The sequence below is a fragment of the Bacillus cereus group sp. MYBK5-2 genome, assembly GCF_051915685.1.
In the GTDB taxonomy this organism is placed as follows: domain Bacteria; phylum Bacillota; class Bacilli; order Bacillales; family Bacillaceae_G; genus Bacillus_A; species Bacillus_A cereus.
In genome coordinates, this window is the sequence record NZ_JBQAFE010000008.1 from 1 (window position 1) to 115343 (window position 115343).

Here is a 115343-nt window from a genome sequence, read left to right on the forward strand (position 1 = left end):
ATGATGGCAGAGAGGTCACACCCGTTCCCATACCGAACACGGAAGTTAAGCTCTCTAGCGCCGATGGTAGTTGGGACCTTGTCCCTGTGAGAGTAGGACGTTGCCAGGCAATATTATTCCGCAGTAGCTCAGCGGTAGAGCTATCGGCTGTTAACCGATCGGTCGTAGGTTCGATTCCTACCTGCGGAGCCATTGGAGAGCTGTCCGAGTTGGCCGAAGGAGCACGATTGGAAATCGTGTATACGTCACAAGCGTATCAAGGGTTCGAATCCCTTGCTCTCCGCCATAGGATTTATAATATTTGGCCCGTTGGTCAAGTGGTTAAGACACCGCCCTTTCACGGCGGTAACACGGGTTCGAATCCCGTACGGGTCACCACTTTGGAGGATTAGCTCAGCTGGGAGAGCACCTGCCTTACAAGCAGGGGGTCGGCGGTTCGATCCCGTCATCCTCCACCATATAAATTTTATATGAATAGTATTATCGCGGGGTGGAGCAGCACGGTAGCTCGTCGGGCTCATAACCCGAAGGTCGCAGGTTCAAATCCTGTCCCCGCAACCAAATGGTCCCGTGGTGTAGTGGTTAACATGCCTGCCTGTCACGCAGGAGATCGCCGGTTCGACCCCGGTCGGGACCGCCATTTTAATAAGGCTCGGTAGCTCAGTCGGTAGAGCAGAGGACTGAAAATCCTCGTGTCGGCGGTTCGATTCCGTCCCGAGCCACCATTTATTTTAATAAAATACGCCGGCTTAGCTCAATTGGTAGAGCAACTGACTTGTAATCAGTAGGTTGGGGGTTCAAGTCCTCTAGCCGGCACCATGTAAGTTTCGGAGGGGTAGCGAAGTGGCTAAACGCGGCGGACTGTAAATCCGCTCCTTCGGGTTCGGCAGTTCGAATCTGCCCCCCTCCACCATTTACATAGGGGCATAGTTTAAAGGTAGAACTGAGGTCTCCAAAACCTCCAGTGTGGGTTCGATTCCTACTGCCCCTGCCAAATATATTTACACAACATGGCGGTTGTGGCGAAGTGGTTAACGCACCGGATTGTGGCTCCGGCATTCGTGGGTTCGATTCCCATCAGTCGCCCCATTTTTATTTTAAAAATTACAAATAATCTAATGGATACTTACATATAATTAAGTAAGAATTCGATGGGCTATAGCCAAGCGGTAAGGCAACGGACTTTGACTCCGTCATGCGCTGGTTCGAATCCAGCTAGCCCAGCCATTTTTGCGGAAGTAGTTCAGTGGTAGAATACAACCTTGCCAAGGTTGGGGTCGCGGGTTCGAATCCCGTCTTCCGCTCCAATAAAATTTAATATGGCGGCATAGCCAAGTGGTAAGGCAGAGGTCTGCAAAACCTTTATCACCGGTTCAAATCCGGTTGCCGCCTTTTCTTTTGTGCCGATGTGGCGGAATTGGCAGACGCGCACGACTCAAAATCGTGTTCCTTCGGGAGTGTCGGTTCGACCCCGACCATCGGTATCATGAACGGCGTAATAAAAGACTCTACACCAAATGTGTAGAGTCTTTTTATGTTTTCATCACACTATAAAATAAGCAAAAATGGTGTGTTGGTGAAATGGTTATAAATGATTAAGGTAAACTTATTCATTTAGTACATGCGATACAGTTGGGGAAAACTACAAAACAATAAAGGGATAAATTTTTATCCCTTTATATAATTTCATTATTTTATAGAGAATTTCTCCAACCTGGTGACATGAAGTTAAATCCGACGCCACCAGTAGATATTAGTACATGATCAGCTGTTAATTTCGTAATTTCTAAGAACTTCTTTTCAAACTCTTCTCTGTTGTATTTGTACATAGTTGAGTGGCATGACCACATGTGCGTTGAAGTACTCAACCAGTCTCCTAATTCCTTTAATTCAGGAAACGACTCAAATCGAATTGGTTCATCTAATTTCATGAATCTCACTTGATAGATAGTTGGGTTTAATTTTTCTCTTATTCCTTTAAAAGCATGTGATTTTTTGTCTTTTGAATGTGTCATAATTCACCCTCCATCTTTTCTTCAAATTGTTTCCTATTTTTATTATACAACAATAGAAAATAATTATGGGAATAATATGGAAATCGGTATTAGCAATATAAAAAGACACTAACAGAAATGTTAGAGTCTTTTTGTTAAATTATACTATGTGCTTCTAAAATTCGTAATAAACGTAGGAATTCATGTATAATATAACTTGTCGAAAGAACAAAATGATAGTGATTTATATTATGTCTATAATATGAATCAAAAATGAACTTTTTATATTTCTTTTAAAAATGTGTTGAACACACATTATATTTCATATTAATATTTTTATGTAGATTTAAAACGGGAAAGAGAGTGGAAAGTATGGGCCGTAAATGGAACAATATTAAAGACAAAAAAGCATCAAAAGATGCAAATACAAGCCGTATATACGCGAAATTTGGGCGTGAAATTTATGTGGCAGCAAAACAAGGCGAGCCAGATCCAGAATCAAACCAAGCGCTAAGAGTTGTATTAGAGCGTGCGAAAACATACAATGTTCCAAGAACAATTATTGATCGTGCAGTTGAAAAAGCAAAAGGCGGTTCAGAAGAAAATTATGACGAGCTTCGTTATGAAGGATTCGGACCAAATGGAGCTATGGTTATTGTAGATACACTTACAAATAACGTAAACCGTACTGCAGCAGATGTACGAGCTGCATTTAGCAAAAACAGTGGTAATATGGGTGTGAACGGTTCTGTAGCTTACATGTTTGATGCGACAGCTGTTATCGGCCTTGAAGGTAAAACATCAGATGAAGTTCTTGAAATTTTAATGGAAGCAGATGTAGATGCACGTGACATTCTAGAAGAAGAAGATTCTGTTATCGTGTATGCTGAACCAGATCAATTCCATGCAGTACAATCTGCACTTAAAGGTGCTGGCGTTGAGGAGTTTACAGTTGCAGAATTAACAATGCTTGCACAAAGTGATGTAACACTTCCTGAAGATGCTCAAGCACAATTTGAGAAAATGGTTGATGCATTAGAAGATTTGGAAGATGTTCAACAAGTTTATCACAACGTAGACTTAGGAGAGTAATACGATAGATGACCCTTTTCGCTTAGCGGATAGGGTCTTTTTTTATGAAGTTAATTAAGGTGATGAAGTATTAAAGGTATTTTGTTGTAGGTAGTGAATATGATTATAGGGATATATAAAATATTCATTATCTCTAGGAGGCTTAATATGGAACATAAGACACCAAAGCATATAGTTGCTGTAGCAGGTTATTTAACAAATGAAAAAAATGAAGTGTTATTAACAAAAGTGCACTGGCGAGCTGATACGTGGGAGTTGCCAGGAGGACAGGTAGAAGAAGGCGAAGCGCTCGATCAAGCTGTCTGTAGGGAAATAAAAGAGGAAACAGGGTTAACGGTGAAGCCTATCGGAATTACAGGGGTTTATTATAATACCTCTATGCATATTCTAGCTGTTGTTTTTAAAGTAGCATATATAAGTGGTGAAATAAAAACTCAACCTGAAGAGATACAAGAGGCTAAATTTGTTGATTTAAATGAAGAGAACATAGATGAGTATATAACGCGTCCTCATATGAAATCCAGAACGCTTGATGCAATGAGAGCAACACATTTTATTCCGTATGAAACGTGGGAAATACAGCCGTATAATTTAATAGGAAGATTGTAAAGAAAAGAGTAGCCGATTTGAGATACATTCGAATCACTACTCTTTTTTGTATACTGTTTAAGAAAAAGGTCAAAATAATAATAGCACTAGTATTGATTTGTGGAACGTTTGTTCTGTATAATAAATCTATATGTTATATACATTTAGATTACTAGATAGTCAAAAGTATATATATTTGTAGATGATATAATTAAAGTGTAAAGTGAAAATATAATAGTCTTAAGGGCTTCTCTTTTATTGGTTATTCGTGCTTTAACATAACCTATATTCAATATTTCAGATGAATAGTAGATAAAAAAATACTGTGATACAATACTTTTTTATCCCACTATTTGCTGGGCAGTAAGCCTGATTGATGAGGGCTCATTAAAGTTTCACTTTATACCTTACAATGATGTAAGGTACGTGTAAGAGAAATCGATGGGATATTTTTTTACAACAATGTATTCTTAAAGTAAGAGTTATATGCTGTGTGGAAAAGAGGTGTTCAAGATGAAAGAACGAGTATTATCTAGGGTGAACTATCATCAAAAAGTTGCATTAAATCCAATGACTAAACTTTTTTATAAAGCCATTATATTATTATTATTGTTAAGTTGTACGTTATTATTCATTGGAAATGTAATGATTGAGAAAAGTGATATTAGTAAATTACATGTACCGGCTAAGTTAGAGGTGCCAGAATCATTAACACATGCATTTATTGCGACAGAAGATAAAAGATTTTATCATCATAACGGTTTAGATTATATAGCAATTATTAGAGCCTTAGTTGAGAATATAAAGGCTGGTGGTGTCGTGCAAGGAGGAAGCACGATTACACAACAGCTATCTAAAAATGCTTTTTTAACAAATGAACGTACATTTTCTCGTAAGTGGAAAGAGATTTTTTATACGAAAAAAATTGAACGCACATTTACGAAGGATGAAATTTTAAAATTATATGTAAGTAATATTTATTATGGAGAAGGAGCGTGGGGAATTGAAAAAGCAGCAAACCTTTACTTCGGTAAAAAGGTGAACCAATTAACGTTGGCTGAAAGTGCAATGATGGCTGCTGTAGTAAAAGCACCTGCTTATTACTCACCTGCCCAAAACTATGATAAAGCAGTAGAGAGACGAAATGTCGTTTTGAGACTAATGGAGAAAGAAGGCTATATAAGCCATGATGAGTATGTTCAAGCAGTTAGTGAGAAATTAGTAATTCGTCATGATATAAAAATAGAGCAGTCGATGTTAAATAGCGCGCGTAAAAAAGCAGTAAGTTAAGAGAAGTTCCTACAGAGGAGCTTCTTTTTTTGAATAAATTGTGACAAATTGTGACACAATATCGTCACAATTATTGTGTTTTTGTAATTTATGTGAGCGTGTTCATTGCGTGACGTATATAAGTGTTGATATTATGTGTATTGTGTACAATGCTGTATACAGAATATGAATTTAAAGAGGAATGTATATGAAATCAAATAAACTCATGGCTCTTGGTATAGTTTTTTCTATCGCAGTATTGATTGTAATTGGAACAATTGCGTATAGCATCATAAATGACAAAAAAGATAAAGGGAATGAGATGTTTGCTTATTCTACGCAACAATCTTTAGGGAAAGATGATGCTCCAGTTAAGGTAGTTGAATTTGGAGACTTTAAATGTCCTGCTTGTCGTACTTGGGATGTAACAGTATTACCTCGATTAAAAGAAGAGTATATTGATAAAGGCAAAGTGCAGTTATATTTTATTAACTTCCCATTTATCGGAAAAGACTCGGATTTAGGTGCAGCAGCTGGTGAAGCAATTTATAAACAAGATAAAGATTCATTCTGGATCTTCTATGATGAGATTTATCAAAATCAAAAGAAAGATACGGAAGAATGGATTACAGAAGATTTGCTTCTTAGCATTGTGAAAGAGAAACTTCCAAAAGTTGATGTAGAGCAATTTAAGAAAGATTTACACAGTAAAGACATTAAAGAAAAAGTACGTAAAGATTCAGATCGTGCTCAAAAATTAAAAGTTCAAGGTGCTCCTTCTGTATATGTAAACGGAAATCTTGCAAACCCTGATTTCGATAGTATGAAGAAGGCAATTGATAAAGAATTGAAAAAGTGATGAGGTCTCTCATCACTTTTTCGACTTTTTTCGATAAAATTCTTGCCTCTACTTTTTTTACATGCTATACTACTTTACATAAGTTATTCTAATATCTTATATGTAATTCATATTTGCGGGTGTAGTTTAGTGGTAAAACAAGAGCCTTCCAAGCTCTGGTCGAGAGTTCGATTCTCTTCACCCGCTCCAAATTTTATTAAATGTTTTTCTATAAATTGTGATCAACGCAGTGTTTCGTTTCCGAGATAAACGAGGCATTGCGTTTTTTAATGTTTGAAAAACCTAATTACATGCGAAAATAGAAGTAAATAATAGTATTCCAAAAGTGAATTACTAACCAATAGAGTCGTTACATAAGGGATGGATTCATCTGAGGAGGCGATTAAGAGTGGATTTTGAACAATTAAAGCAAGATGTAATTGCGTATAGTAAAACAATTGGCATAGATAAAATAGGCTTTGCGAGTGCTTCTCCTTTTGAGGAATTAAAGCAGCGCTTAATCCAGCAACAACAATTAAATTATCAATCTGGATTTGAAGAGCCTGATATAGAGAAGAGAACGAATCCGCAACTGTTATTACCGGGTGCTAAATCAATTATTGCGATTGCTTTAGCATATCCTTCAAAATTAAAAAATGCACCATTAAGTAAGCGTGGAGAACGCCGTGGGATTTTTTGTCGTGCTTCTTGGGGACAAGATTATCATCTTGTTTTACGAGATCGTTTGCAAAAATTAGAAGCATATTTAATTGAAAAACTTCCGGATATAGAAGTGAAGTCCATGGTTGATACAGGTGAATTAAGTGATCGAGCTGTATCAGAGCGTGCAGGCATTGGATGGAGCGGTAAAAACTGCTCTATTATTACACCTGAATTTGGTTCGTACGTATACTTAGGGGAAATGATTACAAATGTTCCATTCCCGCCAGATAAGCCGATAGAAGATCAATGCGGGGGCTGTACGAAATGTATCGATATTTGTCCTACCGGTGCTTTAATACAGGGGGGACAGTTAGATTCGAAGAAGTGCATTGCGTTTTTAACACAGACGAAAGGATTCCTACCTGAAGAATATCGCGATAAAATAGGAAATCGTATATATGGATGTGATACGTGTCAGACTGTTTGCCCGAAAAACAAAGGAATGGATTTTCATAATCATCCTGAGATGGAGCCGGATCCTGAGCTAGTTAAACCATTATTAACACCACTTTTAACAATTAGTAATCGTGATTTTAAAGAGAAATATGGGATTATGTCAGGGTCATGGAGAGGGAAAAAGCCACTGCAAAGAAATGCGATTTTAGCATTAGCACATTTTAAAGAAACATCGGCAATTCCTGATTTAATTGGTGTTATGAAAGATGACCCAAGACCAGTACTACGCGGAACGGCAGCATGGGCACTTGGGAAAATTGGCGGAGATGGAGTAGGCGAAGCGATTGAGAAAGCGATGGAACGTGAGAAAGATGAAGAAGTGCTTCATGAAATGAATCGCGGGCTTGAATTGTTAGCACAGAAAAAAGAGTAGATAATATTTCCCTTTTTCATATTGTAATATGGGAGGGAGACAGAATGGTTGTAAAAACGAAGATTGAAAACCAAGTACAACAATTTTTAGCATATATAACGGAGAAAAGAACGAATGTGGATGGTATTGCTGAGGATTTACTACAAATGGCACTGAGAAAGAAACAATTGTTTCAAAGACGTAGTGCACATATAGTGAAAGCAACTGCGGATGTTTCTTTCATTAGACAATTAAATAGTAATGACCATCAAGAAATTGATTATCAAATACATTTTAAATATTTAATTAAGCATAAAGAATTATTTTATATTGAAGAGGAACAATTAAAACGAAGAGTTTGTTTAAATAATAGTCGGATTATAGGCGATTATGCTATTGAAGTGTCAGAAGAAATTAGAATGGGTGAGACATTAGAAAGGGAAATTACGAAAGAGAAGTACGGTTCTTATCAGTATAATCGTTTAGAGGCAGTGAAATATGCAGAGCGTTGGTGGGATGACCGAAATCCTATGTATCGTAATTTCCCTGATAATTGTACGAATTTCATTTCTCAATGTCTTCATACTGGAGAAGTACCTATGAGCGGATATCCTAATATTCGTAAAGGATGGTGGCAAAGGGAGAATCAGTGGAGCTGGAGCTGGGCTGTTGCACATTCTTTTTATTGGTATTTGTCAGGTGCTACAACAGGACTTCGAGCAGAGGCGGTAGAGAGGCCAGAAGAACTTATTCTTGGAGATGTCATTGCTTATGATTTCGAGGATGACGGAAGATGGAATCATACGACGATTGTAGTAGCAAAAGATGCAGATGGTATGCCGCTTGTAAATGCACATTCAGCGAATAGCCGTCGACGTTATTGGAACTATGAAGACTCTAGTAAATATACACCACAAATGAAATATAAATTCTTTCATATTATTAATGGGTAGAGATTTTTCGCTCAAGTGGTATAATACGTAGTAGACAAAAAACAGAGGTGAATATCGCGTGGGAGTACATGTTGTTTTATATCAGCCAGAAATTCCAGCAAATACAGGGAATATTGCTCGTACTTGTGCAGCAACTGGAACAGAATTACATTTGATTAGACCGCTTGGATTTTCAACGGATGATAAAATGTTAAAGCGTGCAGGATTAGATTATTGGCAGCACGTAAAAATTACGTATTATGATTCAATTGAAGAATTTTATGAAAAAAATAAAGACGGTGAATTCTTCTATTTAACAAAGTATGGCGAGAAAGCTCATACAGCGTTTGACTATAGCAAGCGTGAGAAGGATTACTATTTTGTATTTGGAAGAGAAACAAACGGCTTACCAGCTAATGTAATCGAAGAAAACTTTGATCATTGTTTACGTATTCCAATGACAGATAAAGTACGTTCATTAAATTTATCTAATACAGCAGCAATTTTAATTTATGAAGCGTTCCGTCAACAAAATTACCCTGGATTAGATTTAGAAATCGTTTATTAAAAGTCGCCATATGGCGACTTTTTTTTATAAAATAAAAATAATATATAATCATACATTTAAAAGAGAGGACATAATCATATAGAATGGGATATATGATTAAAAATAGATAAGACGGGTTGAGATAAATATGAAGGAAGAATATAGTAATCAAAATACCTTTTTAAGTATGATAGATATGGATTTAATTAGACAAGGATTATTACATGCTATTCAAGATTTAGTATTCATATTGAAAGTTATTGATAATGAAACGTTTCAATATATGTATGTGAATAAGATAGGAATGGATTATGCTAGGTTAAGCGAAGAGTGCTATGGAAAAACTTTTGCAGAAGTATTACCAAAAGATATAGCGGGGATATTGCAAAGGCAATATGCAAAAGTAGTGAGAGAAGCGAAAGCACACACCTTTTGTGATGTAGTCAATTTACCAAAAGGTGAGATACATTATGAATCTTCACTTAATCCTGTCTGCGACGAAGAAGGAATATGTCAATTTGTTATTTGTATTACAAGAGATATTACAGCTCAAATTGAGGAGAAGACAAAGATAGAGGAAAAACAAATGTTATTTAAGTCGTTACTGGAATATAATAATGACTCAATTATATCTATAGATTCTATAGGGAGAGTTACATATGCAAATCCGGCAACGTATGAAATATTTGGATACCGGTATGAGGAATTAAATAATAAATTTATTTTTGAATTCATTAATAAAGAGTATGAAAAAGATTTTCAAATTATATTTAAGGGATCGATGCAAGGAAAAGCAAAACAAATTGTTTCAAAGAAATATGTTCATAAAGAAGGGTACGAGCTATATATTTCTTTGAGAACTATCCCGATTATTGTGAACGGTGAAATTGTTGGGATTTATATTGTTACGAGAGATGTTACAAGGCAAGTATTAAACGAAATGCGAACAGAATATTTAGCTTACTATGACCAGTTAACGGGATTAATGAATAGAATTTCATGTACAAATAAGTTAAATACTTTTTTAAATGAGAGTGTAAATTTTGCACTTGTATTTATAGATTTAGATGAGTTTCATCGTATTAATGATACATTTGGTCATAAAGAGGGAGATAAAGTATTACAAAAAGTTACAGAATGTTTAAGCAATCTAAAAATAGAAGATATGCACTTATTTAGAGAACACGATGATCAATTTGTTATGTTGATAGAAAATATAACGAAAGAATATGTAGAGGAAGTTGCAAAAAGCATACTGAAAAATATTAGTGAATATTTTGTAATCGAAGAAGAAGATGTATATTTAAGTGCATCAATTGGAATTGTAATGGCTCCAGCAGATGGAGAAGATGAAAAAATACTATTTCAGAGGGTCGATGCTGCTTTAGAAAAAGCAAAAGAAAAAGGAAAAGGACATTATCATTTTTATTGTAGTGGATTAGACTGTGAGCGTGAACAAAGGTTTATAATAGAAAACCAGTTACATCGTGCTATAGAAAAAAATGAATTTTTCTTATATTATCAGCCACAAATTAATATTGAAACGAAAAAAATAGCTAGTATGGAAGCTTTAATAAGGTGGGAGAATAAGGAATTAGGATTTGTTTCTCCAAACCAATTTATTCCATTGGCGGAAAGAACAGGATTTATTATTAAGCTCGATGAATGGGTAGTAAATCAAGTGTGTCAGCAACTGCGCGAATGGTTAAATAAAGGATATGAAGTGGTCCCAATTGCGGTTAATATTTCAGCTAGACACTTTCGTTCTATTACATTAATAGAGATGATTACACGGGCTTTAAATAAGTACAATGTATCAGCTCATTTATTAGCGATAGAGGTTACAGAAGGAGCTCTTATACATAAAGATATATCAAAGAGAGTGTTACTACAATTAAAAGAACAAAATTTAAAGATTCATTTAGATGATTTTGGAACAGGCTATTCATCTTTAAGTTATTTAAAAACATATCCAATTGATACTTTAAAAATTGATCGTTCTTTTATGGAAGGTATACATATAGATGAACGTGATACGAATATTACAGCTGCAATTATTCATTTAGCTCATACTTTAGAATTGAATATAATTGCAGAAGGAGTAGAAAAAAAGGAGCAAATACAGTTTTTGAAAGAAAAGAATGTGAAGCTTGTACAAGGTTATTATTATAGCCGACCACTATCCAAATATGATATGGAAAATATGTATTATAAATAAAAAAATGATGTGCTAAAAGCACATCATTTTTTATGTGTACCTGGTTTGTCATTGTAACCGGATGTAAAAATAGCTGTAAGAAATGTGAGTGATACACCTAAAATTAATAATAATTTCATACTAATATCCTCCTTACTTTTTTCGGTTCATGAGTTTTATTTATTATCCAAAATGTATGTAAGGTTCTTAGAAGAAAAGAATTTATTTATAATGAATAGCAGTGTAAAAATGTTAATACCTATATTATACAGAATTTTCTTTGAATTTTGGAGAGAATTTTAGCGTGCTATTATATATTTCGTTTTGATTTAAAGAATGTTTAAGGACATCCTAGCATACCTTTTATAATAATCCGATTGAACAAGGAGATGGGGGAGGAGCTATAATGGATATTCTAAAAAAGATTGAACAGCATCGAGCAGCAGAAGAACGTTTACAATGGGAAGGTACGTTTGCGGAGTATTTGGAGCTTGTGAAAGAAAGACCATGGGTGGCTCAAACAGCACACTCTCGCATTTACAATATGATAAAAGACGCTGGAATTGAAGAAGTTGATGGTAGAAGAAAGTATAATTTCTTTAGTAATCAGCTCTTTGGATTAGAGGATGCTCTAGAACGTCTTGTAGAGGAATATTTTCATCCATCTGCAAAACGATTAGATGTTAGAAAAAGAATTTTATTATTAATGGGTCCTGTTAGTGGAGGGAAATCAACGTTAGTTACAATGTTGAAACGAGGATTAGAAACATATTCAAGAACAGATCGCGGAGCAATTTTTGCAATTAAAGGATGCCCAATGCACGAGGATCCACTGCATTTAATTCCACATCATTTACGAGATGATTTCTTTAATGAGTATGGGGTTAGAATTGAAGGGAATTTATCACCACTAAATGTCATGCGTTTAGAGCAAGAATACGGATCAAGAATTGAGGATGTAGTTGTAGAGCGTATTTTCTTCTCTGAAGATCGCCGTACAGGGATTGGTACATTTAGTCCGTCTGATCCAAAATCACAGGATATTGCAGATTTAACAGGTAGTCTGGACTTTTCTACGATTGCAGAATATGGTTCAGAATCAGATCCACGTGCGTATCGATTTGATGGAGAATTAAATAAGGCAAACCGAGGAATGATGGAGTTCCAAGAGATGTTAAAATGCGATGAGAAGTTTTTATGGCACTTATTATCGCTTACGCAAGAAGGGAATTTCAAAGCGGGAAGATTTGCGCTTATTTCAGCAGATGAATTAATTGTAGCGCATACGAATGAAACAGAGTATCGCTCATTTATAGCAAATAAGAAAAATGAAGCATTGCACTCAAGAATTATTGTAATGCCAGTTCCTTATAATTTACGAGTAAGTGAAGAAGAACATATTTATGAAAAAATGATTCGTGAAAGTGATGTATCGAATGTTCACATTGCACCACACACACTTCGCGTTGCAGCAATGTTCACTATTTTAACTCGTTTAAAAGATCCGAAGCGTCCGGATATTGATTTAATTAAAAAGATGCGTTTGTATGATGGAGAAACGGTAGAAGGTTATAATGCGATTGATGTAGAAGAATTACAACGCGAATATCAAGATGAAGGTATGAAGGGTATTGATCCTCGTTATGTCATTAACCGAATTTCGTCTACAATCATTCGAAAAGAGGTACCATCTATTAACGCGTTAGATGTACTTAGATCTTTAAAAGATGGGCTAGATCAGCATCCATCCATTAGTAATGAAGACCGTGAACGTTACATGAACTTCATCTCATTAGCGAGAAAAGAATACGATGAAATCGCGAAGAAAGAAGTACAAAAAGCGTTTGTTTATTCATATGAAGAATCAGCTAAGACGCTTATGGATAATTACTTAGATAACGTTGAGGCGTACTGCAATAAATCGAAATTACGTGATCCGTTAACAGGAGAAGAAATGAGTCCAGATGAAAAATTAATGCGCTCAATTGAAGAGCAAATTGGAATTTCAGAAAATGCTAAGAAAGCGTTCCGTGAAGAGATTTTAATTCGCATTTCTGCTTATGCCCGTAAAGGAAAACGTTTTGATTATAATTCACATGAACGTCTTCGTGAAGCGATTCAGAAAAAACTATTTGCTGATTTAAAAGATATAGTGAAAATTACAACATCAACGAAAACGCCGGACGAAAATCAGCTTAAGAAAATCAATGATGTTGTTGCGCGTTTAATTGATGAGCATGGCTATAATTCTTCTTCAGCAAATGAATTACTACGCTATGTAGGTAGCTTGTTAAACAGATAGTTTGATAACAAAACGCTGTCTCTTGTATTTTGCGGGACAGCGTTTTATTATCCGTTCATATGTGTATAAAGTGTCATACCTTGTCCAAATGTAATAAATTAAGATGCAATTTTATGAATTTATTGTCAATTATTTTTACAATATGCATATGATAGAGTAACCAACCATTCATACGAAAAAAGCCAACACAATACAATATGTTGCAAAGTAAAAATGTGTGCAACAATGCATTGTGTTTCTTTCTTATCAGTGGCTGAATATTTCTTTCTATTTATGTGAGTGGCAAAATTTTGTTTAGGATGCTCGGGGTATTGTATGAAAAACGTTATAAATGTTTATGGGATGATTTTCTGTGGGCAGTTACCTTTCAAATATTCTAGCTTGCATATTACAGAACAAAATTTATAGATTGCTGTTCATACAGGAAGACAATTACAGTAAGGAGGGAAAGGAATGGGCGAAGAAAATCAACCAAATTATACGATTTCACAGGAAAACTGGTCCCTCCATCGCAAAGGATATGACGACCAACAGCGCCATCAAGAAAAAGTACAAGAGGCAATTAAGAATAATTTACCCGATCTTGTAACAGAAGAAAGTATAGTTATGTCTAATGGCAAGGATGTTGTAAAAATACCAATTCGTTCTCTAGATGAATATAAGATTAGATACAATTATGATAAAAATAAACATGTTGGGCAAGGAAACGGTGACAGCAAAGTTGGTGATGTCGTTGCGAGAGATGGATCAGGTGGTCAAAAACAAAAAGGGCCAGGAAAAGGGCAAGGAGCAGGAGATGCAGCTGGGGAAGATTACTATGAAGCTGAAGTCTCTATTTTAGAATTAGAGCAAGCGTTTTTCAGAGAGTTAGAACTGCCTAATTTAAAGAGAAAAGAAATGGATGAAAACCGGATTGAACATGTTGAATTTAATGACATTAGAAAAACAGGATTATGGGGAAATATCGATAAGAAACGAACAATGATATCCGCATATAAACGAAATGCGATGGGTGGTAAAGCATCTTTTCATCCAATTCATCAAGAAGACTTAAAGTTCCGCACTTGGAATGAAGTGTTAAAGCCAGATTCAAAAGCTGTTGTATTAGCGATGATGGATACGAGTGGATCGATGGGAATATGGGAGAAATATATGGCACGTAGCTTCTTTTTCTGGATGACAAGATTTTTACGCACAAAGTATGAAACAGTTGATATTGAATTTATTGCTCATCATACAGAAGCGAAAGTCGTTACAGAAGAAGAATTTTTCTCAAAAGGAGAAAGTGGCGGAACAATATGTTCCTCCGTATATAAAAAAGCATTAGAACTTATCGATAATAAATATTCACCAGACCGCTATAATATTTATCCATTCCATTTTTCAGATGGTGATAATTTAACATCAGATAATGCTAGATGTGTAAAGCTTGTTGAAGAGCTAATGAAGAAGTGTAATATGTTTGGGTATGGGGAAGTGAACCAGTACAATCGTTCATCATCTACCCTTTTTTCTGTTTATAAAAACATTGAGGATGAAAAGTTTAGGTATTATATATTGAAGAATAAGAAGGATGTTTTTAACTGTTTAAAAGTTTTTTTCTTAAAAGTAAATTAAATAGAGGAAAGGTTCAATCTTTATTTTATTAATTATTCTGGAAACTCGGTTGTTATTTTAATACATGAGTGTCATCGTCTATACTTTATTCTTTTAATTGTGGGGTTTTATTTTTAGGCTTCTTTAATGTTAGAGCCATACCAACGAAAATTAGAGTAATCCCTGCTGTATTAAAGTTGGGGAAATCCAGTGAGCGCAGTATATAACAAAATTGCTACGCTGGATCTAAAAACACTAACACTGAGATTAATTTTGTAGATAAATCACGTAAACTATTGTAACTTTGAAACGAAATTTGATTAAAAATATTCTCAAAATCCTTATTTTACAGCACATAAAACGAATCCATTTTGAAAAAAGACTGATCAAAGTGGATTGGCCTCTCTTTGAATGAGCATTCCATTTTATAATAAACTTCGATCAAAAATGTGCCAGAAACATATTTGATCGAAGTTAATGACACGCTCATAAAAGGTGTCCAAAAGCTATAATAGCGTGTCATTTTTATAATATATTTTAATTGATTATGAAAAGCTGTATGTGCGCAGATAGTATACGTATCAGAATAATGAAATTATTTTCAAAGCAGCCATAGTTTACATAATATTTTTGTCCTGATACAACAAAAAGTAAGGTGTGTAATTTAATCCCTGAAACCCTTGGGGGGGGAAGGGAGAATTAAGGTGCAGTAGAAATAAAAACCCCTCCTTTAGTGTGGCCTTGAAATAAAGTTAAACTGTTTATAAAAAAGTTTAACCGTTTATAAAAAAGATGAACCGAAATTTCCTATCTCTTTAAAGAAGGGATAGGAAATTTCGGTTTTTCTTGTGGATTAAGAATCTGTTAAGTGATAATAAAGTTATTCCATTAAAGGGCCAGATTGTGGAAGATCAACTTGAAGATGATTATATGGGAAGTTAATTGTATTATTACTTTCCTCTCCACTAGGATTTTCTTCACTAGTTACAGGGAATACTAGAGATGTATTAATTATCCTTCTCATTAATTAAGGCATATGAATATGTACTACATTCAATTTTAACAGTTCTGTCATTCAAAATAGAAATAGTTCCTCTGACAGTATATAGCTCTTGTTGTAAAAGGCTCTCATGTTTTTTATTACTTCTGAGAGATTCATTTTATCCCTCTTTTCTATATAGTAATTCATAATTATTATGGTTTACTTACAATGTTTTTATATTAAAGTCAGCCAACATATGTTAATAAAAATGTCCTTTTAGATAAGCAAATCCAAAGGTGCAAAACAATGCAACCCATTTTTTTCGTTTTGGGGGTAACCAAATTCTTAGCTTGATAGCGATGTTGCCCTTCCCCTATAATCACGTTTGAATTTTTATTTTTAAGTATATTTTTGGAAGGGGGCATGTGCTATTTTTTTGTGAGTTTTGAATAAATAATGTAATTTATGGTAATATTGATAATGTTTTGTAATAGAAAATGTAGAAAGGTGGAAATACAAATGCCAGATAAAGATGACCAAATTGATCTTAGTGTTCTAAACACATTAGATGCTGTTACACGAGCTAAGGTGAATAAATCACTTAAGGATGTTTTGGAACACCATCTAGTGGAAAATGCTTTAGATCCAGAAATATCGGCGGCTGAGCACACAAGAGAATCAGGTCCGTTCCATTCGAAAGATCATACAAGAGCGGATCCTAAGGCGAAAGAGCATATAATGTTAGAACGCATTGAAGGTATGGATGATGTCCAATTCCAAAAGTTTTCCGAGAGACTAAGTAAATTAAAAGGTAATATTTGACCTAACCGTAATTTAAAAACCGAGGTGGTTAGCCATCTCGGTTTTACTTTTCCTTAAATGATTATTTTTAGAAAGAGGTGTAAATTTTATGTTTGCGAATGAATGGTTAATTGAATCATCTCCTCCCTGGAAATGGCGTTTTTGTGAAAATCGGTGGTTTGAGCAGCTTCAACCACTTGTAGAAAACTGGACCCCCTGTCCGGAACTCCAAATCGACACCGATTTCATAAAGGCAAGTCTGACAGATGCAATCCAATCGAACCAACGCTGGATTGTTCATCCTTGTATCAGCGCTATAACACTTAAAACTGATAAGCGAAAGCTTCAAAGAGATTTTCAGCTTGCTTTATGGGTGATGACGAACATATCTAGACCATACGGAACAGTCTCCGTTCCGGAACCCATATGGGCTTGGTTTCCGGACGGTGGTTTTATGCTTTCTCCGGATCGGTATTCCTGGTCAGAAATTGTAACTAACAAGAATCTCGATATTCCTTTTCAAAACATTACAATCGATCCTTGGAGCAACTCATTAGGCATTCGACTTGCTTCTCCTTCCGCATCTGAAGGATACATCCATCTTCCAACAATGAATCATAATCGTGTGGAGAAGGATGTGATGCTCTTATTGCGAAGTTTGGCTCTACTCAATCATTATATGCCTGACTGTATGACATGGATAACGTCTGTTACCCGTGCGATTATCGTTTTTCCAAGTATACCGAACATACATCAGAGCTGGTCGAGAAAAGATACGCCTGGTGTCATTTACATGACGGCACCTCAAAGTGTTCTGGAAGGACTGGAGGCCATTGTACATGAATCAGCCCATCGACACTTGTTTCTTGCAGAGACATACGGACCACTTGTTCAGCCAGGTGATTCGGCCATATATAAATCGCCCCTCCGGCGAGATCCTCGCCCTCTCAGAGGTATTTTACTTGCTTGTCATGCGATTGCTTACATGTACGCTTTCTATTCCCAGGCTTTTTCCTTAGGTCTTGACGAAGACGGGACATGCGAAAGCCGAATAAACTTGCTGAAAGCCCAATACAATGACAGCTTAGCCATTTTAAATGAAGCTGAACACAAATTGACTACTAAAGGTAAGATATTTTTAAAATATACGGATGAGGTGGTGCAAAATGTTTCCTAACAACCTTGATGTTTTGCGTGGGTTTTCCTTCAAAGTTGCTGCACGTTGTAATTTAAATTGCTCGTATTGCTACGTATTCAATAAAGGCGACTCTAGTTGGAGAAGACGTCCGGCTATAATGCCCGATGATATTTTTGATTCAGCGCTTGGGCGTATACGCGATTTTTGCAATGAAACCGGTCGTGATTCAATATCAATCACATTTCATGGTGGGGAACCATGTCTTGCTGGAGTGGAACGCATGGACCGTTGGTGCCAACAGGTCCGGACGACTTTGGATGATGTGGCAAAAGTGCGCCTGACAATTCAAACGAATGGAACGTTGCTTAATTCTGAGTGGGCAAACTTATTTCGCAAATATGACATTTCTGTTGGCATTAGTATGGATGGTCCGAAATCAATTCACGATCAGTATCGACTCGATCATAAAGGAGAAGGTTCATATGATTCGGTCGTTAGAGGTATGAGTGTGCTAAAGGAAGCTGGAATCGATTTCTCGATTCTCTCCGTCATTAATTTTGATGCTGATCCTCTTGAAGTTCACCGTCATTTCTCTGCACTTGGTCCTCATGGCATCAGCTACTTAATGCCTGACTTTACGCATGATACTGTTCAAGAAGTTCGGCGCATTTATGGGGAGACACCATGTTCCGATTTCTTAATTCCACTCTTTGATGAGTGGTGGTTCAACGGATATGTCGACCAACTCATTCAGCCGTTTTGGTCTATAGCCAAAATGATTCTTGGGGGAGACAGCAATCTGGATTGCTTTGGTAATGAACCGTTTGGGTTTCTGTTTATTGAAACGGACGGTACAATCGAAGGTCTAGACGTTCTGCGAGTATGTGGTGATGGCTTTGCTAATACAAAATACAACATCGTTCAGCATAGCTTTAATGATTTTGCAAGTAGCGTGGGCTTTAATCAAAGTCTCATTTTTCAGGGACACGAAACCCCTACGGCATGTAATAAATGTGTCGAAGCGTCTACTTGTGCCGGCGGATATGTACCTCATCGGTATGGAACTATTAATGGCTTTAATAACAAATCGATTTGGTGTAAAGACATCCTAAGCCTTTTTTCGCATATTCGGAACCGACTGCAAGTGTCAGCTCAAGAGTCATTGCTCAGACGCCAAGCACTTTCAGATCTTGAAGCCATGTAGAAGTAAAAATTTAAAGAAAATGAGGAAATCACCGTAATGAGTAAAGTCTCTTCTTTTGAATATCCGAAACAGGTAATGAAAATAGTTACGTGGAACCATGGTTCCCAAAAAGAATGGATCGCGGCTAATTCGAACTGGAAAGACGCATTATGTGAGTCTTTAGGTCAATATATTGGAATTCTAGTTAAAAAAGATATTCCAGACGCTCACTTGCTTCAGGACATAGTTGAACAAGCCTCAACTTCGAGTTTTTCGCGTGTCCTGATGGCCCCTTCGGTATCCAGTCGTATCATGTGGAAACAGCCAAAGGATGAAACAGTAAAATATTTACTGAATTGTTTTGCCGTGGAGGCATACAGAGAAGGGGATCATTCAATTAAAATACCAGAGTATGGTGAGCTGTGGTCCGCACTTGGTGACTATTATATTAGCCGATTACCGTCGTCACTTATGTTAATGGATTTAGAAAGAGGTGGCTGGAGTAGAGAACATTCTGAACAAGAATTAGCAATATATTCAGCCCCCTATGTCGGAAATTTCTTTCCTTTGGATACGTGCAGCCCGGAAGGGGTTCGTGGAGACGGACTTAGTGGAAATAACGAGGAAGTTCATGAATGTGAGCTGGAGTTTCAGGAAGTAATTACTTTGCAGGGACTTCTAGAAGAAGCGTTGGAAGGAATCCGTAAAGTGGATCTAAACATTTTTCATTTTGTCCTCGCACATACAAAAGTACTTTCTTTACGGACATCTAATTCTTGTGGTTTTGGCTCTTCTTCTGCGTTAACCCACTTCGGTCGCATGACGTTTATAAATCCGCAACAGACCGATGTCTTTATACTTATGGAGAGCCTGGTTCATGAGGCTGTCCATTCACTTATCTACAGTTACGAGGTCCGAGATTGGTGGATGCGACCAGAGAGACAAAATAAGGTTCATATACGTTCACCTTGGTCTGGTAATATGCTGCCTCTGCATTCCTATGTACATGCCTGCTTTGTGTGGTATGCACTTTGGCAATTTTGGTCCTTAGCGCTCACCCGTTCCGTATTTCCTGTTAATGTGGTTGAAGAAAGATTGATAAAGTGTGGAGCTGGTTTTTTTTCGACTAACATATCAAAACCACTTCAAGAGTGGGCGGAAATCCTTAGTCCGGGCATCATTGAAATATGCAATGAAATGCAGAGCAAAATAGTTTCGTAACAATGATATAGGCACAAGGTATTATCTCCTTCAGGTAGACATATGAAAAAACATCTTATCAACTTAACGTAGTCGACTTGGAGGGGATTTTTTATGAAATAATTATAACAAAATGCAGAGATAGAAAACTTATAATGATGGTTTAGGGCGCTCATCTTTATTGAGGAGAATGGCCTTCTGGTATTAACTGAAGAATAATTCTAATTTTATTGACCACGAAACATTTATAATTGAATTTATTTGATTTTAAATTAAAAAGAAAAAAGCCTACTGCAGAATTCTAGAAGTTTTTGTTCTTTTACTTTTCTTCATATTTGATATATAAATAAAAAAACGTGAAAAATACGGTCTTAAAGGCGCTCGTCGTGCATCCTAGTTCCAAAACGTTAATTTTGGACGTAAGGCTCTCAACCATTTTGGGTGAGAGATATGTATATAAAGGGTTATAGAATTTTAAAAATGGCTTACTATAACCCCCTTGTCGTAGAAAAATAAAAGGGAATTGTAAGTATTGTACTTAAAGTAACGGGGGCGTTTAACAAGGAACAAACAAGAGGGTATCCCCATAACCATCAAGTTAAGGTTCAAAAGCTTTCAGCTGTTGAACCTTTTAACAATTATATATCAAATCATTATTTTTTTCCATGCCAAATAAATCCCCTTAATTTTCATTTTTAAAATCCGATACGAACCTGTAGGTAATTAAAATTACAAGGCTTCTAAGATATCAAATGGACCACTTTTCTTGAATCCTTTTGACTTTTTTCCATTTTTCTTCTCTCCCTAATTCTTGTTTTTCAGTTAAACGATACAGAATGAGACGTGGTTGTAGAATTCTTTTTTGACTTATATACATAATTGAGTTCAATGGTTTCACCAGACTTTAGGTCTTTTATAAAATCCTCAGCACATTTTGGTTGTGCTGACTTTTCTTTTGTAAGATATATTTTGACATTATGCTTGATCCTAGAAATATAATAACCACCTAATTGGTGAATCGATTGTAACTCATCTAATGAAAAATATCCTAAATCACGAAGTAATAAATCTTTCGGTTGCACAGTAGAGGTTAAAGTAGCTGCATACGAGGCATCATGTTCTTTACCATTTCGAATATCGAGATGGAGAAATCGCCCCATGCCCATTAAACTAAGATTTTGAAGAATCTAAAAATGAAAACTTTATCTTTTTATATTTGTCTATGAGAATCTAGTTCATTTATTGTTTTGAGAAACAATGAATTTCTTAACTTGATGGCAATGGGGTAGTGCTACATCGCTATCAGGCTAACAAAACAAAATACCCCCTAAAATGAAAAAATACGCTATTCTTTCTATAGAATCATAGGAAAGGATGGCGTTTTTGTATGTCTATTTCTGTAGCTGATGAATTACAACTATTTTCTCAAGAAATTCAAAACTTCTTATCTCCCAATATTTTACGAGATTTTGCTAGAGAGGTTGGTTTTGTACAACGAACCAGTAAGTACCAAGCAAAAGATTTAGTCGCTTTATGTGTATGGATGAGCCAAAATGTCGCTACAACTTCTTTAACTCAGTTATCTAGTCGTTTAGAAGCATCAACAGAAGTACTCATCAGTCCCGAGGGAGTGAATCAACGATTTAATAAAGCGGCCGTTCAACTTTTAGAACACGTATTAGCTGAACTACTAAACCAAAAATTGGCCTCATCTATGCCATTTTCTTCGCCATATACTTCTGTTTTCAAACGTATTCGTCTTTTAGATTCAACCGCATTTCAACTCCCAGATTCTTTTTCATTTGTTTATCCAGGTGCAGGAGGATGCAGCCATACAGCGGGGATAAAGATTCAACTTGAGTATGATTTATTAAATGGAAAGTTCCTTCATATTCATACAGGTCCAGGTAAATAACATGATCGAACCTACGGTTCCCTGTGTGTCCCAACTGTAACAGTGAATGATTTATGTATCCGAGATTTAGGTTATTTTCATTTGAAAGATCTTCAACATATACAAGATAAAAAGGCTTATTATATCTCACGTATCAAATCGAATACACGTATTTATCAAAAAAATCCTAACCCTGATTATTTTCAAGATGGCAGAATCAAGAAAGGTACAGAGTATATCCAGATAGATATGGAGGTTTTAATGAACTCCCTTCAGCCAGGACAGACATGTGAAATATCCAACGCTTATGTAGGAATGATTGATAAAGTTCCAACTCGTGTGATTGTTCATCGACTAACAAAAGAACAACAACAAAAACGATTACAAGATCAAACTGTAAGAGAAAAAAAGAAAGGAATGAAGTATTCTGCTCGTAGTAAACGACTTAGCGGTATCAATGTATATATGACAAATACTCCTACAGATATTGTCCTGATGGGACAAGTACATAATTGGTATTCTTTACGTTGGCAAATCGAGATTTTATTTAAAACGTGGAAATCGTTCTTTCGTATTCATCATTGTAAGAAGATAAAACGAGAACGATTGGAATGCCACTTATATGGGCAACTAATTGCCATTCTACTTTGTTCCTCTATTATATTTCAAATGCGGAAGTTACTTCTCATGAAGAAGAAACAAGAGCTAAGTGAATATAAAGCCATATATATGATTAAAGACTACTTTTTCCTTCTATTCCAAACCATACAAAAAAACACCCAGGAACTATCAAAGATTTTGCTTCGTCTGTTTAACCTCCTACAGCGAAACAGACGAAAATCCCACAGATATGAGAAAAAAACAGTCTTTGATATATTGGGTGTCGTTTATAATTGTACCATATCTAATGATCAAGCAGCTTAATTGAAAAAACAAAACCCGTTAGGGTTTATTTCGTATGCGAATTTTTAAATAGTTTACACTGGTTCCCTATAAAAAGTGAAAAATCCTTTCTGAAATTGACCTTATATTCCCTTAGCTTGGTAGCGATGGGGTAGTGCCAGCGAAGCTGACACTACCCGCAATAAGGTTCTTAAATTAGAAATGCAAATTATTCTCTATCTCTGAAACCCTTCCTTCAATTGGAATTGTTCCATCATATCCATCCACTTCTTTTCTGACAAAACAGATTGAATCATGAGTGTATTAATATAAACAAGGAAATTTTGTAATAGATGCTGGGAAAGAACTGCAACCTCCTGATCTTCTAGTCAATATGTTGAAATTTCTCCACCTTTTCCATAAAAAGTAAAGCTATTGACGGAATGCCAATTCTCTACAATATTGAGAACCTCATTAATTTCTCTCCGAATTTCTTCGGTATCCAAATAATCACACAAGAAAATCGTTTTAATGACCTTTCTCAGATCAAAAGGTCTTCGAAGTATTCAAACAAAAATGTGCTGTAAATTATGATAAATCAGGCACATCTGATTATAAAGTCTAATATTTATAATATGTATTTATAAATAAGAGAAAGGACGTGTATTTTATGTATTGGCTTTACCCAAGTAGTTACCCAGCTACGCAACCCAGTAATAATTTTTATATGGATACAGGACCTAAAAAGACTAAACCAGGACCATTTCCTGATGCACCTGAATTTAGAACAATTTCATCAACAGACTGTGGATATAGGAATAATTGGGAGAATATACGAATAAAAAATGAAAGGCCCGCTCCTCCTCTTCCTTATGGGTCTTATACCTGTAAGCAGGGTTATGTCTGGAGGGAAGCAGTTCCTGGTGACTTTGTGTGCGTGACTCCTCAAACTCGTGAAGAGACTGCCAATGAAAATGCACTGGGGCCATCTCGCCGGCAACTCGGAGGCGGTGCTTATGGGCCAGATACATGTAAGCAAGGCTTCGTTTGGCGTGAGACGCGACCGTCAGATCATGTCTGTGTCCCACCTCAACGACGTGAACAAGCTAAAGCTGACAACATAAATGCGCCCCACACTATGGCTTATCCACCTGCCGCCCCCAGTAATGGTATAAGGGTCTGGGACAACTTGACTAATGGAGTAATGTATTATATGGTCGACGGTACTTTCACTCCTAATGCGGAAGTTGCATTCTATGTGTACGGTGCAGAAAACCGGCCATATATGATGCTCCTCAAAAAGATACGAGCTAATGCCCAAGGGAAGGTGACATTCTTGAACCCCATATTCCACTGGTTTAAATGCCCGTGGTATAACGGATTAAGTAGAGCACATATCATTGTCGTTGATGAGGGAAGTGGTATTGTCAGTAATGCAGGAAATGTGGCTAATCCTTATTGTACATTTGGCTAAAAAAACTAGTTTTGAAACAAGGATCATTTTGTATCTAGTAATTTACTTGGTTAGCTTGATGGGCATGTGTGCTCCTACTTATTTTTTCTAAAATGTAACGTGGTTTAGGGAACTTTGCAACAGAACTGTATTGGGCCCAAAAAAAGGTTACCTAATAACGTTATTTATTTGTCTGTTCTAGGTTAATTTCATAATTTCCTATTATGAATAATATTTTGTGATAAGCTTCTCAAATCAAGGAGAAATGAATTTTTTAAAGGAAGTTAAAAAAAATCAAAATAATATATGAATGACTTATAGAGAAAATATATCGAACTATATTCTAGTGTATAATTTTATTGAAAATTCATCTTTTCTTTTCCAATCTATTTTTCGTAAATAAGTTACTTTTTCAATCACTGATTTGAGAAGGAGATTTTTCTTTTCTGTATCATTTGTTGCGTAATAAGCCTCTAAAACATTTTTGATTTTCGGAACAAATTCATGTATATGTTTTTCTTTTTCTAATATATTTTCAATTTCACACCTAAGCTCCTTAATTTCTTCTTGTGTTGTTTTCAAACGCACCGCAATAGATTTCTGCCGTTCTAAGAAAGTGCCAACATCGTATATCCCTTTCTCTAGAAGGTCATGGAGATTGCTTTTTTGTTTTTGCAGATCATTTATTTGTTGTTCTTTCTTTTCTAGAACTTTCTGTTGTAAATGAATATTATTGCTCGATTTCTTTTTTTGCACCATATTTTCTTGTATCTCAAAGCTTTCAATAATTTGCTTTAATCCATCGAGTATGCGATGTTCAACAAGTGTTAAGGATACCCCTTTTTGAATTCCTTTACATGATGGCTGCACACAACGTACTTGAGGATTAGGACGATCTTTTCTTGGGTGGAAAATCATGGAATGTCCGCATAATTCACATAATAAGATGCCTGCCAATGGATTAGAGAGCTTTTTGGTTTTTATTGTGGGAGGTCTCCAACGTTTACTATGAGCTATATTAGCCTTTTGAAAGAGCTCTTCTGATACAAGTGGAGGATGAGCATGATTGTGTCGTTGCCATCTTTCTTTCGGCACTTTTTTTCGAATGTATTTCCCATTTTGTTTGGTATAGCTTATCTTCCCCCAAATAATGTGACCAAGATATACCTCATTTTTTGTAATGGATGAAATAGTTGAAGGATTCCAATACTCACCTTCAGGTGGGGCAATTCCTAGTTTATCTAGTTCTTGCGCAATTGCCTGTCTTCCCATTCCATTCGCCATTAATTCGAAAATTTTTGGTATCACCCAACTCTTTTCAGGATCAGGATAAAGTTTTAAGTTATTATCTCGTAAGTATCCATAAGGTGGAACACGGGAGATGGATTTTCCTTCTTTTGCGGATGCTCTCCTACCACGTTGCATACGTTTAACAATGGTTTTTAATTCTTCTCGTGCGATTAAAGATTTTATACTAAAGGTTAACTCTTGATTTTCATCATTTGGATTAATGACTTCTGTGGGTGTAATAATGAATGTTTCTGAATAGCGAAATACACGATAAATCGTTCCTTGATCTACCATATCCCCACGACCAAGGCGATCTAAGTCCATTACTAAAACTGCATCCGCAATACCAGTCTCTACTTCTCTAAGGAGGTTTTGCATCATAGGTCTTTCAGATATATATTCACCAGAAACAACTTCTTCAAAAATATCAATGATATTATGATGCTCTTTATGAGTGAGTTCTAATAACTGATTTCGATGACGTTCAAGTGTATCATAATGTTGTCCATGTTCCATGGCTTTTTTTTCTTCTTCAAGGTCTTTTCGGCTTTTACGTAAATAGATGAATACATCAAGTTCTTGTGGACGGTACATTATTTTCACCTACCAGCTTGTCTATTATTATTGTTATGAATATGTATGGTTAGCTTGTCCTATGAAAATAATAGTTCGTCTTTTTTTCTGTCTTGCATACATATAATGCAAGGGGGGATATGATGAGAGAATTTCAATTTGGTAATACAAAAGTTATTATTCATTCACCACTTGCATCGATGGAAAAAGAAGAACAAAAAGAATGGTTCCAACAAGAATGGGAAAAGAAAAATCCAATTTTAAAGTCTATAGTTGAGGCGGCAGTCAGCTGTCAAGAAGATGAAAAATAAAAGAAGAGCATCCTCTTTCCTTAAGAGGTATGCTCTTCTTTTTTGCATTAAATTATTCATTAACATAAATAATTGTTTTTTATTGTGAATAGCCTTTTTAGTTTTGTAAAAAATAATCTTGATTATTTTTATGGAAAGTAGGTGAAGCTTGAGGTAGATTAACCCCTTTTTCTAAAGTTTCTAATAAGTAATATCCAAGTGCTTTATCTTGTTGGATCAAGTTATGCAATAGGGTGCTTGCGCGAGCAATTCTATATTTAGTTTCATCTTGGGTTAAGGATGAATTATCTATTGTAATGAGGTGAAGTTCATCTTGTAGTTTTTGTAGTAAGGAAAGATGAATGGTATCTGTTTTTCCTGTTTCAAGATTACTTAAATAAGCTGGTGATACGCCAAGCTGTTTTGCAAAAGTGTTTAATCCAATGCCTTTTTGAGTACGAAGTGTACGAATGTGTTTACCGAGTTCATGTATCATAAGACTAACCTCCACGGATTTATTGAAAGGAATACATAAAATGAATAAGCAAAAGAAAATTACAATTACATCAGTAAGTTATGTTCATGATCCAGAATCAGCTCAAAAATGGTTTGAAGCGTATATCGAGATTGTTGAAAAAGAATTAGTTAAAGCAATTAATAAGGACTAGTCGCCATTTTTGATACATATAGTGTAAATAGAACATCATGAGAGGAGGTCCGGAATTGAAGACCGTTGCATATTATAGAAGTTCAATTGATTCTCAGGAAAACTCAATCGAAATGCAACAAAATTCAGTTCTTACTCGCTCCATTGATATGGCATTGATTATCGATGAAGAATATATTGATGAAGCGGTATCAGCCCGAAAAGTCAGTTTAAAAAAGCGCCCAGCCCTACAAAAATTACTACAAGATATCAACAATAACGATGTCGGAACCTTATTCTTATTTAAGCGAGATCGACTAGCTCGAAATGTGATGGAGTATTATGAAATTTATCAAATACTAAGAAACAAGAAAATAAATGTTATTTTAACTGCACCGAATGAGCCACCAGTGTACTACACACCAATTGGTGAATATCTTGAATTAATTATGGCGGGTATGGCCCAACGTGAAGGCGAACAAATTATTGAACGTTTAAAGCAAACATTAAAGTCAAATTTCCAAAGTGGTAAAAACCCAGGACGTCTTCCGTATGGTTTCAAATGGAATAAAGAAACGAAAGAAATTGAATTGGTTGATGAACAAGTACAAATTGTTAAAAGGATTTATCAAGAACTTGTATCGGGAAAATATGAATCCTTGAAAGAACTTTGTAGTGTATTAGGCTGGAAGGAAAACGGTAAGTCTTGGACTTCGGCTGATATAAGAAAAATTGCATTAAACCCGACATATATTGGATTGCGTACTATGAATATTTTTGGTGAAGATGTTACTAGTAAATATGAAAGACTTTCCATTATTGATAAGAATACATGGGAAAAAGCATGTAGTATTGTCACTGTTTTATCTCCCAAAAAGACTCATCAAGATTATGTATTCGAACAAGTTTTATTTCCATTGCAAGACTTACTAATTTGTTCGAAATGTAATGAATCATTACAAAAAGTAAAGGCTAAAAGAAAAGAAAATTTAAAATATAAATGTTTAAACCATTTTTCAGTTTACGTTTTTAAGAGTACAATCGAACCATTAGTCTTTGAACGTTGCAAAGAATATTTTCGTAGCTTACTCACTTCTCATTTTCATGAATTATTTGATCGATATGAACAGAATGTTAAGAAGCAAGTAAAACAGAAAATACAAACCATTGAAGAGAAAATCCAGCTTATGAATGAAAAGTTAATTACAAAAGTAGATACGTGGTATCACGAAACTGATGCACCTTATAAGGAACAGAAAGAAATCGAAATTATGGCGCTGTATGATGAGTTGGCAAAATATAAAAAACAAAAAGAACAGGTAATACAGGAATTAAGTGATGCAAAGCAATTACGTGAAAAGATAAGTAATTATCAATCCTCTATGTCGTTGTCCTATGACGAGATAAAGGAGAATCGACAGTTAGGTTCCTTTTTTCAAGATTTAATACAACAAGTTAAAACCGACGGAAAGAGCTGCGAAATTGTTTTTAAACATCCATTCTTACGTACTCAAGAGGTGTTAACATCATGAAGCTTTCTCATATATTACACCCAAATATGAAGGCTGCTTTTTATGGCCGTCATTCTACGGATAAACAAGATATGGATATGCAATTGAATTCCGTTATGGAAGTGATTCGTAAGTATGATTGTATTCATACTCATTCTTTTCTTGATAAGGCTGTTTCCGCTCGTAAAAATAAAATTACAAGTAGGAAAGAACTTGAAAATATGTTCGAAGCGGCAAAAAGAAAAGAATTTGATTTTGTCATTGTTTATAAAAGTGATCGTTTGGCCAGAGATCCTCTTGAACATCAAACGATACGTATTGTCATGAAGACACTAGATATTCCCATCATTATTAGTTCAACCGAAAGTGTGTACAATACTGATATAGACTTGATTGTGCAACTTATGGAAGATGGTTTTACTAAATATGAAGTTGACACCATTATCGCCCGAACTCAATCAGGTCTAGAAAACAAGGCAAAACAAGGGAAATGGCTTGGTGGTAAGCCGCCATTTGGTTACACATATGATAAGAATAGTGAGCAATTTATTGAACACACCGAAGAGCTTTGCTATGTAAAAGAAATCTTCAATTTATATGTCAATGGTCATGGGTTTCAGTATATTGCTAATACACTCCCTAACGGTTCCCGCCGCGGAAAAGATTGGGGGAAAGAGAATGTAAAGGCGATTGTACTTAATCCTTTTTATTGTGGATTATTATCATGGCGCCGACAAACAGGTGGAAAGCAAAATGCAAGAGATATTTGGATTGAAGCACCAAACCACTATGTGAAGCCAATCATTTCACGGACGACATGGGAATCATGTTGGCGTATTTATTCAGAAAAACGTAATGGCAACATGGTTCCTAAACATTACAAAACAAGTTTTTTGCTACAAGGGTTGCTTTTTTGTGAAAAGTGCCAGGAACTAATGAAAACAAAGAATCAACAGACAGTAAGTTCTACAAATAAACAGTATGGAGGGAAAATTTATTTTTGCACTAAGTGCAAATTAAGAATAGATGCAGACCTCCTTCATGATAAAGTGGTGAATCAAACACTTACTGATGTGAAAATAAGTGGATTTCACAATGTATATCATGCAATAGAAGAAAAAATTCAGTATGAGATACAAGAATTGAATAACAATATTCAAAAGCATCAGCGTCTCTTTGAAACCTACACCATCAACCTTCACAATATTACAGAAGAGCTCAAGCAGCGTATGAAAAATAACGATGATAAACGTTTTTTGAAGTCCTTAGCGATTTATCGCTTGGATGTACAGCGAAAGCTAGATGGAGTGACACAACAAATCAATGGCTTTAAACAGCAAATCACGCTCAAAGAAAAAGTCGAGAAAAGCAAAGAAACATGGGTACATATTTTGAATGAAGTATTTCAAGATGATGTCAAGTTTCAAGAAATAAGCGATATGCATAAAAGACGATTTTTATTACCTCTCATTCAATCTGTATCCATTAAAGAAAATAAAAAGCATAACGAATATGATATTTCATTACAGTTACGAACAGATTTTTCAAAGCGTGATGTAAAAAATCAAATCAGCTTGATTTTGTAAAACAGCTATCGGGATGGATGGCTGTTTTTTACTATCTACAGTATCGGTTTTTAGGTTGAACTGCAGATTGAAATCTGTACTTTACTCGGTGATTAGGTGGATATGGTATACCACATATCCCTAATCACCGAGTTTGATGTTCTTAAGAAAGAGCCTGTATCTTAAAGTTAAAGGGTTTGTCTTTGTTTATTATTATGGACAGTGATTTAGAGAAATAAACATACTCGGTGATTAGATAAAAGTAAATTATAATCCATCCTATTTGTCTCGGTAATAGGGTAGGATGAAAATTCGGAAAAAATTTACTTTTAAGTGAGGGGATAAATAAAAATCATATATAATTGTAATAAAGAGAATTATGTAAAAATTATCCGGGGGTGTTTTTTTATGTCAACGAAATTTTCAGCGGGAGAGCAAGCGATTGGGTATCTTTATCAGGTACGCTATGCTTTGTATTTACTTTTAGAGGATAAAAATATTGATAAAGATGTAGCTATAGAACAGCTAGATGACGTACATTTTGAAAGTAATGGAAGTCCTGAAGAATTAATTCAATTAAAACATCATATTTCCAAAAAGGCCTCTTTAACAGACGGATGCACAGACTTTTGGAAAACTATTCGAGTTTGGAGTGAACAAATTAGAAAAAAAGAAATTATACTTGATGATTTAATTTTAACATTAATATCTACATCTACTGCTCCCGATAAATCTATTGCTTCATACTTAAGGGGGGATAACAATAGAAATCCAGAAACTGCTCTAAAGAGAATGCTTGCCTTTATAGATAGATCTAGAAGTGAAACTAATAAAGTGAATTTTGGGGCCTTTAAAAATTTAAGTGAAGAGGAACAAAAAAAATTAGTAACCTCCATATTAATTATTGATAATACCTCAAACATCTTAACAGTATCGGAATTAACCAAACAAAAACTAAAGATAGTTGTTAGAAGGCCTAACCTTAATGCATTATATGAAAGGTTGGAAGGTTGGTGGTTTAATAGAGTAATTGTTCATTTAGTTAGTAAATCAACTGAATTAATATCAGGAATTGAAGTCCAAGATGTGGTAAATGACATTAGAGATCAATTGGGTATTGAATCTTTGCCAATAGATTATAGAACTGAAACTCCATCTAATATTGATATATCTAAAGATCAACGGTTATTTATCGAACAATTGAGAATCATTTCTTTAAGTAGCAAAAGGATTGAGCATGCTGTAAGGGATTATTATAGAGCATACCTTCAAAGATCCAGATGGATAAGAGACGAGTTGTTATTTGTTGGAGAATTACAAAGATATGAAGATCAGTTATTAGAGGAATGGGAAAGATACTTTGAAATGATTAATGAGGATGAAATGGAAGATTCGGAAATTTCTGTGAGAAAAAGAGGGAAGGAGCTTTATAATAAGATTCAGGATTTACAAATACACATTAGAAAAAATTGTATAGAGCCTTATGTAATGAGAGGAAGTTATCATATGCTTGCTAATAAGAACGATTTATGCTTGGGATGGCATCCGCAATTTGTCGCTAGGATTAAAGAGGTAGTATCGACATATGAGAAGGTGAGTTCATGAATTCATGGAATCAGAGGCCTACTGAAGTGGGGAATTTGTTAAATCCAGCTTTTTTAGGGAGAATCATAAGAAGTTTTGTACAAGCTTACTATAATGAAAAGAAAGAAGCAGTCCCTTACGAACTTCTATTTATTTTTTTACCTCTAGTGTTACAAAAGTATTATAGAGATATGCTTCCAACTACAACTAAAACACAAATGCATATTTGGCTTCAAAATAATCCAGAATTAAAATTAGATTTTGCAAACAAAAATCGAGACTTAATTCCATATGTTAGAGAAACATTAATATTTCTTGTTCAGCGAAATATGTTAAATATAACTTCAGAAGGGCAATTTCAATTGGGGCATAAAGGCTTAAAAAGAAAAAAAGTTGTAAATACTCCTGAAGTTAAGGAGTGTATGAATAAAGCTAAAGTTGTAGGTAAATGGTTTGCTAAAACAGGTTCCACTACAACAATTTTTGCAATTTGGGGGATAAGACCATGAAGATGCAAATAAAAGAAATAATATTATATAATCACGAGGGGAAAAAGAGAATTTTAGAATTTGAATTAGGCAAAGTCAATATTATAACTGGGAAATCAGGTACTGGAAAATCAGCTATCATTGAAATCATTGATTACTGTTTAGGACGGTCAGAATTTAATATTCCGGATGGGATTATTAGAAAAACTGTTAGATGGTATGCCCTAAAACTACAGATTAATGAAAATCAATTATTTATAGCTAAACCTTCCCCTGGAATAGCCGGAAACACTCAAAGTCAAGTTTACTTTGAAATAGCGAACCACATTGAAATTCCAGAAATGTCTACGTTAATTCCTAATACAAATGATGATGGTATAAATGATTATTTAACTAGACAGATAGGAATATCACCTAATTTACATAGTCCCGCCGAAAATACTACTAGAGACGCATTAGAAGCAAATTTTAGACACTCGAAATTTTATCTTTTTCAAAAGCAGAGTATTGTTGCTAATGAGCAATTACTATTTCATAGACAATCAGAACCATTTATACCACAAGCGATAAAAGATACATTACCTTATTTTCTAGGTGTGGTTAGAGAAGATCACTTAAGGATAGAAAATATATTAAAAGTGGAAAAACGAGAATTAAAATTATTAAAGAAAAAATTAAAAGAAGCGGAGTTAATTAGTGGAGATGGAATTTCAAAGGCTAAAGGATTATTAGGGGAAGCTCAAGAATTGGGCTTAATAAATGACTATGTAGAGTCTAAAAGCCTTTCTGATTGTATCAACACTTTAAAGAGTGTAGAAAAATTCAGTCCAGATAATGCTTTTATTAATAATGATTTACTATCTGAATTATATGAGAAAAGAAAGAAAACAATTAAAGTTATTAAAAGTCTTAATGATAAAATCCATAGTGCAAAAGTATTGTCTTTAGAGATCAATGGTTATTCCAATGAAATTATAGAGCAAAAGTCGCGTCTTGAATCGATTGGATTATTTGAAGAAAATGATAATCCACATACATGTCCTTTGTGTTTATCTGAATTAGTTAATGAACAACCTACTATAGAATCAATGAATAATTCTTTACATCAATTAGATTTAAGTTTAAGTACAGTAAACAAAGAAAAACCGTATCTTGATAATTATTTAACTCGCATTGAACAAGAGTTAAGCGATGCTAAATTAAGTTTAAGACAATTAAATGTGGAAATTGAGATGTTAAATAATCAACAGGAAGAAATTGAAGAATTAAATGACTTTAATTATACAGCCGCAAAAGCTGTAGGAAGAATTAGTTTGTTTTTAGAAAGTGTAAGCGAAATCGAAGAAAATTCTGATCTTATAGAGGAAATCCAGAAAAAGAAGAAAAAGATATTTGATTTAGAAAGAAAAATAAATAAGGAAGATATAGAAGAAAATTTAGCTTCTATCTTAAATGTTATTGGTCGAGAAATGTCAAAATGGGCTGAAAAACTTCAGTTAGAACACGCCGAATATCCATATAGATTAGATGTTAAAAAGTTAACTGTAGTTGCAGATAGTGAGGATCGCCCGATACCGATGAATAGAATGGGAAGTGGTGCAAATTGGTTGGGGTGTCACTTGATAACTTTGTTAGCTTTACATAAATTTTTTATTAAAAAAGAACGGCCAGTTCCTAATTTTATTGTTCTTGATCAACCGACTCAAGTATATTTTCCGCCAGAAAAATACTCAAAGTTAGAAGGGAAAATAAATGAAATTTCTGATGAGGATAGAATTGCTGTAAAAAGAATGTTTGACTTTTTATTTGATATTTGCAATGAATTAGATTCAGAAATGCAAATTATTGTAACGGATCATGCAAATATTTTGGATGAAGGATTTCAAGAGGCTTTAATAGAAAAACCTTGGCGTAATGGAATAGCATTAATTCCAGAGAAATGGATTAATCAACAGAGTAGTTGAGTACATCCTTGCTAATTAAACCAGTACAACCGCCATAGTACACTTATGTCAGCCTATAAAAATATTAAAGATGATAATTTCAGATATTATATTTTAAAGCAAAAAGCAGACGTATTTCATGCGATGAAAAGCTTTTTTAGAGAAGAATCAGGTGAGAAAATGGCATAACCTCCTTTAAAGAGGTTCTTTTTTTGTAAACTTTTTATTTTTTCAGTTGACAATGATAATGAAAATCATTATCATTTATTCGAGAAATGATTACATTTCGAATTATATATTTCGGAGGAGATGTAAAGTTGAAACAAAATAAAAGAAAACGTATAAATGCAATGATTATAGCGGCGGCGTTATCACTTCCGTTTGCTGTGTATTCAACATCTGCTTTAGCGGCAGTAGCAATTGAGGCGAATAAAACTGGACAAGGTTTAGAAGATGGTACATATGACGCTGTTATTAAAGCGTATAAAGATAAAACGAATGAAGAGTCTATGGCAGCTGTTTATATAAAGGATCCGAAATTAACAATTGAGAATGGAAAGAAAATTGTAACAGCAACATTAAGTGATAGTGATTTCTTTCAATACTTGAAAACAGAGGATATTCATACTCCAGGTGTGTTTCATGATGTGAAAGTAATATCAGAAGACAAAAAGAAAAATGGAACGAAAGTGATTCAGTTTGAAGTAGGGGAATTAGGAAAAAGGTATAATATGCGAATGCATATTTATATTCCAACAATGGCCTATGACAATAAGTACCAAGTACAGTTTGAAGTAAATACATTGAATTTAGATAAAGATGTTCCAGAAGCACAAAAGGAAAATAAAGAGGATAAAGTGGATCAACAAGATGCGAATGTAATAGTAGATAAGCAATTACAAAGGCATATTAATAAATATAACTTGAATAGAGAGAATCTAGATACTCCAATAACTAAGGAAGATTTATTAAAAGTTAAATCCTTAATAGTCGTTGAAGCTAAAAGTAAAGGAATAAAAGACGTAAGTGGTCTAGAATATATGACGAACTTAGAAAACTTAACGTTGGAAGAAGTTAAGTTAAAAAATATAAAATTTATCTCGGACTTGAGACAATTGAAATCATTAAGTATAACCTATGGTGAACTTGAAGATATTGGGCCTTTGGCTAAGTTAGAGCATATTGAGTTTTTAACTTTGAGAAACAATAAAATCTCAGATTTAAGCCCATTAAGCCAAATGAAGAAGATTAAAATGCTAGATTTAAATAGTAATTATATAAAAGATATTAAACCATTATTTACAGTGAAGTCTTTAAGGACTTTGACTGTAGCAAATAATCAAATTAGTAATGCAGGTCTTGAAGGAGTTCACCAATTAAAGAATTTAAAGACATTTGAAATAAGCAATAATGGATTGAGTAATGTTGAACATATTAATGGAATGAATAAATTAATTGAATTAGGGCTTTCCAAAAATGAATTAGTAGATCTTACGCCATTATCAAAATTGTCAGGGTTACAGAAATTAAATCTAGAAGAAAACTATATTTCAGATATAAAGCCACTTAGTCAATTAACAGGTTTATATGATTTAAAACTAGGTTCAAATGAAATTCGTGATGTTAGACCAGTTCAAGAATTAGGAAGAAGAATGTATATCGATATTCAAAGACAAAAAATTTTTTTAGATGATGTAGAAAAAGATAAGGAAGTTAAAATACCTATTTATAATTTACAAGGAGAGCCACTTGATACTATTCAATTGAAAAGTGAAGATGGGGTCGTTAATAATGGTTCTGTTAAATGGGGGACTACTGGTGAAAAAACATACGAATTTACGTTGGATATAAAGCCAGAAGAGAATCGTATTAAGTTTAATGGAACAGTAATTCAAAATGTTGTTGAAAGATTAGACGAAATCAAGGAAACAATAAAAGAGGATAATGAACAAAAGGAAAATGTAATTCTCGATAAAACTTTACAACAACATATTAATAAAGAGAATTTAGGTAGAGAGAATGTAAACGCTCCTATCACAAAAGAAGATTTATTACAGATTAAAAAACTAGAGATACTTAAAGAAAAAGGAAATGAGATAAAAAATATAACAGGTTTAGAGTACATGACGAACTTAGAAAACCTCACTTTAGAAGGAGTAGGTTTGAAGAATATCGAATTTATCTCGAACTTAGAAAAGTTGAACGATGTGAATGTATCTCATAATCAAATTGAAGATATAACACCACTATCTTCATTAAAAAATCTACAGTGGTTAAATCTTGCGGACAATCATATTAAAGATGTATCGGTTCTTGGTTCCATGCTAGATTTACTTAGCTTAAAATTATCTGGAAATGAGATTCGTGATGTAAGGCCGTTAATACAATTAGGTCAGTGGGGAACAATTGATGTTAGAAGGCAAAAAGTCATTTTGGATGATGCAGAAATAAATAAAGAAGTGATAATTCCTGTATATGATTTAGAAGGAGAGCCAATTGAAAAGATTACACTAAAGAGTGAAGGTGGAACACTTACTGATGAGGGAATTATTTGGAGTACTCTAGGGGAAAAAATATATGAATTTGATTTAGATGCAGATCATTATGAGACTGGTATATTATATAGTGGCATTGTCATGCAGAATATAGTAGAAAAATTAATACCGAAAGAAGAAGTAAAAGAGCCAACAAAAGAAGTTGAAGAAGAGAAAGAAGAAGTAAAAGAGCCAACAAAAGAAGTTGAAGAAGAGAAAGAAGAAGTAAAAGAGCCAACAACAGGAGTTGAAGGATCGAAAGCGAAGGTAAAAGAAACAGGAAAAGAAATTGAAGGTTCAAAAGACGCGGTAAATCAATCAGCAGTAGTCCAAGAACAAAACTTGAATAATCAAGTTGTGAAAGAAAATAAACCAGCTGTTAATAAGCAAGAAGAAAGTAAGAAAGCATTAGGAGCAACAGGTGGACAAGAGAATACATCAATATTACTTTCAGGCATAGCGTTAGTTCTTTCAGCGATGAGTATGCTTGTATTTAGAAAGAGATTATTTAAGAAATAAAAAACGTTTTATCTTATTATAACGTAAGATGATTATATGAGTTTTTGAGAAGACATTATCATGGCGATTTCATTTTGAAATATGCTTATGGTGATGTCTTTTTTAGAAGGAGATAAATGGAAAAGGTGTGAATATATTAGAGAAGGAGGAGAGATTATGTATGTTAGTTCAATTTCAAAAGTTGAAGACGTAGCATCATTTATTGCGAATATGAATAAAGATGCTATTCATCATGTTGGTTATTGCGGAGATGAGAAAAAGGAGGTGTTACATACGATTCTTCATGATTTTTCTGATATAGGCTGGGAGAAATCTTTCGTTGTTACTTATGAGGACAATAAAATAATTGGCGTATTAGGGTTTGATGTGGATGAAGTAAAGAGATGTGCAGAAATTTGGGGGCCGTTTATTAAAGCAGAGAATTGGGAAGAAGTTGCTTTACATATGTGGAAGGAACTTATAGAAAAGGGGCCTTTTCATATTGAAAAATTTTATGGTTTTTATCATGTAGAAAATAATAATTGTGCCCGTTTAATGAAGAATTTATATGCAAAAGAACAAGATCAACATAGTATTTTCAGTTTAAGTCATAATATTGTGGAAGAACGTAGTATATGCAATGTAGAAGAGGCTTTACCAAAAGTATTCGAGCAGTTTATCTCTTTACACAATCATACTTTTCCTAATGCATATTATCAAGGAAATGAAATTATCGAACATTTAAGTGATACGAATAAATTATTTGTAAGTATGAAGAATGGTAAATTAGAGGGTTACGTATATGTTGAAGTAAATCCGGAGTTTCAAGAAGCGAATATCGAATTTATTGCAACCGCTGAAAATAGTAGAAGAAAAGGTGTCGGAGAGCGGATATTGCAAGGGGCAATTCAGTATATTTTCTCTTTCCAAGGGATGAGAGAGATAGTACTATGTTTGAATACGAATAATGATCATGCGATGAAATTGTACAAGAAAGTAGGTTTTGAGGAAAAAGCATGTTTACAACACTATATAATAGAGTGAAAAACCCATTCATATGAATGGGTTTTATTACGGATTTAGAAGTGATTTGAGGCACCAATCGTTACATAACCTTTTTTATTTTTTTCGGCACTTCTTTCGTTTGCAAATTAACATCTTCTTTTCGTAGCTCTTTAAAGAGTGAAGTAACCATAAGAACGACTACAATAGAAAATGGTAGCGCAGCAATTATAGCTGCGATTTGTAGTGCATTTAATCCTCCAGCTTGTAATAAAATAGCGGCAATTATCGCGATTGTTAATCCCCATATAAGTTTTAAACTATTTTTCGGTGATAAGCTTCCGTTACTCGTTTGCATGGAAACGACAAATGTTGCTGAATCGGCAGAAGTAACGAAAAATGTGGCTACTAGAATCAACCCGATAATCGTTAAAAATGTAGAGAATGGTAGGTGTGAAATAACAGCAAATAATCCAATCTCTGTACCATTTTTTGCAATTTCATCAGCTATTCCAAGCGATTGGAACATTTCCATATGGATTGCGGTACCACCAAATACTGCAAACCAAAATGTACAGATAAGAGTCGGGACTAATACAACTCCAAAAATAAATTCTTTTATTGTGCGCCCTTTAGAAATACGTGCGATAAATGTGCCGACGAATGGAGACCAAGAGATCCACCATCCCCAATAGAAAATAGTCCAGTTTTCAATCCAAGAAGAAGATTTTTCACTAAATGCTCCTAAATTTAATCCCATACTAGGCAAAGCTCCAATATAAGAACCGAGTGTAGATGTGAAATATTTCATAATAAATACGGTTGGCCCTAAAAATAAAAAGGAGACGAGTAAAATACCTGCAAGAGAGAAATTTAAGTTACTCAAATATTTAATCCCACGATCTAAGCCAGTTTGTGCACTCGTTAAATATAAAACGGCGAAGATGGCGATAAGTACGAGCTGTGTAAGTAAAGTGTTATGAATAGAAGGGAATAAATAGCTTAATCCTCCAGCAATCTGTTGAGCACCAATCCCAACAGATGGTACAATGCCAAATACTGTGGCTAAAACAGCTAAAATATCGACTGTTTTTCCAATACGAGAATTTTTCGATCGATTAAATAATGGAGTAACTGTAGCCCCGATAGTGCTACCTTTTTGTTTGCGGAATGTGAAATATGCAATTGTTAAAGCGACCATTGCGTATAGTGACCATGGAAAGAGACCCCAGTGGAAAAATGAATATTGCATAGCGAGTTTGGCACTTTCCTCTGTCCCCGCTTTTCCTGTTAATGGATCTGTAAAATGTGAAATCGGTTCAGCGATTCCATAAAAGAGGAGTCCAATTCCCATTCCTGCCCCAAACAACATGGATAGCCAAGATGGATAATTATATTTTGGCTTTTCTCCATCTTTACCAAGACGAATAGAACCGTACTTGGAAAATGCTAAATAAGCAGCCAAAATAATCATTGTAGTCATAAGTAGAGAGTAAAACCATCCAAATTTATTGAGGATAAATGAGTTTAAAGAAGATGTAACACTTTGTAAATCGTAGCCTTGTATCCAACTTGCTGGGGTAATTCCCCATATAATGAATAATGTTGTTAGCAAGAAGGAGATATAAAATACACTGTTTTCTTTTTTTATCATAGAATCCCACCCTTATTTAATAAAGTTAACAATTATAATAATCATAACAATTAAGTTTTTAATTGTCAAAAAATTAACTTTTTATAATGTGAAAGGATGCAATTTGTTTTAGAGAGGTAAAGAGCAATGCGTTCACGATATGTACAAATTATAGGAAGAAATAATATGAAATATTGCATTTTATATTGTTACATCCAGATTTTATGTTAAATTCTTGAATGGAATATTAAAATAGGGGGCAAGGATATGAACAAGAAATCAAAGATTAATAAAGTGATGCTTAGCATTAGTACAATGGCTTTATCGTTAGGCGCACTTCAAACTCATGCAGCAGCGGAAGAAAAAGTACCGTATAACGTGTTAAAAACGAAACCGGTTGGAATTGAAAAGTCGGTAGATGAAGTTGGACATATTTCAAAAGTTGATGAAACTTTATCATTTCAAGAACGTTTAAAAGTAGGAGATTTTTCACAGCGACCAGCATCTATTACGAAGAAAACTGCAGTAAAGCAGGTTAAAGAAAGCTATTCAATGGCTGATTTAAACAAAATGAATGACCAAGAATTAGTTGAAACGTTAGGCAGTATTAAATGGCACCAAATTACAGACTTATTCCAGTTTAATGAAGATGCAAAGGCTTTTTATAAAGATAAAGGAAAAATGCAAGTCATTATAGATGAATTAGCTCATAGAGGTAGTACATTTACGAAAGATGATTCAAGAGGAATTCAAACGTTTACTGAAGTGCTGCGTTCAGCTTTTTATCTTGCATTTTATAATAGTGAATTAAGCGACTTAAATGAAAGAAGCTTCCAGGATAAATGTTTACCTGCTTTAAAAGCAATCGCAAAAAATCCAAACTTTAAGCTTGGTACAGTTGAACAAGATACAGTCGTATCTGCGTACGGTAAATTAATTAGTAATGCTTCAAGCGATGTTGAAACGGTTCAATATGCATCGAATATTTTAAAGCAATACAATGATAATTATACTACTTATGTAAATGATCGAATGAAGGGACAAGCAATATACGATATTATGCAAGGTATTGACTATGATATGCAGTCGTACTTAACTGAGGCTCGTAAAGAAGCGAATGAAACGATGTGGTATGGAAAAGTAGATGGGTTTATTAATGAAATAAATCGTATTGCTCTTCTAAATGAAGTAACGCCAGAAAATAAATGGCTCGTTAATAATGGCATTTATTTTGCTAGCCGTTTAGGGAAGTTTCATAGCAATCCAAATAAAGGATTAGAGGTTGTTACACAAGCAATGCATATGTACCCGCGCTTAAGTGAACCGTATTTTGTTGCGGTAGAACAAATCACAACAAATTATAATGGTAAAGATTATAGCGGGAATACAGTAGATTTAGAGAAAATACGTAAAGAAGGAAAAGAGCAATACCTACCAAAAACGTATACATTCGACGATGGATCAATTGTGTTCAAAACAGGAGATAAAGTATCAGAAGAAAAAATTAAGAGACTATATTGGGCTGCGAAGGAAGTAAAGGCACAGTATCACCGTGTAATTGGAAATGACAAAGCGTTAGAGCCAGGAAATGCGGATGATGTATTAACGATCGTAATTTATAATAGTCCAGATGAATATCAGTTAAATAGACAATTGTATGGATATGAAACAAACAACGGTGGAATTTATATTGAAGAGACAGGTACATTCTTTACATATGAGCGTACACCAGAGCAAAGTATTTATAGTTTAGAAGAGTTATTCCGTCATGAATTTACTCATTATCTGCAAGGGAGATATGAAGTTCCTGGTTTATTTGGAAGAGGAGATATGTATCAAAATGAAAGGCTAACTTGGTTCCAAGAAGGAAATGCAGAGTTTTTCGCAGGATCTACTCGTACGAATAACGTTGTACCAAGAAAGAGTATAATTAGCGGATTATCATCTGATCCTGCAAGCCGTTATACAGCAGAGCGTACACTATTTGCTAAATACGGTTCTTGGGATTTCTATAATTACTCGTTCGCATTGCAGTCTTACTTATATACGCATCAGTTTGAAACATTTGATAAAATTCAAGATTTGATTCGTGCGAATGACGTGAAAAATTATGATGCATATCGTGAAAATCTAAGTAAAGATCCTAAGTTAAATAAAGAGTATCAAGAGTATATGCAGCAGTTAATTGATAATCAAGATAAATATAATGTACCGGAAGTAGCAGATGATTATTTAGCTGAACATGCACCGAAATCGTTAACTGAAGTGAAAAAAGAAATTAGTGATACGTTGCCTATGAAAGATACAAAAATGACAAAACATAATTCTCAATTCTTTAATACATTTACATTAGAAGGTACGTATACAGGTAGTGTCACAAAAGGTGAATCAGAAGATTGGAAAGCAATGAGTAAAAGAGTAAATGAATCTTTAGAACAATTGGCGCAAAAAGAATGGAGTGGCTATAAAACTGTTACAGCATACTTCGTCAATTATCGTGTGAATAGCTCAAATGAATTTGAATATGATGTAGTCTTCCATGGAATCGCAAAAGATGGTGGAGAAAATAAAGCTCCAACGGTTAATATAAATGGCCCTTATAGCGGTCTTGTAAAAGAGGGAATTCAATTTAAAAGTGATGGCTCAAACGATGAAGATGGAAAAATTGTTTCTTATTTATGGGAATTTGGAGATGGAAGCACAAGTGTAGAAGTGAATCCAGTACATGTATATGAAAGAGAAGGTTCTTATAAAGTATCGTTAAGAGTAAAAGATGATAAAGGCAAAGAGAGTAGAAGCGAAACAACTGTTACGATTAAAGATGGAAGTTTAACAGAATCAGAACCAAATAATCGTCCAGATGAAGCAAATCGTATCGGGCTAAATAGTACGATAAAAGGTAATCTTATTGGCGGGGACCACACTGATGTTTATACATTTAATGTAGCATCAGCGAAAGATATCGACATTTCTGTTTTAAATGAGTATGGAATTGGGATGACATGGGTACTTCACCATGAATCAGATATGCAAAATTATGCAGCTTACGGTCAAGCCAATGGGAATCATATAGAAGCGAAATTTAATGCAAAACCAGGCAAGTATTACTTGTATGTATATAAATATGATAATGGCGATGGAACGTACTCATTATCAGTAAAGTGAAACTTTAATCATTCATCCTCCAATGATTATTAGCCCACACCAATCGGGGGAAAATAAGTGCTTTTCCAATGTATGTTTAACTTTACTTTTTGTGGAAAATAGTATATTATATAGATATATAATATATCGGTTATTTTCTAGGAGGAGCCTGTCACAATAGGTTTCTCCTGTTCTTTTTTAGGGGCCTGTTTTACAGGCTTTTCTTTAAAGAGTAAATAACTGAAAATTAAGAACTATAATCTTTGAAAGAGGTGGGGCATACACATAACAAAAAAGGGATTGTTTAAGAAAGGGGGATAAGAAATGGTCTTGTTTGGTTATCCACTTGAAACAATTTATTTATATGGATTTATTATTGCTACTATACTCACTGTTATTTATATCTTCTTTGGAGATATATTTGAATCGATATTTAGTTTTGGGGGCGGATCTGTATCCGTTGTTACTTTATTACTTAGTTTCTTCGCCATGTTATGTGGGCTTAGTTATATAGGAGAGTACTTATTTTCCTTTAATAGTATTACTATTTTCGGGGCTGCATTTGCTATATCTTTTATCGGTGTTTTCATCATGAAAATACTAATTTTAAAACCGATTGCAGAAGCAGAACAAAATACGATGCAACGTATGGATGAATTTATCGGTTGCAAAGGAGAAGTCATTACGACAATTCCTACAGAAGGATTTGGTGAAGTATTAATTTTATCCCAATTTGGAAGTAATGCAATCCCAGCTAAAACTGTTGGAAAAAAAGATATTTCGCAAGGAACAGAGGTTATTATCGAGGGAGTCCAAGATGGTGTTTTACTTGTACAAAACATCGCTTATTCTTTAAAAAAACCAAAATTATAAGGGGGAATTTACATGACGATTCCATTAATTATCGGTGGAGTTTTACTGGCAATTTTAATTCTACTCATTTTAGTGTTCATTACGAAGTATCGTACGGTTGGTCCAGATGAAGCGTTAATTGTTACAGGGAACTGGCTTGGTGGAGGAAAGAATGTTGTTACCACTGATGATGGAAAGAAGATTAAGATTATCCGCGGGGGCGGTACTTTCGTAGTTCCAATTATGCAAAGAGCAGAGCCTTTAAGCCTATTAAACTACAAATTAGAAGTTGGTACACGTGATACTTATACGAAGCAAGGTGTTCCAGTTACAGTAAATGGTGTTTCTATTATTAAAGTAGGTTCTACAATTGAAGAAGTATCTACTGCAGCTGAGCAATATTTAGGAAAAGAAACAGAAGAGTTAAAAGTAGAAGCAAAAGAGGTTTTAGAAGGTCACTTACGTGCAATCTTATCTTCTATGACAGTAGAGGATGCGTATAGTAATAGAGAGCAATTTGCTCAAAAGGTACATGAAGTGGCTTCTACAGATTTAAAGAAGATGGGACTTCGCATTGTTTCTTTCACAATTAAAGAAATAATGGATAAAAACGGATACTTAGATGCACTTGGTCAGCCGCAAATTGCGACAGTTAAGCGTGATGCAACAATTGCAAATGCAGAGCGTGAAAAAGAAGCACGTATTGAAAAAGCACGTGCTGAAAAAGAGGCAAAAGAAGCAGAATATCAACGTGATGCACAAATCGCTGAAGCTGAAAAACATAAAGAATTAAAAGTACAGTCCTATAAGAGAGAACAAGAGCAAGCACGTGCAGATGCGGATCTTTCTTACGAATTACAACAAGCGAAAGCACAACAAGGTGTTACAGAAGAGCAAATGCGCGTTAAAATCATTGAGCGTGAAAAGCAAATCGAGTTAGAAGAAAAAGAGATTGCGCGTCGTGAAAAGCAATACGATGCAGAAGTTAAGAAAAAAGCAGATGCAGATCGCTATGCTGTTGAGCAATCAGCAGAAGCAGAAAAAGTAAAACAAATTAAAAAGGCAGATGCGGATCAATATAAGATTGAAGCTGAAGCGAGAGCTCGTGCGGAAGAAGTACGTGTGGAAGGTTTAGCGAAGGCGGAAATCGAAAAAGCGCAAGGTCAAGCGAAAGCGGAAGTACAAAAAGCGCAAGGTACAGCAGAAGCAGATGTTATTAGATTAAAAGGTTTAGCAGAAGCAGAAGCGAAACAAAAAATTGCTGAAGCATTTGAATTATATGGTCAAGCGGCAATTATGGATATGGTTCTTAAAATGCTTCCAAGTTATGCGAAGGAAGTTGCAAGTCCGCTTAGTAATATTGATAAAATCACAGTTGTCGATACAGGCGGCGGTGGTAAAAATAGCGGGGCTGGAAAAGTTGCGGGCTATGCGACTGATTTAATGGCAACGATGCAAGAAACGTTAAAGGCTTCTTCTGGAATTGACTTAAAAGAGCTATTAGAAGGATTTGCAGGAAAAGGAGCAGTGCAACAATTATCAAGTGATAAACCTGTTGTATCTGTAGTAGAAGATGAGAAAAAAGAAGTAGAAAAAGATAAAGAATAATAAGGTGGAAAGAACCTCTAGTAAGTGAAATACTAGAGGTTCTTCTGTGAATTATAATATTTCGAATAATATACATTTTTATACATTGTTTTAATTATTTAATTTATATAGAATGAAAAAGATATGTATCAATTCTTTATGATGTAGAAAAAGATAGAGAGTCTCATCGATACATTTAAATCGTATTATTTTTATAGAAAGATTAAATGTTAATTAATTACATTTAAAACGGTATGGAGGGGTAGAAGTATGTTTCAAGGGAAACTAAGGAGTAGTAGTTTAAAAACAAAGTTACTTGTATCATTTATTATTATTTTAGTTCTTCCAAGTATTGTAATTGGTTGGACGTCTTATCAACAGGCGAAGACGAATTTTAATGAAACGATTTTAAACTCGGCGAAAGATAATATAAAAATTTTGGATAATGTAATTAATAAAGAATTGGATAGTAAAAAAGTAGATGCAACTTATTTTACGAAATTATTCACACAATCAAGTTACCAAGCAGATCAAATTCAAAACATACAAAATAAACTAGAAGAATACAATAAACTGCATCCAGAAATGGAAGCGATCTATACAGGATCTAGTAATGGACAGTTCATTCAATCACCAGCTATTCAGATGCCAGATGGATATAATCCTACAGAAAGAGATTGGTATAAAGAGGCCGTAAAGAAAAGCAGAGAAGTAATTGTAACTGCTCCATATAAGTCAAAAACGACAGGGAATATTGTTATTACACTAGCAAAGCAAAACGAGGATAAAAGTGGAGTTCTTGGGATTGACTTAATCATTAATGATATTGTTACTACTTCCAAGATGGTTAATATCGGTAAGGAAGGATATGTAGCGATATTTGATCAAGATAAAAATGTAGTAGCGCACCCGAAAATGAAGCCAGGAGAGAAATTAGAAGAGAAACTTAGTAAAGAATTGTATAAACAGGAAGCTGGGGATTTTCATTATTCATTAGATGGTGAAGATCGCAATATCACTTTTAAAACGAATAAGAAAACTGGATGGAAAATAGCAGGAATTATGCCTTCCAAAGAAATTATCGAAGCGGCTGAACCTATTTTCTATAAAACAATAACTGTTCTTGGAATTTCACTAATAATCGGTGGGATTGTAATTTACTTCATAATTGCGTCTATTATTAAACCGTTAAAACAACTTGTCATATCATCGAAGAAGATTAGTGAAGGTGATTTAACAGAATCAATTACAGTTCATTCTAAAGACGAAATTGGACAGCTAGGAGAAAGTTTTAACGAGATGGCTACATCGTTACAAAGTGTCATTTCCAATATAAACACTTCAGCAAGTCATGTAGCGGCATCTTCAGAAGAATTAGCAGCTAGTATGAAGCAGACAAGCGAAGCGACGGAACAAATTACACAGGCGATAGAGCAAGTATCAAGTGGTGCAGAAATACAAACGAAAGAAGTTGAAGAAGGAGCAACATTGTTAGAAGAAGTTACAGAAGGAATTCAGCGTGTTGCAGATAGTTCTTCATTAGTATCTACAGCCTCTATGTATACGAAGAAAAAAGCTGAAAATGGTGGGAAGTTAGTTGAACAAACTGTGAATCAAATGCAATTAATTCATGAGTCTGTTTCACAGTCAGACAAAATCATTGGTTTGTTAGACGATAAGTCGAAACAAATTGGAGCAATCCTTGAAGTGATTCAACATATTGCAGAACAGACAAATTTATTAGCGTTAAATGCGGCAATTGAGGCTGCGAGAGCTGGAGAGCAAGGAAGAGGATTTGCAATTGTAGCAGATGAAGTGCGAAAGCTAGCAGAACAATCAGGACAGTCTTCTACGGAAATTGGGAAACTAGTAAAAGAGATTCAATTTGATATAAAAGAAACAGTAAGCTCTATGAATCAAGTTGGAGCAGAAGTACAATCAGGACTTGTAGTTGCAAATGAAACGAAGCAAAGCTTTGCTGAAATATTGAAATCTACGGATGATACAGTTGTACAAATTGATAACATGGTAGATGTAGCAAAACAAATGACGGTAGATGCAAAACAAGTAAGTGCATCTATTAATGAAATTGCAGCTACAATTGAAGAAAATGCAGCAAGCGTTCAAAATATTGCTGGTTCCTCTGAGGAACAATTAGCTTCAGTAGATGAAATAAATGCAGCAGCAGTCCATTTATCACAAATGGCAGAAGAATTACAAGAGATGATTAGTAAGTTTAAAGTGTAATAACGAATGTTAAGAAACGAGGTAGTAATTTTACTTCGTTTCTTTTTTTATGAAGAGAAAAAGAAAGAAATATAGAGTAACCGTGTTATGATTAAGTATAATTAAAGAGACTGTATATTCTTTAAATTCTATCTTTAATCATGTTAGGGGAATGGTTTTGAAATTAAAAAAATTAAAACTCCAACCGAGAATTACATTAACTATTAGTACACTTATTTTAGTTGTACTTCTGCTAACGAGTTATTTATTTTATTACATATTATCTGAAACGGTAGAAGAGCAAATTGGCAAAAGGGCTTTGCATGTTGCGAAAACAGTTGCTGCTATACCTGAAATAAAGGAAGCTTTTCAAAAAGAAAACCCAGCTTCTATTATTCAGCCGATTGCAGAAAGAATTCGAATGGATACAGAGGCTGACTTCATTGTAGTTGGAAATAAAGAGGGGATTCGATATGCACATCCTGAGCGAGATAAAATAGGAGAAGCGATGATTGGTGGAGATAACAAAGGCGTTTTATTAGAAGGAAAATCATATGTTTCGAAAGCAACTGGATCATTAGGCCCTTCATTACGCGGAAAAGTTCCAATCCGTAATCAGGAAAATGAAATCATTGGTGTGGTGTCTGTTGGATTTTCAATGGATGATATTCATGGAGCGGTAGAGGTGTATGGAAAGCGTGTATTTTGGATTACAATAATAGGGCTATTAATTGGAGTAATCGGCTCTATATATTTAGCGGCAAGCATAAAAAGAATGATGTTCGGTATGGAACCAGAAGAAATTTCATCTTTATATGAAGAGCATAGTACAGTGATTCAATCTGTACGTGAAGGGATTATTGTAATCGATAAAAATGGCATGATTAGTTTAGTCAATCAAGCAGCTTATGATATTCTTTCGCTAGATAAACAACAAAATATTATTGGGGAATTTATTTTAAATGTAATTCCTAATTCAACGATACTAGATGTACTTCAAACTGGTGAAGAACAGTTTGATCGCCAATTAAATATAAAAGGACAGGCTGTTATTGCGAACCGTCTACCTATTAAAGTAAAGAATAAAGTAACTGGCGTTGTATCGAGCTTACGTTTGAAATCTGAAATGGATCAGTTAACAGCAGAATTATCTCAGACGAAGCAATATACAGAGGCATTACGAGCGCAAGCGCACGAATATAACAATTTATTGTATACGCTTTCAGGTCTTATCCAATTAGAATCATATGAAGATGCTTTAGAGCTTATTCATAAGGAAACAGCGGTATATCAAGATTTTGTTCAATTTATTATGAAGCGGATTCAAAATCCATGGCTAGGTGGAATTTTAATTGGATTTTATAATAGAGCACGAGAGTTGAAGATTGATTTTATGCTAGATAGAGAAAGTGGTTTAGACAAATTAAGTCCACATATTGAGAGTAATTATGTCGTTTCTATTTTAGGAAATTTAATTACGAATGCATTTGAAGCAATTGAAAAAAATGAAGAGAATGATAAGAGAGTAAGGATGTTTGTAACTGATATTGGAGAAGAAATATTAATTGAAGTGGAAGATTCAGGGCAAGGGATTCATGATGAAATAATTACTAGCATATTCTATAAAGGCTTTTCGACGAAAGAAGGAGGAGAGCGAGGATATGGATTAGCAAAAGTGAAAGAGTTAGTAGAAGATTTAAATGGAAGTATTGCAATTGAAAAAGGGGATTTAGGTGGTGCGTTATTTATTATTGCACTACCGAAAGAGAGAGGCGAATAGTAATGAGTGAGGAGATTGAAGTATTAATTGTAGAAGATGATATTCGGATTGCTGACATTCATCGTCGTTTTACTGAAAAAATTGAGGGATTTAAAGTAATTGGAACGGCAACGACTGGAGAACAAGCGAAAGAATGGCTAGAGCTTGTGAAGCCACAGCTTGTTTTATTAGATGTGTACTTACCTGATATGCAAGGAACGGAACTTGTCACATATATTAGGCATCATTTGCACGATACAGATATTATTATGATTACAGCGGCATCGGAAACAGATGTAGTGAGGCACGCCCTGCGGGGCGGAGTAACAGATTATATCGTAAAGCCACTAATGTTTGACCGATTTAAAGCAAGTCTGGAAGGCTATCAAAAAAAGATTATACAGTTAAAGAAAAATAATCAATTATCTACGGAGCAAATTGAATATTTATGGTCTCAAAGAGGGGTGAAGGGAGATCAAATAGAATATGCCCCGAAAGGGATAGATCCTTTAACTTTAGCGAAAATAAAAAAGCATATGTTAACAGTTAATGAAGAAGGGATTACAGCAGAGGTGCTAAGTTCAATGGTAGGCGTAAGCCGATCAACTGCAAGGCGTTATTTAGAGTATTTGATATCTGGGAAGAAAGTCCACGCAGAGCTAATATATGGAAGTGTTGGGAGACCGGAGAGACGTTATTTTCTTGTTTCTTCATAATAAAAAACAGTAGAGGATTTTATTCCTTCTACTGTTTTTTTTTGCATCTTATATTGGAATAATCCCAATTACAATTCCGGTAATTAACATAACCATTGTCGTTCCAACGGCCCATAATAAAGTGAATCGTTGATGTTCACCGAAATCAACTTTTGCCATTCCGACCAATAAATAAGTGGAAGCGACAAGAGGACTTAATAAGTGAACGGGTTGCCCAAGTAAGGAAGCACGCCCCATTTCAGCTGCACTAATTCCGTAAGTAGCAGCAGCTTTCGTCAAAATAGGTAATACCCCGAAGTAAAATGCATCATTAGACATGAAAAATGTGAATGGCATACTGAGAAGTGCTGTAATAATTGGCAATTGTGGTCCAAGTGCATCTGGTATAAGAGTTACTACACTGTTAGCCATTGCATCTACCATTTTTGTTCCAGATAAAATACCAGTGAAAATACCGGCAGCAAATACGAGAGAAACAACTGCTAATACATTCCCAGCATGAGAAGCAATACGTTCTTTCTGTTGCTCTAAGTTTGGATAGTTAATCATAACAGCGATAGCAAAAGCGACTGTAAATAAAACAGGTAACGGCATAACTTCTAGTATGAGACAGACAAGTAATGTGGCGGTTAATAAAAAGTTAATCCATAGAAGTTTAGGGCGTTTATGCACTGCTGCTTCAACAGTTGCAGCTTGCTCATCCATTGTTTGCATTTGTTTTAAATACTGTACATCCATAATTCCTAAACGTTTTCTTTCTTTTTTTCCAAGATAGTAGGCAACGAAAACAACCCAAATTGCACCAGCAATCATTCCAGGAATAAGAGGTGTAAATAATTCGGAAGCCTCAAGTCCAAGTGCGCTCATAACACGAGCTGTCGGTCCACCCCAAGGTGTAAGATTTGTTACCCCTGCCCCTAACATAACAACTCCAGCTAATATGAGGGGATTCATTCCAAGGCGCTTATATAGTGGATACATTGCGGAAACTGTAATCATGTATGTTGTTGTACCATCACCATCTAGAGAAACGATAATAGTCAATATAGCCGTTCCGACAACGATTTTTAAAGGATCTCCTTTTACAAATTTTAAAATCTTACTAATGACAGGATCGAATAAACCGCTATCAATCATAATCCCAAAATATAAAATAGCGAACATAAGCATAATACCAGTAGGTGCTAATTTTTGAATCCCCTCTAACATCATAGGCCCCATATTGGCATAGAATCCGCCAATTAATGCAAAAACACTCGGAATTAATATTAATGCTACTAGCGCTGACATACGTTTCGTCATAATTAAAAACATAAAGACAAATACCATCGCAAATCCAAGTAGTGCTAACATGTAATTTCCCCCTTAAAAGAATGATTGCGCTTTCAAAATAGAATAAAAATTCAGAAAAAGGTTTTTTATTTATAATAAAAGCATCTATTCAAATGGTAAATAATTTGAAAAATAACATCATTAGAAGCATAATTTTTATTTTGTTCATTTTGTTCACGGTAGTTAATTTGAATTTTTAAAAAGTAAGCTGCTTCTCATAAGAATGGTAGAATAAGATGAAAATAGTGAAGTGTGAAATAGGGAGTAGATTTTATATGAAAACAAGAATGGAAGAGATTTATAGCTCTTATGAAGGAAAAGTAGAAGAGATTTTTGTTAATGAATCTTCTTACGTATATGAATGGGAAAAATTACTGATGATCCGAAAAAATGACGGTGAGCTTAAAAAAATTGCAGTCGGGATTAGTGGAAATATAAGATTGGTAAATGTAGAAGTTGGACAGGAAATTAGTGCGGATACATTATTAGTTAAATTAGAAGATGATTTGTTAATTACAGGTTGCGAGTGATGAGAGATGTGTAGAAATAACTACACATCTTTTTTTGTTTTCTATATTACAAAAAGCACATTGTTTTTTCACAAATCTCACACAACCTTTTGGTATTCTTTTCGTGGAGTATACGGTTTCTAGGGAGGAATATTGATGAAAGTAAAATATGTCGTACTTGCTATATGTTTATGTTTCGTATTTACGGTAGTCGGGTGTGGGAAAAAGGAAACAGCAGCTGTTGCCATTGATGAGAAACATGATAAATGTGATATTTGCCAAATTGGGGTAACAGATAATCAATTTGCAACAGAAATTATTTTAGAAAATGGAAAAGCGTTAAAGTTTGATGATATCGGTTGTATGTATAAATGGATGGAGATCAACTCAGATGAAAAGACGAAAGAGAAATTTGTCCGAGATTATGATTCGAAAGATTGGATTTCGTTAGAAGACGCTACTTACGTATATGATAAAACAATAACGACACCGATGGCTTATAATGTCATCTCATTTAAAAATAAAAAAGATGCAGAGAGCTTTGTATCTAACTATAAGGGGAAAGTTCTTTCGTATAAAGAGCTAGCAGAGCATAAATGGGAAATGAATAAAGAGATGATGGGGAAACCGAAAGCAGGAAATCATGGTGGACATCATTAATAGAAAAAGACAACTATGTAGTTGTCTTTTTCTATTATTACTCAGGTGCAAATATAGAAAAGGTGTAAAATTTTTAGCAGAACGGTTACAATGGAATATAGTAACCTAAAGCAATCATTTATGTACTTTTTAGAAATGTATACAAATGCGGTAAAAACGTGCTAAACTAATTGCTTCATAATGTTAATGATGGGGCCATCAGGCGTATCATTTCAATAGGTTGAGAAACATAGTATAAGCTTAAGATAATCCGATTAAAGAAGGAATCTAAAGGGCTTATGGATAAATGTACTCAAGAAGAGTTATTGTATGTGATGGAGGAATGGTTAAGAAAACATTATCTTTCATAGGAGCTGTAGTTGTGAGAAAACAAAAAATTTTATTATGTATTTTATTAGGACTTTTAATGACGGTAGTGGCTTGCGATAAGCAAGAAGAACCAGAATCGAAACCGGTTCATGTGAAAAATGAGAAGAAAAAAGAGAAGCATAAAGAACAGGAAGAATCTAAAGAAGAGAAAAGTATAAATTTAATGGACAAACAGTTGTTACTTTCAGCTACTCTTGGAGACACAGAGACAGCTATGAAGTTGATTCAGGATGGAGCGAATATAAACGTAGAAGGTGACAACGGAGAAACGCCTGTCCTTGCAGCGACGTACCAAAATCATGTAGAGACAGTTAAAGCATTAATTGGTGCAGGTGCTAATATTGAAATTAAAGATGAGAAAAAAAGTAATCCACTTCTTTATGCAAGTAGAGAAGGATATACGGATATTGTAAAAGTATTAATTAATGCAGGAGTTAATACGAAAGAAACGACTAGGTCAGGTGGGACAGCACTTATTTCTGCATCTGAGCGTGGCCATGTAGAGGTTGTTAAAGAATTATTAGAGCATACAGATATTGATGTGAATTATAAAAATGAACGTGGTGGAACAGCGTTATTAGAAGCAATTGTATTAGGAAATGGTAGTGAAAACCATAAGAAAGTAATTCAATTACTTATTGATCACGGTGCAGATGTAAACATGGCTAACAAGGAACATCTGACGCCACTGCAATACGCTGAAAAAAGAGGTTTTAAAGATATTGTAAATATGTTGAGGGTAGCTGGAGCGAATGAAGTAGTACAGCCACAACAACCAGTAGAGTAAAAAACGAAAAATAATCCCATTTAGATAGACAGAATGAAGAAATCAGTTAGTATGATGGATTCAGTAATGTGTATTTGAATGGGATTTTTATTTTGAACATGAAAAATAGATTATGAATGGATGGTAAATGGAGTAAATAAGGAGGCAACCTTATTTGGCAATTGTAAAAAATGAAAAAGTAGTTTCTGTTTGTTGCAGTGCCAGAAGTACGCCCGTAGCTGCTGAGGCAAGTGTGGAAACTTTAGCGGAGTTTCAAGGGAACGGATATGGTACTGATGTTGTTACAGCCTGGGCCATATCAATACAAGAGAAAAGGCGCATTCCACTTTATAGTACTGCTTGGGATAACTTTAGTTTGCAAGCAGTGGCAAGCAAACTAAAAATCATTAACTATGGAATGAATTTACATATTGATTGAATTTTAAGTATTGTTTCGTTCTATTTATTTATATTTTAATATCTAGATTAATGTAAATAATGATATGGTGAATATTAACATTCGATTAACACCTAATTAACAATCTATCAAAACTGACTTAATAAATGCGTAATATAGTAAAGGTAACAAAATAACTAGGGTAGAGAACATTTGAGAACACCCACTTACATATAATGTGCCACTTTCTTAGGTGTGCTCTATTCCCTAGAGTTCAAATAAGGAGAAAGGCGTTCTATGTAAGTAGGTGTTTTTAGTTTGGATAAAAATAGAACAGTTAGGTGGAATAAATGTTTAAAGAACCTTATATTGCGATGATAAAGGATTGGAAAGGATACAAAGCATACAAAAAATTGCCGAAAACAGTTTTTCTTATGACTGGTTCAATGCTGGAATTACCAGAGCGTGTATATGAATTGCAGAAACATGGACATGATGTATTTCTTCATTGTGATTTTATACAAGGCTTAAATACGAATACAGAGGAAGCGCTTTTGTATATTCAAGATGTTATCGGGGCACAAGGTATTATTTCAACAAAGGGTTCAACAATTCGAAATGCTAATAAAATTGGATTGAAAACAATTCAACGTATTTTTATTGTAGATACTTTATCTCTTACTAAATCAATTGAAAATTGTAAAACGACTAAACCAAATGCAGTAGAGATTATGCCGGGGATTATGCCTTCTATTATTAAGCAGCTAGTAGAGGAAATAGAGTTTCCTATTATTGCAGGAGGGCTGATTCAAACGCGAGAAGATGCGGAAATTGCAATTCGTGCAGGAGCAAGTGCGATTTCAACAAGTCATTATGAAGTATGGATACAAGAAGAAAAAAGGAGTGCAACCTTGTGATTGAATTGAAAAATGTTTCAAAGGTATATAAAAATGCAGAAGAGACAGCGGTTAAAGGCGTATCGGTTCATATTAAGAAGGGTGAATTTTTTGTTTTAGTTGGACCTTCGGGATGCGGGAAAAGCACATTATTACGAATGATCGCTGGCTTAGAAGAGATTTCTTCAGGAGATTTAATTATTAATGAACGTGTTGCAAATGATCTAGAGCCGAAAGACCGTAATCTATCAATGGTATTTCAAAATTATGCATTATATCCACACTTATCTGTAGAAGCAAATATTTTATTTGGACTTAAGGTAAGAAAAGTACAAAAAGAAGAGCGACAAAAGCGATTAATGGAAGCTATTGAAATGGTAGGACTGAAAGAGTATGTGAAAATGAAACCAGGCCAATTATCAGGCGGACAAAGACAGCGTGTTGCACTTGCCAGGGCAATTGTGAGTCAAGCGCCAATCTGTTTAATGGATGAACCACTTTCGAATTTGGATGCGAAATTACGTGCGCAAATGAGAATTGAAATTAGAGAAATTCAGCAGCGATTAGGAATTACGATGATTTACGTTACCCACGATCAAATAGAAGCGATGACTATGGGTGATCGTATCATGGTTTTAAATAAAGGAAGTATACAGCAAGTTGGAACACCACTTAACATATATAACGAACCAGCAAACGAATTTGTTGCAAGCTTTATAGGTTCTCCTTCTATGAATATAAATGATGGGGAAGTAAATAAAGAAAAAGGTGTATTACATATAGGACAATTGCAAATTCCATTATCTATTAGACAGTTAAAGCAATTACCAGAAGGAACAATTCGCATAGGCATGCGCCCTGAGCATATTGCACTGTCTGAGGAGGGACAAGAAGTGACGTTGCAATCTGTAGAAGTATTAGGGAATGAATCTATATTGAACTTTGCGGTAAATGGAACAACTTGGAGTGCGAAAGTTATCGGACAGTTACTCCTGAACAAAGGTGACAAAGTAAAATTATTATTCTCGCAAGAAAAGTTATGCTTCTTTAACGAAAACACGAATGAACGCTTAAAAGTGGTAGGTGAAGAAGAGTTGAAAGTGGTGGCGAAATAATGATCGAAGTAAGTAAGTTACCAGTTCAAACAAAGGTGTCAAAAAAGAAAAAATTATGGGAGAGAACGAAAGATTTAAGAATAGGATTATTGTTTTTGGCGCCATCTATTTTGCTATTTTCGATTTTTCTGTTCTATCCATTGTTTAGGACGATTTATTATAGTTTTTATTTAACCGATATACATGGAGAAGCTAATCTTTTCGTTGGCTTAGAAAATTATCAATATTTATTCTCTGATCCAGCCTTCTACAAAAGTATAAAATCAACTTTATTATTTGTTTTATATACAGTTCCTACGAGTATTATATTTGCTTTGTTTCTTGCATTGATTGCAAATGGAAAGGTAAGAGGTATTGGGTTATTCCGAGTTCTGTTTTCTTCGACGATGGGAATATCAGTAGCTGCTAGTGCAGTGATTTGGCTATTTTTATTTCATCCAAGTGTAGGATTATTTAATAATATATTAGCCTCTATGAACCTTCCTGCAATCGCATGGTTAACGAGTCCGGACTGGGCACTATTCTCTGTATCAGTTACAACAGTTTGGGTGAATACAGGTTTTGCATTTTTAGTTATATTAGGTGGTTTACAAAATATTGATACGTCTTTATATGAGAGTGCATCTATAGATGGTGCTAGTTATTTATATAAGCTTCGCCGTGTTACATTACCGATGCTATCACCAACTTTATTCTTTATTGTAACAGTAACATTAATTAGTGCGTTCCAAAGCTTTGGACAAATTGATATTTTAACGCACGGTGGACCAAATGATGCAACGAATTTAATTGTGTACTCGATTTACAAAGAGGCGTTTGTGAATCATCAATTTGGAACAGCAAGTGCACAAGCGATGGTATTATTTGTTTTCATTTTCGTTGCTACATTACTTCAATTTAAGTTTGCTGAGAGAAAGGTGCATTATAAATGATTGTTAAACAGTGGAAACAAAATTTCCTATTATACATGCTACTCATTATTAGTGCAGTGATGGTATTTTTTCCTGTACTGTATGCATTTTTAATAAGCTTTATGACACCAGACGATATTCAAATGAGAAGGTTATTTCCGACCCAGTTTACTTTTGATAATTTCATTAATATTTTTCAAAAAGTACCGCTTTTTACATACTTATATAACAGTTTAATTGTATCGACAGTCGTTATGATTGGACAACTTATCGTATCAAGTTTAGCAGCTTATGCTTTTGTTTTTCTTCAGTTTAAAGGGAGAAACTTAATTTTCTTCCTGTTTATTTCAACGATGCTTATTCCGTGGGAAGCAACGATGGTGCCTAACTTTTTAACGATTCAAAACTTTGGCTGGATCAATAGTTTCGCCGGGATGACAGTGCCGTTTTTTGCAACAGCTTTCGGTATTTTCTTGTTACGTCAACATTTTATGACACTCCCGAATGAACTGAAAGAAGCTGCTTTTATTGAAGGGATTGGAAATATAAGATTTTTATTCAGCGTTGTAATACCGTATTGTAAAACGAGTTTTATTACGCTTGGAGTATATAGCTTTTTAACAACATGGAATATGTATTTATGGCCACTTTTAGTGACCACTGATGAAAAAGTAAGAACAGTGCAAATCGGTGTAAAGCAGCTTCAGTCTCAAGAAGTTGCAACTGATTGGGGAAGCGTAATGGCCGGTGTTACGGTTATCGTTATTCCAACATTGATTTTACTATTTTTAGGGCAAAAGCAATTACAACAAGGATTAACAAAAGGTGCAATTAAATAACTAAGAGAAGGTGAGATTTAAATGAGTCTAGTTAAAAAAGGTGCTGCTCTATTAATGGTAGCAACAATGGCATTATCTAGTGCAGCTTGTTCAAATAGTAAAACAGAGGGAAAACCTGAAGCACAGGCAAAAGTAGCACCAGTTGAAAAAAATGGTGATAAAACTGTAATTCGCTTCTGGCATGCGATGGGTGGAAAAACACAAGGAGTATTAGATGGTCTTGTTGCAGACTATAATAAGTCGCAAAATAAATATGAGATAAAGGCAGAGTTCCAAGGGACATATGAAGAGTCTTTAACGAAATTTAGAACGATGTCTGCAACGAAAGAAGCGCCAGCTCTTGTTCAATCGAGTGAAATTACAACGAAATATATGATTGATAGCAAAAAAATCACACCAATTGATAGCTGGATAAAAAAAGATAAGTACGATACGTCAAAATTAGAAAAAGCAATTACAAATTATTATTCAGTTGATGGAAAAATGTATTCTATGCCATTTAATTCATCTACACCAGTATTAATTTATAATAAAGATGCTTTTGCAAAGGCGGGCTTAGATCCAGAGAAAGCTCCAAAAACATATGCGGAATTACAAGAAGCAGCGAAAAAGTTAACGATTAAAGAAGGCGGAAATGTAAAACAATATGGATTCTCCATGCTTAACTACGGTTGGTTCTTTGAAGAATTGTTAGCGACACAAGGTGCTTTATATGTAGATAACGAAAACGGCCGTAAAGATGCTGCAAAGAAGGCGGTATTTAACGGTAAAGAAGGACAGAAAGTATTTGGAATGTTAGATGATTTAAATAAAGCTGGCGCACTTGGAAAGTATGGAGCAAGTTGGGATGATATTCGTGCCGCGTTCCAATCTGGACAAGTTGCTATATATTTAGATTCTTCAGCAGGTGTTCGTGATTTAATCGATGCATCTAAGTTTAATGTAGGTGTTTCATATATTCCGTATCCTGAGGATTCGAAACAAAATGGTGTTGTTATTGGTGGAGCATCATTATGGATGACGAATATGGTTTCAGAAGAAACGCAACAAGGTGCTTGGGACTTTATGAAATATTTAACGAAGCCAGACGTACAAGCAAAATGGCATACTGCAACAGGTTATTTCTCAATTAATCCAGATGCATATAATGAGCCATTAGTAAAAGAGCAATATGAAAAATATCCACAGTTGAAAGTAACAGTAGATCAATTGCAAGCGACGAAGCAATCTCCAGCAACACAAGGGGCTTTAATTAGTGTATTCCCAGAATCACGAGATGCAGTTGTAAAAGCATTAGAAGCGATGTATGACGGGAAGAATAGTAAAGAAGCGTTAGATGAAGCTGCCAAAGCAACAGATAGAGCAATTAGCATTTCAGCTCGTACGAGTCAAAAATAAGAGAAAGCCGTATCCTTAAAAGGGATACGGCTTTCTTTATAGGGAGATAAGGGATCAAAGAAATGATGAAGTCTTATCTCTTTTATATGAGTAAAGGGTCTAGAGTGAATGTTGTCCTTTTCATTATTTATTTAACTCCATTGCGACTTGTTTACCATTTACGAAAACCTCTACTACCGCTACTACAACTTCCATTACTTTTTTCATCTCTCATCTCTCCTTATTTTTTGTTTCATTTCTTACTCTCAGTATAAGGAAATACAGTAATTACAACTATCGAATTGGATGACAAGAGACTTACATTGTTGTAAGGATAATAGTTTAGTTTGTAATAAAGTGAAACTGTAATCAGTGGGGGGCTTACTGCCCGTTAATGCGGGATTTCAATTCTGAATTTTCTGTCGTTTTGAACTATAATTAGAAAGAGGGGGGATAATATGAAAAGAATTCTTGTTATTAGTGATATTCATGGAGAGATAGAAAAGTTCGAACAGTTATTGGAAGAAGCTCAATATGATGCGAAACAGGATCAATTAATCTTACTGGGAGATTATGTAGATCGTGGTCCAAATGCGCGTGCTGTAATTGAAAAGGTAAGAGAATTGAAAAAAGAGGGAGCACTCATTTTAAAAGGAAATCATGAAGATATGATGATTAAGGCGTTAACGGCAAATGAGGAACGTTCATGGAACCATTGGGTAAAAAGAAATGGTGGAGATAAGACATTATATAGCTATGGATTTGTAGAAGAAGATATTGCGGTTAATGAGAAAGACTTCCAAAAAACGATTTTACACTCTCGTGTATTAGAGGAACATATAAAGTTTATTCAAGAATTAGATCATTACATTGAAACAGAAGAGTATATATTTGTACATGCTGGGGTTGAACCGATGAAACGAGTTTCTGAATCTGAACCATATACATTAATGTGGATCCGTAATGAATTTCATAATGGATATAGCGGTGAAAAGGTTATTGTATTTGGGCATACGGAAACAAAAACGCTTCATGGTAGTGAGGATTGCGGAGTGTATTTTGGTAGTAATCGTATTATTGGGATTGATGGCGGGGCTGTGTATGGCGGTCAGCTAAATTGTTTAGAGTTGCCGAGTAAAAAGGTATATGTAATAAAAAATTGAAAGAGATAAGAGGAATCTTATTTCTTTCAATTTTTTATTAAGCTAAATTTAAGACAAAGTTTTTATAATAAAACTTCAAAATTTTAGAAGGAAATAGTTAAAAATGAAATTACGTAATGTAACTACATTCTTTTGTTATGAAGAGAAGAAATGTAATAATAAATAGAATTGAACTATTTGATGGAAGGTGAGAGCATGCGTTTACTTGTAGTAGAAGATAATGCTTCGTTATTAGAGTCTATCGTACAAATTTTACGTGATGAATTTGAAGTAGATACGGCAATAAATGGAGAAGATGGATTGTTTTTAGCTCTTCAAAATATATATGATGCAATTTTGCTGGATGTGATGATGCCAGGGATGGACGGATTTGAAGTGATTCAAAAAATACGAGATGAAAAGATTGAAACACCAGTCCTGTTTTTGACAGCGAGAGATTCTTTAGAAGATCGGGTGAAGGGATTGGACTTTGGTGGAGATGACTATATTGTTAAGCCATTTCAGGCCCCTGAATTAAAAGCGAGAATTCGTGCTTTACTACGCAGAAGTGGTAGTTTAACAACGCAGCAAACAATTCGCTATAAAGGCATTGAATTGTTCGGAAAAGATAAAGATGTTCAAGTAGATGGAAAAGGTATGAAGTTATCATTAAAACAATATGAGCTTCTAGAGTACCTTGTTCAAAATAGCGGAAAGATTTTAATGCGTGAACAAATTTTTGATCGTGTTTGGGGATTTGATTCAGATACTACAGTAGCGATTGTAGAAGTGTATGTGCATCATTTACGTAAAAAATTAGAGCCATTCGGTTATCAGAAAGATATTCAAACCGTTCGAGGTATTGGATATATATTAAAAGAACAATGAAAAAAGGAAGTATGTTTCAAAAAACACGCATTCGTTTGACTATAGTGAACTCATTAGTATTTATTCTATTAATAGGTATATTAGGCAGTATTATTTATTCGTACACATACAAGCGTATTTATAGTGAAGTAGATCAATCTATAAAAATGATAGCTCAGTATAGAGAAAAATTAGATGTTAAAGTACCACCAAGAAAACGCATGGAGAATATCCAAATTGGAGATCCGCGAGTAACTAGAATAACTTGGAATGGGAAAATAGTGAAAATAGAGGGCGATAACCGTAAATTCCGTTCTATTTTTGAAGAGAATTTGGAAAGTTTTTCTCCCGAAAAATTAGAGGAGTTACAAGATATTGAAGTACAAGGACGATATTTTAGAGCATTTTCGCTTCAAAAAGATGGAGAAATAGTTCAAATCGTGCGAGATATAACAGCGGAAGAAGGAATGTTAAATACTTTATTTTTAATTCTCGTTATAGGTTGTAGCATAGGAAGCCTCTGTGCGATAGGTATTGGCTTTTTCCTAGCTGGTAGAGCACTCGTACCTATTCAAAGTTCATGGGAGAAACAGCAACAATTCGTTTCTGATGCATCACATGAACTCAGGACACCACTTGCAGTTATTCAATCAAAAACGGATGTTTTATTCCAGTCACCATCCGCTACGATAGAAGAAAAAGCGATGGATATTTCTACAATTTCAAAAGAATGTAGGCGGTTATCGAAACTCGTTAGTAATTTATTATTGCTAGCACGTTCTGATTCTAATCAAATTGAGATGGATAAGAAAACATTTGAACTTGATAAATTGTTAGAAGAAATAGTAGCTCCATATAAAGAGATTGCTTCTTATCAAGAAAAAGAAATGATGCTAAAAGTAGAACGTGGTGTATCCTTTATGGCTGATAGAGAGCGGATTCATCAAATGATGGTCATACTGTTAGATAATGCGATGAAGTATACAAACGAAGGTGGGCATATTCAAATTGATTGCACGCAAACGAGTAGTTCAATTCGCATACAGGTGAAAGATGACGGGATAGGAGTGAAAGAAGAAGATATTCCGAAATTATTTGATCGTTTTTATCAAGGGGATAAAGCAAGAAGTACGTCAGAAGGAGCTGGATTAGGTCTTTCAATCGCAAATTGGATTGTAGAAAAGCATTACGGAAAAATATCAGTAGAGAGCAAATGGGGAGATGGCACTTGTTTTGAAGTGATTTTCCCTAAAAACCAAAAAATATAAGTAAGAAGACGACCTTGTTTTTACAAGGTCGTCTTTTTTTAAGGGAAAGTTAAGAAACTATTTATATTATGTATGGCATAAAGAAAGTTCGTTACATGAAGAAGAGACTAGGTGTATGTGAGTGGGGTTTATCAATCATAATGTTATCTCAAGCAGCGATGAGATGTATGTATAGTATTAAAAAAACTAGGGGAATGATGGGAAAGAAAGTATAAGAGGGAGGAATTAATTTTGAAAAAGAAAATGATGACGGTATTCACTATTGGAGTAATGAGTTTAAGTATATTAGGGGGTGCCTCTCCTTCTGAAACACAAAAAGGAAAGACAGATTACACGCAGCGCAGTAAAGAACAATTGAACAATGGTAAGATACATGCAGTGCATACAGAAGAAAAAGCAGAGAAACTAGGTATTGAAACGGAAGGAAAAGAACAAATTACACTAGAAAAAGAAATTCATGAAACAGAAGTAGGAAGGGAAGCAGAGCAGTTAGGCATATCGATTGAAGGAAAAGATGTTGGGACGCTGTCAGAAGAAATCTATGAAACAAAAGTAAAGCAAGAAGCGTTAAAGCTAGGTATATCTATAGAGAATACATCAATTGTAGATTTAATTACTCAAATTAATGCGATTAAAATTAAAGATGAAGCAGATAAATTAGGTATTTCGACAGATGGAAAAGAAATCGAAGACATCGCGGAAGAAATCTACGGAAAGAAAGTAAGAGAAGAAGCAGAAAAGCTAGACATTTCTCAAAAAGGAAAAGAAATTGAAGAGTTAGCACAAGAAGTGTACGAACAAAAAGTACAAGAAGAAGCAAAAAAACATCATATTGATTTGTATGGTAAAGATATATATCAAATATTAAGAGAAATTAATGAACAAAAGGTGCTACAAATGGCAGATGAGCTTAATATGGATAAAATGAATATGAATATTCAAGAGTTAGCGGAAAAGATAAAAAAAGATCAGCCTGAAAAAGGAAAAGAACTAAATTTTGTACCGATGGTACGAACGGATGCTGACGCATTTTATTCTTATTTAACGAATTAATAAGGGTGTGAAAGCGATAAGAAAATTGAAGTGGTATATATGTACAGCTTTACTAGGTGCAGCAATATGGAGTGTATATACAAATGGAATTCCAAAGTATGTAGAGAAGTTAACATTCTCAAATATACAAAAAGGAAAAGAAACGGAGTTTAGTAATAACGATGAAAAAGTCATCTTATCAAATGTTCCCTTAATTCAGCAGTTACCAGAATTGGATAGAGGCTGTGAAGTGACGAGTTTAGCGATGATGTTACAATATGCTGGTGTTTCAGTGGATAAGATGACATTAGCAAATGAAATAAAAAAAGTTGATTTTATAGACGATGGTGTGCGCGGGAATCCAAATGAAGGATTTGTAGGTAATATTTATACATTTTCTGAATCGGGATATGGTGTATATCATGGGCCACTTTTTCAGTTAGCGGAAAAATATTTACCTAATAAAGCTGTAGATTTAACAGGGAAGAATATAGAAGAAATTTATAAGAGTATAAAAGCAGGGCAACCTGTAGTCATGATCACAAATGCAACATTTGCACCATTAGATGCAGATGAATTTACTACATGGGAAACAAATAGTGGAGATGTTTCTATTACGTATAATGAACATTGTATTGTACTTATCGGGTATGATCAGGAATCTGTATATATTCGAGATCCACTTGAGGGTAGCTTAGATGTAAAAGTACCGAGAGAAACCTTTGAACAGGCATGGGCGCAAATGGGAAGTCAGGCAATTAGTTATGTAAAGAGCGTCAAATAAATTAGGACGAAGAGTTTTAGTAAATATGACTATAAGGCGAAGGATAAAGATTTGAGGATTATAAGAGAAGTTTTATAGAGTATAAGCTGTTAAGAAATAAGAGAACTTTAGCATATATAATGCTAAAGTTCTCTTATTTTTATGATTAAAATACGTATAAGGAGTGAATATGCAAAAATGCATAATTGACGAAAAAATTACATGTTATCATTATATATTGTTTTATATATGTTAATTGTATAAAATGACACAAGTATCCACATTACATAAAGGAGGCTTATTATGCAAAAAATATTTAACTGGGTTAAATGTATGAGTATCAATAAAAAATTAATCATTTCATTTTTTATTATTTTAACTATACCAGGAATTATTATCGGTGGTGTTTCATATCAAACTGCCAAAACAAATTTTGAACATCAAATGACAGCTAAAGCAAAGGAGAATATTTCGATTTTAAATACTGTTATTTCTCAAAATATAGAAGAGAAATTTGTTGATGCGACGTACTTTGCAGACATCTTAACAGAGGATACATATCCAAATGGACAGGAAGAAATAGTAAGAACGAAGTTAGCACAATATATAAAGCTTCATCCAGAAGTAGAAGGTATTTATATTGGAACAGAGACAGGAAAGTTTATAAGAGAACCATTTATCCAGATGGCTGATGGGTATAATCCAACAGATAGATCTTGGTATAAAGAAGCTCATGAAAATAAAGGGAAAGTAATTGTTACTGCACCATATCAGTCAGCATCTACAAAAAATATGGTAGTGACAATTGCGAAAGAAGTAAAAGATGGTAAAGGTGTTATAGGAATTAATTTAAATTTAGATAACATCTTAAAAATTTCCAAAATGATTAACATTGGTGAAAAAGGTTATGCAGTTATTTTAGATCAAAATAAGCAAATTGTTAGTCATCCATCTAGAAAACCAGGTGCAAAAGTTACTGATCCTTGGATTAAACCAATTTATGAAGATAAACAAGGAAATGTGTCTTATACAGAACAAGATGATAAAAAGAATTTAATCTTTGCAACAAATGAGAAAACGGGCTGGAAAGTAGTTGGCGTTATGTTCGATGAAGAAATTACCCAAGCTGCCAGTCCAGTGTTTTATAAGACTTTGATTGTCATTGCTATCGCTATTGCATTTGGTAGTATATTAATTTATTTCATTACAAAGTCTATTACAAGGCCATTACGAAAAATAGCTGAATCGGCATATAAAATTAGTAAGGGAGATTTAACAGAGAAAATTACAATCCATTCCAAGGATGACATAGGGAAATTAGGGAATTCATTTAATGAAATGTCTACGTCTTTACAAGATGTTATTACCCAAATTAGCTTTTCAGCAGAACATGTTGCAGCATCGGCAGAAGAGTTAACAGCGAGCGTACAGCAAGCAAATGATGCGACAGATCAAATTACAATTGCAATGGAACAAGTATCAGGTGGGGCTGAATCACAAAGTCAAGGTGTTGAAGAAGGTGCGGCTACATTGCAACAAGTAAATACAGCAATTCAAGATGTAACTGGAAGCGCAGAGTCAATTTCTATTTCCTCATTACATGCGCGAGAAAGAGCTGAAGAGGGAGAAGATTTAGTTGAACAAACTGCAAAACAAATGCAGTCTATTTCTAGGTCGGTATCCGAGTCAGATGCTATTATTAAACTGCTTGATGAGAAATCAAAGCAAGTAGGAGCTATTTCTGAAGCAATTCAAAACATCGCAACTCAAACAAACTTATTAGCTTTAAATGCGGCTATTGAAGCAGCAAGAGCAGGTGAACAGGGACGAGGATTTGCTATTGTAGCAGATGAGGTTAGAAAATTAGCAGAGCAATCAGGAGAGTCATCTGGAGAGATTGCAAATTTAATTGCAGAAATTAAGGCGGATATTGAACATACTGTTAAGGCGATGGATAATGTGAATGGAGAAGTTCAACAGGGCCTTGATGTTGTAACAAAAACGAAAGTAAGTTTTACGGAAATTTTAAGTTCTACTACACATATTGTTTCTCAAGTTAATCAAATGGTAGAAACAACGAAGAGAATTGCTGGAGATGCAAATGAAGTGACAAATGCTATTGATGAAATTGCAGCTGCTGCAGAAGAAAATACAGCTAGTATGCAAAGTGTTGCAGCTTCAACAGAAGAACAGGTTAATTCCATGGAGGAAATTAGTTCAGCTTCGCAAAACTTAGCTGAGATGGCAGAAGAACTACAAGCGATGACTAGTAAATTTAAAGTATAATAACAGCAGATAAGTAAGGTGAAAATAATATCACCTTACTTATTTTTCTATTCAGCAATTAGGGGAGTCATTAACGGGATGAAAAAAAGAAGAAGACTATGGAATTTATGGAAAACGATTACATTGTTAGTTTGTACAGTTGTAATTTTTTCTTTACTTGTGACAGATATATTAATTAGTCATAATGTAGAACGGACGACGGAGGATAGCCAAGCAGAGAAGGCAAAAACAATTGCACACATTGTGGCGAATGATTCGATTGTAATCGATGGTTTGGTTGGGAAAGCAGATACCTCTGCAATCCAAACGTATACAAATAGAATATTACAAAACACAGGTGTTCAGTTTATTGTAGTTATGGACATGAATGGAATAAGAAAGTCACATCCAAATCCTCAAAAAATAGGGCATCATTTTATTGGGGGAGATGAAGGGCCTGCATTGAAAGGAAAAGAACATGTATCGTTAGCAGAAGGAACTTTAGGTATTTCCATGCGAGTGTTTGTACCAATATTTTCTGAAACAGGTGAACAACTTGGAGCTGTGGCTGTTGGTATTTCAGCAGATAATGTAAAAGAGAGAGTTAAGGAAAGTAGACATATCATTTATATTGGTGTCGGAGTTGGTGTATTAGTCGGAATTATAGGAGCAATATTGCTAGCTAGACATATAAAGAAAAGTTTATTCGGTCTTGAGCCGCACAGGATAGCAAAAATTCTTGAAGAAAGAAATACGATGCTACAATCTGTAAAGGAAGGTATTATTGCTGTAGATAAAGAGGCTAGAGTAACATTAATTAATAATGAAGCGAAACGTCTATTTAAAAAAAGCGGACTTGAAGAAGATTTTATCGGTAAAGATGTTGAGTTGTATATGCCAAATTCACGTATAAAAGAAGTATTGCAAACGGGAGAAGTACAATTAAACGAAGAACAAAATATTTATGGAATTACGATTGTGACGAATCGAGTTCCTTTATATGTAAAAGGAGAAATAGTTGGTGCAATTGCAACATTTCGTGATAAAACAGAGATTAGAAAACTAGCAGAGGAACTAACTGGTATTAGACTATATGCAGAAGCATTACGGGCACAATCTCATGAGTTTATGAATAAGATGCATGTCGTATTAGGGCTTACACATATGAAGCAGTATGAAGAATTACAGAAGTATATAAGCGGCATGGTATCAGAGCATCAATATGAAATTGGTGGAGTTATGAAAAGAATAAAAAGTCCAGTATTTGCTGGTTTTTTACTAGGTAAGCTCAGCTATGCTAGAGAGAAAAATATAAAATTAATTATAAGTGAAGATTCTTATATGCCGGAAATAGATGATGAAAGTATTACTCATGAACTTATTACGATTGTCGGAAATTTAATTGATAATGCATTAGAGGCAGTTACGAATTGTGAAAAGAAGCGAGTTGAAGTTAAGATACAACATGGGGATATACTAACTATTACAGTACAAGATACGGGAAAAGGTATACAAGAAAAAGAAATAGAGGAATTATTTACGAAAGGTTATTCCACAAAGGGAGATAACCGCGGTTATGGTTTGTATCTTGTAAAAGAAAGTATACAGCGAATAAATGGGGAAATTCATATGCATTCATTAGTAGGTAAGGGAACAACGATAACAATTGAAATACCTAAAGGTAGGGATGAGAGGCAAATATGATTAAAGTTTTAATTGTAGAAGATGACCCGATGGTAGCAATGCTAAATACGCATTATTTAGAGCAAGTAGGAGGATTTGAACTTGTTCAAGCAGTTAACTCAGTAAAGTCGGCGATCGAAATATTAGAGAAATCACGAGTAGATTTAGTATTACTTGATATTTTTATGCCTGAAGAGACTGGTTTTGAGCTTTTAATGTATATCCGGAACCAAGAAAAAGAAATCGATATTATAATGATTTCAGCTGTACATGATATGGGAAGTATTAAAAAAGCATTACAATATGGTGTAGTAGATTATTTAATTAAACCATTTACATTTGAACGATTTAAAGAGGCATTAACTATATATCGAGAAAAACTTACTTTCATGAAAGAACAACAAAAAATTAGTCAATCGGAATTAGATTCGTTAATTTTACAAAAAGAAAAAAGGGAGCCTACTGTCACGAAAGAGCTTCCGAAAGGGTTAACGAAGCAAACGTTGCAATTAATTTGGCAGAAGATCGAGTCGTTGAATGGAAGAGTGTTTACAACAGATGAAATGGCACAATTAGTTGGAATTTCAAGAGTTTCTATTCGAAAATATGTAATGTTTTTGACTGACATTGGGGTGTTAGAAAACGAAATGATGTACCAACATGTGGGCAGACCTGTAAGTAAATTAAGATGTGTTGATCAAAAGAAAATAGAGTTTTACGTATAAGCGACTTAATATAAGTCGCTTATACTTTTTTTAATTACAAAATCAATTACAAAACTTACAAAAACTATTTTTACTATTGAAAGCGTTTTAATATTGTTATTAAGAAAACGAGGGGGTGCCATATGGGAATTCAAAAGAATGTGGAAGCGGTATCATTTTCTGAAGGAAATGAAGTACAAAGAGAATCTTTCGCTTCTAAAATTATGAATGTAAAAATCGGTGTTATACCTTTACCGTTATATGTAGTATTGGCTGCTATTATTTATGGGGCATCTGTATATAATAAATTGCCAGCAGATATGATTGGTGGATTTGCAGTTATTATGATCATGGGGATTTTCTTAGGCGATATTGGGATGAGAATTCCAATTTTAAAAAATATCGGCGGTCCAGCAATACTTTCGTTATTTATTCCATCATTACTTGTATTTTTTAACTGGATGAATCCAGCTTCAATGGAAGCTGCGACTATGTTAATGAAAAAATCGAACTTTTTATATTTATATATTTCTTGTTTAGTAGTCGGAAGTATTTTAGGAATGAACCGTAAAGTGTTAGTACAAGGTTTCGTTCGCATGTTTATTCCTTTAGTAGTAGGGACATTAGCTTCTGTAGCAGTAGGGTTATTGGTCGGTTCATTATTTGGATTTGAAATGAAGCACACATTCTTCTTTATCATCGTACCAATTGTGAGTGGTGGTATCGGGGAAGGGATTTTACCATTGTCGCTAGCTTATAGTGATATTTTAAATGAATCATCAGCGACGTTTGTATCACAGCTTATTCCAGCAGCTATTATTGGAAATATGTTCGCAATTGTAAGTGCAGGGTATATGAAGCGTTTAGGTGAGAAGAAACCGGAGCTTAGTGGTAACGGTGTATTAGTGAAAACAGACAATCAAGCAGAATTATTAAAAGAACAAAATACAGAGAAGCCAATTGACTTCTCATTAATGGGAGCAGGTTTATTAATTGCGTGTACGTTCTTCATCTTCGGAGGATTTGCTTCTAAGTTCATCGGTATTCCTGGGGCAATCATTATGATTTTTTCAGCAGCACTTGTGAAATACTTTAAATTAATGCCAGCAAAAATGGAGCAAGGAGCATTCCATTTATATAAATTTATTTCGAAGAATTTAACTTGGCCTTTAATGGTTGGATTAGGATTGCTATATATTCCGTTAAAAGACGTAGCAGCAGTTCTTTCAGTAGGATATGTTGTTGTGTGCGCATCGGTTGTTCTTACAATGGTAGCATCAGGTTTTCTTGTAGGGAAAGTGATGAAGATGTATCCAGTTGAATCGGCGATTGTAACTGGATGTCATAGCGGTTTAGGCGGAACTGGAGATGTTGCTATTTTATCGGCTTCAAATCGTATGGAATTAATGCCGTTCGCGCAAATTTCAACTCGTTTAGGCGGGGCGGCAATGGTTGTAACGGCGACAATATTATTAAAAATGTTTTCATGATCAAACAAGCTAGCTATATTCGTATAGCTAGCTTGTCAAATTAAGGGGAGATTATAAGTATGTTAGCAAATCAAATTAATGAAAGATCATTGTTATTGCATAAAGAATTAGTAGGGAAAATTGAAATTACAAGTAAAGTGGAGGTAAATTCAGCGGATGATTTAAGCCTGACGTATACACCAGGTGTAGCGGAGTCGTGTAAAGCGATTGCGGCAGATGAAGAAACAGTGTATGACTATACAGCACGTGGCAATATGGTGGCAGTTGTTTCAGATGGAACAGCGGTACTCGGTTTAGGAAACATTGGACCGAAAGCCGCTATGCCTGTTATGGAAGGAAAAAGTATTTTGTTTAAGAAGTTTGCGAATGTAGATGCTTTCCCATTATGTTTAGGCACAACGGATGTAGATGAAATCGTTACCCTTGTAAAAAATTTAGAGCCTACATTTGCAGGGATTAATTTAGAAGATATTGCAGCACCGCGTTGTTTTGAAATTGAAAAACGATTAAAAGAAGAAACGAATATTCCTGTATTCCATGATGATCAACATGGAACAGCTATTGTCGTTTTAGCAGCTGTTATTAATGCATTAAAAGTTGTTAGCAAACAAATGGATAATGTGAAAATCGTTATTAACGGTGCGGGTTCGGCAGGAATTGCAATTGGAAAATTATTATTAAAGGCTGGTGCAAAGCACATTACGCTAGTTAGCCTAGAAGGTATTGTTTGTGAAGGTGAAACATGGATGAACGAAGCACAAATTGAAGTTTCAAAAAAGACAAATCGTGAACATGTGCGTGGAACGTTAAAAGAAGCAATTCACCAAGCTGATATTTTTATTGGCGTATCTGCTCCTAACGTATTAACGAAAGAACTTGTACAGACGATGAATGAGAAAGCAATTGTGTTTGCAATGGCTAATCCAATTCCAGAAATCTTCCCTGAGGATGCATTAGAGGCTGGGGCAGCTGTAGTAGGAACTGGACGCTCGGATTATGCGAATCAAGTAAATAATGTATTGGCGTTTCCCGGAATATTCCGCGGTGCGTTAGATGTGCGCGCAACTGATATTACAGAAGAGATGAAATTAGCGGCAGCATATGGGATCGCTAACATCATTACTGATGAAGAACGTAATGCGAATTATGTAATTCCGAATCCATTAGATAAAAGAGTTGTTCCAAGTGTTGCAGAAGCAGTAGCGAAAGCAGCTATTGATTCAGGCGTGGCACAAATTACGAAAATACCACGTTATTAATAGCGAAAAGCAGTGCCTAAAAGGCACTGCTTTTTTGAGATAAGAAATCAAAATAATGAAGAAGTGTAGAATTATTTATGTTTCTTCACTATTTATTTAATTCCATTGCAACTTGTTTACCATTCACTAAAACCTCAGTTACTGCTACGATCACTTCTATCATTTTTTTCATCTCTCATCTCTCCTCGTTTCATTTCTTACTTTAAGTATAAGAGAAGAGAGATAATTCAACTATCGAAGTACATGACGTAGAAATTACATTGTTGTAAGAAAGTGGTTTATTTTTGTCACTTTACTCAGCAGTGATTACAAACTGATCATAATATTTTTCATTCACATATATATTTAATAACCATAATCCAGATGAAGGTAGTGACATAGTGAGAGGGAGTTCGTTTGTAGTAGAATCGATTGTATTTGAAGTAGTCCAAGTTTGTTTGGAAGTTTCTTTTTGAAAGAGTACTTGTGTCGGAGTTACAGATCCTTGTTTTAGCGCAATAATAGACAATTTTCCAGTTGGTATTTCAGAATCTAGAAAGTGCCACATTATTTCATTTTGTTCATTTGCGATAATAGGACTATCAGCCATTGCGACTTTACCCTCGATGCCTTTTAAAGGCATTTTTCCTTCTACGAAAGAAGGTGTTTCTTCCCAATTTACATCTTTTAAAACACTAAGGTGAAAGAAGGAAGGTGCGTTCACTTGAGTGGATGACGTTGCTATTACGTCTTTTTTTTGTTCTTTTGAATCCGGTTGCGTTTGTGTGCATCCGGTGATGAGGAAGGAGAGAAGTAGCATAGTTCCGATTTTTTTCATGGTGCCACACTCCTAGTTTTTATTGTTAGTGTAATTGTATTTGCTAGAAGGCGGGACAATTCCTTTAAAGTATAAAAAGAGGTCGTAAGTTTTGTACGACCTCTTTTGACATTTTTATCCCGTAAAAGCCCGATTGGTGTAGGTTAATAATTAGTGGGAGATAGTCCCCACTAATTAAAGTTTCATTTTATATTTGTTCCGTTGTATAGGTTGGTTCGGTTTCTTTTTGAGGCATCGTCAAAAAAATAACGGACAGAACGATACATACGCCGCCTAATAATTGATATGTTCCAAAAGATTCATTTAGCCAAGTGATTGAAACGATGGCAGCTACAAGGGGTTCAATGCTAGATAAAATGCTTGTTTCTGTTGCTGCTAAATATTTAAGACTACCGATATATAGAAGGAAAGAAAGGGTACCACTAATAATGATAAGAATAAGCATAGAAAAAGTTTTTAGTGTAAGGGTTTGTGAAAATTGATTCCACCCGAATGAACGATTATAAATAAGTAGTGCAATTCCTCCGATTAACATCCCCCAACCAATTACTACAGTTGTCCCGCATTCTTTAATGAGAGAAGCCGGATGAAGGGTATAAAATGCAAATCCGATTGCTGTTAATAGTCCAAAAATAATAGCTTCTTTGGATAAAACAATATTTTCAATTGAGCCATTTGTAATAATAAAGTATGTTCCTATTAGCGCGGCTATAATTGCGAATAGTTGCATGGAAGCAGGGAATTTTCTTTGTTCAAATGCAACATACATGGTAATAAGAACAGGACCTAGAAATTGAAATAGCGTTGCTGTGACTGCATTACTAATATGAACCGTTTCGATAAAGGCGTATTGCGCACCGAGCATGCCGAGAATAGAAAAAATAATAAGTTGTATAGAATATCTAGGGTGTTTCCAAATTTGAAATATGTTTTGTTTCTTTATAAGTAAGAAAGACAAAATAAATATTCCTGCAAGCAACAATCGAATTGTTAAAAAATCAATTGAGGATACATTAGTATGCTGAAATAGCCACTGAATCATTGGACCAGATAATCCCCATAATGTAGCCCCTGTAATAATCATAATAAGTCCGATACGTCTACCATTGTTCATTATCATGTTTCTCCTCTCCGGTATTTGATTTTTTATGTGTGATATGATAAAAGGAATTATATATAAAATCTGGTACTGTAAAAAGTGTCAGATTTTAGTTTTATTAAGGGGTCAGATATTATGTTAGAATTAACGCCTAATTTAAATATGAATAGTAAAAAGGCATTGTATGTGCAATTGTATGAGTATATAAAAAAAGAGATTAAAGATGGATCGATTGTCCCTTTTACGAAATTACCGGCTAAGCGAAAGTTAGCGATACATTTACAAGTAAGTAAAAATACAGTAGAGGCAGCGTACGAACAATTACTTGCAGAAGGTTATATTGAGTCGATATCGAGAAAAGGCTATTTTGTATGCAAAATTGAGCAAATGGCTCATGTAGAGGATAGCGGAGATAGAATAGAAGAAGTACCGTTTCAGGAGAAGAGTTATAAATTTGATTTTACACAAACAGGAATTGATACAAATGCTTTTCCATTCAATATGTATCGGAAAATTGTAAATGAAATATGGCAGCCGCATAATAACGAACTTCTCTTTCTAGGACACCCTCAAGGAGAAGCGAGCTTAAGAGAAGAGATTACGAATTATTTGTATGAATCTAGAGGTGTACGTTGTTCAGCTAGTCAAATTGTATTAGGAGCGGGAACACAAATATTAGTGAAACTATTGTTTCAATTGTTAAAGGGAAGCAATTATGCAGTTGAAAACCCAGGGTATCATAGAAAGATGGTTGTTTTTGAACAGGGAGAAGCAAGAGTCCAAATGTTATCTTTAGATAGAGATGGAATTTGTATTGCAGATTTAGAAAATAGCAATGCGAATGTTGTATTTGTTACACCTTCCCATCAGTTTCCATATGGAATGATTATGCCTATTACGAGAAGGATGCAGCTTTTACAATGGGCAAAGAAAGAAGAGAGCAGGTATATTATTGAAGATGATTACGATAGTGAATTTCGCTATTCTGGAAAGCCTATACCGGCGCTGCAAGGGTTAGATACAGAGGGGAAAGTTATTTATATGGGGACGCTATCTAAAGCATTATTGCCATCGCTACGGATGAGCTATATGGTGTTGCCGAAGAAATTAATTAAAAAGTATCAACAGCAATATTTATTTTATACACAAAGTGTTTCAAGAATGGACCAAGAAGTGATTAGAAGATTTTTAAATGAAGGCTATTGGGAAAAACATATTCATAAAATGCGTGTCGTCTACCGAAAGAAGAGAGATCGACTTGTTTTTGAAATAGAGAAGTATTTCTCTAATCGTGTTGAAGTGATAGGAGAAGATTCGGGATTACACATTTTATTAAAAGTGCATAATGGAATGCGGGAAGAAGAATTAATTCAAGAAGCTGCGAAACATAGTATCAAAATATATCCTGTGTCTACGTACTATAAAGACGGTACGGCGCCTGAGAATGTAGTTTTACTTGGGTTTGCGATATTATCAGAGGGTGAGATTGCGAAAGCGATTCAATTATTACACACGGCATGGTTTACAAGAAAGTAAAAAACATCCTCCAAACATGAGGATGTTTTTTATTATTTATTTTCATCTAAGAATAAGACCATATGCTCTTCGTCCCAATATTGTCCGTTATATTTTAATGAACGTTCTTGTACACCGAATGTTTTAAAACCTAATGATTCATAAAGTTTTTTCGCTCCATCGTTGCCAACAACAACATCAAGCATAACTTGTTCTACTTCTAAAGATTTAGCAAGCTCAAGACATTCTTTAATAAGTGCTTTTCCTGCTCCAAGTCCGCGTGCTTTTGGAGATACATATACAGAACCGATTTTAGCTTTATGTTCTTGTTTTACATATGGTTTCGTTTCCAGTGTTGCAACCCCGATTAATTTTCCATCTTTAAATGCACCTAGCGTATAGTTTTCGTCTTGTGCTAATTTTTGTGCTTTATATTCAATCGCACACTCTTTATTAATAATATCTTCATAAGAAGAGCTGAATGCTTCAGGGTTTTGCTTTAATCCTTCTACGCGAAGTTCTAAGTAAATTTCTGCTTCGTCTTTTGTTAATACATGGATATCCAATTATATCACCCTCCAAATCTTTGCAAATGTACCTTTATTTTATATTGAAATAAGAATAATTTCAAAAGCTTAGCTTATATGAGCTGTTGTTATGAACAAAATAACACCAGTAGTGTTTACTACTACTGGTGTTTTCACACGCATATTATTCAAAAGGTAGCTCGATTATAAAGTTTGTTCCCGCTCCTAATTGGCTTGTTACTAGAATAGAACCGTTATGCAATTCTACAATTTCTTTTGCAACAGCTAGCCCGATGCCTTTTCCGCCTGTAGCTCGTGTTCTGGATTTATCAACACGATAAAAACGGTCAAAAATATGCGGGATATCTTCTTCAGGAATACCTTCACCTTCATCTTGTACACTTATTGTAAAAGAATCTGTTTCCATGAGTACACGTATCGTAATGGATGTGTTTTCTGGCGAATGTTGATAAGCGTTGTGTAATAAATTTAACATAACTTGTTCCATACGTCTTTCGTCTATGCAAACTTCTAAATCATCTTTGCAATATACATGAAGTTGCATTTGCTTATTCGTTAATGTTGTTTTTGTTTTTTCAACCATTCGTTCTAAAAATGGCTGAAGAAGCACTTTTTGTTTTTTTATAACAAATTGGTGTTGTTCTAATTGTACAAGCATAAATAAATCTTGGACGAGATCGGTTACACTATCCGTTTCATCCTCAATAATTTGTAAGTATTCTTCTCGCTCCTCTTTTGTTAAAGAGTCTCTCTTTGCTACCTTCGCATAACCTTTCATATAGGTCAATGGAGTTAATAGTTCATGAGCGACACTAGCGAGAAATTCATTGCGCTCTTTTTTCATATACGTAAGTTCACTCGATAAATCTTCAATTGTTTTTGCTAAACTTCCGAGTTCATCATTTCGTTTAATACCTAATTGAATTGGCTTGTTTAATTTTGACATTTTTTCTGTCGCTCTCTTCATTTTTACAAGTGGTTCTGTAATAACGCGTGAAAAAACAAAGACAGAAATTGTTGTTAAAATAATTGTTAAAACACTAATGATAAGAAATTGGTTCATGAGTTTAAGTAACATATTTTCTAGGAAAGATGTTTTTAATAACATATATAGCTTTCCTTGAAACTTTGTTGTGTTAAGTGGGCTTACTGTTGTGATGAACTTTGATTTTTTCCAGTTCCTTTCAACGACCAATCCGCCGTCTGGGACAGTTTCTGTTTTACAAGTAAGTTGTTTTTGCATATCTTTTGTTACGGGTTCTGAGGTGGAAATAATTTTGCCGTTATGGTCAGTAATAATGATAGCTATATCGGAGTTAGAAATTGATTCCGATTCAACTAAGTGTGCAGCCTCATTCGTAATATCGAACTCAGGGTACACAGGACGTTTAGGATTTTTATTATGTTCAGCGTGTTTTATTTCTTTATAATATTCATCCCGTCTCTCGCGGCTTTTAATTTTTTTACTATAGCGATTACCTTTCTCTAAAAGAGCATCTGTTTCCTCTACAATACGCATTTTTGAAAGGCTTTTATAAAAAGATACGAAGGCAATTGTTTCAATACATAAAGCTAATATTAAAAAGTATGTCCCAATTTTAAGGGAAAGTTTACTCATTTTTTCACCATACCTTATTCATAATAAAGAGTCAGTGGTATACGATTTCCCACTGACCGAAGTAATTATTCACTTTTCCATTTATATCCGACTTTATAGACCGTTTCTAGGTAATCTTCAATAGGAAATCCTTTTTTGCGTAGTTTATCACGGATATTACGAATGTGTGAATCAATTGTTCTATATTCGATATCTGTTTCATAGCCCCAAATTTTTTCGATTAAATCATCTCGGCTATAAGCACGGTTTGTATTTTGTAAAAATAGTCCGAGTAACGAAAATTCGATAGGAGTTAATGAGATTTTTTCATCATAAACTGTGACAGTATGTTTCGTTTTATCCCACTCAATACCATTGAAACTAACAAAGCCATCTTTTTTTGTACGGCGTAATATAGCCTCGATTCGTGCGACTAATACATGCTCATCAAATGGTTTTGTAATATAATCATCTGCGCCCATCGTGAGGCCTTTCACCATATCGTAGTTTTGGTTGCGAGCTGTTAACATAATGATAGGAACGTTGGAAATTTGACGAATTTGATAGCAAGTATCCCATCCATCCATACTTGGCATCATAACATCTAATAAAATAATATCGAATTCTTTTTGTTCGATTAATTTTAGTGCTTCAAGGCCAGAGGTAGCTTTCATACAAAAATAGCCGCGAGGGCTTAAGAACAGATCTAATAATCGTAACATACGTTCTTCATCGTCTACTAATAAAATTTTTACCATAATCTTGTGCACCCCAAACTGTTCATTCTACTTGTATAGTTTACATGAAAATAATAAAAAACTCTTTTTATGTGATTGAATGGAGGGCTGATTTTTTCGCTCAGAGTAATTGACATAAAAAATGCACTAGTTTTGCACAACTATTTTTTATAATAGAAAACGTAGCGACACAAAATACCCTATGTTGCGACATAACGTCATGTCATTTTATTTATAAAATGACAATTCCATTCTATTGTGTATGTGAGATAGAGAGGGTTTTCGTATTCACCTCGCATCGGATAAGAAAAATTTCCTATCTCACACTTTTTTTAAAAGGAGATCATACACATGAATTCAAAAGAAGAAATTTCAAAAAAAGAAAAGCAAGATCGTAATACGGTTGTCATGTGCGTTGCCGTATCTATGGTTATTATTATAAGTTGCGTAAATAAAATTTTGGGGATTTTATAATATAAAAAAAGCTGATTGCTTCTTAAGAAGCAATCAGCTTTTTTCATTGTTAGGGGGAGTGTTCATATAATAAACCAAGGTAAAATTGCTAATCCAGAAGTTACAATTGCTGTAGTAAATATTAAAAGCGTAGCTCGTTTGTTTTGTTTCATGTCACATTCTCCTCTACATATCAAGTACATGCGATCAGCGTGGGATGTAGTTCCCCACTGAGTAAAGTTTCACTTTATATTTTTAGTATAATGAATGGAAAGGTTTGGTACGATCGATAAAGGTGACATGAAGATTACATTGTTGTAATGAAAAAAACATCTTTCTTATTAAGAAAGATGTTTTTGGAAAACTCCCCCACTGAGTAAAGTTTCACCTTATATTGAAGTATTAATCATTTAAGAACAGAACCATATGTTCCTCGTCCCAATATTGACCGTTATGTTTTAATGAACGCTCTTGTACGCCGTAAGTTTGGAAACCTAATGACTCATATAATTTTTTTGCTGCATCGTTACCAACTACAACATCGAGCATAAGTTGTTCTACATGTAATTTATCGGCATTTTCAATAATTGCTTTAATTAGAGCTCGTCCTGCTCCAAGGCCACGCGCTTTTGGGGAAACAAAAACGGAGCCAATTTTTGCTTTATGTTCTTGTTTAATGAAAGGCTTTGTTTCTAAAGTAGCGATACCAATTAAATCGTTATCTTTGAAGACCCCTAGAGTATACTTATCCGGATTGCTTAATCGTTTTGCCATAGCAGCTACAGGATCCTCATGTTTAAGAACATCTTCATAAGAAGAGCTAAAAGCTTCCGGGTTCTTCGTTAAACCTTCCATACAAACTTTTAAATATATTTCTGCGTCCTCTGTCGTTAATAAGCGAATTTCCATCGTTGTAACCTCCTTGGTCGATTTTAAATAAAATAAATCCATTGCTTTTATAAGAATGTGTATGCGTTTTGTTAGAAGTCTCTTTTAATTTGTAAAAGAATGAAAAGATATATGCTACAATGTTTTGTTTTAATTATGTAATGAAATTATATATTAACTTTATTAACTATTCAAGTGTTTAATATGTTACATTTTTATAACTAAAATAACTCCTCGATTGAGGAGTTATTTTTTAAACATTGGATTGATAGCCATCAATTCGTTTTGGATGTGTGTAAATATTACAAGAGTCATTTCTAATAAACCCTACGACTGTAATGCCTAAATCATGGGCAAGTTGCAATGCTAGTTTTGTTGGGGCAGATTTAGATAGAACAATTTCACATCCGATTTTTGAAACTTTGAGTAAAATTTCAGATGAAATACGTCCGCTAAATGCGATAATTTTTCCTTTAACAGATATATCATTGCGTAAACAATGACCGTATATTTTGTCTAATGCATTATGTCTTCCGATATCCATTCTTGATAGAAGGATATTATTTCGATCACATAGCGCGGTATTGTGAACACCACCAGTTTGGCGAAAGGTAGTGGAAGATTGTTGTAAAGTATTCATTAAGTAAAAACATTCTTCAGGAGTAATTTTTACGTGTATATCATGTAAGTCTTTTGCTTTTGCTGCGTCGTTTACGAAAATAAAACCTTGTCTACCTTTTCCGCAGCAAGAAGTGACGTATCGTTTATTATATAAAGTTTGATAGAGCGGATTCACTTTTGATGATTTTACATGGACAATTCCGTTATCTTTTTGAACCCATAGTTCTTCAACATCGTTATAGGAAGAAATAATCCCCTCAGAAATTAAAAAACCAATTACCATATCTTCAATATAATTTGGTGTGCATACGACTGTTACATATTCTTCACCATTCAATTTAATAGTAATAGGAGATTCTGTAACAATCTCATCCAGTTGTTTTGAAAATGTACCAGATTGATAACGTACAATTGTATAAGTCTCTTGCGTAGGCCCCATATTTAATTCCCCTTTTATATGTATTTCTCTCCCACATTTATCATAAAACAATGGGAAAAATAAAAACACCTATTAACAAGAAGATCACAGATTATTTTGGTTATTATTGTATATGTACGATATAATAGAACTGTAGAATAGTGATATTTTCAAGCTTTCGTAGTTATACCTTATAACATCTAGAATCGACTTCATAAGAAAGTATTTGGGTAGAGCGTTTCAAAAATATGTACAGTAATGCGATTTTGAAAACGGATTCATGATTGTGTTGTACAGTTGGTTGTAAGGAGAGGGGAAACTATGGCAGAACAGACAGTCCGTGTAACCGTCGATGGTAAAGAATTTTCTGCATCAGGTGAAAAGACGATACTACAATTATTTAACGAGAGTAATTTGGAACATCCTCAAATTTGTCATGTACCAGAAGTAGATCCAATTCAAACTTGTGATACGTGTATTGTAGAAGTAAATGGAAAGTTATTGCGTGCTTGTTCAACGAAATTAGAGAACGGTATGCATATCGAAAGACAGTCCCAGCGTGCAAAAGAGGCACAGACTGAGGCAATGGATCGAATATTAGAGAATCATCTACTGTATTGTACTGTTTGTGATAACAATAATGGTAACTGTAAAGTCCACAATACAGTACATATGATGGGAATTGAGGAACAGAAATATCCGTATGAGCCAAAAGTAAGTGCGTGTGAAGTGGATATGTCACATCCGTTTTATCGATATGATCCAAATCAATGTATTGCTTGTGGACAGTGTGTAGAAGTATGTCAAAACTTACAAGTGAATGAAACTATATCGATTGATTGGAGCTTAGACCGTCCACGTGTTATATGGGACAATGGTGTAAGTATAAATGACTCATCTTGTGTAAGTTGCGGGCAATGTGTAACAGTATGTCCATGTAATGCGTTGATGGAGAAATCAATGTTAGGTGAAGCTGGATTCATGACAGGATTGAAACCGGATGTGTTAGATCCGATGATTGATTTTGTAAAGGATGTAGAGCCGGGATATAGTAGTATTTTAGCAGTTTCAGAAGTAGAGGCTGCGATGCGTAAGACGAAAGTGAATAAAACAAAAACAGTTTGTACATTTTGTGGTGTAGGTTGTTCATTTGAAGTATGGACGAAAGACCGCCACATTTTGAAAGTGCAGCCTGTTTCAGATGCGCCGGTTAACGGTATTTCAACATGTGTAAAAGGCAAATTTGGATGGGATTTTGTAAACAGTGAAGATCGTATTACAAAGCCATTAATTCGCCAAGGAGATATGTTTGTTGAAGCTTCATGGGAAGAGGCTCTTGAAGTTGTTGCATCCAATATGCAGCATATTAAATCAGAATATGGAAGTGATGCATTTGGGTTTATTTCTTCTTCGAAAGTAACGAATGAAGAAAATTATCTTATGCAAAAACTAGCCCGTCAAATATATGGAACGAATAATGTAGACAACTGTTCCCGTTATTGTCAATCTCCAGCAACAGACGGTTTATTTAAAACTGTCGGTATGGGCGGGGACGCTGGAACAGTGAAAGATATTGCGGAAGCAGGCCTTGTCATTATCGTTGGAGCAAATCCGACAGAAGGACATCCTGTACTTGCAACGCGTGTAAAACGTGCTCATAAATTACATGACCAAAAATTAATTGTGGCGGATCTTCGTAAACATGAAATGGCAGAGCGTGCGGATTTATTCATTCATCCGCGCCAAGGAACTGATTACGTATGGCTCGCTGGTATTACGAAATATATTATTGATCAAGATTGGCACGATAAAAAGTTCATAGCTGAAAATGTGAAGAATTTTGATGAATATAGCAAAATGGTAGAAAAGTATACGCTTGATTATACAGAAGAAATTACGGGGATTTCGAAAGAAAATCTGAAACAAATGGCACGTATGGTATATGAAGCAGATGGTACTTGTGTACTTTGGGGAATGGGTGTAACTCAAAATACTGGAGGAAGTACAACTTCAGCAGCAATTTCAAATCTATTGCTTGTTACGGGTAACTATCGTCGTCCTGGTGCAGGAGCATACCCATTACGCGGACATAATAACGTACAAGGCGCTTGTGATATGGCAACATTACCAAACTGGCTTCCAGGTTACCAAGCGGTTTCAGATGATGTGCTTCGTGCGAAATTTGAAAAAGCATACGGTACTACAATTCCGAAAGCACCAGGCTTAAATAATATTGCAATGTTACTGGCAGCAGATGAAGGAAAACTGCGTGGTATGTATGTTATGGGTGAAGAAATGGCTTTAGTAGATTCGAATGCCAACCATGTACAACATATTTTAGCGAATTTAGATTTCCTTGTTGTTCAAGATATGTTCTTATCGAAAACAGCTCGTTTTGCTGATGTTATTTTACCGGCAGCACCAAGCTTAGAAAAAGAGGGAACATTTACGAATACAGAGCGCCGTATTCAAAGATTATATGAAGTATTGAAGCCGCTTGGTGATTCAAAGCCAGACTGGTGGATTTTACAAAAAGTAGCTCGTGCGCTTGGCGGGGACTGGAATTATGCAAGTCCAAGTGAAATCATGGATGAAATTGCATCGCTTGCACCTTTATATTCTCAGGCAACATACGATCGTTTAGAAGGATGGAATAGTTTATGTTGGGGTAGCCATGATGGTAGCGATACACCGCTATTATATGTGGACGGATTTAACTTCCCGGATAAACTAGCTCGTCTATCATTAGATGAATGGGTACCACCAGTTGTAGCGCCAGATGAGTATGATTTACTTTTAAATAATGGTCGTATGTTAGAACATTTCCACGAAGGGAATATGACGAATAAATCGGCTGGTATTTTATCTAAAGTATCTGAAGTGTTCGTTGAAATCTCGCCTGAACTTGCCCTAGAGCGCAATGTGAAAGATGGTGGCCTTGTAGAATTAGCATCACCATTTGGGAAAATTAAAGTACAGGCACTTGTTACAGATCGTGTAACGGGGAAAGAGCTATATTTACCGATGCATGCAACGGTAAATGAAGAGGCAATCAATATTTTAACTGGAACGGCGACAGATCTTTATACGTGTACACCAGCGTACAAACAAACAATGGTAAAGATGCGTGTATTACGTGAAAAAGGGAATCGTCCGTTACCATCTTCAAACCCGAGAGATAAAAAGCGTAATCCGCAAAACGGTGTTGAAATCGAGCGAAAATGGCAAAGAAAACAATACGTATCACTTGTGGACTAGGGGGCGGAGATAGTGGCGAAAGAAATTACTGTAATTAAAAAGAAAGTTGTAACAGAGGAAGAACAGAAACAGCAAGTAGCAGATGAACTTCTAAATGAGCTATCTAATAATCGTGAAGCAGTAGAAGAAACAATGCAGCTTTTAGCACAGTTGCAGAAGGCTGGTATATTAGATGCGGCAATTAGTTTACTTGCTGCGAAGGAAGATGTTTCAAAAATCGCTGTGGAGCAACTAAATCGTGAACCAGTTAAAAATGCACTCAACAATATGATGGGGGCAGGAGAAGCGTTATCTTCAGTTGACCCAGAAATAACGAAGCAAATTACGTCAAGTTTAGTTACAGGATTGCAATTTGCAACAGATGAATTAAATAGTGGTAAAAAAACAAAAGTGATGGATTTCTTTAAAGTATTAAAAGATCCAGATATCAATAGAGCTATTACATTCGGTTTTAGCTTCTTGAAAGCATTTGGACAAGGGCTAGAGAAAAAATAGAATAAATGAAAAAGTGATGGGAAGTAGCCATCACTTTTTTCATTATATGTATAAGAGTGTTCATGTTAAGCGGAATATATTATTATTAAAAAGATGGATTAGGACTAGAAATATGGAATCCATCTCAAATACCGTTTTAGAATTTGGAGGAATATATGCAACACCGTAAAAAACTATCTATACCAGGAGTAATGAGACATTCCTTTCAAACAGTTAAATTTGCTTTTTGGAATGTATTAACTTTTCAACTTGCTTATAAATTATTAGCAGCGATTGTGTTTGTTCCACTATTTGGAATTATTTTTAATAAGTTATTGTATTTTGGTGGTTATGCAAATGCGACAAATGATGAATTATTAGCGTTTTTAAAGACGCCTTATGGCATCTTAGCAATCGTAATTTTATCATTGTTAGCACTGTTTCTTATCTTTACAGAATTTGCGGTGCTTATTATTATTTCGTATTTCGCTCATAAAAGACAGAAGGTGAAATTACGTCCGATTTTATATAAAACAGTAACGTATTTACCTACTCTTTTCACATATTGCTTACCAGGATTTATTTTATATGCTGTCGTATTGTTGCCTCTTTTAAATATGGGATATGAAACGGCATTAATCCCGCAAATTCAAATTCCTAACTTTATTACAGGAGAACTGTTTAAGACAACGATGGGACAAGTTGGTTATTACACGTTCTTTGCTGTAGTCGCGTATTTGAATCTTCGATGGATTTTCGTTCTACCTATTGTTGTTTTAGAGCAAAAACCATTTCGCGTGGCAGCACGTAAAAGTGCAACTTTAGTAAAGGAAAGCTTTTTTAAAGTACTATTCTTTTTAGTAGGATTTTTTATCTCAATTGGAATTGTATATGTCGTGTTTTTGGGAATGTATTTATTGTGCCTATGGGGTGTTTATGAATTTACAAACCCGAAAGGAACATTTGCATTATTAGCTGAATCAACGATTTCTGTATTTTTAACGAGTACATTGTATTTATTCAGCTTTATCGTGACGCCATTTTATATTATGGCGATTACGCGATTATACTTACAAAAGGTTCCAGTTGAGGATGTTTTATTAGAAGAAGGATTAGATTATTCGAAAACGAAAGCAGATAAATGTTTCTTCCAAAAACATCGTTGGAAATTCATTGGCGTATACATTGTAGGAATTATTACTGCGGGAATGGTCGTTGCCTTCATTGTAACGTTTATTTCAAATTCGTATAAAGAACCGATTATTATGGCGCACCGCGGGTATATATCAAAAGGCGTAGAAAATACGAAAGAAGCTGTGCAAGGTGCTATTGATGCAAAAGCAGACTACGCTGAAATAGATGTATTACAAACGAAAGACGGTGAACTAGCGGTTATACATGATTTGAAGCTGAAACGTCTCGCAAATGCCAATGTGCATGTGTCAGATTTAACGATGGCGGAGTTAAGGCAGCTTACCCTTAGTCAAGATGGACTTTCAGGACAAATAAGTACACTTGATGAAATCATTAAGCTAGCAAATGGCAAAATCAAACTTAATATAGAAGTGAAGCTTCATGGGGGCGAAAAAGATTTTGTAAACAAAGTCTTAAAAACGATTAAAGATAATGAATTTGAGAAGCAATGTGTAATTCAAACGTTACACTATCCACTTATTAAAGAGTTTAAGCGTGCAAATCCAGATATAAAAGTAGGGTATATACTGTATGCAAGTAGAGCTAACTTAAAGAATGTGAAGGCTGACTTTTACGTAGCAGAAGAATATATGTTAAATAAGAAATTAGTAAAAGAAGCAAGGAAGTTAAACAAACCAATTTACGTATGGACAGTAAATGATATGGAAAATTTAAAGGCATATTATAAGTTAAACGTAGATGGTATTATAACCGATTACCCTGAAGATGCACGTGAAACAATTAAGATGTTAAAAGAGCAAGAAGCGGAAGAAAGTGATCTGTTTGATAAAATTACTGAAACGACAGATGATTTATTTTCTAAGTTATTTATAAGTTACCCAGCTGCTAGCTAAATGCTAGCAGCTGTTTTTTTGTGAAAAGAATATATCTCTAAAGTATTGAGTAAAGTAATAACTGTATATGTATACGTTATCGCTTAGGTTTCTTACATTGTTACATTATTGTCAAATAATAAATGATTGCTGTTTATTTTGAAGCAGTATAATAAAAATAGAGTGAAAGATAATGGAATGACACGAAACCCCTAATAGAATCAATGTTTTATATATTTACACTATTCTAAATATAAAAACTTTAGGAAAATGATATGTTAGCGTTTTCATAACTTTTAAGTTATGCTAGAATAAGGACATAAGTTATTAATTATTACAAAAAGAAAAAAGAATCTCTTTTTTCTGTTAATTATAAGGGGGCATTTCATTATGCGTATTGGGGTACCAGCAGAAATTAAAAACAACGAAAACCGTGTGGCAATGACACCAGCAGGTGTTGTACATTTAATTCGTAACAATCACGAAGTATTCATTCAAAAGGGTGCAGGTTTAGGGTCTGGTTTCACAGATGCTCAGTATGTTGAAGCGGGAGCAAAAATTGTTGATACAGCTGAAGAAGCTTGGAATATGGAAATGGTTATGAAAGTTAAGGAACCAATTGAAAGCGAATACAAACACTTCAGTGAAGGCTTAATCTTGTTCACATACTTACACTTAGCTCCAGAGCCAGAATTAACAAAAGCTTTAATCGAGAAAAAAGTTGTTTCTATCGCATATGAAACAGTACAATTAGAAAACCGTTCATTACCATTACTTGCGCCTATGAGTGAAGTAGCTGGTCGTATGGCTGCACAAATTGGTGCACAATTCCTTGAGAAAAACAAAGGCGGTAAAGGTATCTTACTTGCAGGTGTTCCAGGGGTTAAACGTGGTAAAGTAACAATCATCGGTGGTGGACAAGCTGGTACAAATGCTGCTAAAATTGCAGTTGGACTAGGTGCGGATGTAACAATCATCGACTTAAGCGCAGAACGTCTTCGTCAATTAGATGACATTTTCGGAAACCAAGTAAAAACTTTAATGTCTAATCCTTACAATATTGCAGAAGCTGTTAAAGAGTCTGATCTTGTAATCGGTGCAGTATTAATCCCAGGTGCAAAAGCTCCAAAACTTGTAACAGAAGAAATGATTAAATCAATGGAACCAGGTTCTGTTGTTGTAGATATCGCGATTGACCAAGGTGGTATTTTCGAAACAACTGACCGTATTACAACTCATGATAACCCAACTTACGAAAAACACGGCGTTGTTCATTATGCAGTTGCAAACATGCCAGGTGCGGTTCCACGTACATCAACTCTTGCATTAACAAACGTAACAGTACCATATGCAGTACAAATTGCTAACAAAGGCTACAAAGAAGCTTGCCTAGGCAACTCTGCATTACTAAAAGGTATTAACACATTAGATGGCTATGTAACATTCGAAGCAGTTGCAGAAGCTCACGGTGTAGAGTACAAAGGTGCTAAAGAATTATTAGAAGCAGAAACAGTATCTTGCTAATAGAAGCATTATACAAAACAAAATCGAACAATATATAAAACAACATGATAAGAGCTAAGAGTGAAGATCTCTTAGCTCTTCTTGGCAAAAGGGGGCATACATCGTGGCCAACCTATTTAAAAAGAAATCCGTTACGCAATTGTTAGGGGAAAGTAAAAGTAAAACTTTGACGAAAACGCTAGGGGCATTTGACCTAACAATGCTAGGGATTGGTGCGATAATTGGTACAGGAGTTCTAGTATTAACTGGATTAGTAGCAGCAAGAGATGCTGGTCCAGCAGTTATTTTTTCATTCATGATTGCAGCCATCGTTTGTGGATTTGCAGCATTATGTTACGCAGAGGTTGCTTCTACACTTCCTGTTTCAGGTAGTGTGTACACATACTCATATGCAACAATTGGTGAGTTTGTAGCTCATTTAATGGGATGGACATTACTATCCGTATATGTTGTAACGACTGCCGCAGTAGCTGGCGGATGGACTGGTTACTTCCATAACTTAGTGAGTGGATTAGGGCTTGAAATTCCAAAAGCACTGCTAACGATTCCGTCTCAAGGTGGTATGGTGAATTTACCAGCAGTTATCGTTACATTAGTTATAACTTGGTTATTATCAAGAGGTACGAAAGAAAGTAAACGCGTGAATAACATAATGGTATTAATTAAAATTGGTATCGTTGTTTTATTCATTGCAGTTGGTGTATTCTACGTGAAACCAGAAAACTGGATACCATTTGCACCGTACGGTTTAAGTGGAGTTTTCGCGGGGGGAGCAGCAGTATTCTTTGCTTTCCTAGGATTTGATGCATTAGCAACTTCTGCTGAAGAGGTAAAAAATCCGCAACGTGATCTACCGATTGGTATTATCGCTTCGTTAGTCATTTGTACAATCATTTATGTTGTAGTTTGTCTCGTTATGACGGGTATGGTTTCTTATAAAGAATTAGATGTACCAGAAGCTATGGCATATGTGTTAGAAGTTGTAGGACAAGATAAAGTAGCAGGTGTAATCGCAATTGGAGCTGTAATTGGTATTATGGCAGTAATTTTTGCTTACATTTATGCAACGACACGTGTATTCTTTGCGATGAGCCGTGACGGTTTATTGCCAGAATCTTTCGCGAAAATTAATAAAAAGACAGAAGCGCCAACATTTACAGTTTGGTTAACAGGAATTGGTAGTGCTTTAATTGCTGGATTTATCGATTTAAAAGAATTGTCGAATTTAGCGAATATTGGAGCGTTGTTAACATTTGCGATGGTTGGTGTGTCAGTTATTATTCTTCGTAAAACACATCCAAAGTTACAACGTGGATTTATGGTACCACTTGTACCGATCTTGCCGATTATTTCGATTGCATGTTGTCTATTCTTAATGGTAAATCTACCATTAAAAACATGGATGTACTTCGGTGCTTGGTTAGCGATCGGAGTAGTTGTATACTTTGTTTATTCGAAAAAACATAGTCATTTAAAAGACGATGGAAGTTCGCAGGATAATTTAGAACAAGCTAATTAAAAGCTTAATTAAAAGGGATATAAGTATAGTAAGCCTTGTGCGTCTAGGGAGCGCGCAAGGCTTTTTCTTTTGTTGAAATAAAGGGAATGTATATTACTTTATTGAATTTTTATGTCGGAATATGAAAAAGGGTGGGAGCAAAATGGAAGAAACAAAAGTTGTAGTTGGAGCAGAGGGTTATAATAATAACCCTGGTTGGTTACATACGAATGAAGAAGAATTAAATTTATTACGGAGAGAAACTTGGCTTGATAAATTTCAACCTAATTCTTTATCAGTAATTTTGGCAGAACATGTATGGGAGCATTTATCATATGAAGAAGGAATTGAAGCTGCAAAAATTTGTTATGAGTTTTTAATGGAGAATGGATATATTCGTTGTGCAGTACCAGATGCATTTTTTCCAGATGAAGAATATCAACAAGGGGTACAAGTAGGTGGACCTGGTCCATTAGATCATCCTGCAGCAAGCCATAAAATTGTTCATAACTATAAAACAATCACGTCCATGTTTGAATCAGCAGGTTTTCAAGTGAGGCTCTTAGAATACTGTGATGAGAATGGTAAGTTTCACTATAATGATTGGAATGAGAAAGATGGATTTATTTATCGTTCGAAACGTTTTGACCATAGAAATCGGGATAATCAGTTAGGATTTGTTTCTTTAATTGTGGATGCGGTGAAAATGAAAAGTAAGTAAAAAGGGGTGTGCGAATTGTGCATCCTTTTTTGTATGAGAATATAGAGGGTGCGGAAAATATGTATACGACTTATTAAAATGTGAACGGAATGTTCATAAAAAAAATTCAGATTTCATTGACACATATGAGTAGGCGCTCATATAATAAGAGTATAAGATATATGAATGATTGTTCATATGTTCAATTAAAGAGGTGAGCTATAATGGCTGGAAATAAAGTAGAAACACCACAAGAGACATGTTCTCAAACGATAATTCATGAAGAAGTTGTAGAGCAAGTAAAACAAACAATTCCAACTGATGAAAGTTTAAGTAAAGTAGCAGAACTATTTAAAGTATTAGGTGACCGTACACGTACGAGAATATTACATGCGCTATTTGAAGCTGAAATGTGCGTTTGTGATTTAGCTTATTTATTAGGAATGACACAATCATCTATTTCGCATCAGCTTCGTGTGTTAAAGCAAGCGAAACTTGTGAAGAATCGTAAAGAAGGAAAGGTTGTTTATTATTCGTTAGCTGACCAGCACGTAATTCATATCTTCGAGCAAGCGTTTGAACACGTAAACGAAGAAGAATAAAAAGAACGCGAGGAGGGAGAACGATGGCTGAAGCGTTAGTGAAAAAGAAACTGATGTTAGAAGGTTTAGATTGTGCGAATTGTGCAATGAAAATTGAAAAAGGTGTTGGGAATATAGAAGGAGTAAATTCTTGCTCTGTAAACTTTGCAACAAAGACAATGATTTTAGAAACGGCACAAAATAAAGAAAACGAAGTTGTTACGGAAGCAAAACAACTCGTTACAAAATTAGAACCGCATATTAAAGTGCAAGAAGAACAAAAAAATAAAATTGCTAAAGAAGTATTTATATTAGAAGGTTTAGATTGCGCGAACTGTGCAATGAAAATTGAAAATAAAGTGAAGGAAATGCCAGCTGTCTCAGAAGCAACTGTTGATTTCGTATCGAAGAAACTACGAGTAGAAGTTGCGAATAAAAGAGAACTAGAAGCGACTGTAGCAAATATAACAAATGTCGTTCAAAAGTTAGAGCCAGACGTGAAAGTTGTTCGTGAAGAGAAGAACGGTCATGACCACGGGCATAGTCATGATCATGGTGAAGCAAATGTGAAAAAGATGGTAGGGAGATTAGTGGTCGGCGGAATTTTGACAGCAATTGCTGCATTAGCGGGCTTACCACAAATGGTAACAATTCCGTTATTCGTCCTTGCTTATTTATTAATAGGTGGAGATATCGTTTGGAGAGCGGTAAGAAACATAACTCGTGGCCAAGTATTTGATGAAAACTTCTTAATGGCAATTGCAACTGTAGGAGCTTTTGCAATTCAACAATATTCAGAAGCTGTAGCAGTAATGCTATTTTATCAAGTAGGAGAACTATTCCAAAGCATTGCGGTAAACCGCTCTCGAAAATCAATTACTTCATTAATGGATATTCGTCCTGATTATGCGAATGTAAAGGTTGGAAATGAAACGAAACAAGTATCACCAGAAGATGTACAAATTGGCGATTATATTATCGTTAAGCCAGGTGAGAAAGTGCCGTTAGACGGAAAAGTAATTGAAGGAACATCAATGGTAGATACTTCAGCATTAACAGGTGAATCTGTACCACGTGAAGTTGAAGTTGGAAATGATGTATTAAGTGGCTTTGTGAACCAAAACGGTGTGTTGACAATTGAAGTTACAAAAGAATTCGGTGAATCAACTGTATCGAAAATTTTAGATTTAGTTCAAAATGCAAGCAGTAAAAAAGCACCAACGGAAAACTTTATTACGAAGTTTGCACGTTACTACACTCCAGTTGTAGTTATTACAGCGGCAATCATGGCGTTTATTCCACCACTTATTTTAGAAGGAGCTACATTCTCTGAGTGGATTTATAGAGCTTTAGTGTTCTTAGTAATCTCTTGTCCATGTGCGTTAGTTGTATCCATTCCTCTTGGATTCTTTGGAGGTATTGGTGGTGCATCTAAAAGTGGTGTGTTAGTAAAAGGTAGTAACTATTTAGAAGCTTTAAATGATGTGAAATATATTGTTTTTGACAAAACAGGAACATTAACAAAAGGTGTTTTCAAAGTTACAAAAATGGAACCGAGCGAAGGTACTACAAGTGAAGAGTTATTAGAGTATGCGGCATTTGCTGAAGTATATTCTAACCATCCAATTGCCCAATCTATTCGAAAGGCATATGGAAAATCAATTGATGAAAAAATAATCGATGATTATAACGAAATTTCTGGTCACGGTACAGTTGTAAAAGTACAAGGAAAAGAAATTTTTGCAGGTAATGCAAAATTAATGAGAAAAGAAAATATTGAATTTAAGCAACCAGAAACAGTAGGTACATTAGTTCATGTTGCTGTAGATGGAAGATATGCAGGTTATATTGTTATCTCTGATGAGGTAAAAGAGGATTCGAAACAAGCGATTCAAAAATTAAAAGAACTAGGTATTAAAAAGACAGTAATGTTAACTGGTGATGCAAAACCAGTTGGTGAAGCTGTCGGTAAAGAATTAGGCTTAGATGAAGTTCATGCGGAATTACTACCGCAACAAAAAGTAGAAGAGATTGAAAAAATTGATGCAGCGAAGCACGGAAAAGAAAAAATTGCCTTCGTTGGTGACGGTATTAACGATACACCAGTATTAGCCCGTGCAGACGTTGGTATTGCGATGGGTGGTTTAGGGTCAGATGCAGCAATTGAAGCGGCAGACATCGTTATTATGACTGATGAGCCTTCAAAAATTGCGACAGCTGTAAAAATTGCAAAACGTACAAGAAGTATAGTGTGGCAAAATATCATCTTTGCTTTAGGTGTAAAAGGGATCGTTTTATTACTTGGTGCTTTTGGTATTGCAACAATGTGGGAAGCTGTTTTCTCAGATGTTGGTGTGACACTACTTGCAGTGTTAAATGCAATGCGTGTATTAAGAGTGAAAGATTTATAAAAAAGAGGACGCGACCCGCGTCCTCTTTTTTATTGGTGATTTTGTTGAAATTGACTCAATAAAATAATACCAAATATTATTTTACTTTTAAATAGCGTTATATTAAAATTTACAAATAAAATACACTCGTCTTATTATTTTAATATATTTTTTACAAATATCCATATAGTATTGAAAAAACAGAGAAGGGAAACTTCTCTGTTTACTTTTGTATGTTTTTTTCAACTTGTTCTCGAACTGTTTGAATGTAATTCATTTTATGATCCCAGCACTCTTGGCTTAAATCGACAGGGTATTCTTCAGGATTTAAAGTTCGCATATATTCTTCCCAAAATAGAGAGAGACTCTGTTCATTATATTTTTGAATATCTAATATACTTGGTAGTTCATATGTTCTTTCACCGTTAACGAAAATATCTTTATGCAGTTCACGGGCTTCAAAGTTTGTTACGAATTTACTTATATATGTGTGAACTGGATGGAACATTTTTAAGCGCTCTTCTTTTCCAGGTTCTTCAGAATCTAACGCAATATAATCGCCTTCTGCATGATCGTTTACCCGATTGATAATACGATAAATTCGTTTCAGTCCTGGAGTGGTAATTTTTTCAGGGTTAGATGAAATTTTAATCGTATCATTTAATTTTCCGTCAGTATCTTCAATCGCAACTAGTTTGTAAACAGCCCCCAATGCAGGTTGCTCAAAGGACGTAATTAATTTTGTCCCAACGCCCCATACGTCAATTTTTGCTCCTTGAGATTTAAGGTGCATAATTGTGTATTCATCTAAATCGCTAGAAGCGATAATTTTTGTATTTGTAAACCCTGCTTCATCTAATAGTTTTCGTGCCTTTTTCGATAAATAAGCCATATCACCACTATCAAGACGTATGCCATAGAAATCAATACGATCCCCAAATTCTTTTGCAACACGAATCGCATTTGGAACACCAGATTTCAATGTGTCATATGTATCAACGAGAAAGACGCACTTTTTATGAGTTTCAGCGTATTTTTTAAACGCGACGTATTCATCGCGATATGCTTGAACGAAAGAGTGAGCGTGTGTGCCAGCTACAGGAATCCCAAAGCGTTTCCCAGCACGAACGTTGCTTGTAGAGGAGAAACCACCAATAAAGGCAGCACGCGTCCCCCAAAGGGCAGCATCGAACTCATGTGCACGTCTTGTGCCGAACTCTAAAAGCTCATCATTACTTGCAGCATGTTTCATGCGTGCTGCCTTTGTGGCAATTAATGTTTGGTAATTCACAATATTTAAGAGGGCAGTCTCAATAATTTGTGCTTCACCAAGTGGTGCATCAACACGTAATAAAGGCTCGTTATTAAATACAACTTCACCTTCTTGCATACTACGAATCGTCCCAGTGAATTTCATATTTTGTAAATAATGAAGGAATTCTTCTTCAAATTGTAATTCTGCTAAGTAAGCGATATCGCTTTCAGTAAAACTGAAATTTTCTATGTACTCTACAACTTTCTCAAGGCCAGCAAAAACAGCGTAGCCGTTCTCAAATGGAAGCTTTCGAAAATATAAATCAAAAACAGAACGGCGATTGTGAATACCATCTTTCCAATATGTATAAGCCATGTTGATTTGATATAGGTCTGTATGTAAGGCATAACTATCATCTTTATAATGAGTCATCGCGAGAACACCTCCATAATTTGGTTATAGTATACCAATTTTTCACCATCTGTAGCAAAGAAGAGATATTGATGTGAAGTCAAGAGAGAAAAAAATGAAATTATGCATATTTTTTAGAAAATTTATATTTATCAATTTATATTTCTCCAGATTTTATGTATTATTAGAGTAATGGGGGTAATGAGAATGGAGGAGGACAATGCAACAAACATTAGAAAAAATAGGCAAACAAGTCTTTTATAAACGGCTACAGCAAAAAATGACACAAGAAGAATTATGTCAGGGCATTTGTTCTGTCTCATACTTAAGTAAGATTGAAAATGGAAAGATTGAAGCATCAGAAGAAATTCTACAATTGCTCTGCACAAGACTAGAAATTGCTGTGACGGATTTGAGGGATGTAGAAGAAGATGTGAAGGGGAAGCTGGATGAATGGTTGAATGCACTAGTTCATTTAGACAAGCAACAAGTAGAACGTATATATGAAGAGTTGCAAGGTGAAATGAAGCATGTGTTGGATTTTGAAATTATAAATTATTATAAACTGCTGTATACACGTTATTTAATTATGAAAAGGGATTTTCCTGCTGTCGAAAAAGAGTTAGAGAGCTTAAAGAAGATGTACAAAAAGTATTCACCATTCCAAAAATTATTATATACGTATAGCAAAGGGTTATATTATTTTTTACAACATAGATATAAGAAGGCATTGGAGTATTTGACTCGAACAGAAGTAATGGCAAAGGAACAAGGTTATCATGAGAATGGAATATATTTCAATTTGGCTCTTGTTTATAATGAATTAGAAGTTGAACATATGACTTTACATTTTGCTAATGTAGCAATGGAAGGATTTAAGAATGAATATAAATTCCGTTATGTGATAAATTGCCAGTTACTTATTGCGTTGAGTTATATACAAAAAAAGCAATATAATGAGGCACTATCTATTTATAATAATATTTTGAGGGAAGCAAATTCTTTTGCTGATAAAGAAAGTATAACAGCTATTGCTTTAAATAATTTAGGCTTTTTGTACTATAACTTAAAAGATTATGCAAAAGCAAAAGATTATTATTTACAATGCCTAAAGTACAAAAAGGAAGAGGATTTAAATTATATTGATGCAGTGTATGAGATCGCTTTGCAGTGTATTGAATTAAAAGAATTTGAAGAAGCGAAAGATTGGATTAATAAAGGGATAGATGTTGCCAAGAGGGATGAAAAGTATAAAAGTATGCTATATATACTTTCAATGCTTAAGAATAAATACTTTGAAACGAAAGATGTTTATAAAAGATTTTTAGAAGTTGAGGCAATCCCATTTTTTAGAGGCGAAGAAAATAAAAAGGAATTAAAAATGGTGTATTTAGAACTAGCAGGATATCACGAGGAATTACTAGAATTTAAGGAAAGTAATAACTACTATAAATTAGCAATTAATTTATTAGAAGAAAAGGGAGGAAAATAATATGAAAAAAATAATTATTGGTGCTTTGGCTTTGGTAGCTGTATTAGTGGTATTGGAACCGCAATATGCTTGGACATCGGATATTTATGGTCAAGGCGAAAAAGTAGTAGAATTAATAAATTCTTAACAGAAACCCCTTTCCAATCGGAAAGGGGTTTTTCAATATTTGTTCCTCAAAATTCTACAAAACTTGAGAAAATAATTATTTGAATTTTTAGTATATTAATAGTGGAAACATAATGCTAATATAAAACTACTCTTTTTCAAAAAAATTTTTTATTAGGGGGAAGGTTCATGAAAAAGAAAAGTTTAGCGTTAGTGTTAGCGACAGGAATGGCAGTTACAACATTTGGAGGGACAGGCTCTGCATTTGCGGATTCTAAAAATGTACTCTCTACGAAGAAGTACAATGAGACAGTGCAGTCACCTGAGTTTATTTCTGGTGATCTAACTGAAGCAACTGGCAAGAAAGCAGAATCTGTTGTGTTTGATTACTTAAACGCAGCAAAAGGTGATTACAAGCTAGGGGAAAAGAGTGCACAAGATTCTTTCAAAGTGAAACAAGTGAAGAAAGATGCTGTAACTGATTCAACAGTAGTACGTATGCAACAAGTTTACGAAGGAGTGCCTGTATGGGGTTCTACTCAAGTAGCTCACGTAAGTAAAGACGGTTCTTTAAAAGTATTGTCTGGAACAGTTGCACCTGATTTAGACAAAAAGGAAAAGTTGAAAAATAAAAATAAGATTGAAGGCGCAAAAGCAATTGAAATCGCGCAGCAAGATTTAGGGGTAACACCGAAATATGAAGTAGAACCAAAAGCGGACTTATATGTATATCAAAACGGTGAGGAAACAACATATGCATATGTTGTAAATCTAAACTTCTTAGATCCAAGCCCAGGAAACTACTACTATTTCATTGAGGCAGACAGCGGTAAAGTATTAAATAAGTTTAATACAATTGATCATGTGACGAATGATGATAAGTCACCAGTTAAGCAAGAGGCTCCTAAACAGGATGCGAAAGCTGTTGTAAAGCCTGTAACAGGAACGAATAAAGTAGGAACTGGTAAAGGTGTATTAGGAGATACGAAGTCGCTTAATACAACGTTATCTGGATCATCTTACTACTTACAAGATAATACACGCGGGGCAACGATTTTCACATATGATGCGAAAAACCGTTCAACATTACCAGGAACATTATGGGCAGATGCAGATAATGTTTTCAATGCAGCGTATGATGCAGCAGCAGTAGATGCTCATTACTATGCAGGTAAAACATATGATTACTATAAAGCTACGTTTAATAGAAATTCTATTAATGATGCAGGAGCACCGTTAAAATCGACAGTTCATTACGGAAGTAATTATAACAATGCATTCTGGAACGGATCACAGATGGTATACGGAGATGGTGATGGTGTAACGTTTACTTCATTATCTGGTGGAATTGATGTAATTGGTCACGAGTTAACGCATGCTGTTACGGAAAATAGTTCAAATCTAATTTATCAAAATGAATCTGGGGCTTTAAATGAAGCGATTTCTGATATCTTTGGTACTTTAGTAGAATTCTATGATAACCGTAACCCAGATTGGGAGATTGGTGAAGATATTTACACACCTGGTAAAGCAGGAGACGCACTTCGCTCTATGAGTGATCCTACGAAGTATGGTGATCCAGACCATTATTCTAAGCGTTACACTGGTACTAGTGATAACGGTGGGGTTCATACAAACAGTGGTATCATTAACAAACAAGCTTATTTATTAGCAAATGGTGGTACGCATTCGGGTGTAACTGTAACGGGCATTGGTAAAGATAAGTTAGGTGCAATTTATTACCGTGCAAACACACAATATTTCACGCAATCTACTACATTTAGTCAAGCTCGTGCTGGTGCAGTACAAGCTGCTGCAGACTTATATGGTGCAAATTCTGCTGAAGTAGCAGCAGTTAAGCAATCATTTAGTGCTGTTGGTGTAAACTAAGGCTTTAAGGAAGAGCTAGTAATAAAATACCTCAAAAATAAAGAAGGAGCATATGCTCCTTCTTTATTTTTTTCTCCATTTTTTCCACAAATAAAACAATCCAATAACGCCTGCGATTGTTACAACCCACTTCGCTTCATTTGTTCCGTTCATGACATGATAGGCAGAATATACTTCGATTAACAATGCCGGTATTTTCCCTATTGTGCTGGCAATACTGAAGGAGAGTAATGACATCTTACCTAGAGCCGCAAATAAAGTCACGATACTTGATGGGATGAAAGGTATCAAGCGAAACGATAGAACGAGTAGAAAGGCCTCTCTACCTTCTACATAAAGAAGACGCTCTACCTTTGGGTATTTATTTACTTTATCGTGAGTGAACTTTTGAAGGCCCATGCGGTAAATATAAAACGAGATAATAGCCCCTAAGGCCTCACCTGCGATCGAAATGATTGTGCCATTTGTTACGCCAAAGAGCTGTATATTAATGGCGGTTAAAAAAATACTAGGGATAAAACCTAAAAGACTAATGATGATGTTAATTAAGATACTAAGTGGAATTGCGATTGAATAGTATTCTGTTAAGAAATTTTGAATCGTTTCAGCCATTGTTTAAAATCCTTTATCTTTTTTTGCATTACACCACATTTCGTTTGTATAGGCAAGGGTAAATTTACATAATGTAGAAAAACGTTGATAAGAAGGGGGTTTTATACCTTATGTGGGTATTAGGTATATGAAAATAGGGGTATTTTAAAATGTTTTTAAAAATACTATAAAAACCTTTGTGTAAAAGAGTTTTATAGTTATGTTATCGGTGATTTCATCTGGGAAATAATCGAAAAATATAGGGGGTATATATTATAAAAGGCGAAAAATAGAGGGTTGATGAAATTGCTGGGGTAAATATGGAAAAATAGATGAAAAAAATGAAAACTGATAGATTTTTTCGTTGTGAAATTGACTTTTAGTGAAGTTGCGATAATAATCATGGAAGAGGTGATATGATGAAACGAATAAGTAGTCTTTTCTTCAGTAGTTTATTGGCATTAATGCTGATCTTAAGCGGATGTGCAGGAAAAGAACAAAAAACAGAGAAACAGACAGGGAATCAAGCTACATCGGTAGAAAAAATTAGTGATAATATTTTAGATGAAATGGAAGGACCACCTAAAAATGGTCATACGATTGAAAGACATGTAGGCAAGTCAGAAGAGGATTTGAAGAATCGCTTGAAGACAGATAAAGTGTCAGCCGCAAGTACATACTATGATAAAGAAACAGCGACGAAAGCTGTAAAAGATAGCTTGAAGCAACATGACAAGGAAATTCAAGATTGGTTAAAAAATTCTAAAGAGGCTCGTCTCGTATTAAATACAACTCATTCATTTCCTGTTGGAAAAACGGTAATAAAGAAAAATATGAGTGTAAAAGACAAGTTAGTAAAAACTGTTACTGTTTTAGCAAGAGATAAGTCAGGAGAATTAGGGTTTAAGATTATTACTTCTTATCCATCTGATAAATAAGAAGGGGGAGTACATTATGTATACGACATTACAATACTTTCTTAAATCGTACTGTACGTTAAGTATTCATGAGGATGAAATAGTAAGTGTGATGGAAGAGTTTATTGAACAAGAAGACGAAGAAATTGTTTTGAAATTACGTGATGAATTAATAAATATGAAGAAAAAGAACGCGTGGGAAGAGGCGTGTGTATTAGCTGCGAAGCAAGGAAATCGTATGTGGTCTTTAGAAGAAACGAAAGACCATCTTGAAACTTTTTTACTATTACTGCAAAAGAAAAAGGCGTGATTTAATCACGCCTTTTTCTTTATGCTATTCGGTTGATATTATCTATTCTTTTGGAGCGCTTTTATATACGCTTTTTGAAATTTGTCCATTTGATATTACTTCCCCGTTTTGTGTTACTTTTTTATACGTAACCGCGGTGATTTTATCACTAGTTCTACTAATTACTTGAGAAGAAACTTCAACATTTTTACCAGTATTTGTACCGAAAATGCGTGTAGTAATACTACCTCCATTTGAAAATGCTTGAATATAAATATGATTGCCTGTATTATTTTTAAATTTTAAATCTGGACCATAATCTGCTACTGCTGCATCTTGCCCAAGTGGTAAATAATTTACTGGCATAGAATGATTGCTTCGAGAAACAATTCCTAAATCAGCCCTTAAAGCTGCGCTGTATAAAGTACTACTGACTTGGCAAACTCCTCCGCCTGCACTTTGTATTACTTTACCTTGTGAATATACTGCTGCAGATTTGTAACCATGTGCAGCATCAGTTACGCCAACGCGGCCGTTAAAACTAAATGTTTCATCAGGTGCCACAATAACCCCACTTAAAGTATTAGCTGACTTATTTACGTTAAATGATTGATTTCCGTTACGGCCAGCCATTGGAGTAGAATATTCAGCAATGACTTCTTTAATACCCATTTTCTGTATGTCTTCTGTAGAACGTTCTGGTTTTATGAATGTAACTGGTAATGTAACATCTGATTTACCAGTAGTAATAGCTTCATTTGTTAAACCGCTTAGTTTCCCTTTATCAATTTTTTCTCCGTTTTGGCTTTGACTAATATTTACTGTTGAGCCTTCAATACTTAATTCTGCGTTAACAGGATTTTTTAATGTTTCATTATATTTATCTTTTATAAAGGTTTCATAAGCTGTTGCATTTAATTGTGGTGTTAATTTATAGTCACGTTTTAATTCACCGTTTTCAGCTTGCTTACGCATTTTATAACGATTCATTACGTTTCCTTCTTGTTCTTTGAAGATTTTGTCAATAATATCTTTCTCTTTATAATTTATCCCTAAATCTTTCCATGTGTAAGTTTGTTTATCGTTTTGGAATATGTAGGTAAGGGATTTTTGATCTAACTCAGTTACCTTTTGATTAATAATTGCTTGAATATCCTTCTTATTTTTTCCGTCGAGAGAAATACCTTCAAATGTAGTATTTGGTAATGCAGTAGTATCTAATTGATTATTTAATTTGGATACATATTGATATCCCCCAACACCGCCTACACAAAGTAATATGCCCCCAGCAATTGCAGAACCAATCAGTATTTTACTTAGCTTCATTTATTTCCCCCCAGAAATTTATGTATAAATATATGTATTACATTTTTTGTATAAAAATGATGAAAATAACATTATGTACGTACTAGTATACTATTATTTTCACTGTGTGTGTAATGTTTTCATAAAAAATGTTACACCTCTGTAATAATTGTCACTTCTTGTCACAATGTGTATGAAAAATATGTTGAAAAATATAATAAAAAGGCTGTCTAGAAAGATCTAGCAGCCTTTTTATTATAATTTTTTATGTTCATTTTTATTCGTAACACCGAGATGTTTTTGAAGGGTAGTTGAAATAGTATCGACGCTTTTTTCATTTGGAACGTAATAATAAATACCACCTATATATTTATCTGTACCCTCTACTTGCATTTTTTCCATTTTTAAATTTGAATCCATTGAATTTTTTGTAATTGTCATCATATCATCAAAAGTTAAATTGGTTTTTAAATCTTTATCGACAGCGTCTAGTAGGCCACCGATTTTATTAATGGAATTAAGAGATAGTGCCTTTTCAGCAATGGCCTCTAATACAAGCTGTTGACGTTGACCACGCATATAATCACTATCGATATGACGAGTTCTAGCTAGTGCCAGTGCCTCTTCTCCATTTAAATGTTGACGTCCTTTTTTTAGATGAATGGCATCTGCTTCATCTTTACTATTTTGCTCTGTGAACTCAACTGGAACGTCTACAGTAATACCACCAAGAGAATCAACAATTTTAATAAAGGATTTAAAATTGAATTTTACATAGTAGTCAACTGGAACATCTAAAAAGTTCTCTACCGTATCAATTGTGCTGTCTACACCACCGAATACGTGCGCATGTGTGATTTTATCGTATTTATCACGTGATTTAATGTAGACGCGTGAGTCACGTGGAATGCTTACAAGTTTAACGGATTTATCGTTTTTATTAATTGTTGCAAGTAATAACGCATCTGTTCGAGTTGCTTTTCCATAACCTTTTTCCCTAATATCACTTTCATCAACACCCATAATTAGTACGGAAATATTGTCGGTCATAGGTTTAACAGCTTTTTCACGTTTACTGGACTTATCTCCTCGACCTAGTTCAGCATAAGCATTATTTAAGACGGACTTTGCTTTACTGTATATATGGAAGGAGTAGCCTCCTGCTCCAAGTGCTACAATTAGTAATGGAATAAGAAGGAACCAAAGTAGGCGTTTTTTCTTTGAGCGTCCTTTTTTGGCTCGCGTATTGTTGTTCGTGTCGGATTTCATCATTTTTTCTCCTTTAAAACTATCAAAGTGTATACATTTAGAAGTGTATTCAAACACATAAAAAATATTTTACGCTAAATAAAAGCGATTGTACATGTATAAAAAATAGATGTCTTGATTATTTATAAGACACCTATTCGTTATTGTATACAAAAGATAGGGATAAGAAAATGATAAAATTTTACCTAATTACAACATAATGCTTACGATAATTGCAGATAAAATACTAACGAGAGTAGCTCCATATAGTAATTTAAGGCCAAACCTCGCAACAACGTTTCCTTGTTCTTCGTTTAGTCCTTTTACCGCACCTGAAATAATACCAATGGAAGAAAAATTGGCAAAAGATACAAGGAAAACAGAAATAATACCAACTGTACGGGGAGAAAGGCTATTAGAAATTTTACTAAGATCCATCATTGCGACAAATTCATTCGTTACAAGCTTCGTTGCCATAATGCTGCCAGCCGCGACAATTTCAGAACTGGGTACACCGATAAGGAATGCGATAGGTGCAAATACATAGCCGATTAATTGTTGGAACGTAATACCGAATATAATGAGGAACAGGTCATTAATACAACTAATTAATGCGACGAATCCGATGAGCATAGCGCCGACAACAATGGCTACACGAAAACCATCAAGAATGTATTCTCCAAGCATTTCAAAAAAGCTTTGTTTTTCACCTTTGATTTCTAAAATATCTTCGTCATCTTTAACGTCGTAAGGGTTAATGATGAGTACGATAATAAAACCACTAAATAAATTGAGAACGAGTGCAGTTACTACATATTTAGGTTCAATCATTGTCATATAGGCACCTACGATAGACATAGATACGGTTGACATAGCAGAGGCACAAAGTGTATAAAGACGGTGTTTTGGAATTTGAGCTAATTGTTTTTTCACTGTAATAAAAACTTCTGATTGGCCGACAATGGCAGAGGCAATAGCGTTGTAAGATTCTAATTTACCAAGACCATTTATTTTACTAAGAAAGTACCCGATCCAACGAATAAAAAATGGTAGTATTTTGAAATGTTGTAATATACCAATTAAAACAGAAATAAAGACGATTGGTAATAATACAGTAAGGAAAAATGGCATTTCACCTTTATTTGCAAGACCACCAAATACGAAATTTATTCCATCAGCAGCATACTCGAGTAGCTTGGTAAACAAACTGGAAATGATTCTAATAAGTATGAGGCCGATTTCTGTATTTAATAGTAAATAGGTTAAAATTAACTGTATAATAAGCATGATAAAAATTGGTTTAAATTTAATATGCTTCTTATTATTGCTAGCAATATAAGCGAGCAAGAAAACAACAATTAGTCCGACGAAAAAAGTAATGAATTTCATGGTAAGCCCCCTAAAAGAGATATTCTGCTATATATGTTTTTCATTTCAAGGGAGAATATGCATCTTTGGTAAAGAAAGGAATAGAGAGAGCATGAATATATGTAGAGTGCATCACGTTGCAATTATTTGTTCGAATTATGAGACGTCAAAGGATTTTTATACTAGGATATTAGGGTTTAAAGAGATAAATGAAGTATATAGAAAGGAACGAGATTCTTATAAATTAGATTTATGTGTAGGAGAAGAGTATCAAATCGAATTATTTTCATTTCCGAATCCGCCTGAGCGCAAAAGTTTTCCAGAAGCAGCCGGTCTTAGACATTTAGCATTTGCTGTTACAAATATAGAAGAAGCTGTGAAGCATTTAAACCAATGTGGTGTTGAGACGGAACCAATCCGTATTGATGAAATAACGGGGAAGAAATTCGTCTTTTTCCAAGATCCTGATGGTTTACCTTTAGAATTGTATGAGGTTTGAAAATTGGTGGATTTTATATAGAGTTGCTTTCCGATAATTGAAGAAACTAAAGTGAAACTTCTTTTTAAAAGGAGGTGTAACTTTAGCTAAGAAAGCTAAAGAGCATATGTGGATATTTTAAAATTATTGATGGTAGTCATTCTTATTGGGTTAACAGCATTTTTTGTGGCTGTTGAATTTGCAATTATTAAGGTACGTAGCAGTCGTATTGATCAACTCGTTAGCGAAAAAAGACGAGGTGCACTGGCAGCTAAAAAGGTAACTTCAAATTTAGATGAATATTTATCGGCCTGTCAGCTAGGTATTACAATTACTGCTTTAGGGCTTGGGTGGTTAGGGGAACCAACCATTAAACATTTACTCGAGCCGTTGTTTTTAAAATTAAAATTCTCACCTGCAATTTCCAGTACAGTTTCATTTATTATTGCCTTTGCAGTAATTACATTTTTACATGTTGTCATTGGGGAACTTGCTCCAAAGACATTTGCTATACAAAAAGCAGAACAAGTTAGCTTATTGTTATCGAAACCACTTATTTACTTTTACCGAGTTATGTATCCGTTTATTTGGGCTTTGAATGGTTCAGCGAGGGTTGTAACTGGTTTATTCGGATTACATCCAGCTTCTGAACATGAAGTAGCTCATTCAGAAGAAGAATTAAGGTTAATCTTATCTGAGAGCTATGAGAGCGGAGAGATTAACCAAAGGGAATTTAAATATGTAAATAATATTTTTGAATTTGATAATAGAGTAGCAAAAGAAATTATGGTACCTCGTACGGAAGTTGTAGGCTTATATGAGGACGAACCATTTGAAACACATATTAAAGTAATCGCGCAAGAAAAGTACACGAGATATCCTGTATTTGGTGAAGATAAAGATGAAATTATTGGGATGGTTAATGTAAAAGATTTATTTATTCGTTATATGGATGGTAATCGGGATGAGGAGTGCTCGATTATGCCATATACAAGGCCGGTTATTGAAGTGCTAGAAAATATTCCAATTCATGATTTACTATTACAAATGCAAAGAAAACACATTCCATTAGCTGTATTGTATGATGAATATGGTGGTACAGCTGGGATTGTTACACTAGAAGATATTTTAGAAGAAATTGTTGGAGAAATTCGAGATGAATACGATGAAGATGAGAATCCTCCTATAGAGCATGTAAGTGAAGGTTATAAAATCGTAGAGGGAAAAGTGCTTATTAGTGAAGTAAATGATTTGCTTGGCATACATTTAATTGCTGATGATGTAGATACAATTGGTGGCTGGATTATGGTACAAAAACAAATCGTTGCTGAAGGAGATATTATTGAGAAACACGGTTTTTATTTTAAAGTCCTTGAAAAGGATATGCATCAAATTAAACGAGTGGAAATAAGGAAAGTAGAAGAATGATTTTCTATAAACTTTAATAAAAAGGATATACAGAAAAATAAATGTTTGCGCTTTCAAAAAAGGTGCTATATAGTGAAGGTGGATACTGAAAAATTCTTCTGAATGATACTCGTGTTTTTAGAGGGCGGATTTTTTGGATAAGGATTTAGAATGAAAAAGTATAGGTGATAAAAATGATAGCAACGAAGGATATACGTATAGAAAAAGATTTTTTAGGTGAAAAAGAAGTACCAAGTGCAGCTTATTATGGTGTACAAACATTACGTGCCGTAGAAAACTTCCCAATTACAGGATATCGCATTCATCCATCACTCATTACAGCAATGGCAATTGTGAAAAAAGCGGCGGCGCTTGCGAATATAGATACTGGTTACTTAGCTAAAGACATTGGGCATGAAATTGCAGAAGCAGCGCAAGAAATTGTTGATGGAAAGTTTCATGATCAATTTATCGTGGATCCTATTCAAGGTGGAGCCGGAACTTCTATTAATATGAATACAAATGAAGTAATTGCGAATAGAGCGTTAGAACGTATGGGATATGAAAAAGGGGCGTATGCGAAAATTAGCCCAAACACTCATGTGAACATGGCCCAATCAACGAACGATGCGTTTCCAACAGGGATTCATATTGCAACTCTTATGATGTTAGAAAAGCTTCTTATTACAATGGAAGAACTTCATTCTGCTTTTCGTAAAAAAGCAAAAGAGTTTGATCATGTTATTAAAATGGGACGCACACATTTACAAGATGCAGTTCCAATTCGCCTTGGACAAGAATTTGAAGCGTATAGCCGAGTGCTTGCGCGTGATATAAAAAGAATTAAACAGTCTCGTCAACATTTATATGAAGTGAATATGGGCGCGACAGCTGTTGGTACAGGATTAAATGCAAATCCTACGTATATTGAACAAGTGGTAAAACATTTAAGAACGTTTAGTGGATTCCCACTTGTTGGTGCAGAGCATTTAGTTGATGCAACGCAAAATACAGATGCATACACAGAGGTATCTGCAGCACTTAAAGTATGTATGATGAACATGTCTAAAATTGCAAACGATCTTCGTATTATGGCGTCTGGTCCACGTGTTGGGTTAGCTGAAATTCAATTGCCAGCACGTCAGCCAGGTTCATCGATTATGCCAGGAAAAGTAAATCCAGTTATGGCAGAAGTGATTAACCAAGTCGCATTCCAAGTAATCGGAAACGATCATACAATTTGCTTAGCATCAGAAGCAGGACAATTAGAGTTAAACGTAATGGAGCCTGTGCTTGTATTTAATTTAATTCAATCTATTAGTATTATGAATAATGGATTCCGTGTATTCCGTGAATATTGTATTGAAGGAATTACGGCAAATGAAGAATTGCTGAAGCAATATGTTGAGAAAAGTGTTGGAATTATTACAGCAGTTAATCCTCATATTGGTTATGAAGTAGCATCTCGTATTGCACGTGAAGCGATTGAAACAGGGAAATCTGTTAGGGAGTTATGTTTAGAACATGGTGTACTGACAGAAGAGGAATTGGATATTATTTTAGATCCATTCGAAATGACTCACCCTGAAATTGCTGGAGCTTCTTTATTAAAAAATAAACAAATGTAATGTGAAAAACACCGATCCACTTGGATCGGTGTTTTATTTTTAAAAGATATTAAATACAGCGTTTAATTGAAGTAAGCTAATAACAGCTAAGAAGATTAAACTATATTTCATTGCTGTTTTAAATAGGGCAGATTCTTTACCAACTAGTCCAACTGCGGCACAAGCAACTGCTACAGATTGTGGTGAAACCATTTTTGCCATTGTACCACCTACTACGTTTAAGGCAACGAGTGTAGAAGGAACGATGTTTAACTGGTCTGCTGTTACTGCTTGAAGTGGTGCGAATAAAGAACCACTTGAAACTACTGAACCTGTAATGAATACGCCAATCCATCCTAAGATTGGAGAAAGAACTGGGAATGCATTACCAGTAGAAGAGAATGCAAGTCCAAGTGTAGATGACATACCAGAGTAGTTTTCTACGTAAGCTAAAGCGATAACGCTACAAATTGTATATACTGGAGCTTTTAATTCTTTCATTGTTTCAATCATTAATTCTTTAACCATTTTACCTTTTACGCGGTAAACGATAAGTGAAACGATAATTGCTAGTACAATCGCAGTAGTTGTAGAAGAGAATACATCAAATTTGAAAACAGCTGCGAAAGGTGTATCAGCTTTTGTAATTGGTGTAGTTTTCATAACAGCATTATGAAGACCAGGGAACTGAATGTTAAATACTAAGTTTGCTAACGCACCATCTGGAGCAAATAAAGCTTTAATCGGTTTTAAGTTAAAGATTGTTACAAATGCAGTTAAGAATACGAATGGAGACCAAGCGTATAAAATTTGATTGAATGTATGTGATACTTTAGTTTCTTGTTTTTCTTCTTTAGTAGAAGATTTTGGTTGCCAAACACGTAAGAATAATGCAAGAGCAATCATACTTACAACTGCTGCGAAAATATTAGTAAGTTCTGCACCTAAGAAGTAAGTCACAGCGAATTGAGTAATAGCGAAAGAAACACCACTTACAAGAATACCTTGCCAAGTTTCTTTAATACCTTTAATTCCATCGACCATTGAAACAAGTAAGAAAGGTAAAATAATACTAATGAAAGGTAAAATAAGAACAGTTTGACGACCAATAGTTAATGCGTCAAGTTGAGTTAATTGTGCTGGCACTGTAACTGGAATACCCATAGCACCCATAGCACCACCAGCAATATTAGCTACTAAACAAATACCTGCTGCTTTTAATGGATTAAAGCCCATACCTACAAGTAGTGCGGCTGTAATAGCAACTGGAACCCCTAGACCAGCTGCACCTTCTAAGAAAGCACCGAAAGAATAAGCGATTAATAATACTTGTAAACGTTGATCATTTGTAATGCTTGAAATACTATCGCGAATAATATTGAATTGCTCTGTTTTAACAGTTAATTTGTAAAGGAAAATTGCGGCGATAACGATAGTACAAATTGGATAAAATCCAGATAAAACACCGAATCCAGCAGATGCTACAGCTACTGTTGCTGGCATTTTATAAACAAATATTGCAAGGATAATAGCGACAATCACACTATAAAGACCAGCCATGTAACTTTTCATTTTGAATCCCATTAAACAAATGATGAAACAAAAGATTGGAAGTGCTGCGATTAGTGCAGATAACCAAATATTGTTTAATGGGTCATAAATTTGTGTCCAAGTACTCATAATAATGACAACTCCTATCTATTATATGTGAAGAAATTCACATTATTTGTGAAACTATTCACAATCAACTTACAAGCTTAGTATATTCTCCTTCAACACTATTGTCAACGTAAAAAAGTATAATTATTCCATAATAGTGTTAAAAGAAAAGCTTTGTTCATAAAGTAGACAAAAAACACACTCAAATGAATTTAAGTGTGCTGTATAAACTATTTGCATATTATTTTGCTTATTCAGATGGCATGTTTCCTATAAGTGTATATTAGATGCCGTCTTTTATATCGAGTATAAAGTTTAATATATGCACCTATCTGTCCTGTTTGATCTAGTGTGAGGGAGGATCGGTGAGTGGATTTAATAGGAAGTTTTGCACAACAGTCCAACCGCTTGCAATACGAATAAAAAATTAGAAACAAATTTTTAATATCACATCATCTCTTTTTACTGAAAATCCCTTTTAGCGTAACAAAGAGGTTAATTATAGTTCAACTACATTACGATAGGTTATCAATTATAGACGGTATTTTACAATACCGTTACTGTGCGTTTCAATGAGGTGAAAATATAACAAAAAGCTTGATAAAACAACGTTTGCAAGCAAAGTATTCGTAGGCCATTATTTTGCTTTTTCGTTATATCATATAGTATAATATTCAAAATCAGCAAGGATTTTTTCCTGAATTTTTGCTGATAAAGATGGAAAAATTTTTCGGCTTTATAGGTTGATAAAGTTATGTCGTAACAGGAAATATAAGAACAGATATATAAATAAATAAAAAGAACATAAAAACGCAAATAAAAACGAAAATGAGGGGAACTTTATGAGCCAAAATCAATTCGAATGTCGTATTTCAGAAGAAGATGTACAAATGTTAAGAGCGTTAGCTCACCCACTTCGTCTACGTCTAGTAATGGAACTTATGCAAAGAGGAACATGTAATGTAACACAACTACAGGAAGTATTAGAAATTCCGCAATCAACGGTTTCACAACATTTAACGAAGTTAAAGCAAAATAAAGTAGTGCGCTTTGAAAGACGAGGATTAGAAGTGTATTATCAAATCCATAATGATAAAGTAAGTGCGGTAGTAAAAACATTATTTTCTTAAAATTTGAATATTATGGAAAAAGACGTATGGGATATACGTCTTTTTTTATTTGTCAGAAAGGTGATATGAGAGAAAATATTAGCATGTGAGGAAGAAATGACTATCAATCAACATGCTGCCTTACGGAATATATTCTAAAAGGAAAAGAAAAAATAGAAAGGAGTGTAGTAAGCAAAAGGAGGGATAGTAGTATGGATGTGAAACGTGTGAAACAAATCTTATCTTCTTCAAGTAGAATTGACGTTACATATGAGGGAGTACCAGTATGGATTGAGAGCTGTGATGAGCAGAAGGGGAGTGCTCAAGTGTATGATGTATCTAATCCTGGTGAGAGCGTTCATGTGGACGTGACAGCTTTAGAGGAGAAATAATAAAAAAGACGCTTCTAATTTTAGAAGCGTCTTTTTGTTATTCCATCATACTTGCAACTTTTTTAGAGCATAGAAGAAGTACAAATCCTAAGACGATAACGATAATCCCGATACTTGCAAATACTTCAAGGTATCCTAATGATTGTGTAAAGGAAGCAAGTTTACCAGCTAACCAGTTAGCCATACCTGAACCAGCTAACCATACACCCATTAATAATGATGCTAATTTAACAGGTGCAATTGCACTTACCATAGATAATCCGATTGGTGATAAGAATAGTTCTCCAATTGTATGGAACATATAAGTGATAACGATGAATAATAAGTTTGCTTTAACAGTTATATCAGCTTCACTACTTCCAGTTTTTAGAACCGCTAATGTTAAAACCAGGTAACCTATACCTAGTAAAATCATACCAAATGCCATTTTTGTTGGTATTTTTAAATCGCCACGCTTTGATTTAGAAAGTTTTAACCATAGCATAGATACGAATGGTGCAAGGAGTACGATGAACGCTGGATTAACGGATTGGAACCAAGATGTTGGCACTTCCCATCCGAAAATTGTACGATCAACAAATTTATCTGTATAAAGTGTTAAAGAACTACCAGCTTGTTCAAAGCCTGCCCAGAAGAATACTACGAAACAAGTTAAAATTACAATTGCCCAAGTGCGATTTTTTTCTTGTTTTGTTAAAGGTTTCTTTTCAATTGTAGGTTGATTTTTTGATTTTTTACCGACAACTGTTGTTCCAGCTTTACCAAGGTAGCGAGGAGCTAATAAGTTGAAAACAATTTGCCCAACAATCATACCGATACAAGCTGCTAAGAATCCGTATTTATATCCCATAACCATAACGCCATCAACGCTTGTTTTAAAGAAGTCTTCTGCTAAAAATCCACAAATAAGTGGAGCAAAGAAAGCACCTACGTTAATACCCATATAGAAGATAGTAAATGCACTGTCACGACGTGAATCATTTTCATCATACAATTCACCTAACAGTGTAGAAATATTTGGTTTAAAGAATCCATTACCAATAACTAATAATATTAATCCAAGGAAAAGTCCTGTTTTTGTGTTCATTGAGAATAGTACAAAGTTACCGATTGCCATAATAATTCCGCCGAGAGTAATGGCATGACGTCTTGTAATGTAATGATCAGTTAGCCATCCGCCAAGAATTGGCATGAAATATACTGCTGCTGTAAAATAACCGTATAATTGCACTGCAAATGCCTTATCAAATCCTAACCCGCCACTAACCGCAGCAGTTGTTAAATAAAGAACTAAAAGGCCACGCATTCCATAATAACTAAATCTTTCCCACATTTCTGTTAAGAACAACAAGTACAACCCTGGTGGATGTTTTTTTGGTGATTGTTGCTCTCCAGCTTTGTCTAATTTTAAAGCGGCATCCATTTTTGTTTCCCCCTAATCCTGTATAACGGATATTTATGTAATCATTTTAATTTACAAAATATTTAGAAGTCAATAGAATTATATGGAAATAGAAAGAAAATTTCTAAAAAAGTTCTATTTTTCTTCAACCGTTACTGTATTTTGCCCTGAAAACGAGATGATAAGCGTTTTCAAATGTAATAATTGAATTCTAAAAGAAAATAAAATAGTGATTAATCAGAAAATTTAGATTAAAATATTTATTCTGATATAAAGAAAATATATTCTATTTACTTTCTCAATATAACATATTGGGAATAAAAATACAAAACGAAATAATGTGACACTTCAGTGAAATAGAAAATAGCCAGCACCATAGGAGGGTGCTGACTAGAGCTGTATTATTTAACAAAGCGCTTTTCGATGTCATCTAGTAATAGGTTAGCAGCAATTACACCGCCAGCTGTATTCCAAATAACATCGTCGACTTTGTATGCTTTACCATTCTTTACGGCATTTAAATTTTTAAATAGAGGATCGTTTATATACTCTTTTTCTAGTTCAGATCCTTTTTTCTCATTTCCTTTATCGAATGTGAAGTAGAATAATACGTCACCATCCATAGCAGAAATACGCTCTTTAGATACGTTACGCTCTGCAAAATCATCTTTATTTTGATCTCCAGGACGTTTAAATCCAAGTTCTTTTAAAATAACACCAGAGAATGTATCGCCATGATAAATACGAACATCACCAGGCATGAAACGAACCATAGAGATTTCTTGATTTACTTTATCGCCAAGTTTGCCTTTTAAATCTTTCATACGTGATTCGTAATCAGCTACAACTTTTTGACCTTCTTTTTCTTTATTTAATGCTTTTGCATAAAATTTGAAGTTATCTTTCCATTCACCACGTAATGTTTCTGAGAACACAGTAGGTGCAATTGCTTTTAATTGTTCGTACACTTTTTCGTGGCGCATTTTGTTACCGATAATTAAGTCTGGTTTTAAAGAAGCGATTGTTTCAACGTTAACTTGTCCTTCATCACCAACAACTTTTACATCTTTCATTTTATCCTTAATATGTGGATACCATGGGTCACCAGTCCAAGACTTTACAGCACCAACTGGTTTCACACCTAATTCAAGTAAAGCTTCAGTTCCTTCATTTGTTAAGATAACTACACGTTTTGGATTAGCAGGAACTTCTGTTTTACCCATTGCATGTTCTACAGTAACCACTTCTTTTTTATTATCTTCTTTTGTAGATTCTTCTTTGTTATTTGATTTTCCACAAGCGCTTAAAAGCATTGAAAATGCTAGTAAAAAGACAAATACTGTAAACGATTTCTTCCGCATGAAATTCATTATGTACCCCCTATATGTTGAGAATATTTTTCAATAGCAAGCATGATATTAAGCCTTTATCTTTTGATTGTCAATACATATGGGTGAAAATAATTCTCATTTCCGTTGACAATGAGAATTAAGTTGAAATACACTAACAACGTATCATTATACATTGAAGGGGAAACGCTGCATGTTATTAAAAACAAATCGAGCAAAATGGATTGGATTATTTGTTGGAATCATTGCAGTCGTTATTTGTATTTGGGGAAGTATTATTTTCGGATATACAAATACGAGTTGGAAACTAGCATTGGATGCTTTTTTCCATTTTAACGGTTCCAATGAACATATTATTATTCAAAATGTACGTCTGCCTAGGGCGTTAATTGCAGCTAGTGTTGGTGCTAGTTTAGCCATTGCTGGTTGTCTTATGCAAACTTTAACTAAGAATCCACTTGCTTCTCCAGATTTTATTGGATTAAATTCAGGTGCTGCGTTCTTTATAGTTGTAGCAATTGTAATCTTTTCAGTAACATCATTATCAGCTTTCACATGGATTGCCTTTTTAGGAGCGGCGGTTGCAGCTGTACTTGTATTTGCTTCTAGTTCTTTAGGAAAAGAAGGGACTACTCCTCTTAAGTTAACGTTAGCAGGGGTCGCAATTAGTGCATTATTTTCATCATTAACACAAGGATTACTTGTGTTAAATGAAAAAGCACTTGAAGAGGTATTATTTTGGCTTGCTGGATCTGTGCAAGGGAGAAAGTTAGAAATTTTACAATCTGTATTCCCATATTTATTAATAGGATGGATTGCATCTCTTATGATGGCAGGGAAAGTAAATACATTGATGATGGGAGAAGACGTCGCGAAAGGACTTGGACAACGAACAATTTTAATGAAATCATTCGTGTTACTTATTATTGTACTGTTGTCTGGTGGTTCAGTTGCGGTTGCTGGCCCAATTGGATTTATTGGAATTATTACTCCGCATTTTGCGAGATTTCTTGTTGGAGTTGACCACAGATGGAGAGTGCCTTATAGCGGATTGTTAGGTGCAATACTACTAATATTGGCTGATATAGCAGCAAGATATGTCATTATGCCACAAGAAGTACCAGTAGGAGTTATGACAGCATTTATTGGAGCTCCATTCTTTATTTATATTGCACGTAAGAGAGGGCTTAGCAAATGAAGAAATATATTCCGTTTCGTATAGGAAAAGGTGAGCTCTCGTTTTTAATGTATAAACGAGCTTGTCTCGTCTTGTTAAGTTTATTAGTTGTTTTAATAGGATTATTCTTTGCGAGCGCAGGTATGGGGGACATGAAAATTGCTCCTTATGACGTATGGCAAGCAATTACTGGAAATGGCGATGCGATGTCAAATATGGTTGTAAATAAGTTTCGTATGCCACGTATTTTAATTGCTATCCTCGTAGGAATTGCGCTTGCAGTAGCGGGCTGTATTTTACAAGGGCTCGTTCGAAATCCACTTGCTTCTCCTGATATCATCGGGATTACGGGCGGGGCAAGTGTCGCAGTTGTATTATTTTTAGCGCTATTTAGTGATAAAAATAATGCGCTAACTGTAAGCATTCAATATATGCCGTTAGCAGCTTTTGCAGGAGCAACGATTGTAGCGGTTTTTGTATACTTATTTGCATGGAAAAATGATGGATTATCACCAATTATTCTCGTTTTAATTGGTGTTGGATTTTGGGCATTAACGAAGGCGGCAACAACATTATTTATGTTGTTAGCACCAATTTATCAAGCGAGCCAAGCGAATGTATGGATTACGGGTACCGTTTATGGCTCTTCTTGGCAAAATGTTATGGTACTTGCACCGTGGGTTCTCATTTTAACGGTAATATCATTTATAGCTGCTAGACATTTAAATGCGCAAGAGCTAGGGGATGATATTGCGGTAGGACTTGGTGTTCCTTTAACGAAGTCACGCGTATTCATGTTATTACTTAGTACGGCTTTAATTGGGGGAGCAGTTGCCTTCGCCG

Annotated in this window: 92 protein-coding genes, 16 tRNA genes, 1 rRNA gene and 7 pseudogenes (1 of these 116 running past the window's edge); 92 read left to right on the forward strand and 24 right to left on the reverse strand. The window is 34.7% G+C overall.

The annotated features are described in order from the left end of the window. From rrf to ACTFP3_RS22755, 16 genes are all read left to right on the forward strand, one after another. Nucleotides 1–109: ribosomal RNA gene (gene rrf, locus ACTFP3_RS22680) — 5S ribosomal RNA — on the forward strand; the annotation flags it as partial. 8 nt (nt 110–117) lie between these two features. After that, a tRNA-Asn gene (locus ACTFP3_RS22685) sits at nt 118–192 on the forward strand. Between the two features lie 2 nt (nt 193–194). Beyond that, nucleotides 195–286, forward strand: a tRNA-Ser gene (locus tag ACTFP3_RS22690). 17 nt (nt 287–303) lie between these two features. Next, nucleotides 304–378, forward strand: a tRNA-Glu gene (locus ACTFP3_RS22695). 4 nt (nt 379–382) lie between these two features. Continuing rightward, nucleotides 383–458: transfer RNA gene (locus ACTFP3_RS22700), tRNA-Val, on the forward strand. A 26-nt stretch (nt 459–484) separates the two neighbouring features. Further along, nucleotides 485–561, forward strand: a tRNA-Met gene (locus ACTFP3_RS22705). 3 nt (nt 562–564) lie between these two features. Further along, nucleotides 565–640, forward strand: a tRNA-Asp gene (locus ACTFP3_RS22710). Nucleotides 641–649: 9 nt separating this feature from the next. Beyond that, a tRNA-Phe gene (locus ACTFP3_RS22715) sits at nt 650–725 on the forward strand. Nucleotides 726–743: 18 nt separating this feature from the next. Beyond that, a tRNA-Thr gene (locus tag ACTFP3_RS22720) sits at nt 744–819 on the forward strand. Between the two features lie 10 nt (nt 820–829). Continuing rightward, a tRNA-Tyr gene (locus tag ACTFP3_RS22725) sits at nt 830–913 on the forward strand. 7 nt (nt 914–920) lie between these two features. Further along, a tRNA-Trp gene (locus ACTFP3_RS22730) sits at nt 921–994 on the forward strand. 19 nt (nt 995–1013) lie between these two features. Next, nucleotides 1014–1089: transfer RNA gene (locus ACTFP3_RS22735), tRNA-His, on the forward strand. A gap of 63 nt (nt 1090–1152) precedes the next feature. After that, nucleotides 1153–1227 (forward strand) — tRNA-Gln (locus ACTFP3_RS22740). Between the two features lie 5 nt (nt 1228–1232). Further along, nucleotides 1233–1307: transfer RNA gene (locus ACTFP3_RS22745), tRNA-Gly, on the forward strand. 14 nt (nt 1308–1321) lie between these two features. After that, nucleotides 1322–1392, forward strand: a tRNA-Cys gene (locus tag ACTFP3_RS22750). Nucleotides 1393–1402: 10 nt separating this feature from the next. Continuing rightward, nucleotides 1403–1484, forward strand: a tRNA-Leu gene (locus tag ACTFP3_RS22755). A 210-nt stretch (nt 1485–1694) separates the two neighbouring features. Here the strand turns inward: ACTFP3_RS22755 and ACTFP3_RS22760 are convergent. After that, nucleotides 1695–2015 (reverse strand): DUF3884 family protein, encoded by a 321-nt coding sequence (locus tag ACTFP3_RS22760; RefSeq protein WP_166695342.1) that lies wholly within the window; start codon nt 2013–2015, stop codon nt 1695–1697. A 351-nt stretch (nt 2016–2366) separates the two neighbouring features. Between ACTFP3_RS22760 and ACTFP3_RS22765 the strand changes: the two genes are divergently transcribed. From ACTFP3_RS22765 to yhbH, 11 genes are all read left to right on the forward strand, one after another. Next, nucleotides 2367–3086: a YebC/PmpR family DNA-binding transcriptional regulator gene (locus ACTFP3_RS22765; RefSeq protein ID WP_000532952.1), complete on the forward strand. Its 720-nt coding sequence runs from the start codon at nt 2367–2369 to the stop codon at nt 3084–3086. Nucleotides 3087–3233: 147 nt separating this feature from the next. Continuing rightward, nucleotides 3234–3695, forward strand: a complete 462-nt coding sequence (locus ACTFP3_RS22770) for an NUDIX hydrolase (protein ID WP_166695343.1) — start codon at nt 3234–3236, stop codon at nt 3693–3695. Nucleotides 3696–4187: 492 nt separating this feature from the next. Then, nucleotides 4188–4964 carry a transglycosylase domain-containing protein gene (locus ACTFP3_RS22775; protein ID WP_440011344.1) on the forward strand — a complete coding sequence of 259 codons (777 nt, stop codon included), beginning with the start codon at nt 4188–4190 and terminating at the stop codon, nt 4962–4964. A 187-nt stretch (nt 4965–5151) separates the two neighbouring features. Then, a complete protein-coding gene (locus tag ACTFP3_RS22780; protein WP_000841306.1) occupies nt 5152–5802 on the forward strand; it encodes a DsbA family protein in 651 nt (216 codons plus the stop codon). 115 nt (nt 5803–5917) lie between these two features. Continuing rightward, nucleotides 5918–5991 (forward strand) — tRNA-Gly (locus tag ACTFP3_RS22785). A 199-nt stretch (nt 5992–6190) separates the two neighbouring features. Beyond that, nucleotides 6191–7333: a tRNA epoxyqueuosine(34) reductase QueG gene (gene queG / locus ACTFP3_RS22790; protein ID WP_000345216.1), complete on the forward strand. Its 1143-nt coding sequence runs from the start codon at nt 6191–6193 to the stop codon at nt 7331–7333. A gap of 44 nt (nt 7334–7377) precedes the next feature. Further along, a complete protein-coding gene (locus ACTFP3_RS22795) occupies nt 7378–8265 on the forward strand; it encodes an amidase domain-containing protein (protein ID WP_000260592.1) in 888 nt (295 codons plus the stop codon). A 58-nt stretch (nt 8266–8323) separates the two neighbouring features. Beyond that, the gene (gene trmL / locus ACTFP3_RS22800; protein ID WP_000538147.1) at nt 8324–8812 is read left to right on the forward strand and encodes a tRNA (uridine(34)/cytosine(34)/5-carboxymethylaminomethyluridine(34)-2'-O)-methyltransferase TrmL; all 489 of its coding nucleotides are present in this window, start codon (nt 8324–8326) and stop codon (nt 8810–8812) included. 127 nt (nt 8813–8939) lie between these two features. Further along, the gene (locus tag ACTFP3_RS22805) at nt 8940–11009 is read left to right on the forward strand and encodes a sensor domain-containing protein (protein WP_016121804.1); all 2070 of its coding nucleotides are present in this window, start codon (nt 8940–8942) and stop codon (nt 11007–11009) included. A 385-nt stretch (nt 11010–11394) separates the two neighbouring features. Next, nucleotides 11395–13290 (forward strand): PrkA family serine protein kinase, encoded by a 1896-nt coding sequence (locus tag ACTFP3_RS22810; RefSeq protein WP_006925087.1) that lies wholly within the window; start codon nt 11395–11397, stop codon nt 13288–13290. 453 nt (nt 13291–13743) lie between these two features. Then, complete coding sequence (yhbH, locus tag ACTFP3_RS22815; RefSeq protein WP_440011345.1) at nt 13744–14907, forward strand: sporulation protein YhbH; 1164 nt, start codon at nt 13744–13746, stop codon at nt 14905–14907. An 85-nt stretch (nt 14908–14992) separates the two neighbouring features. Here the strand turns inward: yhbH and ACTFP3_RS22820 are convergent. Beyond that, nucleotides 14993–15187 (reverse strand): annotated as a pseudogene (locus ACTFP3_RS22820) (EamA family transporter); the annotation flags it as partial. A 579-nt stretch (nt 15188–15766) separates the two neighbouring features. Further along, nucleotides 15767–15910 carry a hypothetical protein gene (locus ACTFP3_RS22825; protein WP_440011346.1) on the reverse strand — a complete coding sequence of 48 codons (144 nt, stop codon included), beginning with the start codon at nt 15908–15910 and terminating at the stop codon, nt 15767–15769. A gap of 465 nt (nt 15911–16375) precedes the next feature. Here ACTFP3_RS22825 and ACTFP3_RS22830 point away from each other — a divergent pair, with 465 nt between their 5' ends. The 4 genes from ACTFP3_RS22830 to ACTFP3_RS22845 all read left to right on the forward strand — a co-directional run bounded on the left by ACTFP3_RS22830 (nt 16376) and on the right by ACTFP3_RS22845 (nt 20211). Further along, nucleotides 16376–16690, forward strand: a complete 315-nt coding sequence (locus ACTFP3_RS22830) for a hypothetical protein (protein ID WP_440011347.1) — start codon at nt 16376–16378, stop codon at nt 16688–16690. A gap of 88 nt (nt 16691–16778) precedes the next feature. Next, complete coding sequence (locus ACTFP3_RS22835) at nt 16779–17846, forward strand: aKG-HExxH-type peptide beta-hydroxylase (RefSeq protein WP_440011349.1); 1068 nt, start codon at nt 16779–16781, stop codon at nt 17844–17846. After that, on the forward strand, nt 17836–19011 hold the full coding sequence (locus ACTFP3_RS22840) for a radical SAM protein (RefSeq protein ID WP_440011350.1): 1176 nt from the start codon (nt 17836–17838) through the stop codon (nt 19009–19011). Before ACTFP3_RS22835 ends, ACTFP3_RS22840 begins: the two co-directional genes overlap by 11 nt. A 36-nt stretch (nt 19012–19047) precedes the next feature. Then, nucleotides 19048–20211, forward strand: coding sequence for a hypothetical protein (locus ACTFP3_RS22845; RefSeq protein ID WP_440011351.1), 1164 nt, complete (start codon nt 19048–19050; stop codon nt 20209–20211). 797 nt (nt 20212–21008) lie between these two features. On the opposite strand, the gene ACTFP3_RS22850 is transcribed toward ACTFP3_RS22845, so the two are convergent. Beyond that, nucleotides 21009–21350, reverse strand: a complete 342-nt coding sequence (locus ACTFP3_RS22850) for a transposase (RefSeq protein ID WP_440011352.1) — start codon at nt 21348–21350, stop codon at nt 21009–21011. A 227-nt stretch (nt 21351–21577) separates the two neighbouring features. On the opposite strand from ACTFP3_RS22850, the pseudogene ACTFP3_RS22855 reads away from it, so the two are divergent. After that, nucleotides 21578–23008: pseudogene (locus ACTFP3_RS22855) on the forward strand (IS4 family transposase). 212 nt (nt 23009–23220) lie between these two features. Here ACTFP3_RS22855 and ACTFP3_RS22860 read toward each other — a convergent pair. Further along, nucleotides 23221–23514: pseudogene (locus tag ACTFP3_RS22860) on the reverse strand (Tn3 family transposase); the annotation flags it as partial. A 122-nt stretch (nt 23515–23636) separates the two neighbouring features. On the opposite strand from ACTFP3_RS22860, the gene ACTFP3_RS22865 reads away from it, so the two are divergent. Continuing rightward, nucleotides 23637–24440 (forward strand): hypothetical protein, encoded by an 804-nt coding sequence (locus tag ACTFP3_RS22865; RefSeq protein WP_440011353.1) that lies wholly within the window; start codon nt 23637–23639, stop codon nt 24438–24440. Nucleotides 24441–24755: 315 nt separating this feature from the next. On the opposite strand, the gene ACTFP3_RS22870 is transcribed toward ACTFP3_RS22865, so the two are convergent. Beyond that, complete coding sequence (locus ACTFP3_RS22870; RefSeq protein WP_440011354.1) at nt 24756–26303, reverse strand: recombinase family protein; 1548 nt, start codon at nt 26301–26303, stop codon at nt 24756–24758. A 122-nt stretch (nt 26304–26425) separates the two neighbouring features. On the opposite strand from ACTFP3_RS22870, the gene ACTFP3_RS22875 reads away from it, so the two are divergent. Continuing rightward, a complete protein-coding gene (locus ACTFP3_RS22875; protein ID WP_180228086.1) occupies nt 26426–26593 on the forward strand; it encodes a hypothetical protein in 168 nt (55 codons plus the stop codon). 97 nt (nt 26594–26690) lie between these two features. Here ACTFP3_RS22875 and ACTFP3_RS22880 read toward each other — a convergent pair whose 3' ends face one another. After that, nucleotides 26691–27068 carry a helix-turn-helix domain-containing protein gene (locus tag ACTFP3_RS22880; RefSeq protein WP_440011357.1) on the reverse strand — a complete coding sequence of 126 codons (378 nt, stop codon included), beginning with the start codon at nt 27066–27068 and terminating at the stop codon, nt 26691–26693. 40 nt (nt 27069–27108) lie between these two features. Between ACTFP3_RS22880 and ACTFP3_RS22885 the strand changes: the two genes are divergently transcribed. The 9 genes and pseudogenes from ACTFP3_RS22885 to ACTFP3_RS22925 all read left to right on the forward strand — a co-directional run bounded on the left by ACTFP3_RS22885 (nt 27109) and on the right by ACTFP3_RS22925 (nt 38385). Then, nucleotides 27109–27240: a hypothetical protein gene (locus ACTFP3_RS22885; RefSeq protein ID WP_016128640.1), complete on the forward strand. Its 132-nt coding sequence runs from the start codon at nt 27109–27111 to the stop codon at nt 27238–27240. Nucleotides 27241–27295: 55 nt separating this feature from the next. After that, nucleotides 27296–28750: a recombinase family protein gene (locus ACTFP3_RS22890; protein WP_440011358.1), complete on the forward strand. Its 1455-nt coding sequence runs from the start codon at nt 27296–27298 to the stop codon at nt 28748–28750. Then, entirely contained in the window at nt 28747–30315 is a 1569-nt protein-coding gene (locus tag ACTFP3_RS22895) for a recombinase family protein (RefSeq protein WP_440011360.1), read from the forward strand. The genes ACTFP3_RS22890 and ACTFP3_RS22895 overlap by 4 nt, the downstream gene beginning before the upstream one ends. Nucleotides 30316–30702: 387 nt before the next feature. After that, on the forward strand, nt 30703–31899 hold the full coding sequence (locus ACTFP3_RS22900) for an ABC-three component system protein (RefSeq protein WP_440011361.1): 1197 nt from the start codon (nt 30703–30705) through the stop codon (nt 31897–31899). Between the two features lie 35 nt (nt 31900–31934). Further along, nucleotides 31935–32387, forward strand: coding sequence for a three component ABC system middle component (locus ACTFP3_RS22905; protein ID WP_431087319.1), 453 nt, complete (start codon nt 31935–31937; stop codon nt 32385–32387). Beyond that, complete coding sequence (locus ACTFP3_RS22910) at nt 32384–34330, forward strand: DUF3732 domain-containing protein (RefSeq protein WP_440011363.1); 1947 nt, start codon at nt 32384–32386, stop codon at nt 34328–34330. Before ACTFP3_RS22905 ends, ACTFP3_RS22910 begins: the two co-directional genes overlap by 4 nt. A 15-nt stretch (nt 34331–34345) precedes the next feature. Further along, nucleotides 34346–34498: pseudogene (locus ACTFP3_RS22915) on the forward strand (sporulation protein YhbH); the annotation flags it as partial. A gap of 128 nt (nt 34499–34626) precedes the next feature. Then, nucleotides 34627–37362 (forward strand): leucine-rich repeat domain-containing protein, encoded by a 2736-nt coding sequence (locus tag ACTFP3_RS22920; RefSeq protein WP_440011365.1) that lies wholly within the window; start codon nt 34627–34629, stop codon nt 37360–37362. A 156-nt stretch (nt 37363–37518) separates the two neighbouring features. Continuing rightward, nucleotides 37519–38385 carry a GNAT family N-acetyltransferase gene (locus ACTFP3_RS22925; protein ID WP_440011367.1) on the forward strand — a complete coding sequence of 289 codons (867 nt, stop codon included), beginning with the start codon at nt 37519–37521 and terminating at the stop codon, nt 38383–38385. Nucleotides 38386–38446: 61 nt separating this feature from the next. Here ACTFP3_RS22925 and opuD read toward each other — a convergent pair whose 3' ends face one another. Then, nucleotides 38447–39997: a glycine betaine transporter OpuD gene (opuD, locus tag ACTFP3_RS22930; protein ID WP_242284834.1), complete on the reverse strand. Its 1551-nt coding sequence runs from the start codon at nt 39995–39997 to the stop codon at nt 38447–38449. A gap of 246 nt (nt 39998–40243) precedes the next feature. On the opposite strand from opuD, the gene colA reads away from it, so the two are divergent. The 7 genes and pseudogenes from colA to ACTFP3_RS22965 all read left to right on the forward strand — a co-directional run bounded on the left by colA (nt 40244) and on the right by ACTFP3_RS22965 (nt 50260). Next, nucleotides 40244–43141 (forward strand): collagenase ColA, encoded by a 2898-nt coding sequence (colA, locus tag ACTFP3_RS22935; protein WP_326036382.1) that lies wholly within the window; start codon nt 40244–40246, stop codon nt 43139–43141. 303 nt (nt 43142–43444) lie between these two features. Next, nucleotides 43445–43993, forward strand: coding sequence for an NfeD family protein (locus ACTFP3_RS22940; protein ID WP_000242444.1), 549 nt, complete (start codon nt 43445–43447; stop codon nt 43991–43993). 12 nt (nt 43994–44005) lie between these two features. After that, nucleotides 44006–45580, forward strand: coding sequence for a flotillin family protein (locus ACTFP3_RS22945; RefSeq protein ID WP_000155019.1), 1575 nt, complete (start codon nt 44006–44008; stop codon nt 45578–45580). A gap of 249 nt (nt 45581–45829) precedes the next feature. Continuing rightward, nucleotides 45830–46864 (forward strand): annotated as a pseudogene (locus tag ACTFP3_RS22950) (HAMP domain-containing protein); the annotation flags it as partial. 81 nt (nt 46865–46945) lie between these two features. Beyond that, nucleotides 46946–47806: a methyl-accepting chemotaxis protein gene (locus ACTFP3_RS22955; RefSeq protein WP_372584302.1), complete on the forward strand. Its 861-nt coding sequence runs from the start codon at nt 46946–46948 to the stop codon at nt 47804–47806. Nucleotides 47807–47957: 151 nt separating this feature from the next. Then, nucleotides 47958–49565, forward strand: coding sequence for an ATP-binding protein (locus ACTFP3_RS22960; RefSeq protein WP_440011369.1), 1608 nt, complete (start codon nt 47958–47960; stop codon nt 49563–49565). A 2-nt stretch (nt 49566–49567) separates the two neighbouring features. Continuing rightward, a complete protein-coding gene (locus ACTFP3_RS22965; protein WP_001287988.1) occupies nt 49568–50260 on the forward strand; it encodes a response regulator in 693 nt (230 codons plus the stop codon). Nucleotides 50261–50308: 48 nt separating this feature from the next. Here the strand turns inward: ACTFP3_RS22965 and ACTFP3_RS22970 are convergent, their stop codons facing one another. Continuing rightward, nucleotides 50309–51613, reverse strand: a complete 1305-nt coding sequence (locus tag ACTFP3_RS22970; RefSeq protein ID WP_000880474.1) for a CitMHS family transporter — start codon at nt 51611–51613, stop codon at nt 50309–50311. A gap of 254 nt (nt 51614–51867) precedes the next feature. On the opposite strand from ACTFP3_RS22970, the gene ACTFP3_RS22975 reads away from it, so the two are divergent. From ACTFP3_RS22975 to ACTFP3_RS23070, 20 genes and pseudogenes are all read left to right on the forward strand, one after another. Next, the gene (locus ACTFP3_RS22975; protein ID WP_326036378.1) at nt 51868–52122 is read left to right on the forward strand and encodes a hypothetical protein; all 255 of its coding nucleotides are present in this window, start codon (nt 51868–51870) and stop codon (nt 52120–52122) included. A gap of 135 nt (nt 52123–52257) precedes the next feature. Beyond that, a complete protein-coding gene (locus tag ACTFP3_RS22980; protein WP_000865665.1) occupies nt 52258–52761 on the forward strand; it encodes a nitrous oxide reductase accessory protein NosL in 504 nt (167 codons plus the stop codon). A gap of 286 nt (nt 52762–53047) precedes the next feature. Continuing rightward, a complete protein-coding gene (locus ACTFP3_RS22985; RefSeq protein ID WP_000287336.1) occupies nt 53048–53917 on the forward strand; it encodes an ankyrin repeat domain-containing protein in 870 nt (289 codons plus the stop codon). 142 nt (nt 53918–54059) lie between these two features. Next, nucleotides 54060–54335: pseudogene (locus ACTFP3_RS22990) on the forward strand (GNAT family N-acetyltransferase); the annotation flags it as partial. Nucleotides 54336–54643: 308 nt separating this feature from the next. After that, nucleotides 54644–55210 (forward strand): glycerol-3-phosphate responsive antiterminator, encoded by a 567-nt coding sequence (locus tag ACTFP3_RS22995; RefSeq protein ID WP_000472003.1) that lies wholly within the window; start codon nt 54644–54646, stop codon nt 55208–55210. Then, the gene (locus ACTFP3_RS23000) at nt 55207–56304 is read left to right on the forward strand and encodes an ABC transporter ATP-binding protein (RefSeq protein WP_326036377.1); all 1098 of its coding nucleotides are present in this window, start codon (nt 55207–55209) and stop codon (nt 56302–56304) included. The genes ACTFP3_RS22995 and ACTFP3_RS23000 overlap by 4 nt, the downstream gene beginning before the upstream one ends. Beyond that, nucleotides 56304–57236, forward strand: a complete 933-nt coding sequence (locus ACTFP3_RS23005; RefSeq protein ID WP_000573797.1) for a carbohydrate ABC transporter permease — start codon at nt 56304–56306, stop codon at nt 57234–57236. The genes ACTFP3_RS23000 and ACTFP3_RS23005 overlap by 1 nt, the downstream gene beginning before the upstream one ends. Then, nucleotides 57233–58054 (forward strand): carbohydrate ABC transporter permease, encoded by an 822-nt coding sequence (locus tag ACTFP3_RS23010; protein WP_000635946.1) that lies wholly within the window; start codon nt 57233–57235, stop codon nt 58052–58054. Before ACTFP3_RS23005 ends, ACTFP3_RS23010 begins: the two co-directional genes overlap by 4 nt. 21 nt (nt 58055–58075) lie before the next feature. Beyond that, complete coding sequence (locus tag ACTFP3_RS23015) at nt 58076–59452, forward strand: ABC transporter substrate-binding protein (protein ID WP_440011371.1); 1377 nt, start codon at nt 58076–58078, stop codon at nt 59450–59452. A gap of 437 nt (nt 59453–59889) precedes the next feature. After that, the gene (locus ACTFP3_RS23020; protein WP_440011373.1) at nt 59890–60594 is read left to right on the forward strand and encodes a metallophosphoesterase family protein; all 705 of its coding nucleotides are present in this window, start codon (nt 59890–59892) and stop codon (nt 60592–60594) included. Between the two features lie 195 nt (nt 60595–60789). Continuing rightward, a complete protein-coding gene (locus ACTFP3_RS23025) occupies nt 60790–61461 on the forward strand; it encodes a response regulator transcription factor (RefSeq protein ID WP_001238621.1) in 672 nt (223 codons plus the stop codon). Continuing rightward, the gene (locus ACTFP3_RS23030; RefSeq protein ID WP_326036374.1) at nt 61458–62708 is read left to right on the forward strand and encodes a HAMP domain-containing sensor histidine kinase; all 1251 of its coding nucleotides are present in this window, start codon (nt 61458–61460) and stop codon (nt 62706–62708) included. The genes ACTFP3_RS23025 and ACTFP3_RS23030 overlap by 4 nt, the downstream gene beginning before the upstream one ends. A 231-nt stretch (nt 62709–62939) precedes the next feature. Continuing rightward, nucleotides 62940–63761, forward strand: coding sequence for a hypothetical protein (locus ACTFP3_RS23035; RefSeq protein WP_000728587.1), 822 nt, complete (start codon nt 62940–62942; stop codon nt 63759–63761). 7 nt (nt 63762–63768) lie between these two features. Continuing rightward, nucleotides 63769–64524, forward strand: coding sequence for a C39 family peptidase (locus ACTFP3_RS23040; protein WP_086384851.1), 756 nt, complete (start codon nt 63769–63771; stop codon nt 64522–64524). Between the two features lie 423 nt (nt 64525–64947). Further along, nucleotides 64948–65850: pseudogene (locus ACTFP3_RS23045) on the forward strand (cache domain-containing protein); the annotation flags it as partial. 120 nt (nt 65851–65970) lie between these two features. After that, nucleotides 65971–66789 carry a methyl-accepting chemotaxis protein gene (locus ACTFP3_RS23050; RefSeq protein ID WP_432804035.1) on the forward strand — a complete coding sequence of 273 codons (819 nt, stop codon included), beginning with the start codon at nt 65971–65973 and terminating at the stop codon, nt 66787–66789. A gap of 78 nt (nt 66790–66867) precedes the next feature. Next, entirely contained in the window at nt 66868–68472 is a 1605-nt protein-coding gene (locus ACTFP3_RS23055; RefSeq protein ID WP_000747345.1) for a sensor histidine kinase, read from the forward strand. Further along, nucleotides 68469–69176: a response regulator gene (locus ACTFP3_RS23060; protein WP_000598666.1), complete on the forward strand. Its 708-nt coding sequence runs from the start codon at nt 68469–68471 to the stop codon at nt 69174–69176. The genes ACTFP3_RS23055 and ACTFP3_RS23060 overlap by 4 nt, the downstream gene beginning before the upstream one ends. A gap of 122 nt (nt 69177–69298) precedes the next feature. Then, a complete protein-coding gene (locus tag ACTFP3_RS23065) occupies nt 69299–70645 on the forward strand; it encodes a 2-hydroxycarboxylate transporter family protein (protein ID WP_000512722.1) in 1347 nt (448 codons plus the stop codon). Between the two features lie 59 nt (nt 70646–70704). Further along, nucleotides 70705–71904, forward strand: coding sequence for an NAD(P)-dependent malic enzyme (locus ACTFP3_RS23070; protein ID WP_000880780.1), 1200 nt, complete (start codon nt 70705–70707; stop codon nt 71902–71904). A 292-nt stretch (nt 71905–72196) separates the two neighbouring features. Here the strand turns inward: ACTFP3_RS23070 and ACTFP3_RS23075 are convergent, their stop codons facing one another. Then, nucleotides 72197–72721 (reverse strand): DUF4871 domain-containing protein, encoded by a 525-nt coding sequence (locus ACTFP3_RS23075; protein WP_000719692.1) that lies wholly within the window; start codon nt 72719–72721, stop codon nt 72197–72199. Nucleotides 72722–72908: 187 nt separating this feature from the next. Then, on the reverse strand, nt 72909–73835 hold the full coding sequence (locus ACTFP3_RS23080) for a DMT family transporter (RefSeq protein ID WP_001059054.1): 927 nt from the start codon (nt 73833–73835) through the stop codon (nt 72909–72911). A 120-nt stretch (nt 73836–73955) separates the two neighbouring features. Here ACTFP3_RS23080 and pdxR point away from each other — a divergent pair, with 120 nt between their 5' ends. Next, nucleotides 73956–75356 (forward strand): MocR-like pyridoxine biosynthesis transcription factor PdxR, encoded by a 1401-nt coding sequence (pdxR, locus tag ACTFP3_RS23085; protein ID WP_025710215.1) that lies wholly within the window; start codon nt 73956–73958, stop codon nt 75354–75356. Between the two features lie 32 nt (nt 75357–75388). On the opposite strand, the gene ACTFP3_RS23090 is transcribed toward pdxR, so the two are convergent. The 3 genes from ACTFP3_RS23090 to ACTFP3_RS23100 form a co-directional block, all read right to left on the reverse strand. Next, nucleotides 75389–75901: a GNAT family N-acetyltransferase gene (locus ACTFP3_RS23090; protein ID WP_000351212.1), complete on the reverse strand. Its 513-nt coding sequence runs from the start codon at nt 75899–75901 to the stop codon at nt 75389–75391. A 145-nt stretch (nt 75902–76046) separates the two neighbouring features. After that, nucleotides 76047–77501 carry a HAMP domain-containing sensor histidine kinase gene (locus ACTFP3_RS23095; protein ID WP_144596984.1) on the reverse strand — a complete coding sequence of 485 codons (1455 nt, stop codon included), beginning with the start codon at nt 77499–77501 and terminating at the stop codon, nt 76047–76049. A 65-nt stretch (nt 77502–77566) separates the two neighbouring features. After that, nucleotides 77567–78238, reverse strand: a complete 672-nt coding sequence (locus ACTFP3_RS23100) for a response regulator transcription factor (RefSeq protein WP_000238957.1) — start codon at nt 78236–78238, stop codon at nt 77567–77569. Nucleotides 78239–78568: 330 nt separating this feature from the next. Here ACTFP3_RS23100 and ACTFP3_RS23105 point away from each other — a divergent pair, with 330 nt between their 5' ends. After that, a complete protein-coding gene (locus tag ACTFP3_RS23105; RefSeq protein ID WP_001085006.1) occupies nt 78569–78691 on the forward strand; it encodes a hypothetical protein in 123 nt (40 codons plus the stop codon). 381 nt (nt 78692–79072) lie between these two features. On the opposite strand, the gene ACTFP3_RS23110 is transcribed toward ACTFP3_RS23105, so the two are convergent. Both ACTFP3_RS23110 and fdhD read right to left on the reverse strand, forming a co-directional pair. Further along, nucleotides 79073–79579: a GNAT family N-acetyltransferase gene (locus ACTFP3_RS23110; protein ID WP_000405875.1), complete on the reverse strand. Its 507-nt coding sequence runs from the start codon at nt 79577–79579 to the stop codon at nt 79073–79075. 232 nt (nt 79580–79811) lie between these two features. Next, on the reverse strand, nt 79812–80618 hold the full coding sequence (fdhD, locus tag ACTFP3_RS23115) for a formate dehydrogenase accessory sulfurtransferase FdhD (protein WP_000529241.1): 807 nt from the start codon (nt 80616–80618) through the stop codon (nt 79812–79814). 300 nt (nt 80619–80918) lie between these two features. On the opposite strand from fdhD, the gene fdhF reads away from it, so the two are divergent. The 8 genes from fdhF (at nt 80919) to ACTFP3_RS23155 (ending at nt 93070) form a co-directional block, all read left to right on the forward strand. Continuing rightward, nucleotides 80919–83855 carry a formate dehydrogenase subunit alpha gene (gene fdhF, locus ACTFP3_RS23120; protein ID WP_440011376.1) on the forward strand — a complete coding sequence of 979 codons (2937 nt, stop codon included), beginning with the start codon at nt 80919–80921 and terminating at the stop codon, nt 83853–83855. A gap of 12 nt (nt 83856–83867) precedes the next feature. Next, nucleotides 83868–84350, forward strand: coding sequence for a DUF1641 domain-containing protein (locus ACTFP3_RS23125; protein ID WP_001040540.1), 483 nt, complete (start codon nt 83868–83870; stop codon nt 84348–84350). Nucleotides 84351–84505: 155 nt separating this feature from the next. Continuing rightward, complete coding sequence (locus tag ACTFP3_RS23130; RefSeq protein ID WP_001164717.1) at nt 84506–86377, forward strand: glycerophosphodiester phosphodiesterase; 1872 nt, start codon at nt 84506–84508, stop codon at nt 86375–86377. A gap of 369 nt (nt 86378–86746) precedes the next feature. After that, on the forward strand, nt 86747–87880 hold the full coding sequence (ald, locus tag ACTFP3_RS23135; protein ID WP_001219742.1) for an alanine dehydrogenase: 1134 nt from the start codon (nt 86747–86749) through the stop codon (nt 87878–87880). A gap of 103 nt (nt 87881–87983) precedes the next feature. Next, entirely contained in the window at nt 87984–89399 is a 1416-nt protein-coding gene (locus tag ACTFP3_RS23140) for an amino acid permease (RefSeq protein WP_001284893.1), read from the forward strand. Nucleotides 89400–89541: 142 nt separating this feature from the next. Then, nucleotides 89542–90099, forward strand: a complete 558-nt coding sequence (locus tag ACTFP3_RS23145; RefSeq protein ID WP_000393177.1) for a class I SAM-dependent methyltransferase — start codon at nt 89542–89544, stop codon at nt 90097–90099. A 203-nt stretch (nt 90100–90302) separates the two neighbouring features. Then, entirely contained in the window at nt 90303–90680 is a 378-nt protein-coding gene (locus ACTFP3_RS23150) for an ArsR/SmtB family transcription factor (protein WP_000918378.1), read from the forward strand. Nucleotides 90681–90703: 23 nt separating this feature from the next. Continuing rightward, complete coding sequence (locus tag ACTFP3_RS23155) at nt 90704–93070, forward strand: heavy metal translocating P-type ATPase (protein WP_000796569.1); 2367 nt, start codon at nt 90704–90706, stop codon at nt 93068–93070. 202 nt (nt 93071–93272) lie between these two features. Here the strand turns inward: ACTFP3_RS23155 and ACTFP3_RS23160 are convergent, their stop codons facing one another. After that, nucleotides 93273–94736 (reverse strand): nicotinate phosphoribosyltransferase, encoded by a 1464-nt coding sequence (locus ACTFP3_RS23160; RefSeq protein ID WP_440011378.1) that lies wholly within the window; start codon nt 94734–94736, stop codon nt 93273–93275. 199 nt (nt 94737–94935) lie between these two features. On the opposite strand from ACTFP3_RS23160, the gene ACTFP3_RS23165 reads away from it, so the two are divergent. The 3 genes from ACTFP3_RS23165 (at nt 94936) to ACTFP3_RS23175 (ending at nt 98202) form a co-directional block, all read left to right on the forward strand. Beyond that, on the forward strand, nt 94936–96207 hold the full coding sequence (locus ACTFP3_RS23165; protein ID WP_001187959.1) for a helix-turn-helix domain-containing protein: 1272 nt from the start codon (nt 94936–94938) through the stop codon (nt 96205–96207). Between the two features lies 1 nt (nt 96208). Next, the gene (locus ACTFP3_RS23170) at nt 96209–96334 is read left to right on the forward strand and encodes an NprX family peptide pheromone (protein WP_000720172.1); all 126 of its coding nucleotides are present in this window, start codon (nt 96209–96211) and stop codon (nt 96332–96334) included. 167 nt (nt 96335–96501) lie between these two features. Beyond that, the gene (locus ACTFP3_RS23175) at nt 96502–98202 is read left to right on the forward strand and encodes a M4 family metallopeptidase (protein ID WP_197324036.1); all 1701 of its coding nucleotides are present in this window, start codon (nt 96502–96504) and stop codon (nt 98200–98202) included. A gap of 63 nt (nt 98203–98265) precedes the next feature. On the opposite strand, the gene ACTFP3_RS23180 is transcribed toward ACTFP3_RS23175, so the two are convergent. Then, complete coding sequence (locus ACTFP3_RS23180; protein WP_166695350.1) at nt 98266–98814, reverse strand: TVP38/TMEM64 family protein; 549 nt, start codon at nt 98812–98814, stop codon at nt 98266–98268. Nucleotides 98815–99212: 398 nt separating this feature from the next. Here ACTFP3_RS23180 and ACTFP3_RS23185 point away from each other — a divergent pair, with 398 nt between their 5' ends. Both ACTFP3_RS23185 and ACTFP3_RS23190 read left to right on the forward strand, forming a co-directional pair. Continuing rightward, nucleotides 99213–99731: an RNase A-like domain-containing lipoprotein gene (locus ACTFP3_RS23185; protein WP_000822694.1), complete on the forward strand. Its 519-nt coding sequence runs from the start codon at nt 99213–99215 to the stop codon at nt 99729–99731. Between the two features lie 16 nt (nt 99732–99747). Continuing rightward, entirely contained in the window at nt 99748–100020 is a 273-nt protein-coding gene (locus ACTFP3_RS23190) for a hypothetical protein (protein ID WP_000288803.1), read from the forward strand. A gap of 42 nt (nt 100021–100062) precedes the next feature. Here ACTFP3_RS23190 and ACTFP3_RS23195 read toward each other — a convergent pair whose 3' ends face one another. The 3 genes from ACTFP3_RS23195 to ACTFP3_RS23205 all read right to left on the reverse strand — a co-directional run bounded on the left by ACTFP3_RS23195 (nt 100063) and on the right by ACTFP3_RS23205 (nt 103941). Continuing rightward, nucleotides 100063–101325, reverse strand: coding sequence for a VanW family protein (locus ACTFP3_RS23195; RefSeq protein WP_000777355.1), 1263 nt, complete (start codon nt 101323–101325; stop codon nt 100063–100065). Between the two features lie 234 nt (nt 101326–101559). Continuing rightward, nucleotides 101560–102576, reverse strand: a complete 1017-nt coding sequence (locus ACTFP3_RS23200) for an LCP family protein (protein WP_002163841.1) — start codon at nt 102574–102576, stop codon at nt 101560–101562. Nucleotides 102577–102762: 186 nt separating this feature from the next. Further along, nucleotides 102763–103941: a NupC/NupG family nucleoside CNT transporter gene (locus ACTFP3_RS23205; protein ID WP_006925013.1), complete on the reverse strand. Its 1179-nt coding sequence runs from the start codon at nt 103939–103941 to the stop codon at nt 102763–102765. A gap of 91 nt (nt 103942–104032) precedes the next feature. Here ACTFP3_RS23205 and gloA2 point away from each other — a divergent pair, with 91 nt between their 5' ends. The 3 genes from gloA2 (at nt 104033) to aspA (ending at nt 107433) form a co-directional block, all read left to right on the forward strand. Beyond that, nucleotides 104033–104419: an SMU1112c/YaeR family gloxylase I-like metalloprotein gene (gloA2, locus tag ACTFP3_RS23210; RefSeq protein WP_001017675.1), complete on the forward strand. Its 387-nt coding sequence runs from the start codon at nt 104033–104035 to the stop codon at nt 104417–104419. A gap of 108 nt (nt 104420–104527) precedes the next feature. Beyond that, nucleotides 104528–105826 carry a hemolysin family protein gene (locus ACTFP3_RS23215; protein ID WP_000353314.1) on the forward strand — a complete coding sequence of 433 codons (1299 nt, stop codon included), beginning with the start codon at nt 104528–104530 and terminating at the stop codon, nt 105824–105826. 173 nt (nt 105827–105999) lie between these two features. Further along, nucleotides 106000–107433, forward strand: coding sequence for an aspartate ammonia-lyase (gene aspA / locus ACTFP3_RS23220; protein ID WP_324659997.1), 1434 nt, complete (start codon nt 106000–106002; stop codon nt 107431–107433). Nucleotides 107434–107472: 39 nt separating this feature from the next. Here the strand turns inward: aspA and ACTFP3_RS23225 are convergent, their stop codons facing one another. Next, nucleotides 107473–109092: an L-lactate permease gene (locus tag ACTFP3_RS23225; RefSeq protein WP_000109096.1), complete on the reverse strand. Its 1620-nt coding sequence runs from the start codon at nt 109090–109092 to the stop codon at nt 107473–107475. A gap of 821 nt (nt 109093–109913) precedes the next feature. Between ACTFP3_RS23225 and ACTFP3_RS23230 the strand changes: the two genes are divergently transcribed. Then, on the forward strand, nt 109914–110201 hold the full coding sequence (locus ACTFP3_RS23230; protein WP_000081428.1) for an ArsR/SmtB family transcription factor: 288 nt from the start codon (nt 109914–109916) through the stop codon (nt 110199–110201). Between the two features lie 191 nt (nt 110202–110392). Then, nucleotides 110393–110572 (forward strand): acid-soluble spore protein H, encoded by a 180-nt coding sequence (locus tag ACTFP3_RS23235; protein ID WP_000382679.1) that lies wholly within the window; start codon nt 110393–110395, stop codon nt 110570–110572. A gap of 37 nt (nt 110573–110609) precedes the next feature. Here ACTFP3_RS23235 and ACTFP3_RS23240 read toward each other — a convergent pair whose 3' ends face one another. Together ACTFP3_RS23240 and ACTFP3_RS23245 are read right to left on the reverse strand one after the other, a co-directional pair. Next, entirely contained in the window at nt 110610–111995 is a 1386-nt protein-coding gene (locus tag ACTFP3_RS23240; RefSeq protein WP_000338327.1) for a peptide MFS transporter, read from the reverse strand. A gap of 380 nt (nt 111996–112375) precedes the next feature. Next, complete coding sequence (locus tag ACTFP3_RS23245) at nt 112376–113344, reverse strand: ABC transporter substrate-binding protein (RefSeq protein WP_001010276.1); 969 nt, start codon at nt 113342–113344, stop codon at nt 112376–112378. A 172-nt stretch (nt 113345–113516) separates the two neighbouring features. Here ACTFP3_RS23245 and ACTFP3_RS23250 point away from each other — a divergent pair, with 172 nt between their 5' ends. Both ACTFP3_RS23250 and ACTFP3_RS23255 read left to right on the forward strand, forming a co-directional pair. Then, entirely contained in the window at nt 113517–114521 is a 1005-nt protein-coding gene (locus ACTFP3_RS23250) for a FecCD family ABC transporter permease (RefSeq protein WP_000925232.1), read from the forward strand. Then, nucleotides 114518–115343, forward strand: the 5' portion of a protein-coding gene (locus ACTFP3_RS23255) for a FecCD family ABC transporter permease (protein ID WP_440011382.1). 233 nt of this gene lie beyond the right edge of the window; the window shows 826 of its 1059 coding nt (coding positions 1–826); the start codon lies at nt 114518–114520; its stop codon lies beyond the right edge, outside the window. The genes ACTFP3_RS23250 and ACTFP3_RS23255 overlap by 4 nt, the downstream gene beginning before the upstream one ends.

Bases quoted from the DNA above. Each gene is read 5' to 3' on its own strand.
- ACTFP3_RS23075 (WP_000719692.1), bottom strand. From the start codon at position 72,721: ATGAAAAAAATCGGAACTATGCTACTTCTCTCCTTCCTCATCACCGGA.
- ACTFP3_RS23145 (WP_000393177.1), top strand. From the start codon at position 89,542: ATGGAAGAAACAAAAGTTGTAGTTGGAGCAGAGGGTTATAATAATAAC.
- ACTFP3_RS23070 (WP_000880780.1), top strand. From the start codon at position 70,705: ATGTTAGCAAATCAAATTAATGAAAGATCATTGTTATTGCATAAAGAA.
- ACTFP3_RS22910 (WP_440011363.1), top strand. From the start codon at position 32,384: ATGAAGATGCAAATAAAAGAAATAATATTATATAATCACGAGGGGAAA.
- ACTFP3_RS23155 (WP_000796569.1), top strand. From the start codon at position 90,704: ATGGCTGAAGCGTTAGTGAAAAAGAAACTGATGTTAGAAGGTTTAGAT.
- ACTFP3_RS23055 (WP_000747345.1), top strand. From the start codon at position 66,868: ATGAAAAAAAGAAGAAGACTATGGAATTTATGGAAAACGATTACATTG.
- ACTFP3_RS23205 (WP_006925013.1), bottom strand. From the start codon at position 103,941: ATGAAATTCATTACTTTTTTCGTCGGACTAATTGTTGTTTTCTTGCTC.
- ACTFP3_RS23025 (WP_001238621.1), top strand. From the start codon at position 60,790: ATGCGTTTACTTGTAGTAGAAGATAATGCTTCGTTATTAGAGTCTATC.
- ACTFP3_RS22760 (WP_166695342.1), bottom strand. From the start codon at position 2,015: ATGACACATTCAAAAGACAAAAAATCACATGCTTTTAAAGGAATAAGA.
- ACTFP3_RS23060 (WP_000598666.1), top strand. From the start codon at position 68,469: ATGATTAAAGTTTTAATTGTAGAAGATGACCCGATGGTAGCAATGCTA.
- ACTFP3_RS23100 (WP_000238957.1), bottom strand. From the start codon at position 78,238: ATGGTAAAAATTTTATTAGTAGACGATGAAGAACGTATGTTACGATTA.
- ACTFP3_RS23190 (WP_000288803.1), top strand. From the start codon at position 99,748: ATGTATACGACATTACAATACTTTCTTAAATCGTACTGTACGTTAAGT.
- ACTFP3_RS22900 (WP_440011361.1), top strand. From the start codon at position 30,703: ATGTCAACGAAATTTTCAGCGGGAGAGCAAGCGATTGGGTATCTTTAT.
- ACTFP3_RS23095 (WP_144596984.1), bottom strand. From the start codon at position 77,501: ATGAGTAAACTTTCCCTTAAAATTGGGACATACTTTTTAATATTAGCT.
- fdhD (WP_000529241.1), bottom strand. From the start codon at position 80,618: ATGGGGCCTACGCAAGAGACTTATACAATTGTACGTTATCAATCTGGT.
- ACTFP3_RS23240 (WP_000338327.1), bottom strand. From the start codon at position 111,995: ATGGATGCCGCTTTAAAATTAGACAAAGCTGGAGAGCAACAATCACCA.
- ACTFP3_RS22770 (WP_166695343.1), top strand. From the start codon at position 3,234: ATGGAACATAAGACACCAAAGCATATAGTTGCTGTAGCAGGTTATTTA.
- ACTFP3_RS22945 (WP_000155019.1), top strand. From the start codon at position 44,006: ATGACGATTCCATTAATTATCGGTGGAGTTTTACTGGCAATTTTAATT.
- ald (WP_001219742.1), top strand. From the start codon at position 86,747: ATGCGTATTGGGGTACCAGCAGAAATTAAAAACAACGAAAACCGTGTG.
- ACTFP3_RS23175 (WP_197324036.1), top strand. From the start codon at position 96,502: ATGAAAAAGAAAAGTTTAGCGTTAGTGTTAGCGACAGGAATGGCAGTT.
- ACTFP3_RS22925 (WP_440011367.1), top strand. From the start codon at position 37,519: ATGTATGTTAGTTCAATTTCAAAAGTTGAAGACGTAGCATCATTTATT.
- ACTFP3_RS22835 (WP_440011349.1), top strand. From the start codon at position 16,779: ATGTTTGCGAATGAATGGTTAATTGAATCATCTCCTCCCTGGAAATGG.
- ACTFP3_RS23180 (WP_166695350.1), bottom strand. From the start codon at position 98,814: ATGGCTGAAACGATTCAAAATTTCTTAACAGAATACTATTCAATCGCA.
- ACTFP3_RS22875 (WP_180228086.1), top strand. From the start codon at position 26,426: ATGAGAGAATTTCAATTTGGTAATACAAAAGTTATTATTCATTCACCA.
- ACTFP3_RS22885 (WP_016128640.1), top strand. From the start codon at position 27,109: ATGAATAAGCAAAAGAAAATTACAATTACATCAGTAAGTTATGTTCAT.
- ACTFP3_RS22825 (WP_440011346.1), bottom strand. From the start codon at position 15,910: ATGAGAAGGATAATTAATACATCTCTAGTATTCCCTGTAACTAGTGAA.
- ACTFP3_RS23230 (WP_000081428.1), top strand. From the start codon at position 109,914: ATGAGCCAAAATCAATTCGAATGTCGTATTTCAGAAGAAGATGTACAA.
- pdxR (WP_025710215.1), top strand. From the start codon at position 73,956: ATGTTAGAATTAACGCCTAATTTAAATATGAATAGTAAAAAGGCATTG.
- fdhF (WP_440011376.1), top strand. From the start codon at position 80,919: ATGGCAGAACAGACAGTCCGTGTAACCGTCGATGGTAAAGAATTTTCT.
- ACTFP3_RS22810 (WP_006925087.1), top strand. From the start codon at position 11,395: ATGGATATTCTAAAAAAGATTGAACAGCATCGAGCAGCAGAAGAACGT.
- ACTFP3_RS23245 (WP_001010276.1), bottom strand. From the start codon at position 113,344: ATGAATTTCATGCGGAAGAAATCGTTTACAGTATTTGTCTTTTTACTA.
- ACTFP3_RS22775 (WP_440011344.1), top strand. From the start codon at position 4,188: ATGAAAGAACGAGTATTATCTAGGGTGAACTATCATCAAAAAGTTGCA.
- ACTFP3_RS22805 (WP_016121804.1), top strand. From the start codon at position 8,940: ATGAAGGAAGAATATAGTAATCAAAATACCTTTTTAAGTATGATAGAT.
- ACTFP3_RS23065 (WP_000512722.1), top strand. From the start codon at position 69,299: ATGGGAATTCAAAAGAATGTGGAAGCGGTATCATTTTCTGAAGGAAAT.
- ACTFP3_RS23020 (WP_440011373.1), top strand. From the start codon at position 59,890: ATGAAAAGAATTCTTGTTATTAGTGATATTCATGGAGAGATAGAAAAG.
- ACTFP3_RS22955 (WP_372584302.1), top strand. From the start codon at position 46,946: ATGAAGCAGACAAGCGAAGCGACGGAACAAATTACACAGGCGATAGAG.
- ACTFP3_RS23030 (WP_326036374.1), top strand. From the start codon at position 61,458: ATGAAAAAAGGAAGTATGTTTCAAAAAACACGCATTCGTTTGACTATA.
- ACTFP3_RS22985 (WP_000287336.1), top strand. From the start codon at position 53,048: ATGTACTCAAGAAGAGTTATTGTATGTGATGGAGGAATGGTTAAGAAA.
- opuD (WP_242284834.1), bottom strand. From the start codon at position 39,997: ATGATAAAAAAAGAAAACAGTGTATTTTATATCTCCTTCTTGCTAACA.
- ACTFP3_RS23080 (WP_001059054.1), bottom strand. From the start codon at position 73,835: ATGAACAATGGTAGACGTATCGGACTTATTATGATTATTACAGGGGCT.
- ACTFP3_RS22840 (WP_440011350.1), top strand. From the start codon at position 17,836: ATGTTTCCTAACAACCTTGATGTTTTGCGTGGGTTTTCCTTCAAAGTT.
- ACTFP3_RS22870 (WP_440011354.1), bottom strand. From the start codon at position 26,303: ATGTACCGTCCACAAGAACTTGATGTATTCATCTATTTACGTAAAAGC.
- ACTFP3_RS23225 (WP_000109096.1), bottom strand. From the start codon at position 109,092: ATGAGTACTTGGACACAAATTTATGACCCATTAAACAATATTTGGTTA.
- ACTFP3_RS22960 (WP_440011369.1), top strand. From the start codon at position 47,958: ATGGTTTTGAAATTAAAAAAATTAAAACTCCAACCGAGAATTACATTA.
- ACTFP3_RS22970 (WP_000880474.1), bottom strand. From the start codon at position 51,613: ATGTTAGCACTACTTGGATTTGCGATGGTATTTGTCTTTATGTTTTTA.
- yhbH (WP_440011345.1), top strand. From the start codon at position 13,744: ATGGGCGAAGAAAATCAACCAAATTATACGATTTCACAGGAAAACTGG.
- ACTFP3_RS22845 (WP_440011351.1), top strand. From the start codon at position 19,048: ATGAGTAAAGTCTCTTCTTTTGAATATCCGAAACAGGTAATGAAAATA.
- ACTFP3_RS23200 (WP_002163841.1), bottom strand. From the start codon at position 102,576: ATGATGAAATCCGACACGAACAACAATACGCGAGCCAAAAAAGGACGC.
- ACTFP3_RS22895 (WP_440011360.1), top strand. From the start codon at position 28,747: ATGAAGCTTTCTCATATATTACACCCAAATATGAAGGCTGCTTTTTAT.
- ACTFP3_RS22880 (WP_440011357.1), bottom strand. From the start codon at position 27,068: ATGATACATGAACTCGGTAAACACATTCGTACACTTCGTACTCAAAAA.
- ACTFP3_RS23005 (WP_000573797.1), top strand. From the start codon at position 56,304: ATGATCGAAGTAAGTAAGTTACCAGTTCAAACAAAGGTGTCAAAAAAG.
- ACTFP3_RS23165 (WP_001187959.1), top strand. From the start codon at position 94,936: ATGCAACAAACATTAGAAAAAATAGGCAAACAAGTCTTTTATAAACGG.
- ACTFP3_RS23110 (WP_000405875.1), bottom strand. From the start codon at position 79,579: ATGGAAATTCGCTTATTAACGACAGAGGACGCAGAAATATATTTAAAA.
- ACTFP3_RS23105 (WP_001085006.1), top strand. From the start codon at position 78,569: ATGAATTCAAAAGAAGAAATTTCAAAAAAAGAAAAGCAAGATCGTAAT.
- ACTFP3_RS23170 (WP_000720172.1), top strand. From the start codon at position 96,209: ATGAAAAAAATAATTATTGGTGCTTTGGCTTTGGTAGCTGTATTAGTG.
- ACTFP3_RS23185 (WP_000822694.1), top strand. From the start codon at position 99,213: ATGAAACGAATAAGTAGTCTTTTCTTCAGTAGTTTATTGGCATTAATG.
- ACTFP3_RS23150 (WP_000918378.1), top strand. From the start codon at position 90,303: ATGGCTGGAAATAAAGTAGAAACACCACAAGAGACATGTTCTCAAACG.
- ACTFP3_RS22765 (WP_000532952.1), top strand. From the start codon at position 2,367: ATGGGCCGTAAATGGAACAATATTAAAGACAAAAAAGCATCAAAAGAT.
- ACTFP3_RS22865 (WP_440011353.1), top strand. From the start codon at position 23,637: ATGTATTGGCTTTACCCAAGTAGTTACCCAGCTACGCAACCCAGTAAT.
- ACTFP3_RS22965 (WP_001287988.1), top strand. From the start codon at position 49,568: ATGAGTGAGGAGATTGAAGTATTAATTGTAGAAGATGATATTCGGATT.
- ACTFP3_RS22980 (WP_000865665.1), top strand. From the start codon at position 52,258: ATGAAAGTAAAATATGTCGTACTTGCTATATGTTTATGTTTCGTATTT.
- colA (WP_326036382.1), top strand. From the start codon at position 40,244: ATGAACAAGAAATCAAAGATTAATAAAGTGATGCTTAGCATTAGTACA.
- ACTFP3_RS22850 (WP_440011352.1), bottom strand. From the start codon at position 21,350: ATGGGGCGATTTCTCCATCTCGATATTCGAAATGGTAAAGAACATGAT.
- ACTFP3_RS22780 (WP_000841306.1), top strand. From the start codon at position 5,152: ATGAAATCAAATAAACTCATGGCTCTTGGTATAGTTTTTTCTATCGCA.
- ACTFP3_RS23250 (WP_000925232.1), top strand. From the start codon at position 113,517: ATGTTATTAAAAACAAATCGAGCAAAATGGATTGGATTATTTGTTGGA.
- ACTFP3_RS23235 (WP_000382679.1), top strand. From the start codon at position 110,393: ATGGATGTGAAACGTGTGAAACAAATCTTATCTTCTTCAAGTAGAATT.
- ACTFP3_RS23015 (WP_440011371.1), top strand. From the start codon at position 58,076: ATGAGTCTAGTTAAAAAAGGTGCTGCTCTATTAATGGTAGCAACAATG.
- ACTFP3_RS22940 (WP_000242444.1), top strand. From the start codon at position 43,445: ATGGTCTTGTTTGGTTATCCACTTGAAACAATTTATTTATATGGATTT.
- ACTFP3_RS23050 (WP_432804035.1), top strand. From the start codon at position 65,971: ATGGAACAAGTATCAGGTGGGGCTGAATCACAAAGTCAAGGTGTTGAA.
- ACTFP3_RS23160 (WP_440011378.1), bottom strand. From the start codon at position 94,736: ATGACTCATTATAAAGATGATAGTTATGCCTTACATACAGACCTATAT.
- gloA2 (WP_001017675.1), top strand. From the start codon at position 104,033: ATGAATATATGTAGAGTGCATCACGTTGCAATTATTTGTTCGAATTAT.
- ACTFP3_RS23010 (WP_000635946.1), top strand. From the start codon at position 57,233: ATGATTGTTAAACAGTGGAAACAAAATTTCCTATTATACATGCTACTC.
- ACTFP3_RS22795 (WP_000260592.1), top strand. From the start codon at position 7,378: ATGGTTGTAAAAACGAAGATTGAAAACCAAGTACAACAATTTTTAGCA.
- aspA (WP_324659997.1), top strand. From the start codon at position 106,000: ATGATAGCAACGAAGGATATACGTATAGAAAAAGATTTTTTAGGTGAA.
- ACTFP3_RS22995 (WP_000472003.1), top strand. From the start codon at position 54,644: ATGTTTAAAGAACCTTATATTGCGATGATAAAGGATTGGAAAGGATAC.
- ACTFP3_RS23130 (WP_001164717.1), top strand. From the start codon at position 84,506: ATGCAACACCGTAAAAAACTATCTATACCAGGAGTAATGAGACATTCC.
- ACTFP3_RS23195 (WP_000777355.1), bottom strand. From the start codon at position 101,325: ATGAAGCTAAGTAAAATACTGATTGGTTCTGCAATTGCTGGGGGCATA.
- ACTFP3_RS22975 (WP_326036378.1), top strand. From the start codon at position 51,868: ATGAAAACAAGAATGGAAGAGATTTATAGCTCTTATGAAGGAAAAGTA.